Raw genomic sequence first — 113,883 nt, 5'->3', positions numbered from 1 at the left:
ACGCCGAGCACATGCTCGCCTCGTATCGGCACATGTTCAACCACGAACTGGGACATCCGGTCCGGCACTACTGGGACAACCACATGAGCGCATCGTTCATGGTCGACCCGCTCGGCCTGAGGCTCATCGACAAGATCGGCGTGGACAACGTGATGTGGTCGTCGGACTACCCGCACAACGAATCGACGTTCGGCTACTCGGAGAAGTCGCTGCAGGCCGTCGTCGACGCGGTCGGGCCCGAGGACGCCGTCAAGATCGTCAGCACCAACATCAAGAACTTCCTGGGGATTTCGTGACCACCTTCGCAACACAGTCCACCCTGATCGACATACCGGAGGTTCCCGACCGGGCCCGCATGTACCGCGAATGCGGGGCCAGGCTGCGCGAGTCCATGCGCGAAAAGGGCGTCGATGCACTGGTTCTGATCGGCAACGGCAATGTCGTCTACGCGACGGGCGTCAGCTGGCCGCTGCTGGATGCGGGCCTGTCCCACGTGGAACGCCCGGTGGCGATCGTGGCGGCCGACGATCCGCATCCTCACCTGTTCATGCCGCTGCGTGAGGGGTCGGCCTCGGCCTGTGAGGTGCCCGACGATCATGTGCATCCCGCGCTGTACCTCGAATTCGACGAGGGCGTCGAGCAGTTCGGCAAAGTGCTGGCCGATCTGGTGCCCGCCCGGGGCACGGTCGCCGTTGACGAGATGACCGGTGCGATGCGGCGCGCGGCGGCCACCCTGTTTCCGTCCGGTCCGCCGTCGGATGCCGCGCAGGTAGTCGGACCCGCCAAGCTCGTCAAGACGCCCGATCAGATTTCGTGTGTGCGCAACGCGTGCCGCATCACCGAAGAAGCCATGGTCGACGTGCAGAAGGCGCTCGCCCCGGGCGTGCGGCAGGTCGACCTGTCGGCGGCGTTCGTCCGGCGGGCCTTCGAACTGGGCGCGACCGCCAACATGCTCGAGGCCATCTGGCAGGTGATGCCCACGACGAAGACCAGCGGGTCGGTGTGGACCACCACCGGCGACCTCGCGTTGCCGCTGCTGACCACTGAACGCGAACTCGAACGCGGTGATGTGCTGTGGACCGACGTCAGCATCACCTACCACGGCTACTGCTCGGACTTCGGCCGCACCTGGCTGGTCGGCGACGAGCCATCGCAGCGTCAGCAGGCGCAATTCGACAAGTGGCGCGAAATCATGTCCGCCGTACTGTCCGTGACCAAGGCGGGTGCCACCAACGGTGATCTGGCGCGCGCGGCGATCGCCGCCAACGGGGGCGCCAAGCCGTGGCTGCCGCACTTCTACCTCGGCCACGGGATCGGCACCAACGCCGCAGAAATGCCGATGATCGGAACCGATCTCGGCGAGGAGTTCGACGACAACTTCGTGTACCCCGCGGGCATGCTGCTGGTGCTCGAACCCGTGGTGTGGGAGGACGGCACCGGCGGCTATCGAAGCGAGGAGATCGTGGTGATCACCGAGGACGGCTACCAGTCGATCACCGACTACCCGTACGCACCCTACGGACAGGATCGGATCTGAATGGCACTCGAGATTCTGCCCGACGCAGCCGATTTGCGCCGGGGCCGCCGCGAGCGGGCGCTGGCCCAGATGGAAGCCCGCGACATCGACATCCTGGTGTTGGGCCGCCAGGCCAACGTGCGGTACGTGACCGGCGCACCGCAACTGTGGGTGGCGGGCACTCGACCGTTCGGGCCGATCTGCGAGGTCATCCGCTCGACCGGGGAGATCTACCTCAACAGCACCTGGGATGAAGGCATCCCTGACGAAATTCCCCACGAAAACCTCTACGGCTTGGCGTGGAACCCGATGACGCTCGTCGAGGTGCTCAAGGCGCTGCCAAGTGCGGCCACCGTCAAGCGTGTCGGAACCGATTCGCTGACACCGACATTCGCGCAGCTTTTGCCGCTGGCGTTTCCCGACGCCGAGATCGTCGACGCCGAGCCTGCCCTGCGGGCGGCACGGCGGATCAAGACTGCCGACGAGATCGCGGTGCTGCGCGGCGCGCTGGCGGTCGGCGAGACGGCGCTCGACGCGGCCCGCGCTGAGTTGCGGCCCGGGGTGACCGAGCAGACGCTGACCGGCGCGCTGATGGAGTCGATGGCCGCGGGCGGTGTCACCACGCCGGCCACCCAGGACGGCGCGTGGGCGACCAGCAAGGACCACCCGTGGCGGCGGGCCCGCAGCGACGGCCGCATCGAAGACGGCGACCTGGTGGCGTTTTCGGCCGGTGTGCTGGCCGATGGCTACCTCGGCGAGGTCGGCCGCACGTGGACGGTCGGCGATATCGATGGTTCGGCGGTCCCCGCGCTCTACGATCGTTGGGACGAGTTGCGTGAGCGGCTGATCGCCGCCTGCCTGCCCGGATCCCCGGCGAGCGACCTGCTGGCGGTCTACGAGGCTGCGGGGGAGCGGCTGCCGGTGATGCCGGTGGCCCACGGCCTCGGTCTGGGATTCGACCCGCCGGTGGTGACACCACAGCTGCGGCAGACCTGCGCGCAGGAGATTCTCGAACCCGGCATGGTGCTCGCCGTCACCTCCTACGTGTGGGAAGCCGGCGTCGGCGCGGTCTTCGGACGCGAGGCAGTGCACGTCACCGCCGACGAACCAGAGGTTTTGACCAGCAGCCCTTCGCAGACGGGCGCTCGGGCCAAGAGTGCGGGCGAAAACGCCGGCGTCGGCATCGGCTGAAGGGAACTACATGTCTGAGAACGGAAATCGGCCCAAGCCCGAGGAACTGATCCGCTACAGCAAGGACCCGAAGACCAAGATCGCGACCATCACGTTCAACCGGCCGGAGTACCTGAACGCGCCGACGTCGGCGGCGCGGCTGCGCTACGCGGATCTGCTGCGCGCGGCCACCGTCGACAACGACGTCAAGGTGGTGGTGATCCGCGGCGTCGGGGACAACCTCGGCAGCGGCGCGGACCTTCCGGAGTTCATGGAGGGCAACGACAACACCGATCTGCGCCTTGCCGAACTGCGCCTCGAGGACGACGGCGTCGGCGAGGTCACCTACCCGCCGAAAGGTTCGTTTCGGCACGGTGCCACGATCAGCGCCTGGTACGCCAACGTGCAGGCCGGTAACCGCCCGCTGCAGGAGCTCAAGAAGATCAGCATCGTGGAGGCCAAGGGCTACTGCTACGGCTGGCACTTCTACCAGTGCGCCGACGCCGATCTGGTGATCTCCTCTGACGACGCGCTGTTCGGGCATCCCTCGTTTCGGTACTACGGTTGGGGTCCGCGGATGTGGACGTGGGTGCAGATGATGGGGCTGCGCAAGTTCCAGGAGATGGTGTTCACCGGGCGCCCGTTCACCGCCGAGGAGATGTATGAGTGCAACTTCCTCAACAAGGTGGTGTCGCGTGATGAGCTCGAGGCCGAGGTCGACAAGTACGCGCGGGCCTGCGCCCGAAACCGGCCGGTCGACACCGTGTTTCAGCAGAAGATCTTCTTCGAGGTGTTCAAACAGCACCAGGGCGAATACATGGGCAGCCTGTTGTCGGCGTTCTTCGAGTCGATGGGCAGCGGCGCGGCCAACGACGACACCGACGATCTGGACATGCACGAGGCCGTCGACAGCGGCCTGGCCGACGCGGTCAACGACAACGACATGAGGTTCCCGGCCGAGTTCCGGCTGAGTAAATCCAACCGCAAGAAGGACTAGTGGCAGCACTGGACGGGTACGTCGTCGTCGACCTTTCCACGGGCATCGCAGGCGCCTACTGCACGAAGCTGCTCGCCGACGGCGGCGCCCAGGTGATCAAAGTGGAGCCGCCGCAAGGGGACTGGCTGCGCCGTTGGTCGGCGTCCGGCGCGCAGATCGCGTCGGGTGAAGACGGTGCGCTGTTCAGCTTCCTGGCCGGCGCCAAGCACAGCGTCGTAGCCGACCCGGACAGCGACATCGACTTCGTCAACGCGTTGCTCTCCGAGGCCGACGCGGTGGTGTGGTCGCGCGGATCGTCGGTGGCCGAACACGTGGTGTGCACCCCGGCGGCGATCCGGTCGGCGCATCCGCATCTGACCGTCACGTCGATCACCCCGTTCGGGCTGTCTGGTCCGTGGGCCGACTGCGCCGCAACGGAGTTCACCCTGCAGGCGTGGTCGGGCGGCATCGTCGGGCTGGGCCGCGGCTCAGCGGACCGCGCCCCGGTGTATGTGGGCGGGCAGGTCGGCGAGTACCTCGCGGCTGCGTATGCGAGCGCGGCGACGTTGGCGTCGCGGGTGCGTGGCGGCGCCGAACTGGTCGACGTGTCGATGCTGGAAACCCAGGTCCTCGGGCTCACCTACTATCCGGTGTCCTACTTCGAGATGCTGGGCCGGCCGTGGCGCGATGCCCGACGGTTGACGGTGCCCGGGATCGCGCGGGCCAAGGATGGGCTGATCGACATCGGCTGCGGCACTGCGCAGCAGTGGTTCGACCTGTGCGCGATGACCGGCCACGACGACTGGATCGACGAGGAGTCGCCGCTGTCGATCACCGAGCAGGCCAACGAGAGGGCCGACGAACTCTACGCGTGGGTCGAGAGCCACACCGTCGATGAGATCCGCGACCTGGCGACGGCGTTTCGTATCCCCAACGCCCCGGTGGCCAACGGCGCCAACGCCGTCGGACTCGACCACTTCCGCGAACGCGGCTCGTTTGTGAAGAATCCCCGCGACGGGTTCGACCAGCCCGGCCCGCCGTACCGCATGCACCCGGCCGTGTTGCGCGCGCCCGAACCCGCCCCCCGCCTCGGCGAACACACCGAGCACTACCGCCCAAGGGGACATTCGGGACGAAAAACCCCGCCAAATCGCGCGGAAAGGGATATTTCGGCGAAACTGCCTTTCGAGGGGTTGCGCGTCATCGACATGACCACCTTCTGGGCCGGCCCGTCGTGCACCCACCTGCTGGCGATGCTGGGCGCCGACGTCATCCACGTCGAGTCGACCCGCCGCCCCGACGGCACCCGGCTGATCGCCGGCATCCCGGTCACCGAAGACCAGTGGTGGGAGAAGTCGCCGATCTTCTCAGGCCTCAACACCAACAAGCGTGGCGTCACGCTGGACCTACAGAGCGCCGCCGGCCGTGACCTGCTCAACCGGTTCATCGCCACCGCCGACGTCATCGTCGAGAACTTCACCCCCCGGGTGCTCGACCAGATCGGGCTGGACTTCGCTGCGGTGCAAGCGGTTCGGCCCGACACCGTCATGCTGCGCATGCCCGGCTTCGGCCTCGACGGCCCGTGGCGCGACAACCCGGCGTTCGCCTACGTCATCGAAGCGGCGTCGGGCATCAGCTGGCTGACCGGCTACCCCGACCGCAACCCGTACGAGCCCTACTCGGTCGGCGACCCCAACGCCGGAATCCATGCGCTCAACGCGCTGCTGCTGGCACTGGAACACCGCCGCCGCACCGGCGAGGGCGTGCTGGTCGAGGCAGCGATGGTCGACGCGGCGCTCAACGTCGCCGCCGAACAAGTCATCGAATACTCCGCGTACGGCGCCCTGCTGCAACGTGACGGAAACCGCGGCCCGACCGCGGCTCCGCAAAACCTGTACCGCACCAACGATATCGACGAGTTCGGTCGCGCCGACTGCTGGGTGGCGGTGGCCGTGGCCGACGACGAGCAGTGGGCCGGCCTACGCGAGGCGCTCGGCCGTCCCGAATGGGCGTCGCAGCCGCAACTGGCCACCACGGCGGGCCGTCGCGCCCACCACGACACCATCGACGAGCACCTGGCCGCCTGGTGTGCGGACCGCAGCGGTGACGAGATCGTCGAAACGCTGTGGAGCCACGGCGTTCCGGTGGGCAAGGTGATGCAGCCGCATCGCCAGACCGAACTGGCGCAGCTGGTCGCGCGGGGCTTCTTCGAGGACGTCGGGCACCCGGTCAACACCCGCACCCCCCACAGCACGTTGCCGTTCAAGATGTCGCGTGGCCCCGAGCGGGTTCATGTGCAGTCCGCGCCGCTACTCGGACAGCACAACCACGAGCTGCTGTCCGAACTCGGCCTCAGCGACGAGGAGATCGCCGACCTGCAGGACCGCGGGGTGATCGGCAACGCGGTCGTGATGGGTCCGAGCAAGGCCTCCCGATGACGCTATGGGCGACATTGCGGTCAGGGCTGTACCGTTCAGCCAACAGCCCTCATTGCAATCTCGGCGATAGCACCGAACCGATGACTCTCGACCGATGACCATCAATCCGTCCCACATCCTGCTGACCGGCCGCGTCGCCGTCGTGACCGGAGGCGGTGCGGGCATCGGCAAAGGCATCGCCGAAGGCCTGGCCGCGTTCGGCGCGTCGGTCGCCATCTGGGAGCGTGACCCCGACACCTGCACCGCCACCGCTAAAAGTATTGGCGCACTGGGTATCACCACCGACGTGCGCGACAGCGCACAGGTCGACGCCGCATTGGATCGTACGGTGGCCGAGCTGGGCGAGGTGTCGATACTGGTCAACAACGCCGGCGGCACGTTCTTCTCACCGCTGCTCGACACCACCGAGAACGGCTGGGATGCGCTGTACAAGAGCAACTTGCGCCACGTCCTGTTGTGCACGCAGCGGATCGCGCGGCGCCTGGTCGACGCCCGACGGCCCGGCAGCATCATCAACGTGACGTCGATCGAGGGCGTGCGCGCCGCACCCGGCTACGCCGCGTACGCCGCCGCCAAGGCCGGCGTCATCAACTACACCCAGACCGCCGCCTTCGAACTGGCGGCCCACTCGATCCGGGTCAACGCGCTCGCCCCCGACCTGACGCTGACCGAAGGGCTGATGCAGTTGTCGGGAGGGACCCTGCAGTCCGAGGCCGCCACACCGGCGATTCCCATGCGCCGCCCCGGACACGTCGACGAGATCGCCGGCGCAGCAGTGTTTCTCGCCTCCGACATGGCCAGCTACATCACCGGGCAGACCATCCACGTCGACGGCGGAACCCACGCTGCGGGCGGCTGGTACCACCACCCGCAGACCGGCCGACCGACGTTGGGGCCGCCGGCTCAGTGAGTCCAACCCTCGGCCGCTTGCTCGTCGAAAGCGCGGTCGATGCGTTCGAAGCGACGCCGGATGGATCCGCGTGCCGCGCTGTGCGGCAGCACATAAAGCCGGTTGGCCAGTATCGCGTCGACGGTCAACCGAGCCACCTCGTCGACGTCGAGCACCGAGTCGTCGGCCGGGTTCGACGCCAACTGCTGCACCGTGTCGGCGGGCGAGGGGGTGGCCGGGCCGTAGTCGTCGCTGCGGACCCGCTCGGTGTTGGCCAGCAGGTTGGTGTCGACGATCATCGGACACAACACGGTGACGCCGATGCCGTCGGCGCGCACCTCACGCGAAAGTGTTTCGGCGAGCGCGACGACGCCGTATTTCGCCACGCAGTACGGGCCCAGCCCGACATTGGGGATCAGCCCGGCGAACGACGAGGTGAACGCGATGTGGCTGTCGGCCTTCTGCGCGATCAGCCGCGGCAGAAACGCTTCGACGCCGTGGATCGGCCCCCACAGGTCGACGTCGATGACGAACCGCCAATCGTCGTGGCTGGCCTGCGCTATCGGGCCGGCGTAGGCGATGCCGGCGTTGTTGAACACCACGTGCACTTCACCGAACATGCCGAACGCCTCATCGGCCAGCCGGGTGACGTCGTCGAGCTTGCGCACATCGCACAGCACGCCGTGGGCGTCGACGCCATCGCCGCGCAGGGTCGCCACCGCGTCGTCGAGCGCGCTCTGGTCGATGTCGGCGAGCATGATGCGGGCGCCGCGGCGGGCGAATTCTCGTGCGGTGGCGAAACCGATGCCGCTGGCACCGCCGGTGATAACCGTTGCGCGTCCGTCCAAGTTGTCCACGGTGCGCACCCTACGGCTTGTCGGGACCCGGTTCGCCTAACTTGCGGCGGATGGCTCCCCACGGGTCGGCATAGCGGCCCGGTTGTTTCCAGTAGGCGCCGCGCCGCGCCAGGATCATCCGGACCAGGGGAGCGAGCGGGCGCAGCAGGTAACGGGTCCAGCCCGCGTTCGCGCGCATCTCACCGACCATGTCGTCCCACGAATAGTGCTGGAATCCCAGCGCTTCCTGCGCCCGGCGGGTATCCATCCAGTCGGTGACGAACCAGTCGTCGTCGCTGGCGGGGTTGCCGGGCCGGCCCGGTGGCAGCCCACCCTTGAGCCCGCGCGCAGCCGCCAGCGCCGGCCCGACTTCACCCTGCCTGACCAGGTGTGAATCGTCACCGGCGACCAACAGGATTTCGCCGACGACATCAGCCGTCGTCGCCGCGGCGAAGGCCCAGGCGACATCGCGGACATCAACGCTGTGCAGCTTGCCGTCGGTGGGCAGCAGGCTTTCGAAATACAGTGCGTCGGTGGAGAACGCCATCGCCGACGGATCAGCGGTGAGCACCCCGCCCAGCCGCAACACCACCCACTGCAGGCTCGATGCGCGAACGATCTGCTCGGCTTCGATCTTGTGTGCGCTGTAGAGGTCGGACGCCTTCATCGGCATGTCGGCCCGGACCGGCTCGTCGGAGCGGTGGGGGTTGCGCGAGCCGAAGACCGCGTTGCTCGACGCCTGCACCCATCGCGGCGGGGTAGGTTGGGACTCCGCGATTCCGACCAGCGTCGCGGTGGCATCGACGTTGACGCGCCGCGCGAGTTTGGCGTTGCGGTAGATCGCGGGCGGAATGACCGCGGCGAGGTGGATGATCGCCGCGGGCGCGACGTCGGCGACGAGCCGGCCGGCCTGGTCGCGGTCCGTCAGGTCGGCCCAACGCACGTCGACACCGCGGGGCAGCCTGGAAGTTGCCTTGCGGTTGGCGGGGGTGTCCAGGTCGGTGGCCACCACGCGCCGGCCCAGTTCGGCCAGCCGCCGCACGGTTGCGGTTCCGACAAGGCCGAACGCGCCTGTGACGAGCACTGGGTCCGACATCGACTCCCCCAGGGTTATAGCGTTCTCTTTTTCGGAGAGTAACATATCCGCAGGTTGAGGCTGGGCGTTCGGTTAGGTTTGGGTTGGCTCGAGAAGCGGAACAAAAGGACATGACCAGTAGCGGGACGGGCAGACCAGAGGTCGCCAAGTGGGATCCGGAGTTGACCCGGCGCATCACCGACTGGGTCGGCCCGGTCATCAGGCGTTATTTCCGTGCGGAGGTCCGCGGCCTCGACGCCATCCCCGCGGCGGGCGGAGCGCTTGTGGTGTCCAATCACTCGGGCGGCATGCTCACCCCCGATGTGCTTGTCTTCGCGCCGGCCTTCTACGAGAAGTTCGGCTTCGATCGGCCCGTCTATACGCTCGGGCATGACGCGATCTTCGTCGGACCGGTCGGCACACTGCTGCGTCGCGCCGGCGTCATCGGGGCCAACCGGGAAAACGCGGCGAAGGCGTTGCGGGAGGGCGCGCTGGTGCTGGTGTTCCCCGGCGGCGACTACGACTCCTACCGGCCGACGTTCACCGAGAACGTGATCGACTTCGCCGGCCGCACGGGTTACGTCCGGTCCGCTGTCGAGGCCGGTGTCCCGATCGTGCCGATGGTGTCGATCGGCGCCCAGGAGACACAACTGTTCCTGGCGCGTGGCGACTCGATCGCTCGGCGCATCGGACTCAAGCGCTTACGCGCCGAGATCCTGCCGATCAGTGTCGGATTCCCGTTCGGGGTGTCGGTGTTCTTCCCGCCGAACCTGCCGTTGCCGGCCAAGATCGTCACCCGCGTCCTCGATCCGATCGATATCACCGCGGAGTTCGGTGAGGATCCCAACATCGAAGCCGTCGACCTGCACGTTCGAGCGGTCATGCAGGCGGCGCTGGACGAACTGGCTGCCGAGCGCCGCTTCCCGGTGTTGGGATGAGCACCATGGCCGACAGTTTTGGACTTCTGCAGACACTGTGGCGGGCTCGGTTGATCGCACCGATGCGCCCCGACAAGTACGTGCGCATGGGCGCGGCGATGCGTCGCGTGGGCGTGACCGCCACGGTCGGCTTCGCCGTGGCGGCCCAGCGTTGCCCCGACCGTCCCGGTTTGGTCGACGAACGCGGCACGCTGACGTGGCGCCAGCTCGACGACCGGTGTGACGCGGTGGCAGCCGGGCTCCAAGGCCTGCCCGATGGCGCCCCCAAATCCGTTGCGGTGATGTGTCGCAACCACCGCGGGTTCATCGAGGCGCTGGTGGCGGCCAACCGGATCGGCGCCGATGTGTTGCTGTTGAACACCTCCTTCGCCGGGCCGGCGTTGGCGCAGGTGATCGAACGTGAAGGCGCCGACGCCATCATCTACGACGAAGAGTTCACCGCCACGGTTGACCGCGCGATGGCCGACAAAGCTTCGCACGGCCGAGCCGTGCATCAGAACAGCGCCACTAGGATTCTCGGCTGGACCGATACCTCGACCGACCAGCTCACCTTGGATGCGCTGATCGACAAACATCCCGGCGAACGGCCCGAGCCCAGCGCCCGCAAGAGCGACATCATCCTGCTCACCTCCGGAACCACCGGACTCCCGAAGGGCGCCAAGCGTTCCGAGGGCAGCGGTGGTGCAGGGGATCTCAAGGCGGTACTGGACCGCACCCCGTGGCGCGCCGAAGAACCCATCGTCATCGCCGCGCCGATGTTTCACGCGTGGGGTTTTTCGCAGCTGTTGTTCGCAGCGCTGCTGGCATGCACGATCGTCACCCGCCGCAAGTTCGACCCCGAGGCGACGATGGCGCTGGTCGATCAGCACAAGGCCACCGGGCTCGCGGTCGTCCCGGTCATGTTCGACAGGATCATGGATCTGCCCGACGACATCCGGAACCGTTACAGCGGCAAAACTTTGCGCTTCGCCACCGCATCGGGTTCGCGGATGCGGCCCGACGTGGTGATCAAGTTCATGGACCAATACGGCGACGTGATCTACAACAACTACAACGCCACCGAAGCGGGGATGATCGCCACAGCCACCCCCGCGGATCTGCGCACCGCTCCGGATACCGCGGGTAAAGCGGCTGACGGAACCGAGATCCGCATCCTCGACGAGAGCCACCGTGAACTGCCCTCCAACGAGGTGGGGCAGATCTTCGTGCGCAGCGGCACGCTGTTCGACGGTTATACCTCCGGCACCACCAAGGACTTCCACGAGGGCTTCATGGCATCGGGGGACATGGGTTACCTCGACGACGCCGGACGGCTGTTCGTTGTCGGGCGCGACGACGAGATGATCGTGTCCGGCGGGGAGAACGTCTACCCGATCGAGGTGGAGAACGTGCTGGCCGCCCACCCGCAGGTGGGCGAGGTGACCGTGCTTGGCGTCGACGACGAGCAGTACGGTCAGCGGCTGGCAGCCTTCGTCGTCCCGGCGCGTTCAGCCACCGTCACCGAAGACGACCTCAAGCAGTATGTGCGGGAGAACCTCGCCAATTACAAAGTGCCGCGCGAGATCCGGGTTCTCGAGGAATTACCGCGCGGTAGCACCGGCAAAATCCTGCGCAACGACCTGCGGGACCTGGTGACCTAACCGGACGCGGTGGCCGGCGGCATGGCCGTGGCGACGGTGATCGGGGCCTTCAGTCCGGCGGCTAGCCGGATCTCGGTGAAACTGTGGATCATCGCGTCGGTCGCCTCGTGCACATCGTCGAACGTCTGATCGTCGGAGAGCACGGCGATGTCGACCTGGTCGACGTAGCTCCAGACGGTCATGTTGAAGGCGCTGCCGGCGGAAAGCACGCCTACGGAGTAGATCTCGCTGACGCGGGCGCCGCCGATGTGGCCGTGCTCACGAGGTCCGGGCACGCTGGAGATCGCGACGTTCATGACCCTGTTGTGCGCGGCGCGTTTGGATCGCCACCGGAACAACGCCGGTGTCAACGGCGGCGGCAGATACTCCATCGCCTGGCCCTGCAGCCGTGGCCCGAGAAGGTCGTGGACCTCCTTGGCGTTGGAGGTGGTCAGCGCCGTCAACCGGACCCGCTCGAGCGGATGGTCGATGTGCACGGGCAGCGATACGGTCAGCCCGCTGATCTCGTTGCCGGTGACCCGATCCGCGGAGCGGTCGGTGGAGACCGGAACCGACGCCAGGATCGGACGGTCGGCTCGTCCGTCGTAGCGCAGCAGCAGCTCGCGCAAACCACCGGCCGCGGTGGCGAGCACGATGTCGTTGAACGTCACGTCCAGCTGTTTGGCGGATTCTTTGACCTCGCCCAGCGCGAGGGACGCCGTCGCGAAGGTGCGGGTGGGAGAGACGACGTGGTTGAGAAATGTCGACGGTGTCTTGAAGAGCTTGGCCGTCTCGTGCTGTGCCGTCGGCGGCCGCGGTCGCCGACGCAACCGCGCCACACCGCGTACCGCATCACGCACCAGTGCGGGCAGCCCGGCGATGTGCTGCACGTGGTCACGGCCTGCCGCCCGCAACAACTCGGCCTTCGACGGCGGCTCGCACGCGGTGTAGCCGTCGTGTTCGTCACGCGCCGAACCCGACAGGTCCATCAGGCGCGCAAGAAGATTCGCCGAGGCGACACCGTCGGCCAACGCATGGTGCACCTTGCCGATCAACGCGAACCGGTCGTCGGCCATCCCCTCGGCGAAGTGGAACTCCCACAGCGGGCGGCTGCGGTCCAGCGGTGTGCTCGCGATGTGACCGATCACCTCGTCGAGTTCACGGCGGCCGCCGGGGCTGGGCACTTGAACGCGGCGCAGGTGGTAGTCGAGGTCGACCGGGCAGTTCTCCAGCCACATCGGGTGGTGCAGCTTCCACGGGATGTCGACCAGTTGGTAGCGCAGCGGATCCAGCAGATGCAGCCGTCGCGCGACGGTACGGCGGAACACCTCGAAGGTGAACTCCGCGCCGTGTTCGGTCCGGTAGCCCGCGGCGTCGATGATCGCCACCTTCAGCGTGTGTGTGTGCAGGCTCGGCGTCTCGGTGTACAAAAGCATGGCGTCCATGCCATTGAGTCGCTTCACATCCCAGCCCTTCGGACGAGTACGCCGAGGGCTCTATCGAATCACCCCGACCATCATGATCGGGGGCTTTCGGTCAAACGACGGCGGCGCGTGCCCGCTTCCCGGTTGGGGATGAGCGCGCAGTCAGTTCACTTTCGGCATGGACCGGGCCAGATCGGCTGCCGTGGCGATCGATTGCAACACCATTGAACCGAACGCCTCCTTGACCCTGGGATCGCCGTTGTCACCGGTCACGGCGGCGGCGTAGGTGCGCTCCAGGACGATGCCGATCTTGAAGTTGGCCAGCACCAGGTAGTAGTCGATGTTGTCGGTGGGCAGTCCGCTGATCGTCTCGTAGTGCTCGAGCAACTCGCTGCGCCGGGGCATCCCCTCCACCGGAAGGTAGAAATCGCTGCGTGGCTCCTCACCGTCGTAGCCCAGCAGTGCCCACGCGAGGTCCAGCAGCGGGTCGCCGATGGTGGTCATTTCCCAGTCGACCAACGCTGCGAGCTGGGCGGGCGCGCCGTGCGCATACATCACGTTGGCGAACTGGTAGTCCCCGTGCATGATGCCCGGTGTGAAGTCTTCGGGCCCGTTGGCCCGCAACCAATCCGCCGCCACGTCCAGTCCCGGCAATTCGCGGACCTGGAATCCGCTCAGGAACGACAGCCAACGGTCCGCCTGGCGCTGGTGGAAACCCTGTGGTTTGCCGAAACCTTCGAGTCCCTGTGCTCGCCAGTCGACGCGGGCCAATTTCGCTGCGCCCTCGACCAATTGGAATGCCAAGCCGCGCCGGGCCTGCAGATCGGTGTCGAACGGCGGCTGCCATCCGCCGTCCATCGGGCTCCAGCCGTCGATCTCGGCCATCACATAGAAGGGTTTACCCAACAGCTCGCCGGATTCGTCGGCGGCGACCAGCTCGGCATGTGGGACATCGGTGCCCTTGAGCGCTCGCACCAACCGGATTTCACGCAGTAGCTCGTTGAGCCGCTTGGCGTCCGCGCGAGGACCGGGCATCCGCATTACCATGCGCGTCGGACCGCGCGTCACCAGATAAAGGATGTTCTGGGATCCGCCGGTCAGCTGGCTGAACTCGGGCACCTCACCGTCGCCAGGTGCACCGTTCTCATCGAGCCACCGGCCGAACCGGACCTCGTCGATGCCGATTTCGGCCGTTGTCGCCTCAGACATCACGCTTGCCCCTTTTCGTCACGGGGGCGCCAGAAGGACATCCGCGAGCTGGGCAGGTCGAGGCAGTCCGCCATGTTGATCTTTCCCTCCGCGACACCGGCGACGATCTTTTCCATGATTGCGTCGACGTTGCCCTCCATCTCGTAGATGCACAGGTAGCGGTGATCGGGAACGAAACCGCCTGGCACGTGGTAGATCTGGGCATCGAGTAGGTCATATCGGGTGGCCGACACCATGCCGGGTGTCGCCAGAAGTTCCGGTATGTGCACGTTGTCGTACCATTCGTTGAACTCGGCGTCGGTCTTGCCCTCGGCCGGGTTCGAGTAGACGATCTGGATGAATCTCTCTGTCATGTGCTCCTGCCTTACGTCGTTATTTGTCGGGCCATATCCAGCACCCACTGGTCGTAGTCGGTTGCTTTGGCGTTCAAGCAGTCTTGTCCCAGCGGTGAGTCGAGGATCAGGAAGCGTTCTGCGTCGATCGCGCGGACCAGTCGGTCGGCCACCTGTTCGGGGGTGGCGGCGGTTTGCATGATCGGATGGTCGGGCGGCGTACCGTCGGCCATCAGCATCGGGGTCAACATCGGTCCGGGGCAAAAGCAGGACACCTTGATTCCGCGCGGCCGGTAGGTGGCGGCAAGCCATTCTGAAAAGCTCAGCGCGCCGTGCTTGGTGACCGAGTAGGCAGGTTTGTCGGGATGCAGCGCCAGCGCGACGACAGACGCGGTCTGCAACAGGTAACCGTCACCACGATCGAGCATCGACGGCAACACCTCCCGGGCCGCATAGACGTGCGACATGACGTGCAGTTGCCAGTTGAGCTGCCATAGTTGGTCGTCGGACAGATCGCCACCGCGCGGCGGCCCTGCGTAGCCCGCATTGCTGAACCAGATGTCGATCGCGCCATAGGTGCGACGGGCCAGTTCGGCGACCGCAGCCACGTTGGCTTCCACGGTGATGTCAACGGCCATCCCGACCGTGTCGAGATCTTTGGTGACCTGCTCGACACCTTCGGAGTTCAGGTCGGTAACAACGACTTTCGCGCCCTCCTCGGTAAAACGGCGAGCACAGGCCGCCCCGATGCCGCCGCCCGAACCGGTGATCACGACAACCTTGTCGCGCAGCTTCATCAGAACGCAGGACCCATCGACGCCGTCTCCGGCCGCAGGTGGCGCACCGAACGGATGGTGACGTCCCAGTCGGCCGCTTCGCGTCGCAGCGCCCCAACGGTCGCCTGCTCCCGCGGGATGTGGGCGAACGGGTCGTAGGAAAAGTGCCGCATGGCGTTGAGGTGGGTGATCTTGTTGACCTCTTCGTCGCTGACCCCGTCGAGTGACTTCATCAGCACCTCGGGCGCGTGCGGCCACGTGCTGTCCGAGTGGGGGTAGTCGCATTCCCAGGTGATGTTGTCGATGTTCATCCGGTGGCGGTTCTCGATGCCCACCGCGTCGTCGATGAAGCACAGGATCACGCGCTCGGAGAAGACTTCCGAGGGCAGTCGCCCGCCCATCTCCATGCCGGTCCAGTGCTTGGTGTGGCTGTAGATGTAGTCGACACGTTCGAGGAAGTACGGCAGCCAGCCGATGCCGCCTTCCGACAACGCCACCCGCAGCGTCGGGAACTTCCGGAAGATCGGGCTCCACAGCAGGTCGGCCGCGGCGGAGAACAGGCTGACGGGAGACAGCGTGTACACCAACTCGATGGGTGCATCGGGAGAAGTGATCGGCGGTTTGGAGTTGGAGCCCAAGTGCATGCAGACGACCACGTCCTCGTCTGCGCATGCCTGCCAGAACGGATCCCAGTGCTCCGAGTACAAGCTGGGCAGCCCGAGGTCGTAGGGGCTGGAGGAGAACGTCACCGCGTGACACCCCTTGGCGGCGACGCGGCGCACCTCGGCGGCGCTGGCTTCAGGATCCCAGATCATCGGCATGGCAAGGGGGATGATGCGCCCCAGGTGGGTGCCGGCCCATTCGTCGATGTGCCAGTCGTTATAGGCGCGCACCATCGCCGCCGCCTGATCCTTGTCCGCGGTATCCATGAACAGCTGGCCGCAGAATCGGGGGAACGAGGGGAAGCACAGCGAACCGAGTACACCGTTGGCGTTCATGTCCTTGATCCGGTCACCGATGTCGTAGCAACCGGGGCGGATCTCTTCGATGCAGGTTGGCTCGAGGCCGAATTCCGTGGGTGGACGGCCGGCGACGGCGTTCAGAGCGGTGTTGAGGATCTCCTGTCCTTCGTATCGCCACGCCATCGTGCCGTCATCTCGACGCACGAAGCGCGGCGCCTGGTCTGCGTACTTCTGTGGCACGCGGCCGTCGAACAGGTGCGGCGGTTCGATGACATGGTCGTCGACGCTCACCAGGATCAGGTCGTCGATGTTCATGGCTCTCTCATTTCTGTTGTAGCTGATCATGAAGGGACACAAGTCAATCCATCACCTCGAGCATCAGCCGCTTGCCAACACCCGATTCCTCGAACCAAACCGCGGCGGTGGCGAGATGATCGGTCCAGGCCTGTGTTGCCCGCTGGGCGTCGTGTTCGGTGGCCGCCGCGACGAACTGTGCGAAAAGTCCCTGCGCGCGCCGGTTGGTCTTGCCGACCCACGGCAGGCCCTTCGCATCGGCGGTCACCGTCGGCTCCACGCCGACCCGCACCCAATGCGTCATCTCGGCGATGACGGTCAACGCGGGGTTCTTGGCCGCTGAGAAGGCAACCATTTCCGCCTCGCGCCACATCGTGACGAACCGGGCAGTGTCTTCTGTGGACGCGGCCAACTGCGCCTCGGCGGAGCGCAGCGTGTCGAGTTTCTTGGTGCCGATGCGGGTTGCGACCAGCCCGATGATCGTCGGCTCGATCGCCCGTAGGGCGTCAAGAAAGTCCAGGAGCGTGGCCCCGCGAGCCTCCAGGACGATCCCGGCGAGCTGGGAGGCCACCCGGGTGGACGGTGGCCTGATCGTCGCGCCGCCGCGGTCACCGGTGCGCAGGTCGAGGAGGAACTCCGTCTCCAGGATCCGCAGTGCCTCGCGCAACGTCGGCCGCGAGATGTCGAATTCGCCGGCCAGGTCGGCCAGTGGGGGAAGACGGTCGCCCTCGGACAACAGCCCCTCTGCCATCCGGGCCCGAATCTCGGTTGCGACCACCAGCGCCCGTCGGGGCGTCGGCTCCGCGCCTGCCTGACCCGCCTGAGCCCGCCACAACGGCGTGATGTCGATCGGTTGACGGCTGATGTTGCGCCGCACCAACATCCGACCGGTCGTGAACAGATAGTCGCTCCACGTACTGTGGGCCAGCGCGGTGTCGCGGCGCCGTACCGCATCAATGAAAGCGCTGTGGCTGACCACCACCCGCCGGGCGATCTGCTCTGCGGAACTGTCGCCCGTGCCGCCGATGGCCGAGTAAACCTGCCCGGCGTAGATGTCGCGGAACACGCCGGCGATTACCGCGAGGGTCTGGTTACCGGAGAGTTCGGTGACCGCTTGGTCGAACGCCGACATCGCGGCGACGAACTCGAGCGGGTTCTTTTCGGCGGCCCGCTCGGCGTCATGTAGTTCGACGAGTCGGTCCAAGTCGCCGTCGTCGGAGTGGTCGGCCACCCATGCCGCGGCCGGTGGTTCGATGACCGACCGGGCCTCTTCGAGGTGGGCGACGGTGGTCTTGCGCAACTGCAACAGCAGCGCGACGTATCGGCTCACCGCTTCCAGGCCCGGTCGGCGGATGACCGCACCGCCACCCCTGCCGCGCCGAATCTCGACGAGTTGTTGAGATTCGAGAATCCGCAACGCCTCCCGCAGTGTTTCGCGCGAGACTTGCAGCGCCGCAGTGAGATCTGCTTCCGGCGGGAGCTGCTGATCCGCGACGAGCTCGCCGTTGAGAATCTGGCGTCGCAGGTCGGCCGCCAGCATATGAGACACCTTCTGGGTGTTGCGTCGGGGTAGGGGCCGCCAGAGCGTCTCGCCACCGTTGTTGTCCATGCCAGTGCCTTTACTCATGCCGCAGTCAATACCATCGCCCCGCATTGCGGGTACAGGCCGCTTGCCACGACTGCGACCCGGGCATCGGTGACCTGTCGTTGGTCGCTCTGCCCGCGCAGCTGCAGTACCGCTTCGTTGAGGAAGCCGATACCGTGCAACCGACCCTCTGCAAGTTGCCCTCCGGCGGTGTTGAGCGGGAAGTCACCGCCAGGGCCGATGCGGCTACCGTCGCCCACCCAGTCCCCGAACTCACCGCGTCCGCAGGCGCCGAGCGCCTCGATCCACGCGACGGTGACCGGAGTGAACCCGTCGTACAACTGTGCGACGTCGACGTCGGCCAAAGTCACCGAAGACCGTTGCCACAATCGGTTGGCACACTCGAACGCGCCCCCATACAGGAAGTCGACGTCGAACACCCAGTCCGCGCCGTGTCCGGTGGCGTATGTCATCGCGTCGACGAGCACCGCGGGCTGGCGCAGATCGCGGGCCCGCTCGGCCGTGGTGATCACCGACGCCACTGCGCCGTTGACCGGATAGTCGCAGTCCAGCACCCGCAGCGGATCGGCAACCATCCGCGACGACAGATAGTCGGTCATGGTCACTTCGTCACGCAAGACCGCGCGCGGGTTGAGTGCCGACCAGCGCCGGGCATTGACCGCGATGTGCCCGAAATCCTCTTCAGGACGGCGGTATTCGGCCATCCAGCGTTGCTTCTTCAGCGCGAGGTTGACCAGGATGCCGCCGAGGTAGCCGTAGGGGGTCAGAAACTGGTCACGTCCGGGGACCGTCTCCGGCCCGCTCACCACACCGCCCTGATGGCCCGCCGCGCGGGTCAGGCACCGGAATGTCAGCACCGTCTCGCAGACGCCCGAGGCGACTGCCATGACCCCCGCCAGCGGCCCGGCCAACCCCGACGGGTTCATCGGAAAGATGTCGGCGAATGCGGCGAGGTCGGCGATCCCCAACAGCCGAGCCATGTCCTGGGCGCCGGGTGACTCCGGACCGAACTTGTACTCGAAGATGCCGTCGACGTCGTCGGCGGTCAACCCGGCATCGACAAGGGCCGCGTTGGCCGCGGTGAGTGCCAACGAGTTGGGGTTGGGCTCACCCCTGCGGGTGAGGTCGGAGTAGCCGACGCCGGCGATCGCAACCGGGCGGGTCAACGACGTCATCGGTCGACTTCCACGGGCCGGAACTGCGGCATAGTGATCGATCCGCGCTGCTCGAACACCACTTCGACCGGCATGCCGCAGCGCAATTCGGTACCGGGCGGGGTGTCGACGAGGTTGGCGATCATCCGCAGGCCGGGCTGGTCGTCGAGTTCGACGAACACCACGGTGTATGGCAGCGCATCGACGAACCCGGTGTGCAGCGCACGGTCGATGACGGCATAGGAGTAGATCACCCCGCGCCCGGACAGGTCGGCCAGTTCGAATTCCTCGGCTTGGCAATGCACGCAGCACACCTCGGGTGGGTACTGCAGTGTGGCGCAGGATGTGCAGCGTTGCAGGACCAGTCGGTGCTCGGCGGCCGCAGCCCAGAAGAACCCGCTGACGTCATCGACGGCCGGAACCGGGCGCGGGTCGGCTGCGAGAGCCGATTCAGTCAATGTGGGCGGCATCGCGGTGCTCGGTGATCGGTCGGGCTAAACCCTGTTCGTCGCAGACCTTCTGTAGTTTCGCAAGGGTCTCGTCGAGCCCGGGGCCGAGGCGCGGGCCCGGAGCGAACGTGGCTGGTAGGTGCCGCATGCCCTGAATGACGCCGATGGTTTCGTAATGGACGGTTCCCGCCGGGTCGCACCGGTAGTCCGGCATCCGGTCCAGCACCGCGGTGAGCATGGCTTTGAAAACCATCCGGCCGACGTTCGAGCCGATGCAGCGGTGGATCCCGATACCGAACCCGAAGTGCCGATTGCCTTTTCGATCCAGAACGATTTTGTGCGGGTCGGGGAACACCGACGGGTCCCGGTTCGCCATCGCGTAGGAGATGTAGAGCCGTTCACCTTCTTTGAACTCGATGCCGTTGAACTCGCAGTCCTCGGAGAAGGTCCGGCCGTCACCAGGCGCAGGTGTGTAGAAGCGCAGGAACTCCTCAGTCGCTGGGTCGAGCAGCGTGTCCCGGTCATCGCTGAGACGTTGTCGCTCGTGGGGGTGTTCACCCAGCCACTCCAACGCGTGCGCGGTGAGCGCGGTCGTGGTGTCGAACCCGCCACCGATCAGCAAGGTGAGCATGCCCAGTAGATCCATCTCCGGCGGCGGCTCACCGTTGATGCGCATCTCGGTCAGGCTCTTGATCACACCGGGCCGGGGATTTTCACGGATCTCGTTGATGTGGGCGATCAGTTCCATCGCCATCCGCATGTTGTCTTCCATGACCCGCGGTGCTTCTGGTGAGTCCTCCGGCGTGTACACCAACGCGTGGGTGGGCTCGCTGTAGAGCCGCCAGTCCCGCAACGGAATACCCAGCATCGCCAACGTCAGAACCGCAGGCGTGATGTTGGCCAGGTCATCGACGAAGTCGATGCGGCCCTGCTCGATTTTCTCGTCGATGCTGGCGCGGACCACCTCGTGTACGAAGGGTTCCCACCGCTTCGTCGCGGCCGGCGACAAGTAAGGGTTGAGCACGCTGCGGTACCAGCGGTGCTCGGGTGGGTCCATCTCCAACATGCCACCGCGGATCGGGATGTCCTTGTTCGGAATCGTGATGCCCTTGTAGCCGCGGCGCTCGTTGTTGATGTCGTGGTCGTTGGAGATGTGCGGACAGCGGGCGAGTTCGAACACCGCATGGCTGCTGCTGGCGACCCAGTGACCGCCGTAGGTGTCCGACCATGCCACGGGGCACTTGCGGTGCAGTTCTTCGGTGATCTGCTCGAAGCGCTCCCGGTACTCGGGCGTGTGCCGGTCGAAGTGATACTGGTAGTTCTCGCGGTCCCCGGCCGCGACGATCGCGTCGGTCACGGCGTGGCCTCCAGCGACGGTACCGCGGTGACGGTGATGGCCTGTTCGGGGCAAGACCGCGCCGCCTCCAACACCGCTTCCTCCTGACCGGGCGCTACCACCTCGCAAACCGCCGAAGACGTGCCGTCGACTTCGCTGAGCTGAAAGGCCTCCGGGGCGATCATGGCGCACAACGTGTGGCCCTGACAGCGATCGGGATCGACATTAACCCGCACGACTTCTCCTTCCAGGCGTTCGCCGAGCCGGATTGCGGTTGTCTGCCATCGCAATCGCACTCAACGACCCGAACGATTAACAGCTAAGCGTAGACATGCGACCGAGTCAACTATTTTCGTGCGGCAGTGGGTTCGCGCCGGTAGTGTTCGCCCGAACACATGATTTCGCCGGCTCACAGGGACATGTCAGGGAGGCTCGATGACCGCGCAGGAAGTGTCTGCGAACATGCCAAGAGATGACTCCGTCGAAGGGGCGCGCCACGCTGAGCGCGACCCCGACAAGCGCATGCTGATCGATGGGCGGTTGGTAGGGGCCGACCAGATCTTCCCGTCGACCAATCCGGCGACCGGAAAGGTCATCGGTTTTGCGCCGCACGCTTCGGTGTCCGACGCCATGACCGCGGTCGCGGCCGCACGGCGGGCCTTCGACAGCACGACATGGTCCACCGATGTCGAGCTGCGGATTCGGTGTCTGATCCAGCTGCATGAGGCTTTAGTCCGGCACCGAGAAGAACTTCGCGCGTTGACGATTGCCGAAGTCGGCGCCACCGGCATGCTGACCGACGGGCCGCAGCTGGAAACTCCTATCGGAATAGTCCGCTACTACGCTGACCTACTCAAGACCTACCCGATGTCAGAAGACCTCGGCGACATCGACTCCATGGGGCAGCGTCACCACCGCTGGGTCGAGAAAGAAGCCGCAGGCGTGGTCGGGGCGATCGTGGGCTACAACTATCCGAACCAACTGGCGCTGGCCAAGCTCGCGCCCGCCTTGGCCGCGGGCTGCGCCGTCGTACTCAAGGGTGCCCCCGACACCCCGTTGATCACGTTGGCCCTCGGCGAGTTGATCGCCGACGAAACGGACATCCCGCCGGGTGTGGTCAACGTGTTGAGTTCGCTGTCGCCAGAAGTCGGTGCGGTGCTGACCACGAGCCCCGACGTCGACGTCATCACGTTCACCGGTTCGACCGCGACCGGACGTCGCGTCATGGCGTCGGCCAGCGAGACCATCAAGAAGGTCTTTCTGGAGCTTGGCGGGAAATCGGCCGCAATCATCCTCGACGACGCGGACTTTCAAACCTGCGCCATGATGGCCGCCTTCATGATCACCTCCCACGCCGGCCAAGGCTGTGCCCAGACGTCACGCTTGCTCGTGCCGCGGACGCACCACGACGAAATCGTCGAGTTGGTGCGCCAGAATTTCGGTCTCATCACCCACGGTGATCCCGCCGACCCCGCGACATTCATGGGACCGTTGATCAGTGAGCGGCAACGCGACAAGGTCGACGCGATGGTGCAGCGGGCAGTTGCAGGCGGTGCGACGTTGGTGACCGGCGGGCACCGTCTGGACCCGGGGTACTTCTATGCGCCGACCCTGCTCACCCATGTCGACGCCGACAGCGAGATCGCCCAGGAGGAGGTGTTCGGGCCGGTACTGGTCGTGTTGCCGTACGACGATGACGACGACGCGGTGCGCATCGCCAATAATTCGATCTACGGCCTATCCGGTGCGGTGTTCGGCAGCCGGGACCGGGCGATCGCCCTCGCGCGTCGGATCAGGACCGGGACGTTCAGCATCAACGGGGGCAACTACTCGGCACCGGACAGTCCGTTCGGCGGCTACAAACAATCCGGCATCGGCAGGGAGATGGGCGTCGCTGGATTCGAGGAGTACCTGGAGTTCAAAACCCTCGCGGAGGTCGTCGCGTGAACCCGATGGAAGGCGTCCGCGTCGTCGAGGTCGCGATGTACGCGTTCGTGCCGACCGCCGGCGCAGTGATGGCCGAATGGGGAGCCGACGTCATCAAGATCGAGCACCCGGTCACCGGTGATCCGCAACGTGGGCTACGTCAAGTCGGAATGCTGCAGGTGGCCGGTGATCCGAATCCGAACGTGGACAACGCCAACCGCGGCAAACGAAGCATCGGGCTTGATGTGTCGACGCCGGAAGGCGCATCGGTTCTGCACGAACTGGTTCGTCGGGCAGATGTCTTCCTGACCAGTTTCCTGCCTTCTCACCGAACCAAGTTCGCGATCGACGTCGATGACATCCGCGCCGTCAACCCCGACATCATCTACGCGCGCGGAAGTGCCTTCGGGCCGCGCGGTCCGGAGGCCGGTAGTGGCGGCTACGACATGACCGCGTTCTGGTGTCGGTCCGGCGCCGCGGCGACTGTCACCCCCCAGGGTATGGACGGCGTGATCACGCCTCCAGGTCCGGCGTACGGGGACACCATCTCCGGAACCAACCTGGCGGCGGGCATTGCCGCGGCGTTGTTCAAGCGCGAGCGGACCGGTCAACCATCGGTGGTCGACGTATCGCTACTCGGCAGTGGGTTGTGGGCGATGAGCCACACCGTTGCGCTGACCAACCATGTGGGCCAACGGCTCGAGGCGCCGCCACCCGGGGTGCACGGCTCGCCGTCGAATCCGTTGGTCGGGCTGTACGCGACGGCAGATGACCGCTACATCTCCTTTGTCATGTTGCAGCCGGCCAGATTCTGGGCTGATGTGTGCCGCCATATCGACCGTCCGGAGCTGGCCGAGGACGCGCGATTTGGCGATGAGCAGTCGATCGCGGCGCACACACGGGAGGCGGTCGAGATCCTGACGAAGACGATATCCACCCGGACCCTGGCGGACTGGGCGACACGGTTCACCACGCTGGCCGGGCCGTGGGCGCCGGTACAGGACACCCTGCAGGTCGGCCAGGACACCCAGGTACAGGCGAACGGATACATCGCTTCGGCGGGCGATTTGAAGTTGGTGACGAACCCGGTGCAGTTCGACGCAACCCCGCCGGACACCGGTGCGGCGCCCCGATTCGCTGAGCAGACCGATGAGATCCTCGAAGAGCTGGGCCTGGACTGGGACCGCATCATCGAGCTCAAGACCGCGGGAACGGTGACCTAGTGGGGAAGGCCGCATCGTGACAACGATATTTCACCGGCGGGTAGCCGTCGCAACCGACTTCATCTGCGGCATCGGGGATCTGGACTTCGACCGTGTAGCTGCTCAATTGGCCGATGAGGCGGTGATGCTGGCTCCGTTCGTCGACGACATGCCCCCGGCCCAAGGAGGTCCGGCCATCGTCGACCGGTTGCGCAGCACTGTTCCGCACATGTTCGAGCGGATGAACTTCACCTTCGACCAGTGGTACGACGTCAGCGAGTCCGACACCGTCATCGCCGAATACCACAGTGACTGTCCGCTGAAGGCGCGCGACGGGACGTACCAGAACTCCTACATCACCGTCTTCCGGTTCGAGGGCGACAAGATCGTGCTGTTCAAGGAGTTTTTCAACCCAGTCCGGATGGCGGCGTTGTTCACCTGATCGGTGTATGCGCTCGACTACTGACCGGGACCCTTGGGCCACTTGGCCATGGCGCCCGCATCGAGCGGAATGCTCGCCCCGGTCAGGTGTTTCGACGCATCTGAGGCGAGGAACAACACCAGCTCGGCGACATCTTCGGGCTCCAACCACGCAGTGGGAAGGGCGTGATAGAACTCCGACGCCGGCTGGAAGTCTTCTTTGGAGATCTCGCCCTGCAGGTCGGGCCGGAAGAGCTGGTAGATGCCCTGGGCGTTCATCAGGTGGGTGTTGCAGTTGGTTGGATGCACCACGTTGATCCGGATTCCGGTGGGTGCCAGGTGCAATGCCATCTGCTGGGTGTATCCGACCAGCGTCTGCTTTGACCAGCTGTAGCCTGCGCCGCCCGGGCCCATGATCGTGCGCGGGTCGTTGGCGTCGTTGGCGGTGTTGGGGATCAGCGCGGCCGTGGAACCGGTGACGATGATCGACGCCCCGGTGCCGGCGGCGATGAGGTGAGGAACCGACACTGCGACGGTGTTCATCACACCGATCAAGTCGACGTCGACGGCATCTTGAAAATCCAGTGGCTGAGGGTCGCCCATGGCCATGGGCAGGATGCCGGCGTTCGCCATGACGGTGGTCAGCCGCCCGAACTCGGCGACGCCTTGGTTCACTGCGTCGGCAAGCTGTGCGCGGTCGCGGACGTCGGCCTTGACCGCCACACAGCGGCGGCCCTCCTTCTCGACCAGTCGCTGGGTCTCGGTGAGATCGTCCCAGCTGGCCATCGGATAGGGGTTGGATTCGATGTCCTCGCAGATGTCGATGGCGATGACGTCGGCGCCCTCGCGTGCCTGCAGTACGGCGTGTGCACGCCCCTGACCTCGCCCGGCGCCGGTGATCAGCGACACCTTGCCGTCCATGCGTCCTGCCATGATCCCTCCTCGTGTTATGGCTGTTGAATGATGTTGTCGCTCAGAGCGTGCGGAACAATCCACCGTCGACGAGCACTTGAGCGCCGTTGATGTAGCTGGCCGCATCGCTGGCCAGAAATACGCACAGCCCGGCCATGTCCTCGGGGATCCCGATGCGCTTCATCGGGTTCAGCGCCGCTGCCTGGGCCTGCATCTCTGCGCCCCATGCCTTCGAGATATCGGTGTCGAAAGCCCCCGGCATGACCAGGTTCGCGCGCACCCTGGGCGCCCATGCGCCCGCGAGCGCCAAGGTAAGCGCGTTGAGGCCCGCCTTGGCCATCGCGTAGGGCAGGTCGGTGGCGTCCGGGCGCAGGGTGCCCGCCGTGGTGACGTTGATGATGGACCCGCCGTCGCGCTCGGCCATTCGGGTGCCGAACAGTGCGCTCAGTCGAAACGGCCCGCGGGCATTGACGGCATGGACCTTGTCGTAGAGTTCCTCGGTCACCGACGGGAGGTCCTCGTACACCGGTGACATCCCGGCATTGTTGATTAACACGTCGCAGCGGCCGAACCTGTCGTAGACAGCATCCAGCAAGAGTTCGGCGTCGTTCCACCGGCCGACATGGCAGGCGACAGGTAGTGCACGCCGGCCCGTGGTGGCCTCGATTTCCTTTGCGGCGCGCTCGCAGTTGTCGAGTTTGCGGCTGGCGATCACGACGTCGGCGCCTGCCAGGGCGAAACCTTCTGCGACAGCCCGGCCGATGCCGCGACTTCCGCCAGTGACGACCGCCACCCTGTCGGTCATGTCGAGAAGTTCGGGAAGAGCCCTCACGGCAGAACCCCGGCGTTTTCTGTGGGATGCGTTGTCAAGCCATCGATTGCGGTCACGCGATCTCCACTCCGCGAAAGCCTGGTTCCACACCGGCGGGATAGGTCTTGGAGAACCTAACCGCTGATATCCGACCGAGTCAACTATTTCGTCCAACCCACGGATCTGGAGCTGCAAACCGCGGATGAGAACCGCCTTGACAAAAATAGTTGACTAGGTCTTATCTATTAGGAAATACCGCTGCAGAGCCTGAGGAGGCGGGATGGCCTGGGATTTCGAAACCGATTCCGATTACCGGGAATTGCTGGACTGGGCCGACGAGTTCGTGCGCGACGAGGTCGAACCGCTCGACTTGGCATGGCCCAACCAGGAGTTCGTTCCGCTGACCGACGCACGCCGCAAGGCCATCGACCCACTGAAGCAGCGAGTCCGCGACAAAGGTCTGTGGGCCACACATCTAGGTCCGGAGTTCGGCGGCCAGGGCTACGGGCAGTTGAAGCTCGCGCTCCTCAACGAAATCCTCGGCCGCTCGCAATGGGCTCCGATCGTCTTCGGATGCCAGGCTCCTGACACGGGAAACGCCGAGATCATCGCCCACTACGGCACCGAAGATCAAAAGCAGCGCTACCTGCAACCACTACTCGACGGTGAGCTTTTCTCCAGTTACTCGATGACCGAACCCCAGAGCGGCGCAGACCCCACCCGCTTTGAAACGCGCGCGAGCCGAGACGGTGACGACTGGGTGATCAACGGGTGGAAGTTCTTCTCCTCCAACGCCAGAACCGCCTCGTTTCTGATCGTGATGGTGGTGACCGACCCGGACGTCAGCCCGTACAAGGGGATGTCGATGTTCTTGGTGCCTACCGACACCCCGGGCGTCAACATCGTGCGCAATGTGGGGCTGTTCGGTGAACCCGACAACGAGGGATCCCACGCCCTCATCCACTACGACAACGTCCGGGTACCCGCGGACGCTTTGTTGGGCGGCGAGGGACAGGCGTTCGTCATCGCCCAGACCCGGTTGGGCGGCGGTCGGATCCACCACGCGATGCGCACGATCGGGTTCGCGCAGAAGGCGCTGGACATGATGTGTGAGCGCGCATTGAGCCGCGAAACACAAGGCAGCCGGTTGGCGGACAAGCAATTCGTGCAGGGTTTCATCGCCGACTCGTATGCCCAGTTGGTGCAGTTTCGGTTGTTCGTGCTCTACACCGCCTGGCAGATCGACAGATACAACGACTACAACAAGGTCCGTAAAGACATCGCCGCGGTGAAGGCCACCATGCCGACAATGCTGCACGACATCGCTTGGCGGGCAATGCAGGTACACGGTGCGCTCGGTGTCACCAATGAGATGCCGTTGTTCAAAATGATTCACGGGGCAGCCGTGATGGGGCTCGTCGACGGCCCCACCGAGGTGCACAAGACCACCGTGGCCAAACAGGTTCTGCGCGACTACGCGCCGACAGAGGGCATGTGGCCCAGCGAGTGGCTGCCGGCCAAGCGGGACCAGGCGCGCGCAAAGTTCGCCGAGTACCTCGACCTCGAGGTCGGAAACTTGTGACGGTCGGCCGTGCTAGGCGATCGCGTCGAGGGCAGCGCGGGTGTCGAGGTCGAGGTACGCCGCGGAGTAGCGCTGGGCCAACGCCAGGCAGATGTCGGCACCCTGCCAGGCATCGCCGCCTGACAGCGTCGCCATCCAGATCGCCAGCCCGTGCGCGACGGATGCCCGGTAGCGCAGCCACACCTCGTCTGCCGTCGGCTTCTCGTCGGCGGGCAGTGTCAGCGCGTCGCGGTACTCGGTGAGCAGTTCCCGCTCGGCGCGTCGGCGGTCCTCGATCGTCAACGCGCCCTGCAGGAAGTAGCCGACATCGAGTGACCAGTTGCCGCGCCGCGCCATCTGCCAGTCCAGGAATCCGACCTCGTCATCGGGCAGCACGTAGGTGTTGCCGATGTGCGGATCGCCGTGCAGCAGAGTCTGTGGCGCGCTGGTCAGCGTCCCGATGTAGCGCGCCCAGATGTCGACGAACAGTTCGGTTCCGCTCAGCGCGGGGATCTCGGCGGGAACGCTGTCGCCCAACCGCTCATGGGCGATGTGCAACGGCGCGTGCTCGAGCCCTTCGAACGCGACGAACGGCTCGAGCCAGCCCAGTGCCGGTTCGGTCGCCAAGCGCTCACCCCAGAACCGGCTGTGCATGCGCGCCAGCCCGCCCACTCCGCTGGCCACCTGCTCGACCGTCATCGGCCGCGTCGAGTCGCGGGGGTCGGCGCCGCGCGCGACGACGTCCTCCATGACGATCAGGAAGTTCCTGGCGTCCTCGTCGATGAGCGCCGCGTAGACCGCCGGGTGATCCAGCGGCAACGCGACACCCGACATGAACAGCCGCGGCTCGTGATACAGCCCACTGGTCAGCGCCACCAGATCGGCGTGTTCGGGGTCGACGGCCTTGGCGAACACCGCCGCCGGCCCGCTGCCCGCCGCGTACGTCAGGGCCAGCCGGGCGCGCCGGTTGGTGCCGTCGTCGCGAAGCGCCACCGTCACCGTGTCGACGACGGTGCCCGGAAAGTCCCGCGCGAGTGCCGCCGTCATCCAATCCGGGGTGATCTCTTCCCATTCCCGCGGCAGCGAAAGCCCCGCGACAGCCATGTGTGCGGCTCCTACTTCAGGCAGCTGCCGCCGTCGACCGGCAGCGTGACACCGGTGACGAAGCGCGCCTCGTCCGAGGCCAGGAACAGCACCGCGTTGGCGATGTCCTCGGGCTCGACCCAGCCGATCGGCAGCGTGTGCATCATCTGGCCGACGACCTTCATATCCTCGGGGCCCGGGTTCTCCAGATCGGGCCGGAACAGCCTCATGGTGCCGTCGTTCATGAACAGCGGGGTGTTGACGTTGGTGGGGTGCACCGAGTTGACGCGGATGTTCTGGGCACCGAGTTCGACGGCGAACGTCCGCATCAGGCCCACCACACCGTGTTTGGCGGCGACGTAGTGACCCGTGTGTGGGTAGGCCTTCAGGCCACCGACCGAGCTGGTGAGGATGATCGAACCGCCGCGGCCGCCCTTGAGAATGTGCGGCACACCCGCCTTGACGGTTTTCCACACTCCGCCGAGGTTGATGTCGATCATCGCCGTCCAGTCTGCTTCGCTGGTCTTGTCCAGCGTCTGGCCGCCGTTTCCGATGCCGGCATTGGCCACGATGATATCGAGCCGGCCCAGTTGCTCCACACCGGTGTCGACCGCCGCCTTGAGCGCGTCGTAGTCGCGGACGTCGACCTCGGCCGTGTAGATGCGGCGGTTGTAACCCTTGACCAGATCGGCGGTTTCGGCGAGGTCCTCGGGGGTGGAGGCGTCGATCAAGTCGACCGTGTCGATCTTCTTGCAGATGTCCACGGCGATGATGTCGGCGCCCTCCTGGGCCATCCGCACGGCGTGGGCGCGGCCCTGCCCGCGCGCGGCGCCGGTGATGAATGCGACCTTGCCTTCTAGACGTCCTGCCATACTGTTTCAATCCCTTTGGTGTCGGTGGGTTGGGTTTGGGTGCTCACGCCTCAGATACGAAGGTGGGCATGGATTCCCAGCCGCGTACGGCTGTGGTTTCCGATGGACGCGCGTTCGGCCAGTCGACCTCCCACGCCGGGAACCGCTTGAGGATCTCCTCGAGGGCGATCCGGCCTTCCAGGCGCGCCAGCGCATTGCCCATGCAGAAGTGTGTTCCCGCGCCGAATGTCATGTGCGAGCGTTGGTCTCGGTGGATGTCGAAGACGTCGCCGTTGGGCGGGAAGCGGCGGTGGTCACGGTTGGCGGCCCCTATCAGCATCAGCATCGCCGAACCTTCGGGGACCGTCTGGCCGTAGTACTGCACGTCGCGGGTGACGTAACGGGCCATCTGTAGAGCGGGCGGCTCCCAGCGCAGGATCTCCTCGATCGCCTGCGGTATCAGGGTCGGGTTGGCCACCAGCTCGGCGCGCTGATCGGGGTAATCGGCGAGTGTCTTTCCGGCCCAACCGATCAGGCGCGTCGTCGTCTCGCTGCCCGCGGTGGCGATCACCGTCAGGTACATCAGCAACTCTTCGCGGCCCAGCTTGCGTACGGTGCCGGTCTCGTCTTCGAACTCGACGTTGAGCAGATCGGTCATGATGTCGTCGGAGGGATGTTTGGTGCGGTAGTCGATAAATTCGGCGAACACCTCACCGGTGGCCATCAGGTCGACGTTGTCGCTCTGCAAGGTCGCTTCACCGTGTTCGGTGACCCGACGTTGGTCTTCTTCGGGGATGCCCAGAAGCATGCCGATGACGCGCATGGGCATCTGCTCGCCGAGATCGTTGACGAAGTCGAACCGGTCCGCGCCGACCAGCGGATCGAGACATCGCGAGGTGAACTCGCGGATCTGCGGTTCCAGCGCCTGCACCTTACGCGGGGTGAACACCCGCGACAGCAGGTTGCGGTGGATGTTGTGGATCGGCGGATCCTCGAAAATCAATGTGCCGGGCGGGATCTCCATCCCGGACTTGATGATCTCGAGCAGGGCGCCGCGTCCGGAGATGAACGTCTCGTGGTCGATGACGCCCTTGTTGACGTCGTCGAAACGGCTCAACGCATAGAAGTCGTGCTTGTCGTTGTAGTACAGCGGTGCCTCTTCGCGAAGCCGGGCGAACACCGCGTACGGATTCATGTTGATGTCGAGGTTGTAGGGGTCGTAGTACAACTCGACGTCCGTCGCGGCGGGTTGTACGCCGGGATTTTCAGCGCTGATCGTCACGGGTCGCCTCTCGCTGGACCAGGGTCACATAAGACATGGGGCTGACTTTTGTCTCACAACTTTGGCATTCGCCCCGAATGGTGTCAATAAGCTGACCGGTTTTCGCGATTTATACTCTCCGCTTAGTAGAACGGGCTTCTCATCCCGGCGTCGACGTCCCGAAACGTCTGGGTGTTTCCTGCGCGTACGGCGCCGCGAAGAGGCCGTCAGCGCTGCGATCCGGCCGTCGGCATCTTGTGCGGTGATATCGAGACCGCCGAGCAGATCCGGCCAGAGATCGGGCACCCGCCCAGTGTAAGTCAGCTTCTCAGCAGCGAGAACATAGTTCTCGCGAGAATGTGATTCTCCGCCTACTCGGCGGCGAACCCGCGGGCGCAGAAATCCCAGACCTCGTCCGCGGTGATGGGGTTGGCGGCGCCTATGTCATCGGTCTCACCGCTGGATTGCGCGACGAACATCACCGTCTGCATCGTCATTGCGGCCATCCGCTTGGGGTTGATGCCCTCACGAAGTTGGCCGGCGGCGCTGGCTTCTTCCATCAGCTCGGTGAGCAGGGCGAGAAGCGGTGCGTGGGCGATTTTGACCTCGGACGGATGTGACACCAGAAGACGTGGCGCGAAGTCGGTGAACAGCGGGCGCTTGGCGGTCGGATCGGGTCGCGACGACTCGAAGAGAAGCTGGACCGCGACCTTCAGGCGCTCGATCGGCTCGTCCTCGGTGGTGGTGGCTGCCCGAATCTGATCAGCCGAGCGGCTCAGCGCATCCTCGAACAGCGCGAGCAACAACTCATGCTTACCGTCGAACTGCAGGTAGAAACTGCGCAGCGACTGCCTCGAACGGTCGACTACTTCCTGCACCGTGAAGTCGGTGCTGCCCTTCTCGATGATGATCGCCTGCGCCGCGTCCAGGAAACGCTGCACGCGCTGCGCAGCACGCAGCTTGGCGGTTTTGATCGATCGCTCGACCGCACGTTGCTTCCAGGCCGGCTCCTCGCTCGGGCTGGTCACCGGCGGCTCAGATGCGTGCCGATTTGGGAGAACATGAACTGACTGTACCGGAGAACGCCTTGCCATTGCGGTCCTCGACCCCCTCGCGGCCTACGTGTCAGAGATTGTAACTTTCTCACGATGAGAATAGTATTCTCATTTTGTTGATAACAGTAGGCCTTACCAAAAATTTGATCCACCGGGAGTGCCGTGCAGCTCACCTTTGATGCTGACGTAGAGGCATTCCGCGCTGAGTTCAACGCGTTCCTCGATGAGAACCTTCCATCCGATGCGGAGGCTCTCGCACGGTCGCAATCCAGCAGCGACGTTCCCGTCTGGGCGCGCGACTGGCAGCGTCTGATGTTCGACAACGGCTGGTTGCTGCCCGGTCATCCGCCTGAGTTCGGCGGGCGTAACGCCACCCTGTTACAGCAGTATGTGCATCAGCAGGAGCTGGCGCGGCGACGCGTCTATCTGACCTTCAACCCGCAGGGCGTCGGGATCGTGTCCGCGTCGCTGATCACGTTCGGCACACCCGAACAACAGCGCCGCTGGGCGGTGCCGATCCTGCGCGCCGAGATCACCGCCTCGCTGGGGATGAGCGAGCCCGGCGCCGGATCCGACCTCGCGTCGCTGCGCACTCGGGCCGAGTTCATATCCGGTGACGACGGCGATCATTTCGTGGTCAACGGCCAGAAGGTGTGGACGTCGGGCGCACACGACGCAGACGTGCTGCTGACCTTCGTGCGCACCGATGCCGACGCGCCCAAACACAAGGGCATCAGCGTGCTGCTGATCCCGACCGACCTGCCGGGCGTGGTACGACGGCCGTTCGCATCGGTGTGCGACCAGAACGACCTGGACTTCAACGAGGTCTTCTTCAACGACGTGCGGGTGCCCGCCGAGAACCTCGTCGGACCACTCAACGAGGGTTGGCGGGTGGCCAGCGGTTCACTCGGACATGAGCGGAACATGTTGTGGCTCAGCTACGCCGACCGGCTGGCCGAGCTGACTGAGGACTTCCGGCCCACCTCCGCGCTGGACCGCGACCGGTATGCGACGTTGGTCATGGACAATCAGGCGCTTCGCCTGCTCGGCTCGGTTGCGCTGGCCCGCGCGGCTCGCGGTGAGGAAGACGCGTCCGCGCTGTCGGTGCTCAAGCTGATGGGCTCGGAAGCTTCGCAGCTGGCCACCGAATACGCGCTGGACGCAACGGGTGTCGACGGTCTGGCTCACCCGACCATGTCCGGTCCGTACAGCGCACAGCACCTCGACGCGTACCGGTGCGGCTGGTTTGAACGCTACGTGCGCACCTTCGGCGGCACCATCGCCGGCGGAACCTCTGAAATCCAACGCAACATCATCGCCCAGCGGCTGCTGGGACTGCCCCGAAACTAAAAGGACTCACCATGTATATCGACTACGACGTCGCCGACCGCATCGCGACCATCACGTTGAACCGTCCGGAGGCGGCCAACGCTCAGAACCCCGAGCTGCTCGACGAACTCGACGCGGCGTGGACCCGCGCCGCAGAGGACAACGACGTCTCGGTGATTCTCCTGCGGGCCAACGGGAAGCATTTCTCGGCCGGACACGATCTGCGCGGCGGCGGCCCGGTGCCCGACAAGATCACCCTCGACTTCATCATCCAGCACGAAGCCAAGCGCTACCTCGAGTACACGCTGCGCTGGCGCAACGTACCCAAACCGTCGATCGCGGCGGTACAGGGCAGGTGCATCTCCGGTGGTCTGCTGCTGTGCTGGCCGTGCGATCTGATCATCGCCTCCGACGACGCGCTGTTCTCCGACCCCGTCGTGCTGATGGGCATCGGTGGCGTCGAATACCACGGCCACACCTGGGAACTGGGCCCCCGTAAGGCCAAGGAGATACTGTTCACCGGCCGGGCGATGACCGCGGAGGAAGTGGCCGCCACCGGCATGGTCAACCGCGTCGTGCCCCGCGACCAACTCGATTCGGAGACCAGGGCGCTGGCCGAACAGATCGCCAAGATGCCGCCGTTCGCGTTGCGCCAGGCCAAGCGCGCGGTCAACCAGACACTCGATGTGCAGGGCTTCTACGCGGCCATCCAGTCGGTGTTCGACATCCATCAGACCGGACACGGCAATGCGCTGAGCGTGGGCGGGTGGCCGGTGTTGGTGAACCTCGACGAGATGAAGGCCAACTTGAAATAATTTGCCCGAGCGTGCGTGTCTGCGGCCGACACGCCGAGCCTAACCGCGAGTTTGCGCACGCTCGCCGACGCGGTGGGCACACCCTGATGCACTCCCTGGCGTACTTGCGAGTGTTCACGCGGCGACGGTGAGCGTGCGTAAAGTCGTACAAAACGACGGCGTGTCGCCCTCCGACACGCACGCTCGCGGAGAAATTGGAGAAATTAGAGTTGTGCGAGGCGGGGCACAGAGCCGCGGGCCCGCAATCCCGCGCCCGCCTTGCGGGTGAGTTCCTTTGTGTTACCGAGCAACCCGTCGAGCACCAACGCGCGCTTCACATGCCGGTGCAGGTCGTGCTCGGCGGTGAAGCCGATACCGCCGAGCACCTGCTGACATTGTCGGGCCGCGGTCAGTGCGGCCTTGCCCGCGGCGGCCTTGGCCAACATCGCGGTCAAGTCAGGGCTTTCGGCCTCGGGCAGCGCAAGCGTCGCCTCCGCACCTTCGATGGCCACCAGCGTCTCGGCCAGCCGATGCCGGATCGCCTGAAACGACGAGATCGGTCGGCCGAACTGGACGCGGTCCATGGCATGTTGGCGCGCCAGCGTCAGCATCGCTCGAGCCGTGCCGACCAGCCACCAGCCCACCGCCCTGCGCGCCTCGCCCATTCGCATCAGCTCACCGTCGGGAACCCGGCGCAGCGGCAACCCGCCGAGCGTCGTGTCGCCGGACCCGAGGTTGTTTCCCGTCGCTTCGCTCGCCCCGCCGCGTTCCCACACGACCCAGCCGCCGCCCGCATAGGGCATCGGCGGGGTGCCGCCGGGAAGCCCGCCGATCGTCTCCAGCAGGACATCGTTGATAACCGATGCGTGCGAACCGGTTTCGCCAAGCAGCCGGAACACCAGCGGGATCGCCAGATCGGGCTCCTCGGCGAGCATGTCGGCCCAGCCCAGTTCGGCCAGTGCGGCGTCCAGCTCGGCACCGGAGGTCGACAGCATCGTCTTACGCAGGGTGTCTTCGAGCATCACCAGTGATTCGGCATCCATACCGTTGTCCACGGTCACTCCTTACCGAGGTCCAGCAGGCGACGGGCGATGATGTTGCGCTGCACCTCGGCGGTACCGCCGTAGATGGTGGCCGCCCGCGAATACAGATACTCGGTGCGCCATTCGTTGTCGTCGAGTTCGATGACGCCCGGCAACAGATCGCGCACCGTGTCGTAGAGCTGCTGCTCGGCCCCGGCCAGCAGCACCTTGTCGATCGAGGTTTCTGCACCGAGCTTGTGCCCGTCGGCCAGCCGGTGCTGGGTGGCCCGCGATCGGCAGCGCAGCGTATGCAGGGCCAGGTAGGTCTCGCCGAGGTCCGAATCGACTGATTGGCCTTGGCGTTTCACCTCACCGATCAACGCATCGAAACGTGAGTACAGGTAGGCGATGCGCTGCCAGAAGCAGGTCGAGCGCTCGTAGGGGAGCAGATCCATGGCCAGCCGCCAGCCGTCGCCATGCTGGCCGAGCATCCGGTCCGCCGGCACCGCGACGTCGTCGAAGTACACCTCGCAGAACTCGTCGACGTCGTGCATGGTGCGCAGCGGCCGAACCGTGACACCCGGAGTGTCCAGATCGACGAAGAACGCCGTGATGGCCTCATGGTTGGGTGTGTCCGGTCCGCCGGTGCGGGTGAGCAGGACGCACCGTGTCGCGTACTGCGCGAAGCTGGTCCACACCTTCTGCCCGTTGATGATCCACTTGTCGCCGTCCTGCACGGCGCGCGTGGTCAGCGACGCGAGGTCGCTGCCCGATCCGGGTTCGGAGAAGCCCTGGCACCACGACTCCTGGCCGGACAACAATTTCGGCACCATCTCGGCGGCCAGTTCAGGGCGCGCATAGTCGATCATCGTCGGGGTCAGGACCTCGAGCATGGAATACGGTCCGGGATGGTCGATTCCGCGGCCGACGATCTCCTCGCCGACGATCGCCCGCAGGATCTCCGGGCCGCCGAGCCCGCCCGCAGACTCGGGCCAGCCGTACCGCATCCAGCCGGCGTCGTAGAGCGCCTTGAGCACCCGAAGATGCTGGCGTTGGTGGGCATCCAGCGAGTCGTCACCGGGCGGAGGCGTCAGGTCATTGGCCTCGAGCCATTCCCGCAGGGCGGTGCGAAACACGTGCGGCTCGAAAAGCTGTGTCATCCCGCTTCGGGCCTTCCGATGGCGTGTGGGCGGCCGGAGTCGTGCTCGCCGCTGCGCCGAATGAACGTCATGGCACGGGTTTGCAGCCGCCAGCCGTCGTCGGTGCGGACGTAGGTGTCGTTGTAGTAACCGATGCGCATGTCGTGTTGGGAGTGCTCGATGAAGCACAGCGGCTGCGTTCCGCTCGCCTTGTCGGGGTCGTCAGGGTCGAGGTGAACCAACGACGTGCCGGTCATGAATAGGCCCTTGGGCGCAGCGTCGACGAGTTCGGGGAAGCGGTTGAGCGTGTAGGTCGAGCCGAACGCGCTGTAAGTGCCGTCCGGGGTGAACACCGAGATCAGGCCCTCGATGTCACCCTGGGTGATGGTGACGGCGTATTTCGCCAGCAGCTGCTGGATCTCGACAAGATCCTCGATTCGCTTCGACTCAGTCATGTCGGAAGACCTTACCGCCCTTCATTACGAAGTTGACGTCTCGTGTAACGCTGATATCGGTGAGGGGATCGCCGGGCACCGCGATGATGTCGGCGAGATAGCCCTCGGCGACACGACCCAGATTCGGCTTGTTGATGAGGTCTGCCGCCACCACGGTCGCCGCGCGCAGCACCGCCGCAGCGGCCATGCCCCAGTCGACGAGCGTCACCAGCTCATCGGCGTTCTTGCCGTGCGGGATCGCCGGAGCGTCGGTGCCGACGGCGATCTTGACGCCGGCCTCGTAGGCTGCCTTGATCGACGTACGGGCCTTCGGGAACATCTCGGCGGCCTTGTCCTGCAGCTCCTTTGGTGCCCGCGACACATCCATCGCTTCGGCCAACCTGCGCGTCGTGACCAGGAAACGGTCGTTGTCGACGAGCATCTGGACGGCTTCGTCGTCCATCAGGAAACCGTGCTCGATGCAGTCGATACCGCACGCGACAGCGTGTTTGACCGCCTCCGCGCCGTGGGTGTGCGCGGCGACGCGCAACCCGCGGCGGTGGGCCTCGTCGACGATGACGCGCAGTTCCTCATCCGAGTAATGTTGCGCTCCAGCCTCACCGGTCAACGACATCACGCCACCGGAACAACACACCTTGATCAGCTGTGCGCCGTGCTTGATCTGGTAGCGCACCGCTTTGCGGATCTCGTCGACCCCGTTGGCGATGCCCTCTTCGATCGTCAGCTCGAGCACACCGGGCATGAAGGCCGCGAACATCGTCGGATCCAGATGCCCGCCGGTGGGGGTGATCGCGTGCCCGGCCGGAATCACCCGGGGCCCCTCGATCCAGCCCGCGTCGATGGCCTTGCCCAGCGCGACGTCGAGCAGGTAACCGCCCGTCTTCACGAACAACCCGAGGTTGCGCACCGTGGTGAAGCCCGCGCGCAGTGTGCGGCGGGCATTGCCGACCGCGCGCAGCACCCGGGTTGCCGGGTCGTCCTGCACCTGCGACAGGCCCGGGGTTTCGCCCCGGCCGCCCATGAGCAGGTTGACCTCCATGTCCATCAGGCCGGGCAGCAGGACCGCGTCGCCCAGATCGACAATCTCACCGTCTGCCGAACCTCCGACACTGACAATGCGGCCGTCGTCGACCCGGACGATCCCGGGCCGGACGATCTCGCCGGCGTCGACGTCCAGCAGACCTGCTGCTTTGAGGGTCAGCACAACTTAGACCACCGGCTCCTTGATGCAGGTGATGTACGTGGCGCCGCTGTCGAGCACACGCGGCTGCTTCCACACCTCGATCGGAAACGACACGTTGACCAGTGACTGCATCATGTGAATGAGCGCCTTTGCGTCGTCGGGCATTCCGTCCAAGGGGAACCTGGCGTCGCAGTATTCCATGACGGCCTCCAGGCGGGGGAACGCATTGTCGTAGAACTCCTGCATTTCCTCCATGGTCGAGGACAGCCGCTTCTGGTAACGCTCTTCCTCGGTGGGCAGGCACCAGTCGGTGAACCGCTCGAGGTCGGCGAACTCTTCTGGCAACTTAGGCATTGATCGCATCCTTCTGACCGGCCGACGTCGCGGGTTTCCCATTGCCCGAACCGTCGGTGAGACCCTTTTCCTTCTTGTAGGCGTTCACGTGATCCCACGCCGTCTTGTGCAGATGGCGTAGCAGGACCTCTTGGTCGCACAACAGGAAATCCTTGACCACACCGGTGCTGATCATCGTCTGGGTGGCCTCGAGGGTGTTGGCGTCCTGGAACGCGTACTCCTTGAACGTCACCGCCGCGAGCTCATGGGCAAGTCGCTCCCGGGTGTTGGTGGCGGGCACGAAGTACAGCGTGCACTCGAAGATGTGCTTGTCGACGTCGGTGGGCCAGTAGTGGTACGTGAGATACCAGCCCGGCGCCCACAGCAGCAGCGTGAAGTTCGGGAAGAACTCGAAAGAGTCCTGACCCCAGGATTGGTGACGCGACGGGTTGACCGCCGGCGGCAACTCGTCGGGCAGAATGCCCTTGATGTTGGGCCGGTCCCACGGGCCGAACAACCCGCTGTGCAGCACCCGTTCGATCGGCTTGACCATGTTCGGGTCCTTCGGGGGGCTCATCCCACCCCACGACGAGATCATCGAGTGCCTGCCCTTGATGTCATAGTGCAGCGCCTCGAAGCCGAAGCTGGCCAGCTTCTCCGCCTCTTCCTTGACCGCCTGCTTCATGTGCAGCACCGGTGCATGGTAGAACTCGACGAACGCGTCGATGAACAGCTTCCAGTTCGCGTTGACTTCGGCGCGGTAGGAGTAGGTCTCCGTCATCTCGTGGAAGGGATAGCCCTCCAAGCCCTTTGCGAACTCGCCGAGGTAGTCGGTCAATGGTTCGGCATCATCGTCGAAGTTGATGAAGATGAAGCCTTCCCACACCTCGCAGCGCACGGGCACCAACCCGTAGTCGGCCTTGTCGACGTCGAAGAACTCGTCCTCCTGCTGGATAAAGGTGAGGTCTCCCTTGAGGCTGTAGCGCCACGCGTGGTACTTGCAGGTGAACTGCCGGCAGGTGCCCGACACCTCCTGGCCGGGGTAGTCGTTCCACACCAGCTTGTTCCCGCGGTGGCGGCACATGTTGTGGAAGGCGCGAACTTCGTTGTCCGTGTCCTTGACGACGATCACCGACGTGCCCTTGCCCGCGGACGGCATCTCCTTGGTGAAGTAGCTGCCCTTCTTCGGGAGCCGTTCGACCCGGCCCACGTTCAGCCAGCACTTCCTGAAGATCGCCTGCTGTTCGAGCTGCCAATGCTCGGGATCGATCGAGTCGGTGTAGTCCACCGGCCCCGTGCCGAGTTCGGGCCAATGCTCGGTCCAGCTGCCCTCAGCAGGTTTGGGGAAAAATGCCATGGTGTTTACCTCTCTGCGAGATTTTCGGAGTCGGGTACTACGCCGAAAGTGTTGATGGCCATGGCGAGTGCGCCATAGCAGCCGATGGTGAAGACGAGATCCATACGCTGGCGCTCATCGAGATGCTCGGACAACGTTGTCCACGTGGCATCGGAAATCTCCGAAGCGTCCTCGAGTTCGTCGACCGCGTGCAGCACGGCGCGGTCCAGTTCGTCGTCCGCCTCACCGCGCTCGATACCGGCGATGACGTCCTCGGTCAACCCGGCGTCGAGGCCCATCTGTACGTGGTGGCGCCACTCGTACTCACAGCGGCGCCGGTGCGCCACCCGCAACACCGCCAGTTCGCGCAACGGTGCGGGCAGAGTGGAGGAGTACAGCAGGTGGTTGTTGAAGCGCAGGAAAGCCCGCGTCAGCTTCGGATGGCGCACGAGGGTGGCCAGCAGGTTGCCCGTTTTCTCCGGACTGCGCCGCTCGGCGGGGATGCTGGACAGGGCATGGTCGACCGCGTCATCCCACTGATCGGCAGGCAGCGGCAGAACTCGCACCGATAGCTTCCTCTCACTCACGAGAATCAGGTTCTCATATTTGGCTAATAGATTTCCATCTTTACTCCAGAAGGTCAATCCCCCTGGTCAGGCGCGCCGGTCACGGCGGTGCCGGCCGGGGTCCAACGGCGCTGCCTGGCGGCCCTGAAGCGGCTTTCGGACATTGATTCTCGCGTTTAGAGAAGCTAGTTTTCTCTAGTAGAGAACCTTGTCGATCTAGGGTGGGGGTCAGCGACGACCCCGACGAAGGGAACAGGCATGAACAAGGACGACATGATCTTGGTGAGCGTGGATGATCACATCGTCGAGCCGCCGGATATGTTCAAAAATCATTTGCCGAAGAAGTATTTGGATGAGGCGCCGCGGTTGGTGCATAACGCCGACGGTTCGGATACTTGGCAGTTTCGCGATGTGGTGATTCCGAATGTGGCGCTCAATGCGGTGGCGGGCCGGCCCAAGGAGGAGTACGGGCTGGAACCCCAAGGCCTTGATGAGATTCGGCCGGGGTGTTGGCAGGTCGATGAGCGGGTCAAGGATATGAACGCCGGCGGGATTTTGGGGTCGATGTGTTTTCCGTCGTTTCCCGGCTTTGCCGGTCGGTTGTTCGCCACCGAGGATCACGAGTTCTCGCTGGCTTTGGTGCAGGCCTACAACGATTGGCATGTGTTGGAGTGGTGCGGGGCTTATCCGGCGCGGTTTATTCCGATGACGTTGCCGGTGATCTGGGATCCGCAAGCGTGTGCTGCGGAGATTCGGCGCAACGCTGAGCGTGGGGTGCATTCGTTGACCTTCACCGAGAACCCGGCGGCGATGGGTTATCCGAGCTTTCATGATTTCGAGCATTGGAAGCCGATGTGGGATGCGCTGGTCGATACCGACACCGTGCTCAATGTGCATATCGGCTCCTCGGGGCGGTTGGCGATCACTGCCCCCGATGCGCCGATGGATGTGATGATCACGTTGCAGCCGATGAACATCGTCCAGGCCGCCGCGGATCTGTTGTGGTCGCGTCCGATCAAGGAATACCCGAGCCTGAAGATCGCGCTGTCTGAGGGCGGCACCGGTTGGATTCCGTATTTTTTGGAGCGGGTGGATCGCACCTATGAGATGCACTCGACCTGGACCGGCCAGGATTTCAAGGGCAAACTCCCCTCGGAGGTGTTCCGCGAGCACTTCTTGACCTGTTTCATCGCCGATCCGGTCGGGGTGACGACCCGCCATCAGATCGGGGTGGACAACATCTGCTGGGAAGCCGACTACCCGCACTCCGATTCGATGTGGCCCGGCGCGCCCGAACAACTCGACGAGGTCCTCAAGGCCAACAACGTCCCCGATGACGAAATCAACAAGATGACCTATGAAAACGCCCTGCGCTGGTACAACTGGGACCCCTTCACCCACATACCCAAAGACCAAGCCACCGTCGGCGCTTTGCGGAAGGCCGCCGAAGGTCATGATGTCAGCATCCAAGCCCTCTCCAAGACCGAAAAGACCGGTGCATCGTTCTCGGATTTCGCCGCGAGCGCCAAGCAGGTGAGCGGCAACACGGACTGAGCAGGTACTGGCTGACGGTGTCGCCGGTGCGAAACGTACCTTGATCGCACCGGCGCACTGCGCTGTGTCGACCATGACTTGAAGGAGTAGCGGTGTCGAACGGAATGACTTTCGAGCTGACCGAGGATCAGGAACTGATCCGCAAGTCCGTCGCCGAACTGGCGGGCAAGTTCGACGATCACTACTGGATGCAGAAGGACCTGGATCACGAGTTCCCACAGGAGTTCTACGACGCCATCGCCAAGGGCGGCTGGCTCGGCATGACCATCCCCGAGGAGTACGGCGGGCACGGTCTGGGCATCACCGAGGCCACCCTGCTCCTCGAGGAGGTGGCCCGCTCCGGCGCCGCGATGAACGGCGCCAGCGCCATCCATCTGTCGATCTTCGGGATGCAGCCCGTCGTCAAGCACGGTTCCGACGAACTGAAGGCTGCCACGCTGCCCCGAATTGTCAACGGCGACTTGCACGTCTGCTTCGGCGTCACCGAACCGGGCGCCGGACTGGACACCTCGCGCATCACCACGTTCGCCAAGCGCGAAGGTGACCACTACCGCGTCAACGGCAGGAAAGTCTGGATCTCCAAGGCGTTGGAGTCGGAGAAGATCCTGCTGTTGACCCGCACCACTCCGTACGACGAAGTCACCAAGAAGACCGACGGCATGACGCTGTTTCTGGCCGACCTCGACCGCGACCACGTCGACATCCGCCCGATCAGCAAGATGGGCCGAAACGCGGTCAGCTCCAACGAAGTGTTCATCGACGACCTCATCGTTCCGGTCGAGCACCGGGTCGGTGAGGAGGGTAAGGGTTTCAAATACATCCTCGACGGGCTGAACCCCGAACGGATGCTGATCGCCGCCGAGGCGCTCGGGATCGGGCGGGTGGCGCTGGCGAAGGCGGTGAAGTACGGCAACGAGCGGGTGGTGTTCAACCGGCCGATCGGCATGAACCAGGGGCTGCAGTTCCCGCTGGCCGATTCGCTGGCTCGACTCGACGCGGCCGAGTTGGTGCTGCGCAAGGCGACGTGGCTGTACGACAACGGTAAACCGTGTGGGCGCGAAGCCAATACCGCCAAGTACCTGTGCGCTGACGCCGGGTTCGGCGCCGCCGACCGTGCCCTGCAGCTGCACGGTGGGATGGGCTATTCCGAGGAGTACAACGTGTCGCGGTACTTCCGCGAGTCACGGTTGATGAAGATCGCGCCGGTCAGCCAGGAGATGATCCTGAACTTCCTCGGCGAACATGTACTGGGACTTCCCCGTAGTTATTAAAAGAGAGCGTTATTGATGCCAAGCTATTTCGATCTCACCGGGCGATCGGCACTAGTGACCGGTGCCGCAGGCGGAATCGGTGCAGCCGTCGCGACGGCACTCGCCGACGCGGGCGCGGCGGTGCTGGTCACCGACGTCGACAAGGATGCGGCAGCCGCGGTCGCGGAACGTATTTCGGCCGCCGGCGGCAGGGCAGAGTCGGCCGGCCTGGACGTCTCGGACCGGGAAGCCGCCGACGCGGCTGCGGCTCAGGCTGCGGCGCTGACCGGCGACGCGCTGCACATCGTCATCAACAACGCGGGTGTCACCCAACCGGCGATGTTCGCAAAGACCAGCCAGGAGTCGTTCCGGCTGCTCTTCGACATCCATGTGATGGGTGCCTTCAACGTGACCCAGGCGGCGCTGGCGCACATCCCGACCGACGGCAAGGGACGCATCGTCAACGTCACATCGGCTGCCGGTCTGACCGGCACCCTGGGCCAGGTCAACTATTCGGCGGCCAAGGCGGGCATCATCGGGTTCACCAAATCCCTTGCCCGCGAACTGGCCACGAAATCCATCACGGTGAACGCGCTGGCCCCGCTCGCGGCGACCTCGATGACCGAAACCATCCGCACCAACGAGAAGTTCGCGGCCAACATGATGAACCGCATCCCGATGAAGCGGTGGGCCGAACCCGCCGAGGTGGCCGGCGCTTTCGTGTTCATGGCGTCCGACGCGGCGTCCTACATCACCGGACAGGTGCTGCCGGTCGACGGCGGAATGGTGATGTAGTGACCTCCCAACCGCAGGCACCGCTGTCCGGCATCACGGTCGTGACGCTCGAACAGGCCGTATCGGCTCCGATGTGCACCAGGACGCTCGCCGACTTCGGCGCTCGCGTCATCAAGGTGGAGAACCCCAAGGGCGGTGACTTCGCGCGGCACTACGACGACGTGGTGAACGGCCTTGCCGCACACTTCGTCTGGTGCAACCGTAACAAGGAGTCGGTGACCGTCGACCTGAAAACCACTGAGGGCCTGGACATCCTGCATCGACTGCTCGACAACGCCGATGTGCTGGTATCCAATCTGGCCCCGGGCTCCACCGGGCGACTCGGCATCACCCCCGCAGAGATGGAAGCGCGCCATCCGAACGTCATCGCAGTGGAGATCGACGGATACGGCCCTGGCGGGCCGCTGTCGCACAAGCGGGCCTACGACCTGCTGATCCAAGCCGAATCCGGGACCTGTGCGGTCACCGGTCAGGCTGGCGCCCCGGCCAAACCCGGGCCGCCGGTCGCCGACGTCTCCACGGGACTGCATGCGGCGATGTCGATCATGGCCCTGCTGTATTCGCGGGATACCGGCCGACGAGCAGGCGGCGGCAACGTCGCGGTCAGCCTGTTCGACACCATGATGGACGTGATGGGCTACCAACTCACCTACACCCAGCACTCCGGTGTCGATCAGGTGCCGCTGGGCATGGGCTCGCCGGCGGTGGCGCCCTACGGGGCGTACACCACAGCCGACAATCAGACGGTGGTGCTGGGCACCACCAACGACCGCGAATGGCAGCGCTTTGCCCGGGAGATTCTGCAGCGCACCGATTTAGCCGACGATGAGCGCTTCGCGACCAACGCCGACCGGGTGGCCAACCGGGCGGTGCTCGACGAAGCCATCGCGGACTGGTGCGGGCAGCGCGACCTAGCCGACGTGCAGAAGATCGCAGACGCGGCAGGCATCGGCAACTCGCGCTACAACACCCCCAGCGAGGTGGTGGCGCATCCGCAGTTGAGCGCACGCAACCGGTGGCGCGACGTCGAAACACCGGCGGGCCCGATCCAGGCGCTGCTGCCGCCGGCCGTCGTCGCCGGATTCGAACAACCGATGGGCGCGGTCCCCGGGCTGGGCCAGCACACCGACGCCGTGCTCGCCGAACTGGGAATCGACGACGACGAGATCGCGGTGCTGCGCAAGCGCGGTGTGATCGGACCGGCCTACCGGTGACGTCGCGCGACGCCGAGCCCGTGCTGCGCTCGACCGACACCGACGGCGTTCGCACGTTGACGTTGAACAGGCCGGCGCGCAAGAACGCGATCAACCCGCAACTGTGGGAAGAGCTGGCCGATGCGCTGCGCGCGGCCGCACGCGACACGGACCTTCGGGCGTTGGTCATCACCGGGGCCGGAGGTGCCTTCTGTTCGGGTGCCGACATCTCCACCCCGGAAGACATCCACCCCAGACACAAGCTGCGCCGGCTCACCGAAGTCGCCCTCGCACTGCACGAACTGACCGTGCCGACCATCGCGAAGGTGACGGGGGTCGCCGTCGGCGCCGGCTGGAACCTGGCCCTGGGCTGCGACTTCGTGGTCGCCACGCCCGAGTCGACGTTCTGCCAGGTCTTCGCCAAACGGGGCCTGTCGGTCGACCTCGGCGGTTCGTGGCTGCTGCCCAAACTGGTCGGCCTGCAGCAGGCCAAACGGTTGGTGCTGCTTGCCGACACGATCGACGCCGAGGAGGCGCGGTCGTTGGGCCTGTTGACCTGGGTCAAGCCCGCCGAGGAGATCGACGCGTTTGTCGCCGACCTGGCGGGCCGGCTGGCCGCGGGACCGCCGGTCGCGCTGGCACAGAGCAAGGCGCTGCTCAACGACGGCGCCAATGTGACGCTGCGCGAGGCGTTGGCCAGCGAAGCCCGCGCGCAGCCGGGTAACTTCGCCACCGAAGATTCAACAGAGGCGTACGCGGCGTTCGCCGCCAAGCGGACGGCAACGTTCACCGGCCGGTGGGCAGTGCCAAGATCGGAGTGACAAAATGCGTGAGACCGTAATCGTCGAGGCGGTTCGCACCCCCGTCGGCAAGCGCAACGGCGGACTGTCGGAGATACACGCGGCGGACCTGTCCGCGATCGTGCTCAACGCGCTGGTGGAGCGCGCCGGTATCGACCCCGACATCATCGACGACGTGGTGTGGGGTTGCGTCTCGCAGGTGGGCGACCAGTCCAGCAACATCGGCCGCTACTCGGTGCTGGCCGCCGGATGGCCCGAGCGGATTCCGGGCACCACGGTCAACCGCGCCTGCGGGTCCAGCCAGCAGGCGCTGGACTTCGCGGTGCACGCGGTGATGTCGGGCCAGCAGGACGTGGTGGTCGCGGGCGGCGTCGAGGTGATGAGCCGGGTGCCGCTGGGCGCGGCGCGGGCCACGGGCACACCGTACGGACCGAAAGTCCTTGACCGCTATAAGGGTTTCGCCTTCAACCAGGGCATCTCAGCCGAGCTGATCGCGCAGAAGTGGGGGTTTTCGCGGACCCGCCTCGACGAGTATTCGGTGCGCTCACACGAACTGGCAGCCGCCGCACAGGACAACGGTGCGTTCGAGGCCCAGATCATGCCGGTGTTCACCGGAGGCGAGCCCGTGGTCGCCGACGAGGGGGTGCGGCGCGGCAGCACCGTCGAGAAGCTCGCCGGGCTCAAGCCGGCGTTTCAGGACGACGGCGTCATCCACGCGGGCAACTCGTCGCAGATCTCCGACGGCGCGGCGGCGCTGCTGGTGATGACCGCCGAGAACGCGATCACGCTGGGGCTGAGGCCTATAGCGCGCTACCGGGCCGGAGCGGTCACCGGCGCCGACCCGGTCCTGATGCTCACCGGCCCGATCCCGGCCACCGAGCAGGTGCTGCACAAGGCCGGCGTCGCTCTGCACGAGGTCGGCGTATTCGAGGTGAACGAGGCGTTCGCCCCCGTGCCGCTGGCCTGGCTCGCCGAGACCGGCGCTGACGAAGACAAGCTCAACCCGCTGGGCGGGGCGATCGCCCTCGGTCATCCGCTGGGCGCCTCGGGTGCGGTGTTGATGACCCGCATGCTCAACCACATGCGCGACAACGGGATTCGCTACGGGTTGCAGACCATGTGTGAAGGCGGCGGCACTGCCAACGCCACGTTGGTAGAACTCATCGCATAGCGATGTCGGCAGAACTCATCGCTGAGGAAGGACGCCCCCGTGCGTAGAGACCTGTTCACCGAGGACCACGAGGCATTCCGCGAACTTGCGCGCGACTTCGTCGAAAAGGAAGTGGTGCCGCACTATCCGGAGTGGGAGAAGGGCGGCCGGATGCCGCGCGAGGTCTTCAAACAGATGGGGGCGCTGGGCATGCTCGGGATGGCGATCCCTGAGGAGTACGGCGGCGGTGATGCCCCCGACTACCGCTACAACGTGGTGTTGCAGGAGGAGGCGGCCCGCGCGCTGGTCACCCTGTCGACGGTGCGCACCCAGTTGGAGGTGATCCTGCCGTACTTCTTGCACTACTCGAACGACGAGCAGCGCCGACGGTGGTTTCCCGGTCTGGCCTCCGGTGAGTTGCTGACGGCCGTCGCGATGACCGAACCGGGCACGGGGTCGGATCTTGCGGGGATGCGCACCTCCGCGGTGCGCGACGGCGACGACTGGATCCTCAACGGGGCCAAGACGTTCATCACCGGCGGCATGCAGGCTGACCTGGTGATCGTGGTGGCGCGGACCTCCACCGACCCCGACAACCGGCGCAAGGGCTTGACGCTGTTCGTCGTCGAGGACGGCATGGACGGGTTCACTCGCGGCCGCGAACTGGAGAAGATGGGCTGCAAGGTCCAAGACACCGCGGAGCTGTCGTTCGTCGACGTGCGGGTGCCTGCGGCCAACATGCTGGGAGAGCTGGACGAGGCGTTCAGCTACCTCGGCCACAACCTGCCCCAGGAGCGGCTGACGGTGGCCGTCGGATCGGTGTGTCAGGCGCGCTCGGCGATCGCCGCGGCCATCGAGTACACCAAGGACCGCAAGGCGTTCGGTACTCCCGTGGCCTCCTTTCAGAACACCAAGTTCGAGTTGGCTGCGTGCTCGACGGAGGTCGAAGCCGCCCAGGCCATGCTGGATCGTGCGGTGGCGCTGCACGTCGAAGGTGAACTGTCGGGCGCCGACGCCGCGCGGGTGAAGCTGTTCTGCACCGAGATGCAGGCCCGCGTGGTGGACCGGTGCCTGCAGCTGTTCGGCGGTTACGGCTACATGATGGAGTACCCGATCGCGCGGCTGTACACCGATGCGCGGGTCGCCCGCATCTACGCGGGCACCAGCGAGGTGATGAAGGTGATCATCGCCAAATCGCTTGGGTTGTAGGGTGTGCGATTCGGCGCGCTGATGGCCGCTCACGGGCCGTTTGCGCGCCGATATCGCCGTTACGGCAGTTGGGGTTTGACCTCTTCGATGATCCATTGCGCGTAGGCGAGGTACTCGTCGACGCCGCTGACGGGCGGCAACGGGACCGCGCTGACCGTCACCCCTTGTTCGGCGAGATAACCCATCCGGTCCACGATCTCCGCTGCGCTCATGCCGGGACGGGCGTTCGGGTCGTCCCGGGCCGTATGGCCCTCACCGACGCGGTTGGTGCCCAGCCCGTGGACCACGTCGAAGGGCCGGCCGTCGTAGCCGTCTTGGGATTTGAGGAAGTCGACCCGTTCGGCGATCTGCTCGGGCGGGGTCAAAAAAGACCACCAGCCCGACGCGTACTTCGCCGCGCGACGCATCGCCGCGTCGGCGTCACCGCCGATCCAGATCGGCAGGTGGGGTTTCTGAAGAGGTTTGGGTTCGAACGCAACACCGTCGAACGAAACGTAGCGGCCGGTGAAGCTCGGCGCATCGCTGGTCCACAGCTCGATGATCGCGGCGAGGTACTCGTCGGCGATGCGGCCGCGCTCGCGGAACGGCACACCCAACAACTCGAATTCGCGCTCGAGCCAACCGACCCCGAACGTCACCATCATCCTGCCGCTGCTCATCCAGTCCGCGGTGGCCAGCGCCTTGGCGAGCACGATCGGATGCTGCAACGGCAACACGGTGATACAGGAGTTGAGCTGGATACGCTCGGTCGCCCCGGCGAGATAGGCCTGAGCGACGGTGGACTGCAGATAGTGCGGCCCCGACAACGGCACGTGCTCGTCGGGGATCACGAAATGCTCTGGCACCGCGATCATGTCGTAGCCCCACTCGTCGGCGCACTTGGCCATCCGAGTCTGGTCGGCGCCGGTCACCGACGCTTCCCACGGCTGCATCATCGCCGGAAGCCGCAGCATGTGAGGCAGGTTGAAGACGAGCTTCACGGTCAGATCTCCCTGCGCTACTTGAGCATGCTGCCGGCGTCGACCGTGACGGGAAGACCGGTGATGTAGCGGGATTCGTCGGAAGCCAGGAACAACACCGCGTTGCTCACATCGCTGGGTTCGACCCAGCCGACGGGCAGCACGTGCATGAACTGCGCCGCGACGGCCAGATCGTCGACGCCGGGATTCTCCAGGTCGGGACGGAACAGCTTCATCGTTCCCTCGTTCATGAACAGCGGGGTGTTCACGTTGGTGGGGCAGACCGCGTTCACCCGGATCGAGTGCTGGCCGAGCTCGACGGCGAAGGTGCGCATCAGGCCGATGACGCCGTGCTTGGCGGCGATGTAGTGGCCGGTGTGCGGATACGGTTTCAGGCCGCCGACCGAGCTCGTCAAGATGATGGAGCCGCCGCGGCCACCGGAAAGAATGTGGGGGACAGCGGCTTTGACGCTCTTCCAGACACCGGAGAGGTTGACGTCGATCATGTCGCGCCAGTCGTCTTCGCTGGTCTTGTCGAGCGTTTGACCGCCGTTTCCGATCCCGGCGTTGGCGACGACGATGTCGAGCCGGCCCAGTTGCTCTGCGGCGCTGTCCACCACCGTCTTCAACGCATCGTAGTCGCGGACGTCGACCTCGGCGGTGACGATGCGGCGGTTCAGGTTCTTGACCAGATCGGCGGTCTTGGCGAGGTCATCGGGTGTGGCCGAGGGGATGTCGCTGTTGCTGCTGAGCTGCTTGCACACGTCGACGGCGATGATGTCGGCGCCTTCTTGGGCTAGGCGGATTGCGTGGCTACGGCCCTGCCCGCGCGCCGCTCCGGTGATGAACGCAACCTTGCCCTCGACGCGCCCGCTCATGTGCCCTCCTTGAGTCCGCTGTGTTGGTCGATCGATCAGGAGCCTGTCACCGGCCGGCCGCGGTTGTCAACCGATCGCTCACCGCTAGCCCCGACGTGTCGACTTGGTCGCGGGCAGGGTCGCCGCCAGAAAGTCGAGCTGGCGTTCCATGAACGCGCGCAGTTCGTCGTGACCCAGGTTGACCCCGACGGCACTCTCGTTGCACAGGCTGCGTGCGGTTTGCGCGATGAGCATGGAGACCGCGATGGGCGGGTAGTCGTCGAGGTCGACACCGCGTGCCCGTAGCGCGACCGCCACAGCCGCGGTCTCGATATCGCGCACCCGCTCGGCATAGGCTTTGAGTTCTTTGCGAATCGCTTTGCGGTGGTTGGCCATCGCCATGAACTCGGTGTTCAGTCCGGTCAGCCGAAGGTCGCTGTTCATCGACCACAGTGTGCGAAGCGGATCGGAGTCGGTGAGCGCGGCGCGCATCCGTTGCAGCGACGCCTCCGCGCCGGCGCGCAGGACTTCGACGTAGAGGTCGTCCATCGTCGGGAAGTAGTAGTAGACCAGCGCTTGTTTGACGCCGGCCCCGGCCGCGACGCGGCGCGACGTGGCGGCGGCGTAGCCCTCCTCGCGGATGATCTGGGCGGTGGCGTCGATCAGCCGTTGTCGGGTCCCGGTGTCGGCAGCCTTGGTCCTACTTGGCATTTCGCAAACCCCTGTCGATCGATTTGCTTGACCGCCCGTCATACCCCGTGGTACGCATAGCGCACTCTAACAGTTTGATCGATCGACCAAATACGGTGGGCGCCGAAAGGACCGGTCCGTGACAGATTTCGCATCCGTCGACTACTTCTCCGACCAGGCGATAAGTCAGGATCCCTACGACTACTGGGATTACCTGCGCGAGCAGGGTCCGGTGTTTCGGGAACCGAACTACGGTGTGGTCGCCGTAACGGGCTATCAGGAAGTGCTTGCGGCGTTCAAGGACCACGACTCCTTTTCGGCCGTCAACGCGATCGGCGGCCCGTTTCCGCCGTTACCGTTCGAACCGCACGGCGATGACATCACCGAGCAGATCGAGGCGCATCGCCATCTGTTCCCGATCCATGAGCATCTGGTCGTCATGGATCCACCTGCTCACACGCGTGCCCGGTCGTTGCTGACCAAGCTGCTCACGCCGAAGCGCCTGAAGGAGAACGAGGACTTCATGTGGCGGCTGGTCGACAGCCAGCTCGACCAGTTCATCGCGAACGGGCGATGCGAGTTCCTCGCTGAGTACGCGAAGCCGTTCGCCACCTCGGCGATCATCGACCTGCTCGGCGTGCCCGAGGAGGACCGGCCCGAGTTCCTTGCCGCGCTCGGCGTCGAGGAGCGCTACGGCAGCCGCGTGGGTGCGCTCGACGGCGCGCCGGTGGGGCGCGATCCCCTGCAGTATCTGGACGACAAGTTCGCCGGCTACCTCGCCGACCGTCGCCGCGAACCTCGCGACGACGTGCTGTCGGCCATGGCGACCACCGTCTACCCCGACGGGTCGACGCCGGAGCTGATCGAGGTGGTCAAACCGGCTACCTTCCTGTTTGCGGCCGGTCAGGAGACGGTCACCAAACTGCTCAGCGCGGCCGTGCAAACGCTGGGGGACCGGCCGGAGTACCAGCAGATCCTGCGGGAGGATCCCAAACGCATCCCGACGTTCATCGAAGAGGCGCTGCGGATGCACGCCCCGACGAAGGTCGACTTCCGCCTGGTCCGCAAGACCACCACGCTCGGCGATGTGCACCTTCCGGCGGGCACGATCGTCATGCTGTGCCTGGGTGCGGCCAACCGCGATCCCGGTAAATTCGACGACCCACACGAGTTTCGGCTGGACCGCAAGAACGTGCGCGAGCACCTCTCGTTCGGCCGCGGTATTCACTCCTGCGCCGGTGCGCCGCTGGCGCGCGTCGAGGGCCAGATCACGGTCCGTCGGCTCCTCGACCGCATGGACGACCTGCGCATCGACGAGACGTTCCACGGGCCTGCGGGCAGTCGGCGCTACGCCTACGACCCGACGTTTCTGCTGCGCGGCCTGACCGAGCTACACATCGAGTTCACCCCGAAGCGGGCCTGACCAGCGCTGTGACGGCCGTCCAAACCTTTTTCGGCTGAGACCCTTGTCACAACCGACAAACCTACCTACTGTGTGTTCACTAGGTTGGTTGACCGAAGGGTTTGCGTGACACCGGAGTCAGGCTCGAGGCCGTACGAGACGCTGCTCGCCAAGGGTGAGGACCGTCGGCACCGGATCCTTTCCGTGGCCGAGCGGCTGCTGGCGCGCAACGGCTGGCGCAACACCTCGCTGGCGCAGATCGCCAAGGAGGCGGGCGTCACGCCGGCCGGCCTACTGCACCACTTCGAGTCCAAGGAGCAGCTGCTCAACGCCGTGCTCGACGCGCGTGACGCCGACGACGCCATCCACGCCGACTACCGCTCGGGCGACCTCGTCAGCGAACTCAGCCGCGTGCCGGAGCGGTTCGAGCGGGCCCCCGAACTCATCGGCACCTTCACGGTGCTGCTGGTGGAGAACATCGCTCCCGATGCGCCGCTGCACGACCGTTTGCACAAGCGCTACCACGACGCGATCGCCATCATCACCGAGATCATCACGCGCGGTCAGCGCGACGGGATCTACCGCACAGACTTCGAAGCGGCCAACAAGGCCGTGGAAATTCTCGCCTTCATCAACGGAATGGAGATCTCATGGCTGCTCGATCGGTCAATACCGCTGAGCGAGGTATTCAAGGAGTACGCGGAGTCGTTGGCCCGCGATCTCGCACCCAGGGGCACGAAATGAGGTACCGGCTCGACGTCGTCGCCCCGACGGTGCTCGACGCGGTGAAGTTCGCCGGAGGCTGGGTCTATGACCGGGTGATGGCCGGTTGGGATGTCACTGTCCTGATCGCCAAGCCCGGCGACGTCCGACCGCTCGAGATTCTCGGCGCCGAGACACTCGATCTGGAATCGGTGCTCAATGCTTGGGAAGACCGGCCCCATCCGCAGACCGTCGCCGTCGCAGCAGATCTCTTCGACCGTGACCCGCGGGTGCTGGCCCATGTCCGTAACGCGCTCGACCAGAGCGCTACCGAAGTGACCGTGTGGGGCGAGCGCCTGCCCGCCGAACTCGACAGTAGCGTCGACTCTGTGCAGCACCGGTTGAGCGCGGCGGCAAGGGCTTTCAAGGCCAAGGCGCTGTCGGCGGCCGACGAGGCGGGCGCCGCCGTCGGCCATACCGAGATCTTTCGCAGCGGGATGATGGCCTCCGTTGCGGCGGACCTGATCCCAGCCAGCTGACGCTATTTCTCTGCTCTGCGGATGGTGGGGCCTACCTGAAATCGATGAGCACCTTGCCGATGGCGCGGCCGTCGGCGACATGGCGCAACGCCTGCACGGTTTGCGCCAACGGGTAGACGGCGCCGATGTGGGGGCGGACGCGTCCGCTGAGCAGATGCTCGCGCAGTTCGGTTTCGTTTCGGTCGAATTCGTCGGCAGGCACGTCTTGGAAGTGAAACCCGAGCACGTGTACGCCCTTGACCAACACCAGGTTCAGCGGGATCCGCGGGATGACGCCCGAGGCGTACCCGACGGTGACGAACCGGCCGCCGCGGCGCAGCGACCGCAGGGCCGGTTCGGCGAGCGCACCGCCGACCGGGTCCACGACGGCGTGTGCTCCGTCGGGCACGCCGCTGCGCAACGCATCGCGAAGCCCCGCTGCGCGGTGGTTGACGACATTGGTTGCGCCGTAAGCGCGGGCTGCTGCGAGCTTCTCGTCTGAGGAGGCCACCGCGGTGACCGAGGCGCCGAGAAGCACACCGAGTTGTACCGCGGCCAGCCCGACGCCGCCGCCTGCGCCGAGGACGACGACGTTGTCGCCCGACTGCACCCGCGCCATTGACCGCAACGTGTGGTACGCGGTGCGGTACGCCACCCCGAATGCGGCTGCGGTGCGGTCATCGATGCCATCGGGGGTAGGGGACACGTTGGTGGCGGGCACGACGACCTCTTCGGCGAACGCACCGTACATGCCTGTGCCGGTGACCCTGTCGCCGACGCGGACACCGTCTGCGCCGGTGTCGACGACGACGCCGGCGAACTCGCTGCCGGGGACGAACGGCGGGGGCACGCTGATCTGATATTCGTTGGCGATCAACAGCACATCGGGGTAGTTGACCGCCGCGGCGGTGACGCGGACCTTGACCTGGCCGGGATCCACCGAAGGTGTCGGCCGCTCTTCGATGCGGACGACTTCAGGTGCCCCATAGCCGGGGCAGACGGCGGCCCGCATCACCGGTAATCGGTGGATTCGGCGAGATCGGCCGCCGAGCGCATCAATTCAATGATGATCGGCCCGTAGGCAAGCAGCTTCTCGTCGTCGCCGGCACGCTGGAAACCCTGCTCCAACACGATGGCCAGCTTCCATTTCGCCAGCACCAGGTAGTAGTCGAGGTCGTCGACCTGGCGACCGGAGAGCTTCGCGTAGTGCTCGACAACCTCTGTACGAGAAGGCATGTGGCGCATGTCGACGTAGCTCATCTCGGAAGTTGACGGCGCGTCGGTGTTCTCCGGCCAGCTCTGCACCATCCACGCCAGATCCAGTTTCGGATCACCGACGGTGCCCATCTCCCAGTCCACAATCGCGGCCAGTTGCGCAGGTGCGCCGTGGCGGTACATCACGTTGGCGAACTGGTAATCGCCGTGCATCAGACCCGGCACGTAATCCAGCGGCCGATGCCTGCGCAGCCATTCGGTAGCGACCTCGATCCCGTCGATCTCCCGGCCCTTGATCCGCTCGAAAAAGGCTGTCCACCGGTCGACTTGGCGTTCGTGAAAGCCGTCCGGACGCCCCAGGTCGGTCAACCCCTTGGCCTTCCAGTCGACCTTGGACAGCAGCGCGATACCTTCGGCGAGCTGATAGGCCAGACCAGCGCGCGCCTGCGGGTCGCTGTCGAACGGCTCCGGCCAGCGCCGGTCGGCCAACTCCATCGGAGACCAGCCGTCGACGTAGCCCATCAAGTAGAACGGCCGGCCCAACACCGCGGCGTCGGTGCACACCCCGACCGCCTTGGTGTGCGGCACCTCCGTGCCGTCGAGCGCCTCGATGATCCGCCACTCGCGCAGGATGCCCTTGTCGCGGTCCGGCGGAGCGCTAGGCGGGGGCATGCGAAGCACGCAGCGTTCGTCGCCGCGGCGAATCTCGTAGATCACGTTCTGGGTGCCGCCGGAGAGCAGGCGGGTCTGCAGCGGTTCACCCTTGCCGGGCAGTGCCGCGCCATCCAGCCAATCCGCAAGCCGCGCAATGTCAATATCGCTCACAGGTTACCCACCTCATTCTCTATGGTGGCCTCCAGGTATCTGGCGTACTTCGCCCGTGCGGCTTCGCGCTTGCGCGGCGTCCACTCCGACGGCCACATGTCATCGGTGGGCTGATAGTCACGCAGTACCTGCTTGGCCACGGTGGCCTTGTGCACCTCGGTGGGTCCGTCGGCCAGCCCCATGACGGCGGCGCCGGTGACCATGCCCATGAACGGCATCTCGTTGGTGACGCCGAGCGCACCGTGCACTTGCATTGCCCGCCAGGCGATGTCATGCAGTACCGAAGGCATCACGACCTTGACCGCGGCGATGTCCTTGCGAACCTTCTTGTAGTCGTTGTACTTGTCGATCTCCCACGCGGTGTAGAGGACCATCAGCCGGAACTGCAGCAGCTGGGCGTAGGAGTCGGCGATATAGCCCTGCACGAACTGCTTGTCCGAAAGGCGGCTGCCCTGGGTCTCACGGCTCAGCGCGCGCTCACACATCATGTCGAGCGCCTTACGGGCCAGCCCGATGGTCCGCATCGCGTGGTGGATACGGCCACCGCCCAACCGCGTCTGCGCAATGACGAAGGCCTGGCCCTCGCCGCCGAGCAGCGCATCGGCGGGCACCCGCACGTTGTCGTAGTGGATGAGCGCGTGGGACCCCTCGCCCTCGGGTTCGCCGTAGAGACCGACGTTACGGACGATGTTGACGCCGGGGGTGTCGGTCGGCACGAGGAACATCGACATGCCCTGGTAGGCGCTGACGTCGGGGTTCGTCACCACCATGACGATCAGGAACGACGCGGTCTTGGCGTTGGAGGAGAAGAACTTCTGACCGTTGATGACCCAGTCGTCACCGTCTCGTACGGCACTGGTCTTGAACAGGGTCGGATCTGCGCCGGCGTGCGGTTCGGTCATCGAATAGCAGGAGAACAGTTCGCCGTCGAGCAGCGGACGCAGGTAGCGCTGTTTCTGCGCCTCTGTGCCGTAGTGCGCGAGGATCTCGGCATTGCCGGTGTCGGGTGCCTGACAGCCGAAGATAATCGGCGCCCACTGTGAACGACCGAGAATCTCGTTCAACAGCGCGAGCTTGAGCTGCCCGTAACCCTGTCCGCCGAGTTCACCGCCGAGGTGGGTGGCCCACAGCCCGCGTCGGCGCACCTCGTCCTTGAGCGGCTCGATCACCTTGCGCCGGTTGGCATCCAACGGCATGTACTGCTGATCGGGAAAGACCAGGTCCAGCGGCTCGACCTCCTCGCGGACGAACTCATCCGCCCAATCCAGCACCTTCTGGTATTCGGGATCGGTCTCGAAATCCCATGCCATGGCGGTCTCCCTTCGATTTCCGGTGAACGACTTTCGTCATCGGTTGGCTGTGGTGTTGAACCCCGTGACCAGCGCGGCGATATCGCTGGTGACGATGTCGGCGAACGACGCGTCACCGAAAGTGCCTCCGGCCCAGTGCCGAACCCCTTCGCTGACATGCATTCTGGCGAGGTGTGACAGGTGGGCGACGTCGATGCCCGCGGCGATCTTTCCGTCTTGTTGTGCCTTGGTGAACAACTCGCCGAACATGTCGGCGTCGCTGTCGTCTGTGCGCTGCCCGGTCAGGATGCGGTGTTGTTGGCGGTAGCCCTCCAGGATCGTTTCGACGATCAACTCGCGCGGGTTGCGCGCCATCGAGCGTTCCAGGCTGCGCAGCGCCTCACCGATCACCGACTCGACGTCGTAGTCGGTGCGCAGCAGCGACCGCACGGTCTGCTGCGCGGCCCGGGTGGACAGCAGGCCGACCTCGAAGAGGATGTCCTCCTTGGCCGGGAAGTAGAAGTAGAACAGCGCCCTGGACACGCCGGCGGCTCGACAGATGTCGGCCACCGTGGTCTTCGCATAACCGTTGGTGCGCCACAGCGCCATCGCGGCCTGCACCAGCGCTCGCTTGGTCTCGTGGGACCGGGCGCGCTGAAACGACGCCCGACGTTGACTACCGTCAGCATCGGTAGGGGGCGCAGTTTTCGGCACAGCGGCAGTGTAGCCGCTGGTTTCGGCGTTGCAAGTAGTTGACGTCTGTCTAACTATCGCTGGGGACTTAGGCGAACTCCGCGGCCAGCGACGCGACGAATTCCTGGGTGCGGCGACGGGATGCCTGGCGTTGCGGGGCGGTCTCGCCGAGCGGCACCACCCTGGCGGCCAGGTCGGTGACCCCCGCATCGCGGTAGCGGCGTAGCCGCGCCAGGACCGTGGCTTCGTCGCCGGCCGCCATGGTGTCCCCGACGTCGTCGGCGTCGCCGTGCTCGAGCAGCCGGACATAGTTGGGGGAGAAGTCGGCATGGCCGAGTACCTCGCTGGCGTGGGCCCGGGCCTCGTCGACATCTCGCTCGGGGCACAGCGCGACGGGTACGCCGGCGACGACGCGAACTCCGCTGCGCCCGGCGGCCGCTGCCGCCTCGGTGATGCGCGGGACGACGTAGTCACCGATGGCCCGTTCGTCGGCCATCCACAGGATCGTCCCGCCGGTGCGCTCTCCTGCGGTGCGCAGCATCGCCGGGCCGAGCGCGGCCACCAGCAGCGGGACCGCGAACGCGTCGGTGACGTCGAGGGGACTTTTGACCTGGAAACTGTCGTTGGTCACGACGACCTCGCCGGGTCCGGCGAAGGCCGCCTGCAACACGTCGAGGTAGTCGCGCACCAGCCCCGCCGGCCGCTCGTAGCCGAGCCCGAGTTGGTCGGTGATGATCCAGTGATGTGACGGGCCGATACCGAGCGTGAAGCGTCCCGCGCACGCCATCTGGGTGGTCAGTGCCTGCTGCGCCATGATGAGCGGGTGGCGGGTCTGGATGGGCACCACAGCGGTGCCGATCTCGATCCGTTCGGTGGCTGTGCCGAGAAGCGCGACGGCCGTCAGCGCGTCGAGGTAGCCGGGCACCTGCGGGATCCAGAACGACGCGAAACCGTCGCTCTCCGCGGTCTTTCCGTCATCGAGCAGGCCGCTCAACCGGTCGGCGCGGGACCTCTCCTTGTCCGAGCCGATCATCAAGCCGATTCTCATGTCCACTCCCTACGGCAGATAGCGGTCCCATTCGTACGGCACGACCGGGTAAAACGGTGCCGCCAACAGCGGTTCGATATCCCCGTCGCGCCAGCGTTGCTCCAGCGCCGGACGCATCCGTTCAGCGACGCGTACCGGATCCTCGTCAAGAAAGCAATACGAAATCGTCTGGCCTGCACGAGCGTTGGCTAAATCCGTGCTGACCGAATGCGAGGCCGCTGACCAGACACCGGCCACACCGTGCACGTCGACCAATCCGGCCGTTGCCGATGCGTTCGTTTCGACCACCACATAGACTCCGCGGACCGGCCACCACGGCAGCACGTCGGCGCCGACTTTGACGCGCGGCGCAGCCACTTTGGCGCACACGGTGTAGACGCCGCGCTGTACCGGCGGTAACAACGGCAGCTTGCGATCGGCGTCACCCAGCGCTGTGGACAGTTCGTTGAACCCCTTCAGCCCGGCCCGGTCGGTGAAGAAGTAGGTCATCACGTGGTCGATGGCGTCGAACCGTTCGTGGGTGCAAGCGCGGGCGGCGCGGCAGGCCGGTGTCGACACCAGTCGCAGCGACGCGCGCACCGCCGACAGGCGGTGCTGTTCGGGCCGGTGGTCCAACGTGTGCCAGCGCAGGTACTCAGCGTCTGCCCCGTCGGGATGGCGCCTCGCCTTCGAGACGAACAAGGTGGTGACGTCACCGCGTCCGGTGGTGAGCACACCGTCGACTTGGTCTGACGGAATACCGGGCAATGGTTTCACAAGCGTTCTTCCGAATCTGCTGGGGTCAACCTGATTTCGGGATGCCGAGCGACAATCATCCGGCGAAACCCGTCGCGCCACGGAACCTTCGTTGGCCCGAGTATTTCGTGCATGCGGGTGACGTCGGGCCACAGCGGTGTGTGGGCCTCGGGGCTGTAGGTGAAGGCCGGCTCGACGCCGACGAGTGTGCCCATGTAGGTGCAGTATTCCTCGGCGCTGACCGTCTCGCTGCCGGCCCAGTTCACCACCACCGGCGGCGTGTCCGCGACTTCCATGGCCCTGATGCCGAGCGCGACGTAGTCGTCCTCGTAGATCGGGTTGTAGTTGTTGGGTTGGTCGGGGTGGAGCCGAATTGGCTTGCCCGCCAGTATGGTCTCGAGGCGGTCCGCAGGCGCACCGCCTTCGGGTCCGTAAGTCGAACAGATGCGGATGATCGTCAGCGGGATCCGGTGCTGTGTGGCGATCCAGGTGCACACGGCTTCGGCGGCGACCTTGGAGAAGCTGTAGGTGGAGCGCGACGGTACACCCGGCGGATCCGACTCGGTCAAGGGACGCCGGCCCTGATAGCCGTAGATCGACCCCGTCGAGCAGTACACGAAACCCTTTGCCTCCCGGCACCGATACAACAGGTCACCGGTGTGCTGTGCGTTGGTGGCGAGGCAGGTGGCCCAATCGCCGGTGCCGTCGTCGACGGCAGCGTGGAATACGTAGGTCAAATCTTCGGGCAGCGAGGAGAAGTCACCGGTGCTCATATCCAGCGCAACCGGCGTGACGCCTGCGTCGACTAATCGGCTGCGGTCAGCCGGATCGCGCAACCGTGCCGCTCCAAACACCTGGTTGTAGTGGGCGAGTGCCCGCGCGATGGGGAAGGCGATCTTCCCTGTCGCGCCGGTGATGAGGATCTTCTCGCCGGAGAGCATCCCTTAGTCATAGCGCACCGCGGCTCAAATGTTAACTACTTGATACGTTGCCGGTGCGCAGTTCAAGTCCGGTGCCCACGTGGGTGCTCCGCTGCGCGGGCCGTGGAGCGGCGAGTTCGCGCAGCGCCGACAGGAACAGGTCGTCCATCTGTGGGCTCAGATCGTTCAGCCGGGCGGCGCGAGCGTGGCTTGCGGAGCCGAAGACTCTTTCAAGCGCCTCTGCGCCGGTGGTGGTGCTGAGCGAAAGACACAGACACGCAACACCATCCAAGCGCAGCTCTTCGAGCGACTTGTGTGCGTCGGCTTCGGCGTAGCGGCCCTCGTAACCCGGATCGTAAGGGTATCCGTCAGACAGGACGAGCAGCAGCCGGTTCGGGGTGCCCGACTCGGCTTTGAGTATTTCGCCCGCGCCCCGTATCGCCGCACCGAGGCGGGTGTAGTTCGATGGTTGCAGTTGGTTCAGTCGGGCGCGGCTGAGCGCGTTGAAACGCTGATCGAAGGTCTTGATGGCGGGCAGATGCACGGCGTGGCGGCCCTCGGATCGGAAGCCGTACACCGCGACGCGGTCGCCGAGGTCTTCGAGCGTGGCGGCCAGGGTGGCTGCGGCACGCCGCTGGTGGTCGTGGACGGCGAGACCCTGCGGATCGGCGTCGGTGGCCGATCCCGACGCGTCAACGAGGATCAGCACCCCGAGGTTGCGGGCCACCTTGCGGCGTTCGACGTAGACGTGTTCGGGCGGTGAATAGCCGCACCGCAGATCGATGGACAGATCGACGAGCGCCTCGATGTCGAGTTCATCGCCGTCTGCGCGGCGCCGCAACACTTTTGTTCCGAGACCGATGCGGGACAGCCGACGACGGAGCACGTCGTCGTGCGCGACGCCGGCACCGGACACGTCGGCGCGCGTCGTCAGCGGATACTCGATGACGCGGCACCATTCGGGTCGGTAGCGGTTCTTGTAGACGTCCCACTCGGGGTGCAGTGCCCCGCCGACGCCGACGGCCGCACCCGGATTGCCGTCGTCGGTGAAATGGATCCGGCGGGGCAGCGGCCGGGCTTGCTGGCTCGCTGCGCGCGCCTGCCGGACCGAGCCGACGGGTACCTTGCCGCCGCCGGAACTGCTGGAGGAGGACCGCGCGCTGCCGAGCAGTTTGCGCAGGAACTCACCGACCGCTTCGGAGTTGAACAACGGGTTGTCGAAGAGCTTGAGGATCTTGCTTTCCTCGCCCTGCTCGTCGTCGTCCTCGTCAGCGTCGTCTTCGGGTTGGGCAGCTTTGATCGAGTCGATCTTCAAGCGCAGGTCATCGTCGGTGCCCGGCTCACCGGGGCGCGCAGAAGGTTTGGATAACCGGGCGGGTTTGATGACACCGAACCACTCCGGTGGACTGCCAACTCTGGCTCGGCCCCTCGCCATTTCGAGTGACTCGGCGGCTGACGTCGTGCTGGAGGACCCGTCGATATCGAAGGTGGCGGCAAGGGGCAGACGACACGCCAGCTCGGCGAGTGCCCGGCGCCCTTCGATCGCTAGGTACCGACGCGCAAGTGAGGGCCGCCCCCGTAACGGCTTGACCAGGTTCGCGTCGAGGCTGCCCGCGCCCAGCAGCGCGGCCTGTAACACCACTTCGCGGCGTTGCTCGGCGGGGGAGCGACCCGCCGAGACGAAGATGGTCTGCCCGTCGGTGTATGCGGGCTGACCGGCCGGCGCCTCCGCGAGGTCGAGTAATCGACTGGAGGCGAACGCGGCGAGAAACCGAAAGCATTCGGGCCCTGTCGGGGCGAGCGAAGCGACGGGATATGACCCCCGATCGGAAGCAGTCACGTCCGCGGTAGCACGGCGTCGACGAGCTCGCCGAGCGCGCGGATGAGATCGCGGTCGTCGGAGAGCGCCTCGACGATGGCCGCCTGGACGGCCCGGCGCAGGCTGAGCCCTTCGGCGACGAGCTCGCCGGTGAGGATCAGCATGCGCGTCGACGATACTTCGCCCAGCGGTGAGCCATCGATGTTGCGGATCGCGTTACCGACCGACACCAGGACCCGTGCGGTGTCTGAGTCGATACCGGCTTCGTGCGCAACGATCTCGGTTTCCACTTCCGGTGGCGGGAAGTCGAGTTCGATGGCGATGAACCGCTGTCGCGTCGACTCTTTGATGTTCTTCAACACGCTCTGGTAGCCGGGGTTGTAGGAGATCACGAGTTGAAACCCGGGTTCGGCCAACAACGTCGTGCCGAGCCGGTCGACCGGGAGCTCGCGGCGGTGGTCGGCCAGCGGATGGATGACCACGGTGGTGTCTTGACGCGCCTCGACGATCTCGTCCAGATAGCAGATGGCGCCGGTGCGCACCGCCCGGGTCAGCGGACCGTCCACCCATACCGTTTCGCCGCCCTTGAGCAGAAAGCGGCCCACCAAATCTGCCGACGTCATGTCTTCGTGGCCCGCGACCGTGATGAGATCGCGGCCGAGTTCGTGGGCCATCGCCTCGACGAACCGGGTCTTACCGCAGCCGGTCGGGCCTTTCAGCAGCACCGGCAGCCCGCGCCGGGCGGCGGCGCGGAAAACCTCGGCCTCGTCGCCGACCGGACGGTAAAACGGTGCTGCCGGGCGGCTTTCGACCGTCGCGGATTGGTTGTTGGCCGACACGTCATTCGCTCCGTTCGTGCGGCACGACCGCCGGCATCTCCACACCTTCTGGCAGCACGAACTCGCCGTCGGTGTTGATGTAGCCGGAGTGCCTGGTGGGGAAGGGCAGGTTGGGGTCGGGGCACGGCCGGTCGGTGCCGTCGCCGCACAGGCCCGAGGTGAAGTACGAGCGCTTCTGCACGTCTTCGGGCCACGGGTCGGCATGGGTCGCCATGAACTGCGCCGGAATGATGTAGAAGACGAAGAACGATGCGCTGATCGCGGCGAAGATCGCCAGGAAGCGAACCAATTGTTGGGTGGCGAAACCGCCACGGACGTTGTCCAATCCGCGTTCGACGACCGTGCGACCGCGGTCGTCGGTGAAGAAGCGCAGGCAGCACAGCGCGGCCTGCACACCGCCCCACATGAATCCCTCGTAGATCGGCCACTGGTAGTAAGTGCCCGCGTTGATGGACAGCGACTGGATGGCGCCCGGGAAGGTGTACATGCCCAGTGGCATCAACACCAGGCCTTCCATCACGAAGTCGAAGACGAAGCCGAACACGGCCGCGACGGCGATCAGTCCCCTGGTGCCGATGTTCGGCCAGCGTTGCTGGGCCTTGCGCATGACCCAGCAGCCGAAGATCGTGCACAGCAGGACACCGAAAGCGTAGCCGGAGACGTTGATGCCCAACGGTTCCGCGACTTGCGCGCCGGGCCGTTCGGGCGACAGCCAGCCCGGGACGTGCGGCGCCCACGAGCCCATGTTGAAGGCCCAGGCGTTGTAGGTGCACCAGGTGTTGATGTAGTTGAGCAGCGGGTCCTGGAAGAAGAACAGCCCGGTGGACACCATGATCATGCCGTCGAGGGTGATGCGGCGTTCGCGCCGCCACGGCCGGATGATGAACCACCAGATCGCGACCGGGAAGAGCACCGGCGAACCGATCTGCCACATCATCAGGGCGACCTTCATGAAGGTCGGCGGGTCTGTCGGACCGGGATCGACAGGCGTGAAGTAGGGGCCGGTGATCCAGCGGATCCACACGTAGATCTGGAAGACGAGGATCAGTCCGCCGAGCGTGGCCCAGATCTTGACACGCTTGGAGGGCCGCGCCGCCGGCTCCTCGAGTCGACCGACGATGCTCAGTGACTCGGTGGCGGGGGACTTCTTGTCTGACAGTTCGCTCACGACGCCTCCTCGGCGCGCCTCGGCAGCGCGACTCGAGTGAATATACCGATGAGTATCTGGAGAACTCAATGGTTTCTCAGAAACTATGTGGCAGACTCTCGTCATGGTCGAGCGGTGGACGCGGGAGCGGCGACTCGAGCACACGCGTTCGCTGTTGTTGGACGCCGCGGAGAATGTGTTCGGCGAAAAGGGGTTCACCGCAGCGACTCTGGACGACATTGCGTTTGCGGCGGGCTACACCAAAGGCGCCATCTACAAGCACTTCGCCACCAAAGAGGAGCTCTTCCTGGCCGTCAGCGACCGGTACTGGCGGCGCTACTTCGAAAACTTCGCCGAGGTGATGTCGGCGGCCGAGCAGGTGGGTGCGCGCGAGCGCGACGACATCGCCACCCGGTGGCGTCAGCTCAGTCGCGACCGCGGCGCCGAGCACGCCGCACTCGGTCACGAGTTCACGCTCTATCTTTTGCGCAACCCCGAGGCGCGGGACCGCGTGGCTGCCAAACGCTCGGAGGTGGTCGAGAAGTTGGCGAAGTTCATCGTCGACGGTGTCGACAGGCTCGGGGGGACGGTGCTGATTTCGCCGATGACGCTGGCTCGAGTGCTGATCGCCACCAGTGACGCCATCGTGCTCGGCAGCGAACTCGACGACGTCGACCTCTACCGGCCGATCGTCGATATGTACGTCTCGGCGATCAAGCTGCCTTGAACCCTGCCTTCGCCCGCCGATTTCTGCACGAGGGCTGTGATATCGCCGAATCACAACCCTGGTGTCGATTTCGGTGAAGCTGCCGTCGCTGCCGCCGCTGTATCAACTACTTGCGATTGCGGTGGGGAGCAGATACCGTCGGCATCGTCGCGTGGACAGGAGAAGCCAATGGCCCGATTCCCCAAACCTCCCGAAGGCAGCTGGACCGAGCACTATCCGGAGTTGGGTACCGAACCGGTGTCCTACGACGACTCGATCAGCCCCGAGTTCTACGAGGCCGAGCGCCAGGCGATCTTCAAGCGGGCCTGGCTCAATGTCGGCCGCGTCGAACAACTTCCGCGCAAGGGCAGCTACTTCACCAAGGAAATCAAGGTCGCCAACACGTCGATCATCTTGGTGCGAACCACCTCTGGTGAGGTCAAGGCGTATCACAACATCTGTCGTCACCGCGGCAACAAGCTGGTGTGGAACGACATGCCGCTCGAAGAAACCAGCGGCGTCTGCAGGCAGTTCACCTGCAAGTACCACGCGTGGCGCTACGACCTCGACGGCAACCTGACGTTCGTGCAGCAGGAAGGCGAGTTCTTCGACCTCGACAAGAGCCGCTACGGTCTGGTCGGCGTGCACTGCGACGTGTGGGAAGGCTTCATCTTCGTCAACTTCGCCAAGCAACCCGAACAGTCGCTGCGTGAGTTTCTCGGCCCGATGATCCTCGATCTCGAGGGCTATCCGTTCGACAAGTTGACCACGAGGTTCACCTATCGCTCGGAGATCGGAGCGAACTGGAAGCTCTACATGGATGCGTTCCAGGAGTTCTACCACGCACCGGTACTGCACGCGAACCAGTCGCCCACCGCGTACTCCAAGGCCGCGGCCGAAGCCGGTTTCGAGGCACCGCACTACCGCATCGAAGGTCCGCACCGACTGGTCAGCACCTCTGGTGTGCGGGCCTGGGAGATGTCCGAGGAGATGCGCAAACCGATCGAGGACATCTGCCAGAGCGGGCTGTTCGGGCCATGGGACAAACAGGATCTCGGTGAGATGCCAGCGGGCCTGAACCCGGCGAAATGTGATCCGTGGGGCCTGGACTCGTTCCAGCTGTTCCCGAATTTCACGATGCTGTTCTGGGGCCAGGGCTGGTACCTGACCTACCACTACTGGCCGACGTCGTACAACACCCACATCTTCGAAGGCAACCTGTACTTCCCCGAGGCGCGCACTCCGCGTGAACGCGTCGCGCAGGAACTGGCCGCGGTGTCGTTCAAGGAGTACGGCCTGCAGGACGCCAACACGTTGGAAGCCACTCAGTCGATGATCGAGTCGCGCGTGCTCGACGACTTCCTGCTGTGCGATCAGGAGGTGCTCATCCGACACCTGCACAAGGAGACCGCCGCCTGGGTCGAGCAGTACCAACGCGAGACGGCGGGGGTGTAGTCCGATGACCGCAAAGCTGCCACCGGAATTCGCCGATCTGGAACCGTTTTCGGACTGGTGCTTGGCGACCGAGCCGGAGCGCTACGCCAAGCGGCTGGCCAGTTCGATGACCGACATGCAGGCGTTCTACGATGCGATCACTGCCCGCGCCGAGGAGGCGCTCACCTACTGCGATAAGTTCACCCTCGACGACATGCCCGAGGATGTTCTCAACCTGATGCGCCTGCTGTACTCGATGATCATGGTGTCCTTCCCGGTGGAGTGCTGGAAGCAGCCGCGGGTGCCCGATTCGGGTGCCTCGACGCTTGACTGCGTAATCGAACCCGTGCCGTGACCGACCCCGTCACCGTTCTACGGGCGCAGCGCTGGGCCGACGTCGAGACCGGTCAGGTGCGCTCACCGGCGGTGTTGGTGGTAAAGGGCGACCGGATCTCAGCGGTCAATCCCGTTGAGGAGCCCAAGGATCCGGCACAAGACATCGATCTCGGCGACGTCACCCTGCTGCCGGGGCTGATGGACATGGAACTCAACCTGCTCATCGGGGGCCCCGGCGGGCCGGAGGGTCTGCCCAGCCCGATGCACGGGGTGCAGGACGATCCGGTGTATCGGACACTGCGTGCTGCGGTCAACGCCCGCACCACGCTAGAAGCGGGCTTCACCACGGTGCGCAACCTGGGCCTGATGGTCAAGACCGGTGGCTATCTGCTCGACGTGGCACTGCAGCGCGCCATCGACCAGGGCTGGCACGTGGGTCCGCGGATATATCCGGCCGGGCATGCGGTGACCCCGTACGGCGGACACCTCGATCCCACGGTCTTTCAGCGGCTGGCCCCCGGCATCATGCCGCTGTCGGTGGCCGAGGGCATCGCGAACGGGGTCGACGACGTGCGCGCCTGTGTGCGCTACCAGATCCGCCACGGCGCCAAGCTGATCAAGGTGTCGGCATCCGGCGGCGTGATGTCGCACAGCACCGCACCCGGCGCCCAGCAGTATTCCGACGACGAGTTCGCCGCGATCGCCGACGAGGCCCACCGCGCCGGCGTGCGGGTGGCCGCACATGCGGTGGGCGACAGCGCGATTCGGGCATGCATCCGCGCCGGTATCGACTGCATTGAACACGGTTTCCTGGCCTCCGACGAGACGATCCAGATGATGGTCGACCACGGCACCTTCCTGGTGTCGACGACGTACCTGACCGAAGCGATGGCCGTCGACCGGATCGCACCCGAGCTGCGCAAGAAGGCCGAAGAGGTGTTTCCGCGCGCGCAGTCGATGTTGCCGAAGGCGATCGCCGCCGGAGTTCGCATCGCGTGCGGCACCGACGCACCGGCGATACCGCACGGCCAGAACGCCAAAGAGTTGTGTGCGCTGGTGTCTCGGGGGATGTCGCCGATGGAAGCGCTGCGGGCGGCGACCATCACGAGCGCAGAGCTGATCGAGGCCGACGACGAATTGGGCCGGCTCGCACCCGGATACCGCGCCGACGTCATCGCCGTGCCCGCCGACCCATCGCGCGACATCACGACTACGCTCGACGTGCGGTTTGTCATGAAGGACGGCCGCATCTACAAGCACGATGGGAGCTAGGTCGTGGCAGAGGATCTCGGCATGGAACTGGCCGACAACATCCTGTGGCACCTCAAGCAGGCCTGGTACTTCTCGCTGACGGCGGTCAACGACGCGGTGAGCCAGCACGGCGTCAGCACCGCACAGATCGGTGTGCTGCGTCAGCTCACCAACGAGCCGGGCCTTTCGGGCGCCGAGCTTGCGCGTCGCCTGCTGATCACCCCGCAGGGAGTGCAGCTCGCGATGAAGGCGCTCGAGCAGCGTGGTCTGGTCGAGCGCAAACCAGACCCCCAACACGCGCGGATCCTGAAGGCCTACCTGACCCCTGAGGGTCGAAAGGTGGCCGCCGCGGTGGTCAGCGACGCGATCGCCGCCCACGAGGACGTCTTCGGTGTGCTGACCTCCGAAGAACAGCGCACCCTGCGTGATCTGCTGGCACGTGTGGTGGAAAAGGGCACGGGCCACACGCTTTTCGACGACCACATCGGCGACTAACCACCGCTCAAGACACCACCCCGTCGAGGACTGTGCGGGTGATCGTCTCTGCGCGGCTGCGGCGGAAGGACCGGCCCTCGCTGAGGATGGCGTAGACGATCCCGCCGACGATCGCGTCCGCGGCGGCCTGCGCCGCCGCGTCGTCCAGTCCGGCGGCGCGCAACCGGTTCTTGACGCTGTCGTGCAACGGCACACTGAAGCCGGCATACATGCGGGCTTGGGAGTCCTCGTGTTCGAGGCCGGCGACGGTGAGGATGCGCAGCATCGCGTGCCCTCGGGCGGTGGTGAGCGTGGCCGCCAGTTTGACTGCCCACCGGCTGAGATCGGCGGTCAGATCCCCGGTGTGCTCGACGGCGCGCAAGATCTTGTCGGCGTCTTCGAGCAGCACGTCGGCGACGAGCGCGGGCCTGCTCGGCCACCACCGGTAGATGGTCTGCTTACCGACCCCGGCACGCGCGGCCACGGCCTCGATGCTGAGCCCGTCGAATCCCCGCTCGAGCAGCAGTTCCTTTGTCGCGGTGACGATCGCCACCCGAGATCTCTCGCTGCGGCGGCGTGGGGCGCGCGCTTTGGTGACCACTGAACGACTCCGCATCTGACGGCCTTTACAGATGGTGACAGCAACTACTAGCCTTTGCAAGACGAGACGGTTCGTCTCGTAAAGATGAGAGGGATCCGAGGCCCATCAGTGACGAAAAAGCTTGTCATCGGCGCAAGCGGGCTCTTGGGTTCCGACGACGACGCGTATCGATCAAGGCCATGGCGGCGATGAGTTACCCCAACAGCGAGCAGGCGCTGTGAGCCTGGCACTCACACCGGAGCAGCGCGAACTCGCCGACTCGGTCGGCCGGTTCGCCGCGCGGCGCGCCCCGATGGCATCGACCCGGGAGGCGTTCGACGCGCTGGCCAACGGCGAGCGCCCCGCATGGTGGGACGATCTGACCGCCAACGGTTTCCACGCCGTACATCTACCTGAGCGCTTCGGCGGCCAGGGCGGTGAACTGCTCGACGCCGGCTGCGTACTCGACGCCGCCGGCAAGGCGGGCCTGGCCGGTCCGCTGGTGCCGACGGTCACGGCCGGCGCGGTCGCACTGCTCGCCCGCCCGTCATCGTCGGCGCAGACCTTGCTCACCCAGCTGGCCGGGGGAACCCCGGCCGCACTGATCCTGCCGCAGCACGCAAACTTCAACGCCCGCACCGGCGACGACGGCTGGCTGGTCAGCGGTGCCTCGGAGGTGGCGGCCGGAATATGTTCTGCCGGTGTCGCTCTGGTCGGGGCCGGCACCGACGACGGCGAGACCCTGTGGGTAGCCGTTGACACCGCGCAGGCATCGGCCAGCACCCAACCCGTCGCCGGCACCGACCTGCTCACCGACATCGGGGTCCTGCGGCTCGACGACTATCCGGTCGCCGGCTCCGCGACGCTCGACGGCATCAACGCCGACCGCGCGGAATACGTCGCGGTCGCACTCGCGGCGTGTGCGGCCGCCGGGATCGCACAGTGGTGTGTCGACGCGGCGACCGAACATCTGCGCACCCGCGAACAGTTCGGCACGCTCATCGGCACATTCCAAGCGCTGCAACACAATGCCGCGATGTTGCTGGTCAACAGCGAGCTGGCCAGCGCGGCGGCGTGGGACGCCGTGCGGGCCGTGGACGAACCCCTCGAACAACTTCGGATGGCGGCGGCCGGCGCGGCCCTCATGGCGGTGCTGCCGTGCCCGGGCCTGGTGCTCGACACGCTGACGATGTTCGGGGCCATCGGCTTCACCTGGGAACACGATCTGCACGTGCACTGGCGACGGGCCACTAGCCTGGCCGGTTCGATCGGCACCAGAAGCAGTTGGGCCCGGCGACTGGGCGAGACGACCGTACATACCGAACGCGACTTCGCGGTAAACCTCGGCGACGCCGAAGAAGATTTTCGGGCACGGGTGGCCGAGACGCTGGACGCGGCCGCCGCCGAGCGCAACGACGGACCCGGAAAGCAGGGCGACTACGAGCATTTCGCCACCGGAGCGCAGCGCACGCTCATCGCCGAGGCGGGGCTCATCGCACCGCAGTGGCCCCGGCCGTGGGGCATCGACGCCACACCGCTGCAGCAGCTCATCATCGACGAGGAGTTCGCCAGGCGCCCGGGTTTGGTGCGGCCGTCGCTGGGGATCGCCGAATGGATCCTGCCGTCGATGATCCGCGCCGGCTCGACGGAATTGCAGCACCGACTGATCCCGCCGACCTTGCGGGGCGAACTCGCGTGGTGTCAGTTGTTCAGCGAGCCGGGCGCTGGCTCAGATCTGGCCGCGCTGAGCACGCGCGCCACCAAGGTCGACGGCGGCTGGCAGATCACCGGGCACAAGATCTGGACGTCGTCGGCGCATCGCGCCGACTACGGGGCGCTGCTCGCCCGCACCGACCCGGATGTCCGCAAGCACCGCGGGCTCGGCTACTTCATCGTCGATATGCGGTCGGCGGGTATCGAGGTGCAGCCGATTCGACAGGCCAGCGGCGAGACGGAGTTCAACGAGGTCTTTCTGACCGACGTGTTCGTACCCGACGAGGTGCTCCTCGGTGAGCCCACCGGTGGATGGGGGCTGGCCATCGCGACGATGGCCGAAGAGCGTTCGGCGATCAGCGGATACGTGCAGTTCGACAGGGCGGCCGCGCTGCGCCGGCTCGCGAAGTCGCAGCAGCAGACGCGCGACGACCTGGTGCGCGAACTCGGTGAGCTCGACGCCTACACGCACGCGATCAAGGCGCTGGGCGTTCGCGAGACCATCCGGCTGCTCGACGGCCAGACCACCGGCGCCGCCTCCAGCGTGGCCAAGATCGCGATGAACGAACTGTTGCGCCGCACGTTCGCCACCACGCTCGGATCGACCGGACGGCTGGCTATGGTCGCCGAATCCGATCCACCTGTCGCGCAACCGTATCTAAGGGTGCCCGCCGAACTGATCGGCGGCGGGACCAAGGAGATCCAGCTCAACATCGTCGCGCAGATGATCCTCGGCTTACCACGCAAGTAGCCGTCACCACAGCGAAGGACCACCATGGGATTACGGGGCGAAGCCGCCATCGTCGGGTACGTCGAACTGCCACCGGAGCGGATGAACAAGGCCTCACCCGCACCGTTCACGCTCGAGCAGTGGGCCGAGCTTTCGGCGGATGCGCTCGCCGATGCCGGGCTTCGGGGTGAACTCGTCAACGGGATCGTCACGTCGCATCTCGGCGAATCCGAGATCTTCGTACCATCCACCATCGCCGAATACCTCGGCGTGAGAGCCAACTTCGCTGAGCTCGTCGACCTCGGCGGTGCCAGCGCCGCGGCAATGGTGTGGCGCGCGGCGGCGGCGATCGAACTGGGATTGTGTGATGTGGTGCTGTGCGCGTTGCCGGCGCGCTACATCACGCCGATGTCGGAGAAGAAGCCCAAACCGCTCGTCGACGCGGTGTTTTTCGGCTCGTCGAGCTACCAGTACGGCTCACCGCAGGCGGAATTCGAGATCCCCTACGGCAACCTCGGCCAGAACGGGCCGTACGGTCAGGTCGCCACCCGCTACGGCGCGGTGTACGGCTACGACGAACGGGCGATGGCCAAGATCGTCGTCGACCAACGGGTCAACGCCAACCACACCGAGGGCGCCATCTGGAAGGACAAGCCACTCACCGTCGACGACGTGCTCGCCAGCCCGGTGATCGCCGACCCGCTGCGCATGCTCGAGATCGTGATGCCGTGCGTGGGCGGGGCCGCAGTTGTGCTGGCGAACGCCGACATCGCCAGGCGCACCCGCCACCGTCCGGTGTGGGTCAAGGGTTTTGGCGAACACGTGCCGTTCAAGACCCCGACCTACGCGGCCGACCTGCTGCACACCCCGATCGCCGAGGCCGCCGACACCGCGTTCGCGATGACCGAACTCGGACGCGCCGACATGGACATGGTGTCGATCTATGACTGCTACACGATCACGGTGCTGCTGAGCCTGGAGGACGCCGGGTTCTGCGAGAAGGGCGCGGGGATGAAGTTCGTCGCCGACCACGACCTGACTTTTCGCGGCGACTTTCCGCTCAACACCGCGGGCGGCCAGCTCGGGTTCGGTCAGGCCGGACTCGCCGGCGGCATGCACCACGTCTGCGACGCCGCCCGACAGATCATGGGCCGCGCCGACGCCGCCCAGGTGCGCGACTGCCACCGCGCGTTCGTCTCCGGCAACGGAGGGATCCTGTCCGAACAGACCGCCCTGGTCCTCGAAGGAGATTGACGATGACGACCTTTGAGCGTCCGATGCCGGTCAAGACGCCCACCACCGCGCCGTTCTGGGATGCGCTGCGCGAGCACCGCATCGTGATCCAATACTCGCCATCCTCGGACGCCTACGTGTTCTATCCGCGGGTCCGCGCCCCGCGCACGCTCGCCGACGACCTCGAATGGCGCGAGATCTCCGGTATGGGCACTTTGTACTCCTACACCGTGGCGCGCCGCCCCGTCGGGCCGCACTTCGCCGACGCGGTGCCGCAGTTGCTGGCCATCGTCGAATGGGACGAGGGTCCGCGGTTCTCCACCGAGTTGGTCAACGTCGACCCGTCCGACCTCGAGGTGGGGATGCGGGTGCGGCCGGTGTTCTTCGACTATCCCGAGTACGACGTCACGATGCTGCGATACGAACCCGCGTGACCGCACGAACTGGCCCTTGAGATCAATCACAAGTACTTGATACTGTGAGCGGCGATGACCGAGGAGTTTGCGCCGCTGCGCATCAAGCGGGTGGTGCGGGAAACCTGCGATGCCGTGTCGCTGGTCCTCGACGTGCCCGCCGGCCGTGCACAGAGCTTTCGTTACCGGGCCGGCCAATACGTGACGCTTCAGGTCGACGTCGGCGGCGACCGCCACCAGCGGTGCTACTCGATGTCGTCGTTCCCGAACTGCGGCGACGAACTGCAGATCACCGTCAAACGTGATCCCGGCGGTCTGGTCTCGAACTGGTTGAACGACGCCGCCGCAGCGGGTGACGAGATCTCCGTCGCACCGCCGGAAGGGCGTTTCGTCCTCGGCGAGGGCGAGCGTGATCTCGTGGCTTTCGCCGGCGGTAGCGGCATCACGCCCATCTTCTCGCTGATCGGCAGCGCGCTGGCGAACTCGACGCGCCGGATGCGCTTGTTCTACGCCAACCGCAGCCGCGAATCGGTGATCTTCGCTGCCAAGCTATCCACGCTGGCCGCGGCCAATCCCGAGCGGCTCACCGTGACACACCATTTCGACGACGAATCAGGCGTCGTCAGCCGCGCCGCAGTCGGGTCGTTCCTCGACGCGAGCGCTGATGCCGACTACTACATCTGCGGTCCTGGACCCTTCATGGACACCGCCGAACAGACCCTGCTGACATCCGGCGTACCACGCAACCGCCTGCACCTCGAGCGGTTTCACGTCGAGCCAGTGCCCGGTGACGCGGTCGCGGCTTCGGCCGAGGTCACCGAGAAGATCGTCATCGAACTGGATCGCAAGACCACCACGGCGGACTACCGGAGAGGCAACACGCTGCTGCAGACCGCGCGCATGGCCGGACTGCGTGCGCCGTCGTCGTGCGAAACCGGTTCGTGCGGAACATGTATGGCCCGCATCGTCTGCGGAAGTGCCAGGATGCTCAACAACGACGCGCTCGACGACGACGAGGTGGCCGAGGGGTGGGTACTGACCTGCCAGTCGCTGCCCACCAGCCCAACCGTTCACGTGGTCTACGAGTAGAGGTGAAAGGTCCTGCGATGGAGCGAATTCGATGAGCCGCGTGGCGGTGGTTACCGGAGGCGCTTCCGGAATGGGCGAAGCGACCTGTCATGAGCTCACCAGACGTGGTCACAAGGTCGCGGTGTTCGACCTCAACGGTGAGGCGGCCCAACGGGTCGCCGAGGACCTGCGCGCCACCGGTGCTACCGCCCACGCGCACGCGGTCGACGTCAGCGACCGCGCGGCCGTCGAGGCGGCGTTCGACAAGGTGCGCGCCGAGTTGGGGCCGGTGCACATCTTGGTCACCAGCGCGGGCGCCGTGGACTTCGCGCGGTTCACCGAGATCACCCCGCACGCCTGGCAGCGGCTGATCGACGTGAACCTCACCGGCACCTTCCACTGCTGTCAGGTCGCGGTTCCCGACATGCTCGACGCCGGCTGGGGCCGCATCGTGATGATCTCGTCGTCCAGCGCGCAACGCGGGTCACCGGGAATGGCGCACTACGCCGCCTCCAAAGGCGCGTTGCTGTCGCTGACCAAATCGCTTGCCCGCGAGTACGGTCCGGCCGGTATCACGGTGAACAACATTCCGCCGTCGGGCATCGAGACACCGATGCAGCATCAGTCGCAGGCCGCGGGGCATCTGCCGTCCAACGACCAGATGGCCGCCAGCATCCCGCTGGGCCACCTGGGCACCGGTGACGACATCGCCGCCGCGGTGGGTTTTCTCTGTTCTGACCAGGCCGGCTTCATCACCGGCCAGACTCTCGGAGTCAACGGCGGGTCGGTGATGTGATGAGGTTCCAAATGACACAGGGAGGTTCGCATGGGTAAGTGGCCTAAGCCCGCGGAGGGCAGCTGGACGGAGCACTACCCGGAGCTGGGTACCGGGCCGATCTCGTTTCGGGACTCGACCTCACCGGAGTTCTACGAACTCGAACGTGCGGCCGTGTTCAAGCGGGCCTGGCTCAACATCGGGCGCGTCGAGGAGGTGCCGCGGGTCGGCAGCTACTTCACCAAGGAGATCGAGGCGGCCAAGGTCTCGGTGATCGTCGTCAAGGGCCGCGACGAGAAGATCCGCGCCTTCTACAACGTCTGCCGGCACCGGGGAAACAAGCTGGTGTGGAACGACTATCCCAACGAAGAGGTCAAGGGCACCTGCCGGCAGTTCACCTGCAAGTATCACGGCTGGCGCTACGACCTCACCGGCGCGCTCACCTTCGTTCAGCAGGAGGGTGAGTTCTTCGACCTGGAGGCCTCGCAACGCGGGCTGCGCCCGGTGCACTGTGACGTGTGGAACGGCTTCATCTTCATCAACTTCGATCCGGAGCCCCGGTGGAACCTGCGCGAGTTCCTCGGTCCGATGATCACCGCGCTCGACGACTATCCCTTCGAGTTGATGACCGAGCGCTACGAGTTCGAGGCGCACAACAACAGCAACTGGAAGATCTTCGCCGATGCCTTCCAGGAGTACTACCACGTACCCTCGCTGCACTCCCAGCAGGTGCCTTCGGCTGTGCGGCAACCGAATGCGACGTTCGAGTGCGGTCATTTCCAGATCGACGGGCCGCATCGGCTGGTGTCCACCGCGGGCACGCGTCGATGGCTGCTGGACCCGGAGTACATGTATCCCGTCGAACGGGCCACCCGCAGCGGCCTGGTGGGGCCGTGGCACACACCGGAGACGCACTTCTCGGCCGGGTTGAACCCCGGCGGCATCGAGCCGTGGGGTATCACGAACTTCCAGATCTTCCCGAACCTGGAGATCCTGATCTACCACGGCTGGTACCTGCTGTACCGGTACTGGCCGACCTCGCACAACACCCATAAGTTCGAGGCGTACACCGCTTTTCACCCGGCCCGCACCGTGCGCGAGCGCGTCGAACACGAAGTTGCCGCAGTGGTGCTCAAGGAATTCGCCCTGCAGGATGCCGGGATGCTGGGCGGCACGCAGGCGGCGCTGGAATACGGCGTGAACGAGCCGATCGTCGACGAGTTCCCGCTCAGCGACCAGGAGATCCTGGTGCGCCACCTGCACAAGGTCGCCGTCGACTGGGTCGAGGAGTACAAGTCCGAGCGTAAACCGGTGGGGGTGTGACCATGACCGAACCCCGACTCCCCAGTGCGTTCGCCGAATTCGAGCCGTTTGCCCAGAAGTGGTGCCTGGCAACAGAAGCCGAACGCTGGGACACCCGGATGAACACCTCCATGGCCGAGATCCGGCAGTTCTACGAGGCGTTCACACCGCGCTTCGAGGAGGCGATCGACTACTGCGACAAGTTCCCGCTCGACGACCTGCCCGACGATGTGCTGAACCTGTTGCACCTCATCTACTCGATGGTCATGGTCTCCATGGCCGTCGAGATCTTCGGAACCCAGAAACCCGCCGACTCCGCTGACGCCGTCATGCACCGCGTCAGCGCGCCGGTGCCATGACGGAAAGTGCAGCCATGAGTCTGCTGACCATCAATAAGCTCACGTCCTCGGTCGGGGCCGAGGTGCCCGGGCTCAATTCCGAGACGCTGGCGTCCGACGACGCGTTCGGCGCCGCGGTGCTCGAGGCGCTCGAAGACAACGGCGTGCTGGTCTTTCCTGGCCTTCGCCTCGACCCGCAGGCGCAGGTCGCGTTCTGCCGACGGCTGGGCCAGATCGATCATTCCTCCGACGGGCACCACCCGGTCGCCGGAATCTATCCGGTCACGCTCGACAAGACGAAGAACGCGTCGGCGGCATATCTGCGCGCCACCTTCGACTGGCATATCGACGGCTGCACGCCCACCGGCGACGAGTACCCGCAGATGGCCACGGTGCTCTCGGCGCGACAGGTGGCCGAGCGCGGCGGTGAGACGCAGTTCGCCAGCGCCTACGGGGCCTACGACGCGCTGAGCGACGACGAGAAGGCGCAGTTGGCGTCGCTGTGCGTCGTGCACTCGCTGGAGGCGTCCCAGCGCCGGGTGACCCCGGATCCGACGCCCGAGCAGCTGGCGCGGTGGCGGGCCCGGCCCACCCACGAGCACCCGCTGGTGTGGACGCACCGCAGCGGACGCAAATCGCTGGTGCTGGGGGCGTCGGCCGACTACGTCGTCGGGATGGACGTCGAGGAGGGTCGGGCGCTGCTGGCTGAACTTCTCGATCGTGCCACCGGGGCCGACAAGGTGTACAGCCACAAGTGGTCGGTCGGCGACACCGTCATCTGGGACAACCGCGGCGTGCTGCACCGGGCGACGCCATACGATCCGGACTCGCCGCGCGAGATGCTGCGCACCACCATCCTCGGGGACGAACCGATCCAGTGAGCTGCCCGAGATGCTGGGCGGGTGCACAGCCCCTCGTTGACGCCGACGTCCGGCTATGGAAATCTAATACTTATCTGACGAGAATCACATTCTCAAAGGCAGAGATCGTCGAACGGAGTAGCGCATGGCGGAGGACCTCACCACGGTGGACTTCTTCCGGGACGGTCGCCTGACCGACGACCCGTACCGGTTCTACGCGGCGCTGCGCGATAAGTGCCCGGTCAGCCGCGAGGACCACTACGGCGTCACGATGGTGACCGGATGGCAGGAAGCCGTCGATGTCTACAACGACGCGGAGGCGTTCTCCTCGTGCATCTCGGTGACCGGTCCGTTCCCCGGGTTCCCGGTGTCGCTGGAAGGTCATGAGGACGGCGACATCACCGAGCTGATCGAAAGGCACCGCGACGAGATCCCGTTCAGCGACCAGCTTCCGACGCTGGACCCGCCCACGCACACCAACCACCGCGCGTTGTTGATGCGGCTGATCACGCCCAAGCGCCTCAAGGAGAACGAGGACGCGATGTGGCAGCTCGCCGACGACATCCTCGACGACTTCCTGGCGCCGGGGGAGGGCGAGTTCATCGCCGGCTTCGCGGCCCCGTTCACGTTGCGTGTCATCGCCGATCTGCTCGGCGTGCCCGAGGAGGACCGCCCCGAGCTTCTGGAACGGCTGGCGCGCGGCACGCACGGCAGCGGTCTGGGCAACGCCGACAAGACGCTGGCCAAGACGCCGCTGGAATACCTCTACGACGTCTTCGCCGAATATGTCGAGGACCGTCGGGCCAACCCCCGCGACGACGTGCTCACCGGGCTGGCGACCGCGAACTTCCCGGACGGCACGGTGCCCGAGGTGGGTGACGTCGTGCGGGTGGCCACCAACGTGTTCTCGGCCGGACAGGAAACCACGGTGCGGCTGCTGAGCACCGCGCTGAAGGTGATCGGCGACAACCCGGACATCCAGCGCAGGCTGCGCGAGGACCGCAGCCTGCTGCCGAACTTCATCGAGGAGTGCCTGCGCATCGAAAGCCCCGTCAAGGGCGACTTCCGGCTGTCGCGGGTGCCGACCACCGTCGGCGACCAACCGCTGGGCGCCGGCTGCACGGTGATGGTGATCAACGGTGCGGCGAACCGGGATCCGCGCCGGTTCTCCGACCCCGACGCCTTCGACCCCGAGCGCAAGAACGCCCGCCAGCACCTGGCGTTCGGCCGCGGCATCCACAGCTGCCCGGGTGCACCGCTGGCCCGTGCGGAGACCCGCGTCGGGCTCGAGCGGCTGTTGGACCGCACCACCGACATCCGGATCAGCGAGGCCCAGCACGGCCCCGCGGGCGAGCGGCGGTACAACTACATCCCGACCTACATCCTGCGCGGGCTCACCGAACTGCATCTGGAGTTCGATGTGGTGAAGGGCCCGGAGGAGGAGTCAGCCGGATGAGAGTCGCCGTCGACGAAGACCGCTGCGCCGGTCACGGTATGTGCCTGACGCTGTGCCCCGAGGTGTTCCAGATGACCGACGACGGCTGGGCCGTCGCGGATCCGGCCGAGGTCCCCGCCGGACTCGAAGAGGCCGCCAAGGACGCGATTCAGAATTGTCCGGAACAAGCGATCAGCGAGATCGACTGACCAATAAGGAGTTTCAGTGGCCAAGGCTTATATCGTCATCACCGAGGACGTCAAGGATCCGGCCGGGATGGCCGATTACGGCAAGGTGGCCAGCCAGACGATGGCTGCCGCCACGGTGCTGGCGTTCGACCAGAAGGCCGAGGTGATCGAGGGCACCTGGCACGGCACGCAGACCGTCCTGCTCGAGTTCGAGTCGGAGGAGGCGGCCAAGAAGTGGTACTACTCCGACGAATACCAGGCCGCCGCCAAGCTGCGCCAGGCGGCGGCCGACTGCAACGGCGTCATCCTCCACGGCATGTAGTTTTCTTCCGTGAGCAGACGCGAACACCGCCTAAACGTAAGCAAATTGGGGGTTTACCCGTCTGCTCGCGGAAAGTTCAGTCGGGTACCAGTGGGCCGATCGGGCTGGTGGTGGTGGCGTGCACCAGCAACTCGGCGAGCTCGCGCGGACGGCTCAGAAACGGTGAGTGCGACGCGTCGATGGTCAGCTGCTCGACACCGAGGCGTCGCGTCACTGTATCGGCTAGCCAACGCGGCATCGACCGGTCCTGAAGACAGCGGATGAAGCTGCGGGGCAGCTCGGCCGCCCAGAACCGCGGTACCGACACCGGCGTCACCGTGGTATCGCCGAACCGTTCGGGTCCCAGGCGCTCGAAGGCCCACCGTGCCGTGGCCTCATCGCAATCATGGTAGAAGTATCGCCACGCGCCCTCGAAGTCGGCGAACCACATCGCCCCGTCGTCATCGAACTTCAAGTAGCCCAACATGTCTCCGACGTCGGCCTCGAACTCGCCTTCTTCGGAGTCACGCATCGCCATCGCCTCGGGGTATGTGCGGCCCTCGCGGGGCAGCGCCGCGGCGAGATAGATGATGTGGCGCACGAGATCCGGTGCGGCGTCCGCGGCCAGGGTGGCGTCGAACCCGCCGCCGGAATGGCCGACGAGGACGTCTCCGGATTGCAGGGCGGCGACGATCGTGTCACGGCGGTTGGCCAGCGTCGACTCCTCGTCGACGTGGGCCCCGTGCCCGGGCAGGTCGACGGCGACGGCGTCATGGCCGAGCGCGCGCAGCTCTCGGACCGTCGCTTCCCAACACCACGCGGCGTGAAATCCGCCGTGTACGAAGACGAACCGCATCAGCGCAGCACACGAACGGGGACGTTGGACCAGCCCGCGACGTTCTGCGCGGCAACCCGTTTGCACTGGTCCCACAGCACCTCGTAGCGCGGCATGAAGGCGAGCAGCCGTTCGAGCGCGATCGCGCTCTCCATGCGGGCCAGCGCCGCACCCAGGCAGCTGTGTACCCCGTAGCCGAAGCCCAGGTTCTGCGCTTCGGAGCGGTCACGATCGATGTCGAACGTATCGGCGTCGGTGAATGCGTCAGGATCCCGGTTCGCCGAACCGGCAAGCAGGAACACCGGTTTGCCCGCGGGGATCGTCACACCGTGTAGGTCGACCTCTTTCATGGAACGCCGCACGTTGTACTGGTTCGGTGCCTCGTAGCGCAGCAGTTCCTCCACCGCGGCCGGGATCTTACTGCGGTCGTCGAGCAGCTTCTGCCACTGTTCGGGGAAGCGGGCGAACGTCACCGCGGCGTTGCCGATCAGTTTGGTGACGGTCTCGGCGCCGGCGCCGCCCAGCAGGGTTGCGAAACCGGCGATCTCGAAGTCGTCGAGTTGCTGCTTCTCGCCGTCGTCGCGCTGGACCTCGGCGGCGATCAGCCGGCTGAACATATCGTCGCGCGGTTCGGCCCGGCGCTGCTGAATCAGGTTGTAATACAGGCTCATCAGTTCACCGACCGCCTGCAACCCCTCCTCGGACATGTCGATCTGACCGGGTTCGCGGCGCAGCGTGATGTCGACCCACTGACCGACCTGCTGGCGGTACTCCTCGGGGACACCGAGCATCTGGCTGATCACGTCGACGGGGAACAGCGCGGAGAAGTCCGCGACGACGTCGAAGCCGTCTGGATCGACCCGGGACAGGTGGCGGTCGATGGTCGCGGTGACCATCGGGCGCATCGCCTCGATGGCCCGCGGCGTGAACACCTTGTTGACGAGGCTGCGCATCTGCCGATGTTCGGGCGGGTCCATCACGATGATCATCTTGGCCACCATGGGCTCGTTCGAGCGCACCGTGGCCAAGTCGAGCCCGTAAGCCGAGGAGTACGTTCCGAAGTCCTTGTAGGCCGCCGACACATCTTCGTGGCGGGACAACGCGTACAAGTCGTGCTCGGCGTTGTAGTAGACCGGCGCTTGTTCGCGCAGACGCCGGTAGATGTCCCAGGGGCCGTTGAAGAACTCCTCGGAGAACGGATCGAAGACGACTTCGGATGCCGTCATTCGTCTTCGATAGAGATGGCCTGTCGCGGACATTGCCGGACCGCCTCTTTGATCTGTTCCTCGTTCTCGGGAGTCACCTCGTCCTGCAGCACGTGCAGGTAGTCCTCGCCGTCGAGGTCGAACACCTCCGGGATGATCCCCATGCAGATCCCGTTGGCTTCACACAACCCGAAGTCGACGACGACCTTGCGTGTCACTTCAGCACCCGCACAGGCACGTGGTGGTATCCGGCGACGTTCTGCATGTGCACGCGTTCCAGGCCGTCGAAATCGACTTCGTAGCGCGGCATGAAGTCGAGCAGATGCTCCAGCGCGATGGTGCTTTCCAGCCGGGCCAGGGCGGCGCCCAGGCAGCTGTGGATGCCGTAGCCCAACCCAAGGTTCTGCGCCTGGGTGCGGTCGCGGGTGATGTCGAACGTCTCGGCGTCATCGAAGGCACGCGGATCGCGGTTGGCTGCCGCCTTCATCAGGAAGACGGGTTTGTGCGCCGGTATGGTGCCGCTCGGTACTTCGGCTTCTTTCAACGTATAGCGCACGTTGTACTGCACCGGCCCGACGTAGCGCAGCAACTCCTCGACGGCGGCGGGCACGAGGCTGCGGTCGTCAAGCAGCAGCTGCCATTGCTCGGGGTGGCGCGCGAACTCCACCACCGCGCTGCCGACCAGCTTGGTGACGGTCTCCGCGCCTGCGCCGCCGAGCAGCGCGAGGAACCCGGTGATCTCCAGGTCGTCGAGCTGGCGCATGTTGCCGTCGTCATCGGGGATCTCGGCGCGAATGAGCCGGCCGATCATGTCTTCCTGCGGGTTCTGCCGGCGTTCCTGAACCAGGCCGTAGTAGTACATGCCCGAGTCGATGTTGGCCTGCATGTTTTCTTCGGACAACTCGATCTGGCCCGGCTTACGCTGGAGGCTGATATCGATCCAGCGCCGAACCTGCTGGCGGAACTCCTCGGGCACCCCGGCCATCCGGGTGATCACCTCGACCGGAAACGGACCCGAGAAGTCCTGCACTACATCGAAGTTGTCGGGATCGACCTGCGATAGGTACTGCTCGACGAGTTCGGTGATGGTCTCGCGCTGCGACTGGATGGCGCGGGGGGTAAACGCCTTGTTGAGCAGGCTGCGCATGTGCCGGTGCTCGGGCGGGTCCATGAAGATGATCGACTTGTGCGGGCCCTCCTCGGAGCGCACCATGGCGAGGTCGCACCCGCGTGTCGAGGAGAAGGCCTCGTGGTCCTTGAGCGCCGCGGCGACGTCGGCGTGCCGGGTCAGCGCATAGAAGTCCTGGTCCTCGTCGTAGTAGATCGGGGCCTCGTCGCGCATCCGTTGGTAGATCTCGTAGGGGTTGTCGAAGTACTCCTGCGAAACCGGATCGAACACCAGTTTGGGCTTGGTCATGGTCTCCTCTTTCGCGGCGGGCTAGTGACCGCTTCCGTTACGCGAGGCTGCAATTATGTAACGCCTATAGTATGCCTCACGGGATGGGCTTGAGTAGTCGGAATCGCCGGTTGTCACTGCTGAATTCCCGTTTTGATGACGTCGTCGAGAACGCCCAGACCGCCGCCCAGTTCGGCGGCGATTTCCCGGACCACCTCGACGTCCTTGCCGATGAACTCGGCGGTGTCGTCGACGAACGCCGCCACCGAACCACGCATGGCGATGAACTCCCCGACCCGGCTGGCACCGCTACCGCGTGAGATCGACGTCAGCAGGTTCTGTTCGTCGACGCCGAAGCGGTCACCGAGCGCGACCGCCTCCCGCAGCAACCCGATCTGCGAGGCGAACAGCGCGTTGTTGACCAGCTTGACCGCCTGGCCTGCGCCGAGCGAGCCGACGTGCAGAATCGGGTCGCCGTATGCCGAGAGCACAGGCTGGGCGCGGGCCACCGCGTCCTCGGCGCCGCCGACGAACAACGTGAGGGCGCCCGCCGCGATGTTGTGGGGTCCGCCGCTCACGGGTGCGTCGACGACGTCGATCGCCGGGAACTCGGCCGCGATGTTCTGCGCGGTGCGGGGGCTTCCCGTCGTGTGGAGAACGAGGACCGTACCCGGCGTCATCGCGGACACCAAGTCGCCGGACAGACAGACCTGCTGCACCTGCGCGTCGGTGAACACACAGACGATCACGACGTCGGCGCCGGCGCCGACCGCGCCGACTTCGGTGACGGCGTGCGCACCAAGATCACGCACCGCCCGGCACTTCTCGTCGGTTCTGCCGAGGACGCGGACCTCGCGGCCGGCTTCGACGAGACGCGACACCATGGGCGCGCCCATCCGGCCGGCCCCGACGAACCCGACGCGTGTCATCGGGGCCCTCTGCTCTTCGCGCAAGCGCTCATCGCGGGAAGTCCATCTTCTCCAGCGCCGCGTCGGCCGCGCTGAACACCGCGCCCTCCGGCGCCGACGCGGTGGCCGCGATGCTCGCGGCGTGCCGAACGTCCTTCTGCAGCAGCGCACCGGCGATCGGCGCCAGCCCGTCGACGGTTCCGCCGAACATCGAGATGCTGCCCAGCGCCTTGCTGGTGGCCGATCCGCCGTTGAGCACCTCGGCGAGCCGGTCGCGCGGAATGCCGAGGGTCTCACCGAGATCGAGGGTGCTCGTCGCGGCGCCCAGGTTGGCGGTGAACAGCAGGTTGTTGAGGATCTTGGTGACCTGCCCGCTGCCCAACGGACCCAGGTGCACGATCGGGTCGGCGTAGGTGGCGAACACCGGCCGGCATCGCTCGGCGACGTCCTCCTCGCCGCCGACCATCACCAGCAGCTTTCCTTCCTCGACGGCGGGGCCGCCACCACTGACCGGCGCGTCTATCACCGAGACGCCCTGCGCAGCAGCCTTTTCGGCGACCTCACGGCAGGTGTCGGGATGTACGGTGCTGTGGATCGCGACGACGCCGCCCGACGCCATCGCCGACAGTACACCGTTCTCGCCGTACAGCACCTCCCTGACGTCGTCGTCGCCGACCACGCACAGGCACACCAGGTCGCTGGCCGCGCCCAGCTCGGCAGGGGAGCTCGCGGTCTTGGCGGCGGTGTCCGCATACGGTTCGAGGCTGGCCTGCCTGCGCGCCCACAGGGTGGTCTCAAAACCACCTTCGGCGATGCGGCGCGCCATGGGCCCGCCTTGGCTGCCGAGCCCGATGAATCCGACGCGCATCAACCCGTCTCCAATCCTTGTTGTGCCAGAACACATTCCTCGACGAACGCCAGCACCTTGGCGTGGTACGCGTCGGCGGCGGCCGACAGCGAAAGGTTGTGGCCGCCACCGGGCTGTTCATTGATCGTGAACCGCGGTGCCGAGGTGAACATCGCGCTGATCTTCGCCAACGTCTCTGGATCCGTCCGCCACACCTGCTCGAACTCCGCGACGCTGAACTGGACCGGCACGCGCAACTGCGCTGCGAGCGTGGGGAAATCGCGCCTGGGCCAGTGCTTGGTCATATCGGCTTCGTAGCGCGCCCCGCCCGAGGAGTTCGTCATACCGGAGAGCACCTCGGGTGGGTACACGTCCTCGGGCGTCCAGAGCAGCTCGCGCAGCCCGACCGGGCGCTGGTTGGACATCGCGGCTTTCATGATGTCGGCCATCGCCGGGGTGTACCGGACACCGGTTCCGGCCAGTTCGAGGCCGATGACGTCGGCGCCGATAACGGCCATCCGCACCGCCATCTCACAGCCCGCCGAATGGCCCATCAGAAACACGCCCGCGCCGCGCGGCTTGTCGCCTTGCACCTTGCCGAGGGCGCCGGATGCCAGCGCGACGCGCTGTTCCGGTTCTGCCATCGCCTCCGGGTACGGTGCTGAGCTGCCGTAACCGGGCCGGTCCAGTGCCACCGTGGTGTAGCCGGCCGCGGCGCCGGCGCGCAGCAGCGACAGCTGCGGATGTCCCGGGCAGTCGAAATACGCTGCGGTGCTGGACCCTCCGTGGAATGCGACGATGACGGCTCGCGGGTCGTCGACCTCGGCCACCAGACCCGACATCGGCACACCGTCGACGAGTACCACGCGCGGACGTGGGGCGCTCACGTTTCGGTCCGCATCAACAGGACCCCGCTGGGGGTCAGGCCGCCGCTGCTGGCCACGGCGACCCTGGCGCCGGGCACCTGACGGTCGCCGGCGTCGCCGCGCAACTGGGATACTGCCTCATGGATCAAACCCATCCCGTGGGTGCGGCCGTGAGACAGCTGGCCGCCGTGGGTGTTCAGCGGAATGACGCCGTCACGGGCGATGGCCTTTCCACCGTCTAGGAAGTCCTTGGCTTCACCGATGCCGCAGAAGCCGAGCGCCTCCAGCCATGACAGGCAATTGAACGAGAAGCCGTCGTACAACTGGGCGACGTCGACGTCGTCGGGGCGCAGCGAGGTGCGCGTCCACAGGTGTGCGGCCTGGCCGAGCACCTGGGGTTCGTGGGTCAGCGTGGACTGGTCCCAGTCGGTGCGCTCGACGATCTGGGTCCCGACGGCTTCGAACAGGATCGGCTTGTGCGGCATGTCTTTTGCGGCGTCGACGGCGGACACGATCACCGCGACGGCTCCGTCGCACGGGACGTCGCAGTCGTACAGCCCGAACGGTGTGGTGATCATCCTGGCGTTGAGGTAGTCGTGCATGGACATCGGATCGCGATAGATGGCCGTCGGGTTCAGCGCGGCGTTGGCGCGCTGGTTCATCGCGATCCAGCCGAGCGTCTCCCGGGTGGTGCCGTAGCGGTCGAAGTGGCGCTGCGCGTTGAGCGCCAACGTGTGCGCGGCCGACATCGCGCCGAACGGCATCTGCCAGCTGGGGGTGCGGGCACCGCCGGGCGGAGAGGCCTTGCCTTCCTTCATCAGCTGCTGGAACGTCGCTTCCCAGAGCGTGCGGAAGCAGAGCACGTGGCGGGCCATGCCGGTGGCGACGGCCATCATCGCGGCGATGACGGATCCGCCGGGTCCGAAGGTATCCATGCCGCCGTTGATCCAGGTGGGCCGCAGCCCCAGCGCGTTCTCGAGCGCGCTGACCCCGCCCTCGCCCATCCCCGCGATGTCGAGCCCGGGATAGGTGGACAGGCCGTCGATGTCGGCGAACGTCAGCCCGGCGTCGGCGACGGCGGCCTCGCAGGCCTCGAGGGTCAGCGACAGCGGCGGCACCATCAACCGCCGACCCAGCCGGGATGCGCCGATGCCGGTGATCGCTGACTTGTCTTCGAACTTCTCGGTGGTCAATGGGGTGCGCACGTAGCGGCCGATGTCCTCGGGTGCGACGTCTTCGATGGCCGGGGGCCCGGCCTGGCCGTCGGCCGCGGGCCGGAACACGGGCAGCCAGACATCTTCCAGCTTCTGGAAGTCGACTTCGACGGTCTGGCCGAGTTTCAGCTCGTCGGGTTCGCAGTCGACGATGTTGGTGGTCAACCGGACCCGCGGATCCTCGACGACGGCGACCTGTGCCACCACGTACGGGGGCGGTAGGTCCATGAAGCCGAACCGGTGGTTGACGGTGAAGGCGCTCAGCGTCGCCTTGCCGGAGACGTCGCGCACCCCCATGTTGTGGCTGCCGCAGTACCGGCACACCGGCTGCGGCGGGTGGATCAACGCCTGGCAGTCCTGGCACTCTTGGATGCGTAGCACCCCGTCTGCGCCTGCGGTCCAGAAGAACTCGTTTAGGACGGTCAGCTCGGGTAGTGGTCGGGTCACCGAACAAACCCCGAAATCGCCTCGCTATCTTCGGTGTTGGGTTCCGGTTCCGGCGCCTCGTGAACGTCGGCGTCGTCCTTGGGACCCTCGGCGGGTCGGTGTTCGCCCATATAGATGATCGCGTGCGCCGGACAGTCCAGTAGCGCGCGCATCACCGCGTCACGATCCTGCTCGGGTACCGTGCCGTCGCCCACCAGCGAGGCGTAACCCCAGTCGTCGAGCGAGAAGTAGTCGGGTGCGTGTTTGGCACAGATGCCGAAGCCGTCGCACAGCGTACGGTCGAGTCGAATCCTCAAGCCGTCACTCATGGTTGAGCCACCGCCTCCACTTCGTAGGGCCGCACGGCAGAAAATGCACCGGGCCGACATGCCGGGCAGTCGTCGGCGAGGTGGCGGGCGACCACCTGAGGGAACTGGCGCAGCAGGCTGGCGGCGATGTTGGTGGCGCCGTCGAGGGTGCCGCAGGCACCACGCCCGCGCAGCACCACCGACCAGCGCTCCAGCCGGGTTACGTCCTCGTCGGTGGCCACGCCGTCGCGCATGGCGCACAGCACCGCGGCCATCGCCGCCGTGCCGTTGAAACACGATCCGCACTGTCCGGCGTTCTCCCGGTCGAAGTAGGACATCACCGACGCCGCGACCGCGACCGGGCAGTCCTCGGTGAGGATGGAGATCGCACCACAACCCAAGCCCGCGCCCAGTCGCCGGATCGTCTCGTGATCCAGGGTCGCCTCCAGGACGTCGGTGTTGAGCAGCCCGGCGAAGTAACCGCCCATCAACGCCCCGCGTACCGATTCGGCGTCCACGCCGTGTACCTCGAGCAGCCTCGAAAACGCTGTGCCGTGCGGGATCTCGTAGAGCGCTGGGGGTTTGCCGGCGCCAGTGATCGTCGCGAGGAACGTACCCGGCGACATCGGCGTGCCCACGGTGCGGAAGCCCTGACCGCCGTGTTCGGCGATATACGGCAGGTTTGCCAACGTTTCGACGTTGCTGACCATGGTCGGCAGGCCCAGGACGCCTTCCTCGAAGGGCCGCGGCGGTTTGTCGGCCGGTTTGGCCGGTCCGCCGTTGATGCGCCGCACCGCGGCGGTCTCCTCACCGGCGACGTAGCCGGGGTCCACGGTGAGGACGGTGACCTCGGCGTCGCCGAACGCCTGCGGGCTCAGCTCGCTCAACGCGTCGGTGACCGCCGTCGCCGACCGCTCGTCGGACACGTACACGTACGCGCGGCTCGCACCGGCGATCGCGGCCGCCAGGCGTAGACCGTCGAGCACCAGATGGGGCCGGGTGCGCAGCAGCCAGCGATCCTTGACCGAAGCGGGTTCGCCCTCTTCACCGTTGGCCACCACCACCGTGTCGGAGCCGCGCAGGCCCGCGTTAAGCACCGTGCGCAGCTTGGTGCCGAGCGGAAACGCTGCGCCGCCGCGCCCCAGCAGACCCGACAGGTCGACCTGCTCCAGCAGCGCATCGGCGTCGGTCAGCTTCCGATAGCCGCCGGCCTGTGCGTACTCGGCGTAGGTCTCCGGTCCCGCCTGTCTCGGCCGCAGCAGCCGGGGCGTGCAATCAGGCCACGCCGCCACGGTGAGATCCGTTGTCGTTGAGGTCATGACACGTCCTTCCGGGCCGCGGCTAGGCTGACGGACATGAGAACGGCGGTGGTGCGTGTCGGCGTCGACAAGGCCGGCGAGCTGACACCAGCGCAGCTAAGCGACGGCATGGCACGCCTCCGTGACCTGGCCGCCGCGGCGGATATCGAGGTGGTGGACAACAACCTGCCCGCGTTGCCGCCGCAGCGCCGCGAAGTGGAACTCTTGATCGCCGGCCAGGACCCGGCCGAACTTGAAAGGCGTGCAGTAGACATGTGCGCCAAGGCGTTCGGCACGACGCCCGTGCCAGGAGTGCTCACCTATATCAGCCGTGGCACCGACGCCGACGCCCGCGGGGTGCTCGCCGGATTCGGGTTGGCCGGCGAGGTCGAGCGGGTGGCGGGGGAGGACGGCTGGGATGTGGTGCATGTGACGCTGCGCCAGGCGGATCTGGAACGGGTGCCCGAAAGCCGTATCCACACCGCTCTGGAGGCGTCGCTCAACTGCGAAGTGCACATCCGCACGGTCTGATCCGGCAACGCGTGAAGCGCCTGCACATGCGGGTTGCACCTTCGAGGGCGTCATCTAGCCGTCCAGGAAGTTCAGGATCGCGGGCGCGGCCTGCACCCACGTGTCGAACATATTGAACCGCTTCACCTTTCCCGACGCACGAGCCTCACCGGCGCGCTCCCAGGCATCCTCGGGCCAAGGGGGGTCGATGAGCGTCGAACCCTTGATCAGACAGCTGATCTCCAGCGACGTCCGCTTCGGGTGGTCCATGTCGTTCTCCCCGCCGCGGATGATCAGCGTGGGAACCTTGATGTTGTCGAACATCTCATCCTCGACGCCGGGAATGGTCTGGCCCGGTTTCGGCACGAAGGCGTTGAGCCAGCGCAGCATCAGCTTGAGAAACTCGTCGGGGTCCATGGCGAGGAACCGCTCGCGGTTGGCGGGGTTCTCGGCGATGCGCTGCTTCCATTCCTCGACGGCGACCACACCCTTCATACCGGCGCCGCGGACGGCCAGGATGCTCGGCACGATGTAGTAGGAGCCGAGCACAAACGACCCGTACACGCCGCCGACGATGTTCCACACCACCAGCTTCCGCACGATCTCGGGGTAGAGCATCGTGGTCAGCATCGAGTCGCGGGCGCCGCCCGACCCGCCGGCGATGATGCACGGGCCGATGTCGAGCCCGGTGATCAGCGCGTGCAGCGTCTCGGCGCGCATGTGCGATTCGCTCTGCCCGTAGAACTGGACGTCCGATTTGCCGCAGTTGGGCCGGTCCCACAACAGCACGCGGTAGCCGCCCTTGACGAGCTCCTGGGCCAGCGGCCGCAGCCCCTCGATATCCTTGCTGAACCGGCCGCCGGGCGTCAACGCGATGAAATCGCCTTGTTTGCCGAGGATCTCGTAGACGACGTCGCCGCCGTTGACCTCGAAAACCTTTTCGCCGCGCTTGAGCGTGCGCCCGGACTTCTCGGTGGTGGTCATGCTGAGCCTCCGCGAACGTGCGCAAACTGCTGATTTTCCGCGGCGTGGGGTGTGCAAACACGCACGCTCGCGCCAACAAGAGTCGTCATGCCTGGACCAGCACCTCGTTACCAACGACCCGGACCGGGTAGGTCCGGATACTCCATTCGGGTTTGACGGCAGTGGTGCCGGTGGCCAGTTCGAAACCCCACTGGTGCCACGGGCAGTAGATGAACTCGAGATCGCGAACCATCACCGCATCCCCCGGCACGCTGTCGTCGACGATGGTGCGGCCTCGTGCGCGTCCCGAACACAGCGGGCCGCCCTCGTGCGGGCAGTAATTCGCGATCGCGTAGAACGTCCCGTTCACGTTGTAGACGCCGACGCCGTGTCGGCCGATCGGCACGAGTTTGTGTGTCCCGGACGGGATTTCGTCGACCGTGGCGACGACGTGTTCACGCCCCTGCGCCAACCGGGGCGGTTTCTTTTGGTCGGTCAACTCAGAACACCCGCACCTGGCCCTCGAGCGCCGGAACGGTCTCTGGCAGCTTGTACGTCTCGATCCCGTTGCGGAACATCACAGCCTCGCGCGCATGCTGGGGCAGGTGCTTGACCAGCCAGCGCGGATCATCGAACGTCCAGTGCGGATAGTCCGAGGAGAACAGCAGGATCTTCTCGCACTCCATCCACTCGAACGCGCGGGTCAACTCCGTCTTGTCCTCGGGGTAATCCAGCGGCTGGGTGGTGAACTTGATGTGGTCCTTGACGTACTCCGACGGCTTGCGCTTGATGTCCACCCACGGTTTGCGGGCCTGGTAGATGGCGTCCATCCGCCACATCAGCGGCAGGATCCAGGTAAACGCGTGCTCCACCAGCACGATTCGCAACGCTGGGAAGCGGTCGAACACCCCGTCGAAGATCAGGCTCATCACCTGATTCGCCGCCAGCAACGAATAGGTGACCATGAAATCGTGGTTGTAGCTGGGGAAGCCCACCGGCGGAATCGGCAGCTCCTCGTGGTGGCTGCGCGACAGGTGACAACTCACCGTGATGTCGTGCTTGGTGGCGGCTTCCCAGATTGGGTCGTACTTCGGGTCACCCCATGACGGGCGCGGCTCGGCCTTGATCAGTATCTGCCCCATGTAGGGATGGCCGGCCCAGCGCTCGACCTCGCGGGCGGCGTCCTGCGGGGTCTCGATCGCCAGGCAGATGGATCCCCGCCACCGCTCATGCCAGTTGTTGTGGCTGTCCAGCCAATGGTTGGCCTGCCAGTCGTTCAGCGCGACGCTCATCGCATGGTTCACCTCGGGGAACCGGGCCGGGTAAGCGGCCGGCTCGAGGATCGCGATGTCGGCACCGGCTTCCATGATCAACTGCTTGAACGCCAAGTCGGGGTCACTGCCGGCGAAATTGCCGTCCGATGGGAACGTGTCTACGCGCATCGCATAGGCGTGTGCGTAGTCCGGCGCGTCGTAGTAGATCTGGTCGCCGATCCGGCGCGTCAGGAAGTACTTGCTGCGCCACGGCTCGGGGATGTACTGCGTCAGCTCGCCGGCCCTTGGCGTCGGATGCACGTCGGAATCGACGCAACGGATGGCGACGCGCTCGGCTGCGGGCTTCCGCTCTGTCACTGTGACCGTCATCGTGGCCTCCTCAATTCAAGTCTTCTATCACTTTGCGCCGACCTGGGCCCCGACGTCTATGCCATAGAGTTCCGCGGCGTTTCGCCAGCACAGCTTGTCGCGCTGTTCAGCGGTGTACGACGCGGGCACGGCGAGCTTATTGAGCTGCCAGTGTGGATAGCTCGACCCGTACATCACCAGGTCGTCCTTACCGGTGAAGCCGAACCACTCACCGGCGAACTCGGTGTCGCCAGGTCCGTCCATCGCGCCCTGGATGAAGTAGGTGTGGCCGGGCAGGTAGTCACTGGGGATTTTGGGCGCCCACGGTGTCTGTTCGAGGTGCGGCCGGCCGAAGCAGTCCATCCGCCACATGAACGGCGTCAGCAGGTCGGCGGCTCCGTCCGCCCAGACGAACTTCAACGGGGGCATCCTTTCGAATACCCCTTCGACGATCAGGTTCATCAGGTGGTACAGGTAATTGAGCGCCATGAAGCTGACGTAGTTCTCATAGGTGCGGGGCACGCCGGACGGCGTCGGCGCGAACGAGATACCGGCACCGACCTCGATGTGCACCGAAACCGGCAGGTTGGCCTCGACCGCGGCCTCCCACAGCGGCCAGAACTGCGGCTTGCCGTACAGCTCGCGGGACTGCAGCGGCACCCCGATCTGTACGACGCGCGGATGATCTTTGTACTTTTCGATTTCGCGCAGCGCGCCGACGATGTCGTCGGGGTTGACCCGGATGGTGCCGCGGTATCGCTCGCCGTACGGGTTGTCCTCGAGCCAGCGTGACACCAGCATCTCGTTGTGGGCGGCGGCAAGCGCGGTGCCCAGGTGACGATCCGGCATGATGCCGCGGGTCATCGGGTGCAGAACGGCGACGTCCACGCCGCCGTCGTCGAACAGGTGCTTTCCGACCAGTTCCGGATCGGAGCCGGGATATTGCCGGTCGGGCCCTTCGGTGCCCGGAGCGTATTCGCCGCCGGGAGCGCCGTACCAGTCCATCTCGTAGTCGGGGAACCCTCGGCTGCGAAACGGCTCGTTGAGGATGCGGCGCAGGTCTTTGTTCGACTTGCTGAAGATGTGCACGCTCGCGTCGATAACGGGCGTCTTCTCGCCGCCGGGATGTTCGATCACCTCAGGCCTCCGATGTCGGTCTCTTCGACCGATTTCCATGTGGGGCGCCGGCACGCGCAGACGCCGGGCATATCCCCATAGTAAAGCCTTGTTCTTCAAAGGCAAGAATTGTGTTCTCCAGCAGATCGCTTACTTCGGTGCAGGTCAGAGTGTGCGCTGGTCAGTCGCTTGGCATGTGTCGGCCGAAACGTGGTAGTCCTCTACCGAGAACGGTTACAGCGTCTAACGAGAATGTTATTCTCGTACGGTCTGACTTATCCCGGGAGGCCTTGGTGTTATTGGAGTTCGACGCCGACCAGCGGCTCTGGCAGGAGACCGTGCGAGATGCGGTGACCAAGCAGTGCCCGGCCTCGTTGATCCGGGGGATCGCGGAGAACGGCGTCGACCCCGCGCCGCTGTGGAAGACCTACGTCGACGCGGGCTGGACCGAGCTCAGCGACGCCGAGAACGCCGTCGAGCTGACGATCGTGCTCGAGGAACTGGGCCGGGCCACCGACCCCACCCCGTTTCTGGCGACGTTGACCCAGTTCGCCCCGCTGGCCGGTGACCGCTTCGATCCGCAACAGGCGGGCACCGCGGTGTACGACGGCGTGAGCACGCACCGCGACACCGACGGTTGGGTGCTCAACGGCACGGCCCGACACGTGCTCGACGGCGACCGCGCCGAGCGCTTTGCCGTCGTCACCGAGGCCGGCGTCTTCATCGTCGACGCCGACCGGACCACGACGCGGCGCAGCCCGGTCTTCGATCCCGTGCTGCACGTCGCCGAGGTGTCGTTCGCCGACGTGCGGGTGCCCGACACCGCGCGGGTCCGCTCCGACCCCGAGCGGGCCCGCCATGTCGCGCTGACCGGGATGGCCGTCACCACCGTCGGCGCCTGCCAGCGCATCCTGGATCTGGTGCTCGAACACGTCAAGCAACGCCAGCAGTTCGGCGTCGCGATCGGTTCGTTTCAGGCCGTCCAGCACAAGGCCGTCGACATGCACGTCGCCACCGAACGCGCGCGTGCGCTCGCGTATTTTGCGGCGTTGACGATCGCCGAAGACGACCCGCGCAGGCGGCTGGCGGCGGCGATGGCCAAGGCGTCGGCAGGTGAGGCCCAGGCAGTGGTGTTCCGCCACGGCCTGCAGCTGTTCGGCGCCATGGGTTTCACCTGGGAAAACGACCTGCAGTTCGCGCTGAAGCGGGCCAAGGCCGGCGAGCATCTGCTCGGCGGTGCCGCCGAGCATCGCGCGATCATCGCCGAGGAGTTTCATGCAGCTGACTTTTGATTCCGACGTCGAGCAGTTCCGCGCCGAATTCGCGGCGTTTCTCGACGAGCATCTGCCCTCGGAGGCGCAGACCCTGGAGCGCCCGCGTTCGGTGTCGCACATGCCGCAGTGGGCCCGGGACTGGCAGCGGCTGCTGTTCGACAACGGCTGGCTACTGCCCGCCCAGCCGCCGGAGTTCGGTGGGCGTAACGCCACGGTGCTGCAGCAGTTCGTCCACCTCGACGAGCTTTGCCGCCGCCGTATCTATCACAGCTTCAACCCCCAGGGCGTGAACATCGTTGCGGCGTCGCTGCTTTCGTTCGGCTCCGATGAGCAGAAACAGCGCTGGGCGGTGCCGGTGCTCAAGGCCGAGGTCACCGCGTCGCTGGGGATGAGCGAGCCCAGCGCCGGCTCCGATCTGGCGTCGCTGCGCACCCGCGCGGTGTTAGACGGGGACCACTTCGTCGTCAACGGCCAGAAGGTGTGGACGTCCGGTGCGCACGACGCCGACTTCCTGTTGACGTTCGTCCGCACCGACCCGGATGCCCCCAAACACAAGGGGATCAGCGTGCTGATCATCCCGACCGATACCCCCGGGGTGGTGTGTCGGCCGTTCGCGGACCTGTGCGGTGAGGAGAACAAGGACTTCAACGAGGTGTTCTTCACCGACGCGCGGGTTCCCGCAGAGAACCTCGTCGGTCCGCTCAACGGCGGCTGGGCCGTCGCCAACGGCTCGCTCGGCCATGAACGCACCATGATGTGGCTCGGCTTCGCCGACCGCATCGACAACATGATCTCCGACTTCCGCCCACGCGATGCACTGCAGCGTGACCAATACGCGACGGCGATCATGGACTACCAGGCACTGCGGGCGATGGGTTCGGCGGCGTTGGCCCGCGCGGCCCGCGGTGAGATGGACACCGCCTCGGTGTCGGTGCTCAAGCTGTTCGGTTCGGAGGCCGAGATGCGGGCGATGGACACCGCGTTCACCGCCTCAGGCGCCGACGGGCTGATTCATCCGTCGACGACGGGTCGGTACGAGCACATGAACCTCGACCATTACTTCGCCAGTTGGTTCGAGCGTTATGCGCGCAGCTTCTCCGGAACCATCGCCGGCGGCACCTCGGAGATTCAGCGCAACATCATCGCCACCCAGGTGCTCGGCCTGCCGCGGCGCTGACATGGACGCCTGGATCGTCGACGCCGTACGCACACCCAGAGGCCGTGGTCGGGCGGACGGCGCCCTGAACGGGATCCACCCGCAGAAGTTGTTCGCCCAGTGCCTACAAGCTCTCTGCGCCAGAACGGGTTTCGACCCCGCTGAGGTCGACGACGTCATCGCCGGAAACGGGATTCTGACCGGTGAGCACGGCGACGACATCGCCCGTCTCTCGGTGCTGCTGGCGGGCTGGCCGCAAACCGTGCCGGGAATGACGCTCAACCGGTTCTGCGGTTCGGGGCAGCAGGCGATCACGGTCGCGGCGACCGGGGTGGCCAGCGGCGTGCAGGACCTGGTGGTGGCCGGCGGTGTCGAGTCGATGTCGCGCTGGGACCTCAGCGTCGGCGTTCCGACGATCGACGGCGACAATCCGGAGTTTCGCGAACGCCATCCCACGGTGCCGCAGGGCATCTCGGCGGATCTGATCGCCTCGCTGGAGAAGTTCAGCCGCGAGGATGTCGACGCGTACGCCGTCAAGAGCCAGCGGCGCGCCGCCGAAGCGATCGCGGCGGGATACTTCGACCGCTCGGTCATCGCGGTCACCGACGTCGACGGCGGTGTCGTCCTCGACCGTGACGAACATCCGAGGCCGGGTACGACCTTGGAGAAGCTGGCCAAGCTGCCACCGGCGTTCGCACGAATGGGTGCCGAGCGCGTTGACGGTGAGGTCGCCACGTTCGACGAGATCTGTCTCGACCGGTATCCGGGGCTGAAAGCCATTGACCACGTGCACCATGCGGGCAATTCTTCGGGTGTGGTCGACGGTGCGGCGGTGGCTGCGGTCGCTTCCCGACGGTGGCTCGACGCCAACGGCGTTGCCGCGCGGGCCCGGATCCGGTGCACGGCGGCAATCGGCAGCGAGCCGGTCATCATGCTCACCGCACCGGGACCGGCCGCCCAGCGGTGTCTGGAGAAGGCCGGTATGCGGGCCGACGATATCGACCTCTGGGAGATCAACGAGGCGTTCGCGGCAGTGCCGCTGAAGACGATCCGCGACCTCGACCTCGACCCAGCCCGGGTCAACGTCAACGGCGGGGCGATCGCGCTCGGCCACCCGATCGGAGCGACCGGGGCGATGCTCATCGGCACCGTGGTCGACGAACTAGAGCGTCGCGACCTGAACACCGGGCTGGTCACGATGTGCACCGGCGGCGGCATGGGTACCGCGACCATCCTCGAGCGGGTCTGACATGGCCGAGACGGTGCTGATCGACCGGGACCGGCCCGGTATCGTTGTGCTCCAACTGAACCGGCCCAAACAGCTCAATGCCATCAACGAGGTGATGCGCGACGAACTGACGCAGACATTCGCCGAGATCGCTACCGACACCACGGTCAACGCGGTCGCGCTGACCGGCGCCGGGCGCGGCTTCTGCGCCGGCATCGACGTGCGCAACTTTGGACCGGGAATGTTGGCGGCGACCGCACCGGCGATCGAACGGATGCGGTTCCAGGAGGCGATGGCTGCGCTGCCCGAGGCTATCCGCGCGTTGCCGCAACCGGTCATCGCCGCAGTCAACGGACCGTGCGTCGGCGCGGGCCTGGCGCTGACGCTGGCCGCCGACATCCGAATCTGTTCGACGGCAGCATCGTTCGCCAACGCCGCGATCCTGCTCGGCCTGTCCGGCGCCGAGATGGGCATGAGCTATCACCTGCCGCGCATCGTCGGAACCAGCGTGGCGGCGGACTGGATGTTGACAGGGCGCGCGGTGAACGCCGAGGAGGCCGACCGCCGTGGCCTGGTCAGCGAGATCGTCGAACCGGACCGGTTGACCGAGCGCGCATTCGAGATCGCCACGAGCATCGCCGACCTGTCCCCGTTGGGTGTGCAGCTGACCAAGCGCGCGCTGCAGGCCAACACCGACGCACCGCTGGACGCCGCGCTCGAGCTGGAGAACCGCAATCAGGTGCTCAGCCACGCCACCGACGAAGCTGCGCAGCGACGCCGCAAGTGGTCGGACTCCTGAAGCGCTTACGGAAGGACGAACTGTGGCTTGGGATTTCACGACCGACGCCGAGTGGGCCGAGCAGTTGGCGTGGGTCGAATCCTTCGTGCGTGCGGAATGCGAGCCCATCGACCTGATCGTCAAGGAGTCGCATGACCTCAACGATCCGGTGCGCCAGGCGCTGATCCCCCCGCTGCAAGAGATCGTGAAGGAGCGCGGGCTGTGGGCCACCCACCTGGGGGCGCACCTCGGCGGTCCCGGCTACGGTCAAGTCAAGCTCGCGCTGCTCAACGAGATTCTCGGCCGGTCTGAATGCGCGCCAATCGTATTCGGTTCGCAGGCGCCGGATTCCGGTAACAGCGAGATCCTCGCGCACTACGGCACGCCCGAACTCAAGAAGCGGTATCTGGAGCCGCTGCTGGACAACCGAATCGTGTCGTGCTTCTCGATGACCGAGCCCCATGGCGGCGCCGACCCGAAAGTCTTCACCACCACCGCCGCCCGCGACGGCGATCACTGGGTCATCAACGGTGAGAAGTGGTATTCGTCCTTCGCGTCGATGGCGTCGTTCATCATCGTGATGGCGATGACGGACCCCGAAGCGCCGCCGTATGAACGCTATTCGATGTTCGTGGTGCCCGGCGACACCCCGGGTATCAACGTGCTGCGCGACGTCGGGCTCGGCTACCAACCACTCGGCGGCGGCGGGCGCGAGGGATATGTCCGTTACGAGAACGTCCGGGTTCCCGACGACCACATGCTGGGCCCGCGCGGCGGTGCGTTCGTGGTGGCCCAGACCCGGCTCGGCGGCGGGCGCATCCACCACGCCATGCGCACCGTCGGGCTCGTCCGACGGATCTTCGACATGCTCACCGAACGGGCGGTGTCGCGCTACACCCAGGGCTCGGTGCTGGCCGACAAGCAGATGGTGCAGGAGATGATCGCCGACTCGTGGATGGAGATCGAGGCGTTCCGGCTGCTGACGCTGCAGACCGCGTGGAAGATCGACCAGTACAACGACTACAAGGCGGTGCGCGCGGACATCTCCGCCGTCAAGGCCATGATGCAGAAGGTGTTACACGACGTGTCGGCGCGGGCGTTGCAGTTGCACGGTTCGCTGGGCACCTCGCATGAGATGCCGTTCGTGCAGTACCTGACGGAGTCGTTCGTGCTCGGTCTGGCCGACGGGCCCACGGAGGTGCACAAGGTGACGCTGGCGCGGCTGCTGCTCAAAGATGTCGAGCCCGCGCCGGATGCGTTTCCGTCCGAGCACCTGCTGCGACTGCGACAAGCCGCCGAAGTCAAGTTCGCCGACAAACTCGCAGGCATTCCCCGCACGTAGGAGGTTCCACGATGTCGTGTGACGGCAAGGTCGCGCTGGTGACGGGTAGCAGCCGAGGCCTCGGTAAGGCGATCGCGCAGCGGCTGGCTGCCGAAGGCGCGACCGTCGCGTTGACCGCCCGCACACTCGAGCCCGATCCCAAATACCAAGGTTCGCTGCGCCAGACGCTCGAGGAGATCGAATCCGCGGGCGGATCGGCCATCGCCGTAGCGGCCGATCTGTCCGACAGCGAGCAGCGCAGCCGGTTGTTCGGCGAGGTGGTGCAGGAGGTCGGTGCGCCCGACATCCTGGTCAACAACGCCGCCGTGACGTTCCTGCGGCCCCTCGACGAGTTCCCCGAGCGACGAGTGCGGTTGATGATGGAGATGCACGTCATGGCGCCGCTGCATCTCGCGCAGATGGCGATCCCGGCGATGCGCGAGCGCGGGCGCGGCTGGGTGCTGAACGTGACGTCGGTCGGCGGCGACCTGCCGGAGGGTCCACCATTCTCGGAGTTCGACCGCAGCGCCGGGTTCGGGGTGTACGGCACGGTCAAGGCGGCGCTGAACCGGCTGACGAAAAGCCTTGCGGCCGAACTGTACGACGACGGCATCGCGGTCAACGCCGCGGCGCCGACGAATCCGGTCGCCACCGAGGGTGCGGGCGCACTCGACCTGGCCAAGACCGACACCGAGGACATCTCACTGATCACCGAGACCGCATTCCAGCTGTGCACCGGCGATCCGAAGACGTTGACCGGCCTTATTGCCCACACCCAAACGTTTCTGTCCGAGATCGGCCGATCATGAGCCGCGAGTGTGGGCATGCTTCACGCCATCCGGCGGTTTCGCGTGACGGTAATCCACGTTCGGCACGAAGGAAGCCGTGAAGGTTCAGCCGGCCGCCTACCTGCGCACCACCCTGCCGTTGGACCTGTCGCAGCTGCCCGAGCTGGACAGCGGCCGCTACCACTCGATCTGGCTGCCCGACCACATGGTCAGCTTCTGGCCGGACTCCATCTGGACACCGGAATTCACCGATCTGGCAACGGTTTCAAAGTCGCCGCACCGGCACCTCGACGCGATGGCGGTCGCGGCCGCTGCGGCGGTGTTGACCCGCAACGTCCCGCTGGTGACCAGCGTCGTCGACACGGTGCGACGTCATCCGTCGCTGCTTGCCCAAAGCGCGCTGACCATCGACCAGCTGGCCAAGGGCCGCTTCATCCTCGGCCTCGGCAGCGGCGAGACCGAGAACACCGTGCCCTACGGGTTCGACTTCACCAGGCCGGTCGGCCGCTTCGAAGAGGCGCTGCACGTGATCCGGCTGCTGTGGGACAGCGACGGCCCGGTCGACTTCGACGGGCGGTTCTACCGGTTGCGCCACGCGCGTCTAGACACCGAACCCTACGGCGACCGGTTCCCGCCGATCTGGATCGGGGCAAGCGGGCAGCGCACGCTGGACATCGTCGGGCGCTACGCCGACGGCTGGTGGCCGACCGGCGCATGGACGCCCGAGGACTACGCGCAAAAGCTCACCGCCGTAAGGTCTTTCGCGGACCGGGCCGGCCGCGATCCGATGGCCATCACCCCGTGCTACATCCAGGTGTGCCTGATCGCACGCGACGACGCCGCGCTCGCGGAGATCCTGACGGCACCGCTGGTGAAGGCGTTCCTGTTGCAGGTATCGGCGCCGCTACTGCGCAAATTCGGCTACGAGCACCCGATGGGGGAGAACTGGCGCGGTTATCAGGACATCGACCCCGCGGTGCTCACCCGAGAACGGATTCTCGATTTTCTTGCAGCGGTGCAGCCCGAGATGATCCTGGCGGTGATCCCGCACGGCACACCGAAACAGGTCGCACACACCGTCAAGGACTACGTCGATGCGGGCCTGCGGGTGCCCAAGATTCTCGACTACGGCGGGATGGCGGGCCTGCGGCACGCGGCGGCGTCGGCCCAGCACGTGCGCGAGGCCGAGGACGAACTTCTTCGGCTGTGTGGAGAAGTGCGGTGAGCGCACGGTTGGACGCGACCGCGATGCTGGACCGGGCGCAGGCCGACACCGGACTACAGGACTACGGTGACGTCAGCCTGCCGCAGCGATTCGCATTGGTCGTCGAGCACCTGAACAGCATCGGCTTGGACGCCGACGGTGCGCGAAGGGCCGCCGAGGTGTGTCACTGGCTGCTGACCACGCGGCTGCAGTTCTTCGAAGACCGTCGCCGATATCCGTTGGCGGGCGAAGTGATCGAGCGACCCATGTTCGTCACGGGCGAACCGCGTTCGGGTACCACGCTGATGCACGCGCTGATGTCGGTCGACCCCGACGCACGCGCCCTGCGCTTCTGGGAGGTGATGTACCCGTCACCGCCACCAGGGCTCGCCGCAGCAGACGATCCCCGCCGCGCCCGCGCGGACGCCGACTGGCGTGAGATCAACGCCAAACTACCGAAGTGGCTGCACAGCCACCCGTACAACGACATGCTCGGCGACGGTCTGCCCGAGGACGAACGCACCTGGGCCTTCGACTTCCGGGTGATGACACCGACAGCGTGGTGGCGAGTGCCGATGCCGACTGTCGTCGGCGGCCTGCCCACCGACCCCACGGCGCAGTACCGCATCCACAAGGCGATGCTGCAACAGTTCCAATACCGCCGGCCACGTAAACAGTGGGTGCTCAAGGGCTTCCACGGATTCCGGCTCAACGAGCTGTTTGCGGCCTATCCCGACGCGAAGCTGTTATGGCTGCACCGCGACCCCGTCCAGGTGGCGGCGTCGCGCACCATGATGATGGCCGACATCGGTGAAGGGATCGTCGGCTCCATCGACCTTGAGGCAGCGGCAAAGATGCACCTGGACCTGACCCGCGAGAGCATCGAGAACACGATGACCAACCCGCTGGTGAGCGACCCGCGGATCCTGCACGTGCGCTACACCGACTTCATCGCCGACCAGGTCGGCACCGTGCGCCGGTTCTACGACTTCTGCGGCCGGTCGCTGAGCGCGCACGCGGAGGCGGCGATGCGGGCCTACCTGGTGAACAATCCCGGCGACCGGCACGGCAAGTTCCGCTATTCGACATCGGTGCTGACCGACATCGGAGAGGACCTCGGCGCGCTGCACGAGGAATTCCGGCCGTTCCGGGAACGGTTCGGCGTCGAGATCGAGAAGCGGAACTGACCGTGCACGAACGGCTCTCGGTGCACAGCGTGACCTTCCTCGGTGCGCCGTCGGGCGAACTGCACCGGTATTGGCAGTCGCTGGGCCTGCGGCGGCTGAGCCTCATCGACACCCAGCTGACCGACCCGCAGCTGGCGCAGCTCGTCGCCCGGCACGGCTATGTGGTCGACTCGGTCTACCACCTGTTCCGCTCGACCGCGGCCCTGTCCCGGGTCATCGACGCCGCCGCGGCGGTGGACGCGCGCGTCGTCTACATGCTGACCGGAGGCCGCGGCGAGCACAGTTGGGAGCAGGCCGCCGAGCGGTTCTGTGCGGCGGTTGCGCCCTGCGTCAGGCAGGCCGAAAGCGCGGGGGTGACGCTGGCGATCGAAAATGCCTCGGCGCTATACGCCGATATGCACATCGCCCACACCCTTCGGGACACGATCACGCTGGCCGAGATGGCGGGGCTGGGTGTCTGCATCGACCTGTTCCACTGTTGGGCCGAAGCGGGCCTTGCCGGGCTGGTACAGCAGGCGTTGCCAATCACCCGACAGATCCAGCTGAGCGACTACGTGCTCGGCGACCGCGCCCTGCCGGCGCGCGCCGTACCCGGCGACGGCGCGATCCCGATCGAGCAGTTCATTGTGCTGGCGCTCGCGGGCGGCTATACCCACGGCTTCGACCTGGAATTGATCGGGCCGCGCATCGAGGCAGAAGGACAGTTCGACGCGGCGCGTCGCGGCTGTGAGACCGTAACCACCATGCTCGAAAGACTCGGCGCATAGGGGAGAGCGATGGCGTTCGGAGACGGCCCGGATGACGCCGCGCTGAACGCGGCGTGGGGAGAGTTCTGTGACCGGCTCAAGGCGGCGGGCCAACGGGTGTTCAAAGACCACAACGCCCCCACGGGTCTCCAGCGTGCCGACGGCTTCCGATTCCTCACCCAGAACCTCGGCCAGGCCTTCGACCTTGCGCTGGAAACCAAGGACAGCCGCTACCCGGCCATCCACACCTTCTGCAACCCCACCCGCAAGCTCGGCGGCGACTGTGCGGACTTTCTCTACCAGCAGGCATGGATCGACGGGCAGTCGACCTATCGCCTCGTCGGGGAGCGCGGCACCGCACGCTTTTTCAACATCACCGTGCAGGGGCCGAGGTCCGACGGGCCAGGCGTGCTGTCCGAACCCTTCGGAGATGTGCCCGAGGTGAACCTGTTCGGCGATCGGCTGGACGTCGAACCCGACGGCGCGTTCGAGATCTACATCGGCGGCCCGCAGCGCGGGCCGAACTGGCTGCCCACTACACCGGGCTCACGAAAACTCTTCATTCGGCAGGGCTTTGACTCCTGGCAGGAACGGCCCGCGCGGATGCGGATCGAGCGCGTCGGCATGGAAACCCCCAAACCGCCACCCACCGCGGCGTCGATGGTCGAGGCGATGCAGTGGGCAGGCGATTTCGTGACCGGGCTGATGGACGACTGGCCCGAGTACCCGTTCCGCTACGGAGGGGTGGACGCCGAACACCCCAACCGCTTCCCCGACGTCGACCGAACGGACGCGGACGCCAGGCGTGGCCGCGCGGCGGCGAACATGCACTGGGTGATCGGCCCCGACGAAGCGCTCGTCGTCGAGTTCGACGCCCACGAGGGGTTGTGGATGTTGACCAACATGGGTGTGTTCTTTACCAGCATGGACTACCTCTACCGGCCGGTGAGCTACACGCCCAGCCGAACCGCGGTCGACGGTGACGGCAAGATCCGCCTGGTGCTCGCACATCAGGATCCGGGGTACCACAACTGGATCGACACCCAGGGCTTCGAGCGCGGAAACCTCACCTACCGGCACATGCTCGACGGCGCGCCCGCCGAACTGCACACCCGACTCGTCAAGGTCGCCGACCTGGGCGATGTGCTGCCGCGCGATAGTGCAACCGTGAACCGCGGCGAGCGCATCACGCAGATGTGGCAGCGGTTCAACGCAATTCGGCAGCGTTACGGATGGGGACCATGACCGATATCACGCTACAGCCCGCTCGCCGCCTGGCCGAGGCCATTCGGCGGCGCGAGCTGTCCAGCCGTGAACTGCTCGAGCACCATCTGTCCCGTGTCGAGCGGTTCAACCCGCCGCTGAACGCCGTTGTGACAATCGATCCCGACGCCGCGCGCCGCGCGGCCGACGCCGCCGATGCCGCGCTGGCGCGCAACGAGACCGTCGGCCCATTGCACGGTGTGCCGATGACGGTCAAGGACACCTACGACACCGCGGGGATGCGCACCACCGCTGGGCATCCCGAGTGGGACCGTGTGCCCGACCACGACGCGCAGGCAGTCCGGCGGCTGCGCGCGGCAGGTGCGGTGATCTTCGGCAAGACCAACACGCCGACCCGCGCCGCCGACTGGCAGACGTACAATCCCATCTTCGGCACCACCAACAACCCGTGGGATACCAGCCGCACCCCAGGCGGCTCGTCGGGCGGTGCGGCCGCTGCGCTGGCCACCGGGATGACCGCGCTGGAACTCGGCAGCGATATCGCCGGATCCATTCGGGTGCCCGCGAATTGGTGCGGTGTGTGCGGGCATAAGCCGAGCTGGGGCATCGTGCCGCAGCGCGGACATCTGCCGCCGCCACCGGGGGCGCTGGCCGAAAGCGATCTCGGGGTGATGGGTCCCATGGCACGCGATGTCGCCGACCTCGAAGCCGCGCTCGACGTGCTCGCGGGACCGACCGAGCTGTCGGCCGTCGGCTGGCGCCTCGAACTGCCGCCGGCGCGCGCGTCGACGCTGGGTGAGTTGCGGATAGCCACATGGCTCGACGACGCGGACTACCCGGTGGAGTCCGACGTCGGCGCGGTGCTCGACGCGGCCGTGACCGCGTTGTCGGGGGCCGGTGCGCGGCTCGTCGACGCGAAACCTCCGGTGACGCTTGCCGAACTGGTCGGTCTGCACCAAATATTGCTGTACCCGCTGATGGACACGACATCGACACTGCTGCACCGCCAGTGGATGTCGGCCGACGAGCGGCGCCAACTGCTGCGAGCCAAGATGGCGGACTTCTTCGGTGACGTGGACGTGCTGCTGATGCCCGTCACCGTCGTGCCCGCCGTCACGCACGACCACCATGAGCCGTTCATCGAACGGCTCATCCCGTTTGGCGAGGAAAGTCGTTCGTACTTCGACCTTTTCGGCTGGGTGGGTCTTGCCACCGTGGCGTATCTGCCCGCCACGGCCGTTCCCGTCGGTCGCACCGCGACTGGGCTGCCCGTCGGGGTGCAGGTCGTCGGCCCCTATCTGGAGGACCGCACCACGCTTACGGTCGCGCGGCACATCGAAAGGCTGCTGGGCGGCTTCATCGCTCCGCCCGGCTTCACGTGATTTGTGTGCGTTTATGCGCGCTCAGCGCAACAAAACGCACACAAATCCTTACAGCCGGCGCAGCGCGAACGTCCAGAACTGGCTTCCCGGCGGACCACCGAAGCAGCCGACGTCGTACACCGAGTCGATGGTGCCGGCCAACGACACCTCGTCCCAGGAATAGGTGTCGCGGGTGGGCATCACATGCCCGGGGCATTGCAGACCGTCGGGCACGTCGACGGTCATCGTGTAGCGGCCGTCTTTGAGGAAGGCCTCGCCGTCGTATTCGTAGTAGAACTTCAACCGCGATATCCCGCTGACAGCCGCGCAGTCCGGTTGTTTGTGCGGATTGCACGGCGTGATGAACCACACCCACGACGCCCGGTTGTATCTATTGGTGAGCACGTCGTAGTTACCCCACGTCATCATCGCCGCAGCGGGCGGTGCTATCAATGTCGCCGCCGTCACCAGCGTCACTGCCGCGATGAGCGCCTTCAGGGCCTTCAACGATTTCACCAACGTCCTCCTGGCTGCATATCAAACCACCCGGTGGGGGATTGGGTGACTTCTTCAGGTGATAACGGCAGGTTCCTTGCGTTCGGTGATCGGTCGCGCGAGGTCTTGCTCGTTACAAATGCGTTGCAACTTCTCAAGAGTCTCGTCGAGGCCCGGGCCCAGCGGCTTGCTCGGGGTGAAGGTGGCGGGCAGGTTGCGCATGCCCTGGATGACGCCGATCGTCTCGTAGTGCACGGTGCCTTCCGGGTCACACACGTAGTCGGGCATCCGGTCGAGCACCGCCGTCAGCATCGACTTGAACACCGTGCGCGCGACGTTGGACCCCACGCATCGGTGCACTCCTATCCCGAAGCTGAAGTGGCGGTTGCCTTTTCGGTCCAGCACGATCTCGTTGGGCTTGTCGAACACCGCGGGGTCGCGGTTGGCCATCGCCCACGACAGCCACAGCCGCTCGAACTTCTGGAACTGCTGACCTTCGACCTCGACGTCCTCGGCGAAGGTGCGGCCGTCCCCGGGCGCGGGCGTGAAGAAGCGCAGGAACTCCTCGGTCGCCGGGTGCAGCAGCGTGTCGCGCTCACGGCTGAGCCGTTCCCGCTCGTCGGGGTGCTCGCCGAGCCACTCCAGCGCATGCGCGGTGAGCGCGGTGGTGGTGTCGAAGCCGCCGCCGATGATCAGACCGAGGTTGCCGAGAATCTCCATGTCGGGCGCGGGTTCACCGTCGATGCGCAACTGCAGCAGCGCATTGACCAGGCCGGGACGCGGATTCTCGCGGATCTCCATCATGTTGTTGATGATGTCGATGCCCATTTCGCGGTGCTGCTCGTTGATCTTCTCGCGCTCGGGTGCGTGCTCGGGGGTGTACACCGACGCGTGGGTGGGCTCGCTGTAGACGTTCCACTTCTTGAGCTCGATGCCCATCATCGCGAGCGTGAACACCGCGGGCACCACGTTGGCCAGGTGCTCGACGAAGTCGATTCGGCCGCTTTCGATGTGTTCGTCGAGTGCGGCGCGGGTGATCTCATCGACAAACGGTTCCCAGCGCTTGATCGCGGCGGGCGACAGATACGGATTGAGCGCGCCGCGGTAGATGCTGTGCTCGGGCTCGTCCATCTCGAGGATCCCGCCGCGCACGACGGTGGCCCGACTGGCTTTCGGGATCGTGATGCCTTGGAACGGTGTCTCGCCGGTGATGTCGTGATGGTTGGACACCGCCGGGCAGCGCGCCAGCTCGAACACGTACTTGCTGTCGGCGGCGACCCAGTGCCCGTTGTAGGTGTCGGTCCATGCGATCGGACACCGGGACTGCATTTCCTCGGTGATCTTTTCGAACTGCAACCGGTATTCCGGTGTGTGGCGATCGAAGTGATACCGATTCTTCTTGCGATCGCTGTCGGCGGCGCTCAAGTCGTCGACGCTCACGTCTGCTCTCCTGTGTTCTGCTGGGTCACTCTTCGATCGTGATGGCTTGCTCTGGGCAGGACTGCGCGGCTTCGCGCACCGCGTCCTGCTGATCCGGTGGAACCACTTCGTTGACCGGCGACGAGGTGCCGTCAATATCGCTGAGCTCGAACGAATTCGGCGCGATCATCGCGCACAGCGTGTGGCCCTGGCACCGTTCGGAGTCGACGTAAACCTTCATCTGCGTTGACCTCCGGTTAGTTGTGGTAGTCGTACCACTTGAGATAGCCGCCGGCGTCCACCCGTATCTGCATCCCGGTTACGTAACGGGCTTCGTCGGAGGCCAACCACAACACGGCGTTGCTGATGTCCTCGGGCTCGATCCACGGCACCTTCATCGCCTGCTGCACATAGAACACCGGCTCGGCGTCCTGCAGCGTCGGCTTCTCCAGGTCGGGGCGGAACGACCGGTACATCGGTTCGCTGCGCAACATGTCGGTGTTGCAGTTGGTCGGATGCACCACGTTGGCCCGGATGCCGCGCGGGGCCAGTTCGGTCGCCAGGTCGTGGACGTACGCCGACAGCGCGCGCTTGGAGTGCACGTAGGCCATGCCACCCGGATCGTTGCCGGGATCGTTCTTCTGGTGGGTGTCCATCAGCGCCGCGGTGGATCCCGTCGCCACGATCGCCGCGCCCTCAGACAGATGCGGCAGCGCGACGTTGATCGCGTTGATCGTGCCGACCAGGTTGGTGTTGATGACGTCGACCCAGGCTTGAAGCGGCGGTTGGCCTTTCATGCCGGCGACGCCCGCCTGGGCGACGACGATGTCGACCTTACCGAACTCGCCGATACCGCGCTCCAACGCCTCACGCAGCTGGGCGGCTTCGCGGACGTCGGCCTGCGCGGTCACCGCGGTGCGGCCGGTCTTCTCGACGAGCTTGCCGGTCTCCTCGAGGTCCTCCGGGGTGGCCATCGAATAACCGATGGTCGGGATGTCTTGGCACAGGTCGACCGCGATGATGTCGGCGCCCTCTTCGGCCAGCCGCACCGCGTGGCTGCGGCCCTGTCCGCGCGCCGCGCCGGTGACGAATGCGACCTTTCCTTGTACGCGTCCCACTTCGTTGTGTCCTTTCGTTATCGGCAGTTAGGTGTTTCGGCCGCCGTTGACGCCCAAGATCTGTCCGGTGATATAGCCCGCCTCCTCCGAGACGAGAAACGCGCAAGCGGCCGCGATGTCCTCGGGCCTGCCGATGCGGCGCACCGGCGTGGTGTCGATGCTCTCCTGCACCTTGAGGTAACCGCGTTCTTCGGACTTGCGCAGCATCGGGGTGTCGATGAACCCGGGCGGCACGGCGTTGACCGTGATGCCGCTCGGCCCGTATTCCAGCGCCAGTGATTTGGTCAGCCCGTTGACCGCCGACTTGGCCGCCACGTACGGCGACATGTACGGCTGCCCGGAATGGGTGCTGGACGAGGAGATGTTGACGATGCGGCCCCAGCCGGCCTCGATCATGTCGGGCAGCACGGCCTGCACACAGTGGAAGACACCGTTGAGGTTGACGTCGATCACCTTCTGCCAGTCCTCGAACGTGATGTCGGTGAAGCGCTTGAAGCGTTCCAGGCCGGCCGCGTTGACCAGAACCGTCACGGGCCCGAGTTGGGCGCGCACCGCGGCGAGCGCGTCATCGATCTGCGAGCGGTCGGTCACATCGGCGGTGTAGGCGAACTCGGCGTCGGATGCAGTGATGTCGATCGTGGCGACGTGCAGACCGTCGGCGCGCAACCGATGCGCGATGGCAGCTCCGATGCCCGAACCACCACCGGTCACGACGGCGTTCTTCATGCCACCGCCCGAACGTCAACTATCAAGAATCGTCCTTCCGAATATGAGAACCGTACTCTCGGCAACTGTGATCCCGCAAGACATCACGCCTGTTCGATTCGCATCGATGAGACGTCGAGCCGACGATTGTCGCACCATTAAAGCGCAGGCAGCAGGGATTCTGATCATTTCCTTGAGTTCTCTTCGTACGAATGTATGATTCGCCGAGGATGAGAATGAAGTTTCCATCACATTGCACCAGATGGGACGTGTGCTGAGGAGGACGATGCAGGAAGCGACCACGATCCCGAAGGGCAATCAGCCGGCGGACACCGCCGCCGGGAAAGCCGACCGACGCATGTTGATCGACGGGCAGCTGCTCGAGACCTCGCGGACGTTTCGTTCTGTTAATCCGGCCACCGGCGAGGTGCTCGGCCACGCCCCCGACGCCACCGTCGCCGACGCCCACGCGGCGGTCGCAGCGGCGCGTCGAGCGTTCGACGAAACCGCCTGGGCGACGGATGCGCAGCTTCGTATTAGGTGCCTGGAACAGTTGCATCAGGCGCTCGTCGAGCACCGCGACGAACTCGCCGACCTGACCATCGCCGAAGTCGGCGCGACGCCCGCGCTGTGCGCGGGAGCCCAGCTCGACCAGCCGATCGCGATCGTGCGGTACTACGCCGACCTGCTGAAGAGCTATCCGATGACCGAAGACCTCGGCAACATCGAAAGCCGCGGCATGCAACATCACCGCTGGGTGGAGAAGGAAGCCGCCGGCGTGGTGGCCGCGATCATCGCCTACAACTATCCCAACCAGCTGGCCCTGGCCAAGCTCGGTCCCGCACTGGCCGCCGGGTGCACCGTCGTGCTCAAGGCCGCGCCGGACACCCCGTTGATCACGCTCGCGCTCGGCGAGCTGATCGCCAACCACACCGACATCCCGGCCGGCGTCGTCAACGTGCTCAGCGGGGCCGATCCCGATGTGGGTGCGGCGTTGACCATCAGCGCCGACGTCGACATGGTCACCTTCACCGGTTCGACGCCGACCGGCAGGCGGATCATGTCGGCCGCCAGCGAGACCCTCAAGCGCGTCTTTCTCGAACTGGGCGGCAAGTCCGCGGCGATCGTGCTCGACGACGCCGACTTCAACACCGCCGCGTTGTTCAGCGCCTTCAGCATGGTCACCCACGCCGGGCAGGGCTGTGCGCTGACGTCGCGGCTGTTGGTACCACGCAAACACCACGACGAGATCGTCGAACTGGTCAAGAACAACTTCGGTCTGGTGCGGTACGGCAACCCGGCCGACGAGGGCATCTACATGGGGCCACTGATCAGCGAGCAGCAGCGCGACAAGGTCGACGGCATGGTCAAGCGGGCCGTCGAAGCGGGCGCCACGCTGGTGACCGGAGGCCAGAAGGTCGATCCCGGCTTCTTCTACACGCCCACGCTGCTGACCGACGTCGACCCCGACAGCGAGATCGCCCAGGAGGAGGTGTTCGGGCCGGTGCTGGCCATCATCGCTTACGAGGACGACGACGACGCGGTGCGCATCGCCAACAACTCGATCTACGGGTTGTCGGGGGCGGTGTTCGGCAGCCAGGAGCGGGCGCTGCGGGTGGCCCGCCGGATCCGCACCGGCACCTTCTCCATCAACGGCGGCAACTACTTCAGCCCCGACAGCCCGTTCGGCGGCTACAAACAGTCGGGCATCGGACGCGAAATGGGCACCGCAGGTTTGGAGGAATTCTTGGAATCCAAGACGTTCGCGACGGTGGTGGGGCAGCAATGAGCAAGCCACTGGAGGGAATCCGCGTCCTCGAGGTCGCGATGTACGGCTTCGTGCCGTCCGCCGGTGCCGTGCTGCGCGAATGGGGCGCCGACGTCATCAAGGTCGAACACGCGGTGACGGGTGATCCGCAGCGCGGTCTGCGCCAGACCGGGCTGCTGCGCGTCGAAGGCGACCCCAACCCCAACATCGAGCACGCCAACCGGGGCAAGCGCAGCATCGGGCTGGACATGTCGGTGCCGGAGGGCCGAGAAGTGCTGTTGGACCTGGCCCGCCGCGCCGACGTGTTCCTGACCAGCTTCCTGCCCGCGCATCGTGAGAAGTTCAGCATCGACGTCGACGACATCCGCGCGGTCAACCCCGCGATCATCTACGCGCGGGGCAGCGCGCTGGGCCCACGCGGTGAGGAGTCGGTGAAGGGCGGATACGACATGACCGCCTTCTGGTGCCGCGCGGGCACCGCCGCGACCATCACCCCACCGGGCACCCCCGGCATGGTCGGTCCACCCGGACCGGCCTACGGCGACACCATCTCCGGCACCAACCTGGCCGGCGGGATCGCCGCCGCGCTGCTCAAGCGCGAGCGGACCGGCGAGACGTCGGTCGTCGACGTCTCCCTGCTGGGCAGCGGGCTGTGGTCGCTGGGCCATACCGTCGCGCTGACCAAACACCTCGGCCAACGTATGGAGGCGTTTCCGCCCGGCGTGCACGGCTCGCCGATCAACCCCCTTGTCGGGCTGTACCCGACGGCCGACGACCGCTACATCTCCTTTGTGATGATGCAGCCCACCAAGTTCTGGGCCGACGTGTGCCGCCACATGGACCTCGAGGAACTCATCGACGACCCGCGGTTCGCCACCACCGAGTCGATCGCGGAGAACACCGAGGCCGCAACGGAGATCCTCAAAGAGGCCATGGCCAAGCGCCCGCTCGCCGAGTGGAGCGAACGCTTCGCGACGCTGCTCGGACCGTGGGCGCCGGTGCAGGACACCCTGCAGGCGGCCGAGGACGCCCAAATCCGCGCCAACGAATATCTGGTGCCCGCGGGCGAGCTCGAACTGGTCGCGAACCCGGTGCAGTTCGATGTCAAGGCGCCTGAAACCGCACCCGCGCCCAGCTTTGCAGAGCAAACTGACGAAATATTGCTGGAACTCGGCTTGGATTGGGACCGCATCATCGAACTCAAGACGGCCGGCGCGGTCACCTAGGTTGCTGAGAGGTTCTGGATCACCAAATGCCCCATGTCGCTTCGATCGGCACCTACCTGCCGTGTTGGGGTAGCCCCACACGCCGGGTGCCGGGCGACGACGAAGACGCCATCACGCTGGCCGTCGAAGCCGGCCGTGCGGCGTTGCTGGCTAGTGGCGCAGTAGAACGCGTCGTCCTGGTCAGCCGCAACATGCCGATGTTGGACAGCAGCAGCGCCGCGGTGCTGCTGGCCGGGCTGGGCCTGGACCCGGAACTGGAAGTCGACGAACGCCTCGGTGGCGCGCCCGCGACCGTCGACGCGCTGAGCTCGGCGCGGCCGCGCACGCTGATTATCGGCAGCGATCTCGAACCCGCCGGCGCCGCCGCCGTCCTGACCGCCGAGCGCGGCCTGAAGGTCCGCACCGCGGCGCGCATCGCGCGCAGCCTTCCGGTGCGCACCCGCAAAGCGACCGGCGACGTGCACGACTACGGCGACCCCCGGTTGCTGCACGAGCGGGGACTCATCGCCTCCCTGGAAGCCGCCTGGCTGGACACCCCGGCCGCGGTAGCCGGGGTGGACCACGCCACCGCGGTGGAGCTGAGCATCGGCGATCCGCCCGAGTTGCCGACCGTCGGGGCGAGCTCCAGCCTGTTCGCGCTAGCCGGGATGGCCGAACGAAGCGCGACGGGGCCACTGGTGGCGGTCGAACAAGCCACCCTGTCCGGCATCACGGTCACCGAAGGCGTGGCCGAACTGCACCGCCGCGAGCCCCCGCCGCAACCGATGCCCGACGGCCAGTACGTCGCAGACGCCGATCTGCCGATCTCACTGGCCGCATACGAGCGGGCCTTCGAAGCCAAAACCCGTTGGGAAGCAGGCAGCTTCGCCGACGGCGACACGCTGGACTTTCCGCCGCGCTACCGGCTCGCCGACGACGGGACGCTGTCCACCGGTTACGAACTGGTGCCGCTGCCCAGAACGGGAGCGGTGTACACCGAGACCACAGTGCAGATGCCGGTGCCCGGTCTGCGCACTCCCTATTCGCTGGTGATCGTCGAACTCGACGGCGTCGGGGTCCGCGCGCTGGTCAAGGTGACCGGAGCCGCGCCCGGCACGGTCGACATCGGTGACCGCGGCCGGTTGGCGCTGCGCCGCGTCGCAGTGCGCAGCGGCGTGCCCGACTACGGCTACATGTTCGAGCCAGAACAGGTCGTGGCATGAGACGCGTCGCGGTCGTCGGCGCCGGAATGACAGCGTTCGGCGAGCATTTCGCGCTCGGCATGAAAGACCTGCTGCCGATGGCATTCGCCGAGTGTGCAACCAGCGTGGACAAGGGCATCGCCAAACACGACCTGCAGGCCGCCTGGTTCGGGGCGATGGGCACCGCCGACGGGTTCCCCGCCGGAATCCTCGCCGACACGCTCGGATTGCCCGACCTGCCGGTCACCCGGGTGGAAAACTCGTGCGCCACCGGAAACGACGCGGTACGCAACGCGTTGTTCGCCGTCGCCTCTGGCGCTTTCGACGTCGCTCTGGTCATGGGAGCCGATAAGCTGCGCGACACCACATCAGCGGACATGGTGTGGGAGTGGGAGGCGATGGCCCGTGACATGGCGTGGGACTACCCGCTGGGCCTCGTCTCGCCTGCCGGATTCGCGCTGCACGTTCGGCGTTACCTGCACGAGTCACCCGCTACCCGCGAGCACCTGGCGATGGTCGCGGTGAAGAACCACCGCCACGGCGTCAACAACCCCAAGGCGCGGTTGCGCTTCGAGATCACCATCGAGCAGGCGCTTCAGGCGCCGGTGATCGTCACGCCGTTCGGGTTGTATGACTGTGCTCCGCAAAGCGACGGTGCAGCAGCGCTGATCCTGGCTGCCGAAGACGTGGCCGACCGCTTCACCGACCGGCCTGTGTGGGTGAGGGGAGTCGGCCTGGGCTTGGATTCGGTGATGCATCAACACAAACCGGATATGACGACGTTTCCCGCGACGGTCCGGGCGGCCAAGCAGGCATTCACCATGGCCGGTATGACACCCGCCGACGTCGATGTGGCCGAAGTCCACGATTTCTTTACCGGCATCGAGTTGATCAGCTATGAAGATCTCGGCTTCGCAGAGCGCTTCGGTGGCTACAAGCTTGTCGAGACCGACGTCACCAGTGTTGGCGGTGCGCTGCCGGTCAACCCCAGCGGCGGACTGAAGGCCAAAGGCCATCCACCGGGGGCCACCGGGGTGGCGCAATGCGTCGAGCTTTTCCAGCAGCTCCGTGGAGACGCGGTCAACCAAGTGGACGGAGCGCGGATCGCCTTGGCGCACAATATCGGTGGGCCGACGGCCGTCTCTGCCGTCACGATCCTGGAAGGAGCCGGTCATGGCTGTTAAGGGTCCGGAGCGGTGGGCGGTG

At 65.9% G+C, this 113,883-nt stretch carries 114 protein-coding genes (1 of these 114 only partly in view); 56 read left to right on the top strand and 58 right to left on the bottom strand.

Annotated features, from left to right (window positions below):
- The 6 genes from ABQE44_RS20450 to ABQE44_RS20425 form a co-directional block, all read left to right on the top strand.
- Positions 1-296, top strand: partial view of an amidohydrolase family protein gene (locus ABQE44_RS20450; RefSeq protein ID WP_448431623.1) — the 3' end only. It extends 871 nt beyond the left edge of the window; only the last 296 of its 1,167 coding nucleotides appear in the window; its start codon lies beyond the left edge, outside the window; it ends in the stop codon at positions 294-296.
- Between the two features lie 59 nt (positions 297-355).
- Positions 356-1,537: a M24 family metallopeptidase gene (locus tag ABQE44_RS20445; RefSeq protein WP_448431646.1), complete on the top strand. Its 1,182-nt coding sequence runs from the start codon at positions 356-358 to the stop codon at positions 1,535-1,537.
- On the top strand, positions 1,538-2,707 hold the full coding sequence (locus ABQE44_RS20440; RefSeq protein ID WP_448431621.1) for a M24 family metallopeptidase: 1,170 nt from the start codon (positions 1,538-1,540) through the stop codon (positions 2,705-2,707).
- Positions 2,708-2,717: 10 nt separating this feature from the next.
- Positions 2,718-3,683 carry an enoyl-CoA hydratase/isomerase family protein gene (locus ABQE44_RS20435; protein WP_448431619.1) on the top strand — a complete coding sequence of 322 codons (966 nt, stop codon included), beginning with the start codon at positions 2,718-2,720 and terminating at the stop codon, positions 3,681-3,683.
- Complete coding sequence (locus tag ABQE44_RS20430) at positions 3,683-6,100, top strand: CaiB/BaiF CoA-transferase family protein (protein WP_448431617.1); 2,418 nt, start codon at positions 3,683-3,685, stop codon at positions 6,098-6,100. The genes ABQE44_RS20435 and ABQE44_RS20430 overlap by 1 nt, the downstream gene beginning before the upstream one ends.
- 94 nt (positions 6,101-6,194) lie before the next feature.
- A complete protein-coding gene (locus ABQE44_RS20425) occupies positions 6,195-7,010 on the top strand; it encodes an SDR family NAD(P)-dependent oxidoreductase (protein WP_448431615.1) in 816 nt (271 codons plus the stop codon).
- Here the strand turns inward: ABQE44_RS20425 and ABQE44_RS20420 are convergent.
- A complete protein-coding gene (locus tag ABQE44_RS20420; RefSeq protein WP_448431613.1) occupies positions 7,004-7,846 on the bottom strand; it encodes an SDR family NAD(P)-dependent oxidoreductase in 843 nt (280 codons plus the stop codon). The genes ABQE44_RS20425 and ABQE44_RS20420 overlap by 7 nt on opposite strands.
- A 10-nt stretch (positions 7,847-7,856) precedes the next feature.
- Complete coding sequence (locus tag ABQE44_RS20415; RefSeq protein ID WP_448431611.1) at positions 7,857-8,921, bottom strand: NAD-dependent epimerase/dehydratase family protein; 1,065 nt, start codon at positions 8,919-8,921, stop codon at positions 7,857-7,859.
- Between the two features lie 110 nt (positions 8,922-9,031).
- Here ABQE44_RS20415 and ABQE44_RS20410 point away from each other — a divergent pair, with 110 nt between their 5' ends.
- Entirely contained in the window at positions 9,032-9,838 is an 807-nt protein-coding gene (locus ABQE44_RS20410; RefSeq protein ID WP_448431609.1) for a lysophospholipid acyltransferase family protein, read from the top strand.
- Between the two features lie 5 nt (positions 9,839-9,843).
- Entirely contained in the window at positions 9,844-11,478 is a 1,635-nt protein-coding gene (fadD12, locus tag ABQE44_RS20405) for an acyl-CoA ligase FadD12 (protein WP_448431607.1), read from the top strand.
- Here the strand turns inward: fadD12 and ABQE44_RS20400 are convergent.
- The 10 genes from ABQE44_RS20400 to ABQE44_RS20355 all read right to left on the bottom strand — a co-directional run bounded on the left by ABQE44_RS20400 (position 11,475) and on the right by ABQE44_RS20355 (position 21,235).
- Positions 11,475-12,920 carry a WS/DGAT/MGAT family O-acyltransferase gene (locus ABQE44_RS20400; protein ID WP_448431605.1) on the bottom strand — a complete coding sequence of 482 codons (1,446 nt, stop codon included), beginning with the start codon at positions 12,918-12,920 and terminating at the stop codon, positions 11,475-11,477. The genes fadD12 and ABQE44_RS20400 overlap by 4 nt on opposite strands.
- A gap of 123 nt (positions 12,921-13,043) precedes the next feature.
- On the bottom strand, positions 13,044-14,090 hold the full coding sequence (locus tag ABQE44_RS20395; RefSeq protein WP_448431603.1) for a phosphotransferase family protein: 1,047 nt from the start codon (positions 14,088-14,090) through the stop codon (positions 13,044-13,046).
- On the bottom strand, positions 14,090-14,443 hold the full coding sequence (locus tag ABQE44_RS20390; protein ID WP_448431601.1) for a hypothetical protein: 354 nt from the start codon (positions 14,441-14,443) through the stop codon (positions 14,090-14,092). The genes ABQE44_RS20395 and ABQE44_RS20390 overlap by 1 nt, the downstream gene beginning before the upstream one ends.
- An 11-nt stretch (positions 14,444-14,454) precedes the next feature.
- Positions 14,455-15,219: an SDR family NAD(P)-dependent oxidoreductase gene (locus ABQE44_RS20385; protein WP_448431599.1), complete on the bottom strand. Its 765-nt coding sequence runs from the start codon at positions 15,217-15,219 to the stop codon at positions 14,455-14,457.
- On the bottom strand, positions 15,219-16,475 hold the full coding sequence (locus ABQE44_RS20380) for an amidohydrolase family protein (protein WP_448431597.1): 1,257 nt from the start codon (positions 16,473-16,475) through the stop codon (positions 15,219-15,221). The genes ABQE44_RS20385 and ABQE44_RS20380 overlap by 1 nt, the downstream gene beginning before the upstream one ends.
- A 43-nt stretch (positions 16,476-16,518) precedes the next feature.
- Complete coding sequence (locus tag ABQE44_RS20375) at positions 16,519-18,081, bottom strand: FadR/GntR family transcriptional regulator (protein WP_448431595.1); 1,563 nt, start codon at positions 18,079-18,081, stop codon at positions 16,519-16,521.
- Entirely contained in the window at positions 18,078-19,235 is a 1,158-nt protein-coding gene (locus tag ABQE44_RS20370) for a thiolase family protein (RefSeq protein ID WP_448431593.1), read from the bottom strand. Before ABQE44_RS20370 ends, ABQE44_RS20375 begins: the two co-directional genes overlap by 4 nt.
- Positions 19,232-19,684: a Zn-ribbon domain-containing OB-fold protein gene (locus ABQE44_RS20365; protein WP_448431591.1), complete on the bottom strand. Its 453-nt coding sequence runs from the start codon at positions 19,682-19,684 to the stop codon at positions 19,232-19,234. Before ABQE44_RS20365 ends, ABQE44_RS20370 begins: the two co-directional genes overlap by 4 nt.
- Positions 19,665-21,020: a cytochrome P450 gene (locus ABQE44_RS20360; protein ID WP_448431589.1), complete on the bottom strand. Its 1,356-nt coding sequence runs from the start codon at positions 21,018-21,020 to the stop codon at positions 19,665-19,667. Before ABQE44_RS20360 ends, ABQE44_RS20365 begins: the two co-directional genes overlap by 20 nt.
- On the bottom strand, positions 21,017-21,235 hold the full coding sequence (locus tag ABQE44_RS20355; RefSeq protein ID WP_448431587.1) for a ferredoxin: 219 nt from the start codon (positions 21,233-21,235) through the stop codon (positions 21,017-21,019). The genes ABQE44_RS20360 and ABQE44_RS20355 overlap by 4 nt, the downstream gene beginning before the upstream one ends.
- 226 nt (positions 21,236-21,461) lie before the next feature.
- On the opposite strand from ABQE44_RS20355, the gene ABQE44_RS20350 reads away from it, so the two are divergent.
- The 3 genes from ABQE44_RS20350 to ABQE44_RS20340 are packed head-to-tail and all read left to right on the top strand — an operon-like array spanning position 21,462 to position 24,569.
- A complete protein-coding gene (locus ABQE44_RS20350) occupies positions 21,462-22,946 on the top strand; it encodes an aldehyde dehydrogenase family protein (protein WP_448431644.1) in 1,485 nt (494 codons plus the stop codon).
- Entirely contained in the window at positions 22,943-24,148 is a 1,206-nt protein-coding gene (locus tag ABQE44_RS20345; protein ID WP_448431585.1) for a CaiB/BaiF CoA transferase family protein, read from the top strand. The genes ABQE44_RS20350 and ABQE44_RS20345 overlap by 4 nt, the downstream gene beginning before the upstream one ends.
- Positions 24,149-24,164: 16 nt before the next feature.
- Positions 24,165-24,569 (top strand): nuclear transport factor 2 family protein, encoded by a 405-nt coding sequence (locus ABQE44_RS20340; protein WP_448431583.1) that lies wholly within the window; start codon positions 24,165-24,167, stop codon positions 24,567-24,569.
- Positions 24,570-24,586: 17 nt separating this feature from the next.
- Here the strand turns inward: ABQE44_RS20340 and ABQE44_RS20335 are convergent, their stop codons facing one another.
- Positions 24,587-25,480: a mycofactocin-coupled SDR family oxidoreductase gene (locus ABQE44_RS20335; protein ID WP_448431581.1), complete on the bottom strand. Its 894-nt coding sequence runs from the start codon at positions 25,478-25,480 to the stop codon at positions 24,587-24,589.
- A 40-nt stretch (positions 25,481-25,520) separates the two neighbouring features.
- The gene (locus tag ABQE44_RS20330) at positions 25,521-26,264 is read right to left on the bottom strand and encodes an SDR family NAD(P)-dependent oxidoreductase (RefSeq protein WP_448431642.1); all 744 of its coding nucleotides are present in this window, start codon (positions 26,262-26,264) and stop codon (positions 25,521-25,523) included.
- A gap of 286 nt (positions 26,265-26,550) precedes the next feature.
- Between ABQE44_RS20330 and ABQE44_RS20325 the strand changes: the two genes are divergently transcribed.
- Entirely contained in the window at positions 26,551-27,852 is a 1,302-nt protein-coding gene (locus ABQE44_RS20325) for an acyl-CoA dehydrogenase family protein (RefSeq protein WP_448431579.1), read from the top strand.
- 12 nt (positions 27,853-27,864) lie between these two features.
- Here the strand turns inward: ABQE44_RS20325 and ABQE44_RS20320 are convergent, their stop codons facing one another.
- The 4 genes from ABQE44_RS20320 to ABQE44_RS20305 form a co-directional block, all read right to left on the bottom strand.
- Positions 27,865-28,935 carry a phosphotransferase gene (locus ABQE44_RS20320; protein ID WP_448431577.1) on the bottom strand — a complete coding sequence of 357 codons (1,071 nt, stop codon included), beginning with the start codon at positions 28,933-28,935 and terminating at the stop codon, positions 27,865-27,867.
- An 11-nt stretch (positions 28,936-28,946) separates the two neighbouring features.
- Positions 28,947-29,786, bottom strand: a complete 840-nt coding sequence (locus tag ABQE44_RS20315; RefSeq protein ID WP_448431574.1) for a mycofactocin-coupled SDR family oxidoreductase — start codon at positions 29,784-29,786, stop codon at positions 28,947-28,949.
- Between the two features lie 43 nt (positions 29,787-29,829).
- Entirely contained in the window at positions 29,830-30,960 is a 1,131-nt protein-coding gene (locus ABQE44_RS20310; protein WP_448431640.1) for a cytochrome P450, read from the bottom strand.
- A 437-nt stretch (positions 30,961-31,397) separates the two neighbouring features.
- Positions 31,398-32,120: a TetR/AcrR family transcriptional regulator gene (locus ABQE44_RS20305; RefSeq protein WP_448431572.1), complete on the bottom strand. Its 723-nt coding sequence runs from the start codon at positions 32,118-32,120 to the stop codon at positions 31,398-31,400.
- Positions 32,121-32,243: 123 nt separating this feature from the next.
- Here ABQE44_RS20305 and ABQE44_RS20300 point away from each other — a divergent pair, with 123 nt between their 5' ends.
- Positions 32,244-33,431, top strand: coding sequence for an acyl-CoA dehydrogenase family protein (locus tag ABQE44_RS20300; RefSeq protein ID WP_448431570.1), 1,188 nt, complete (start codon positions 32,244-32,246; stop codon positions 33,429-33,431).
- Positions 33,432-33,442: 11 nt separating this feature from the next.
- Positions 33,443-34,225 carry an enoyl-CoA hydratase gene (locus tag ABQE44_RS20295; protein WP_448431568.1) on the top strand — a complete coding sequence of 261 codons (783 nt, stop codon included), beginning with the start codon at positions 33,443-33,445 and terminating at the stop codon, positions 34,223-34,225.
- A gap of 203 nt (positions 34,226-34,428) precedes the next feature.
- Here the strand turns inward: ABQE44_RS20295 and ABQE44_RS20290 are convergent, their stop codons facing one another.
- From ABQE44_RS20290 to ABQE44_RS20260, 7 genes are read right to left on the bottom strand one after another with little or no spacing between them, the layout of a single operon-like run.
- Positions 34,429-35,247, bottom strand: coding sequence for an acyl-CoA dehydrogenase family protein (locus tag ABQE44_RS20290; protein WP_448431638.1), 819 nt, complete (start codon positions 35,245-35,247; stop codon positions 34,429-34,431).
- A 14-nt stretch (positions 35,248-35,261) separates the two neighbouring features.
- A complete protein-coding gene (locus tag ABQE44_RS20285; RefSeq protein WP_448431566.1) occupies positions 35,262-36,386 on the bottom strand; it encodes an acyl-CoA dehydrogenase family protein in 1,125 nt (374 codons plus the stop codon).
- Positions 36,383-36,820: a nuclear transport factor 2 family protein gene (locus tag ABQE44_RS20280; RefSeq protein WP_448431564.1), complete on the bottom strand. Its 438-nt coding sequence runs from the start codon at positions 36,818-36,820 to the stop codon at positions 36,383-36,385. Before ABQE44_RS20280 ends, ABQE44_RS20285 begins: the two co-directional genes overlap by 4 nt.
- Positions 36,813-38,024 carry a metal-dependent hydrolase family protein gene (locus tag ABQE44_RS20275; RefSeq protein WP_448431562.1) on the bottom strand — a complete coding sequence of 404 codons (1,212 nt, stop codon included), beginning with the start codon at positions 38,022-38,024 and terminating at the stop codon, positions 36,813-36,815. Before ABQE44_RS20275 ends, ABQE44_RS20280 begins: the two co-directional genes overlap by 8 nt.
- Positions 38,025-38,027: 3 nt before the next feature.
- Positions 38,028-38,357: a hypothetical protein gene (locus ABQE44_RS20270; RefSeq protein WP_448411432.1), complete on the bottom strand. Its 330-nt coding sequence runs from the start codon at positions 38,355-38,357 to the stop codon at positions 38,028-38,030.
- The gene (locus ABQE44_RS20265) at positions 38,350-39,693 is read right to left on the bottom strand and encodes an aromatic ring-hydroxylating oxygenase subunit alpha (protein WP_448431560.1); all 1,344 of its coding nucleotides are present in this window, start codon (positions 39,691-39,693) and stop codon (positions 38,350-38,352) included. The genes ABQE44_RS20270 and ABQE44_RS20265 overlap by 8 nt, the downstream gene beginning before the upstream one ends.
- Before the next feature lie 5 nt (positions 39,694-39,698).
- On the bottom strand, positions 39,699-40,238 hold the full coding sequence (locus ABQE44_RS20260) for a carboxymuconolactone decarboxylase family protein (RefSeq protein ID WP_448431636.1): 540 nt from the start codon (positions 40,236-40,238) through the stop codon (positions 39,699-39,701).
- Between the two features lie 258 nt (positions 40,239-40,496).
- On the opposite strand from ABQE44_RS20260, the gene ABQE44_RS20255 reads away from it, so the two are divergent.
- From ABQE44_RS20255 to ABQE44_RS20225, 7 genes are all read left to right on the top strand, one after another.
- Positions 40,497-41,792: an amidohydrolase family protein gene (locus tag ABQE44_RS20255; RefSeq protein ID WP_448431558.1), complete on the top strand. Its 1,296-nt coding sequence runs from the start codon at positions 40,497-40,499 to the stop codon at positions 41,790-41,792.
- A gap of 104 nt (positions 41,793-41,896) precedes the next feature.
- Positions 41,897-43,063 (top strand): acyl-CoA dehydrogenase family protein, encoded by a 1,167-nt coding sequence (locus tag ABQE44_RS20250; protein ID WP_448431634.1) that lies wholly within the window; start codon positions 41,897-41,899, stop codon positions 43,061-43,063.
- A gap of 15 nt (positions 43,064-43,078) precedes the next feature.
- Positions 43,079-43,837: an SDR family NAD(P)-dependent oxidoreductase gene (locus ABQE44_RS20245; RefSeq protein WP_448431556.1), complete on the top strand. Its 759-nt coding sequence runs from the start codon at positions 43,079-43,081 to the stop codon at positions 43,835-43,837.
- Positions 43,837-45,051: a CaiB/BaiF CoA transferase family protein gene (locus ABQE44_RS20240; protein ID WP_448431554.1), complete on the top strand. Its 1,215-nt coding sequence runs from the start codon at positions 43,837-43,839 to the stop codon at positions 45,049-45,051. The genes ABQE44_RS20245 and ABQE44_RS20240 overlap by 1 nt, the downstream gene beginning before the upstream one ends.
- Positions 45,048-45,851 carry an enoyl-CoA hydratase/isomerase family protein gene (locus tag ABQE44_RS20235; protein ID WP_448431552.1) on the top strand — a complete coding sequence of 268 codons (804 nt, stop codon included), beginning with the start codon at positions 45,048-45,050 and terminating at the stop codon, positions 45,849-45,851. The genes ABQE44_RS20240 and ABQE44_RS20235 overlap by 4 nt, the downstream gene beginning before the upstream one ends.
- A gap of 4 nt (positions 45,852-45,855) precedes the next feature.
- Positions 45,856-47,001, top strand: coding sequence for a thiolase family protein (locus ABQE44_RS20230; protein ID WP_448431550.1), 1,146 nt, complete (start codon positions 45,856-45,858; stop codon positions 46,999-47,001).
- A gap of 39 nt (positions 47,002-47,040) precedes the next feature.
- The gene (locus ABQE44_RS20225; protein ID WP_448431548.1) at positions 47,041-48,189 is read left to right on the top strand and encodes an acyl-CoA dehydrogenase family protein; all 1,149 of its coding nucleotides are present in this window, start codon (positions 47,041-47,043) and stop codon (positions 48,187-48,189) included.
- Between the two features lie 59 nt (positions 48,190-48,248).
- Here the strand turns inward: ABQE44_RS20225 and ABQE44_RS20220 are convergent, their stop codons facing one another.
- The 3 genes from ABQE44_RS20220 to ABQE44_RS20210 form a co-directional block, all read right to left on the bottom strand.
- The gene (locus ABQE44_RS20220) at positions 48,249-49,169 is read right to left on the bottom strand and encodes a TIGR03619 family F420-dependent LLM class oxidoreductase (protein ID WP_448431546.1); all 921 of its coding nucleotides are present in this window, start codon (positions 49,167-49,169) and stop codon (positions 48,249-48,251) included.
- A 17-nt stretch (positions 49,170-49,186) separates the two neighbouring features.
- Complete coding sequence (locus ABQE44_RS20215; RefSeq protein WP_448431544.1) at positions 49,187-50,026, bottom strand: mycofactocin-coupled SDR family oxidoreductase; 840 nt, start codon at positions 50,024-50,026, stop codon at positions 49,187-49,189.
- 84 nt (positions 50,027-50,110) lie between these two features.
- A complete protein-coding gene (locus ABQE44_RS20210; protein ID WP_448431542.1) occupies positions 50,111-50,716 on the bottom strand; it encodes a TetR/AcrR family transcriptional regulator in 606 nt (201 codons plus the stop codon).
- Between the two features lie 118 nt (positions 50,717-50,834).
- Between ABQE44_RS20210 and ABQE44_RS20205 the strand changes: the two genes are divergently transcribed.
- From ABQE44_RS20205 to ABQE44_RS20195, 3 genes are all read left to right on the top strand, one after another.
- The gene (locus ABQE44_RS20205; protein ID WP_448431540.1) at positions 50,835-52,118 is read left to right on the top strand and encodes a cytochrome P450; all 1,284 of its coding nucleotides are present in this window, start codon (positions 50,835-50,837) and stop codon (positions 52,116-52,118) included.
- A 105-nt stretch (positions 52,119-52,223) separates the two neighbouring features.
- Positions 52,224-52,841, top strand: coding sequence for a TetR/AcrR family transcriptional regulator (locus ABQE44_RS20200; protein WP_448431538.1), 618 nt, complete (start codon positions 52,224-52,226; stop codon positions 52,839-52,841).
- Positions 52,838-53,338, top strand: a complete 501-nt coding sequence (locus ABQE44_RS20195; RefSeq protein WP_448431536.1) for a hypothetical protein — start codon at positions 52,838-52,840, stop codon at positions 53,336-53,338. Before ABQE44_RS20200 ends, ABQE44_RS20195 begins: the two co-directional genes overlap by 4 nt.
- Before the next feature lie 31 nt (positions 53,339-53,369).
- On the opposite strand, the gene ABQE44_RS20190 is transcribed toward ABQE44_RS20195, so the two are convergent.
- The 10 genes from ABQE44_RS20190 to ABQE44_RS20145 form a co-directional block, all read right to left on the bottom strand.
- Positions 53,370-54,329, bottom strand: a complete 960-nt coding sequence (locus ABQE44_RS20190) for an NADPH:quinone oxidoreductase family protein (RefSeq protein WP_448431632.1) — start codon at positions 54,327-54,329, stop codon at positions 53,370-53,372.
- Positions 54,329-55,357 carry a phosphotransferase family protein gene (locus tag ABQE44_RS20185; RefSeq protein ID WP_448431534.1) on the bottom strand — a complete coding sequence of 343 codons (1,029 nt, stop codon included), beginning with the start codon at positions 55,355-55,357 and terminating at the stop codon, positions 54,329-54,331. The genes ABQE44_RS20190 and ABQE44_RS20185 overlap by 1 nt, the downstream gene beginning before the upstream one ends.
- Positions 55,354-56,667 carry an acyl-CoA dehydrogenase family protein gene (locus tag ABQE44_RS20180; protein WP_448431532.1) on the bottom strand — a complete coding sequence of 438 codons (1,314 nt, stop codon included), beginning with the start codon at positions 56,665-56,667 and terminating at the stop codon, positions 55,354-55,356. Before ABQE44_RS20180 ends, ABQE44_RS20185 begins: the two co-directional genes overlap by 4 nt.
- A 36-nt stretch (positions 56,668-56,703) precedes the next feature.
- Entirely contained in the window at positions 56,704-57,360 is a 657-nt protein-coding gene (locus ABQE44_RS20175) for a TetR/AcrR family transcriptional regulator (protein WP_448431530.1), read from the bottom strand.
- A 67-nt stretch (positions 57,361-57,427) separates the two neighbouring features.
- Entirely contained in the window at positions 57,428-58,387 is a 960-nt protein-coding gene (locus tag ABQE44_RS20170; protein WP_448431528.1) for a TIGR03564 family F420-dependent LLM class oxidoreductase, read from the bottom strand.
- Positions 58,388-58,396: 9 nt separating this feature from the next.
- The gene (locus tag ABQE44_RS20165) at positions 58,397-59,143 is read right to left on the bottom strand and encodes a hypothetical protein (protein WP_448431526.1); all 747 of its coding nucleotides are present in this window, start codon (positions 59,141-59,143) and stop codon (positions 58,397-58,399) included.
- A complete protein-coding gene (locus tag ABQE44_RS20160) occupies positions 59,140-60,063 on the bottom strand; it encodes an NAD-dependent epimerase/dehydratase family protein (protein ID WP_448431524.1) in 924 nt (307 codons plus the stop codon). Before ABQE44_RS20160 ends, ABQE44_RS20165 begins: the two co-directional genes overlap by 4 nt.
- 31 nt (positions 60,064-60,094) lie before the next feature.
- Positions 60,095-61,882, bottom strand: coding sequence for a nitric oxide reductase activation protein NorD (locus tag ABQE44_RS20155; RefSeq protein WP_448431522.1), 1,788 nt, complete (start codon positions 61,880-61,882; stop codon positions 60,095-60,097).
- The gene (locus ABQE44_RS20150) at positions 61,879-62,700 is read right to left on the bottom strand and encodes a CbbQ/NirQ/NorQ/GpvN family protein (protein WP_448431520.1); all 822 of its coding nucleotides are present in this window, start codon (positions 62,698-62,700) and stop codon (positions 61,879-61,881) included. Before ABQE44_RS20150 ends, ABQE44_RS20155 begins: the two co-directional genes overlap by 4 nt.
- A 1-nt stretch (position 62,701) precedes the next feature.
- Positions 62,702-63,868: a spirocyclase AveC family protein gene (locus tag ABQE44_RS20145; protein WP_448431518.1), complete on the bottom strand. Its 1,167-nt coding sequence runs from the start codon at positions 63,866-63,868 to the stop codon at positions 62,702-62,704.
- 103 nt (positions 63,869-63,971) lie between these two features.
- Between ABQE44_RS20145 and ABQE44_RS20140 the strand changes: the two genes are divergently transcribed.
- From ABQE44_RS20140 to ABQE44_RS20120, 5 genes are all read left to right on the top strand, one after another.
- Positions 63,972-64,574 (top strand): TetR/AcrR family transcriptional regulator, encoded by a 603-nt coding sequence (locus tag ABQE44_RS20140; protein ID WP_448431516.1) that lies wholly within the window; start codon positions 63,972-63,974, stop codon positions 64,572-64,574.
- 168 nt (positions 64,575-64,742) lie between these two features.
- Positions 64,743-66,008, top strand: coding sequence for an aromatic ring-hydroxylating oxygenase subunit alpha (locus ABQE44_RS20135; protein WP_448431514.1), 1,266 nt, complete (start codon positions 64,743-64,745; stop codon positions 66,006-66,008).
- A 4-nt stretch (positions 66,009-66,012) separates the two neighbouring features.
- Positions 66,013-66,342, top strand: a complete 330-nt coding sequence (locus ABQE44_RS20130) for a hypothetical protein (RefSeq protein ID WP_448409088.1) — start codon at positions 66,013-66,015, stop codon at positions 66,340-66,342.
- On the top strand, positions 66,339-67,595 hold the full coding sequence (locus ABQE44_RS20125; protein WP_448431512.1) for a metal-dependent hydrolase family protein: 1,257 nt from the start codon (positions 66,339-66,341) through the stop codon (positions 67,593-67,595). The genes ABQE44_RS20130 and ABQE44_RS20125 overlap by 4 nt, the downstream gene beginning before the upstream one ends.
- Positions 67,596-67,616: 21 nt before the next feature.
- Positions 67,617-68,069 (top strand): MarR family winged helix-turn-helix transcriptional regulator, encoded by a 453-nt coding sequence (locus ABQE44_RS20120; protein WP_448395384.1) that lies wholly within the window; start codon positions 67,617-67,619, stop codon positions 68,067-68,069.
- Positions 68,070-68,076: 7 nt separating this feature from the next.
- On the opposite strand, the gene ABQE44_RS20115 is transcribed toward ABQE44_RS20120, so the two are convergent.
- Entirely contained in the window at positions 68,077-68,664 is a 588-nt protein-coding gene (locus ABQE44_RS20115; RefSeq protein ID WP_448431510.1) for a TetR/AcrR family transcriptional regulator, read from the bottom strand.
- A 202-nt stretch (positions 68,665-68,866) separates the two neighbouring features.
- On the opposite strand from ABQE44_RS20115, the gene ABQE44_RS20110 reads away from it, so the two are divergent.
- The 11 genes from ABQE44_RS20110 to ABQE44_RS20060 all read left to right on the top strand — a co-directional run bounded on the left by ABQE44_RS20110 (position 68,867) and on the right by ABQE44_RS20060 (position 79,005).
- Positions 68,867-71,092 carry an acyl-CoA dehydrogenase family protein gene (locus ABQE44_RS20110; RefSeq protein ID WP_448431508.1) on the top strand — a complete coding sequence of 742 codons (2,226 nt, stop codon included), beginning with the start codon at positions 68,867-68,869 and terminating at the stop codon, positions 71,090-71,092.
- A gap of 24 nt (positions 71,093-71,116) precedes the next feature.
- A complete protein-coding gene (locus ABQE44_RS20105) occupies positions 71,117-72,325 on the top strand; it encodes a thiolase family protein (RefSeq protein ID WP_448431506.1) in 1,209 nt (402 codons plus the stop codon).
- Between the two features lie 2 nt (positions 72,326-72,327).
- Positions 72,328-72,738 carry a Zn-ribbon domain-containing OB-fold protein gene (locus ABQE44_RS20100; protein ID WP_448395354.1) on the top strand — a complete coding sequence of 137 codons (411 nt, stop codon included), beginning with the start codon at positions 72,328-72,330 and terminating at the stop codon, positions 72,736-72,738.
- A 54-nt stretch (positions 72,739-72,792) separates the two neighbouring features.
- The gene (locus tag ABQE44_RS20095; RefSeq protein ID WP_448395353.1) at positions 72,793-73,806 is read left to right on the top strand and encodes a 2Fe-2S iron-sulfur cluster-binding protein; all 1,014 of its coding nucleotides are present in this window, start codon (positions 72,793-72,795) and stop codon (positions 73,804-73,806) included.
- 31 nt (positions 73,807-73,837) lie between these two features.
- Complete coding sequence (locus ABQE44_RS20090) at positions 73,838-74,581, top strand: SDR family NAD(P)-dependent oxidoreductase (RefSeq protein WP_448395352.1); 744 nt, start codon at positions 73,838-73,840, stop codon at positions 74,579-74,581.
- A 30-nt stretch (positions 74,582-74,611) separates the two neighbouring features.
- Positions 74,612-75,883 (top strand): aromatic ring-hydroxylating oxygenase subunit alpha, encoded by a 1,272-nt coding sequence (locus ABQE44_RS20085; protein WP_448395351.1) that lies wholly within the window; start codon positions 74,612-74,614, stop codon positions 75,881-75,883.
- A gap of 2 nt (positions 75,884-75,885) precedes the next feature.
- Positions 75,886-76,221, top strand: coding sequence for a hypothetical protein (locus ABQE44_RS20080; RefSeq protein WP_448395350.1), 336 nt, complete (start codon positions 75,886-75,888; stop codon positions 76,219-76,221).
- Between the two features lie 14 nt (positions 76,222-76,235).
- A complete protein-coding gene (locus ABQE44_RS20075) occupies positions 76,236-77,081 on the top strand; it encodes a TauD/TfdA dioxygenase family protein (RefSeq protein WP_448431504.1) in 846 nt (281 codons plus the stop codon).
- A gap of 124 nt (positions 77,082-77,205) precedes the next feature.
- On the top strand, positions 77,206-78,516 hold the full coding sequence (locus tag ABQE44_RS20070) for a cytochrome P450 (protein ID WP_448431502.1): 1,311 nt from the start codon (positions 77,206-77,208) through the stop codon (positions 78,514-78,516).
- The gene (locus tag ABQE44_RS20065) at positions 78,513-78,704 is read left to right on the top strand and encodes a ferredoxin (RefSeq protein ID WP_448395347.1); all 192 of its coding nucleotides are present in this window, start codon (positions 78,513-78,515) and stop codon (positions 78,702-78,704) included. The genes ABQE44_RS20070 and ABQE44_RS20065 overlap by 4 nt, the downstream gene beginning before the upstream one ends.
- 16 nt (positions 78,705-78,720) lie before the next feature.
- Positions 78,721-79,005: a DUF1330 domain-containing protein gene (locus ABQE44_RS20060; RefSeq protein ID WP_448431500.1), complete on the top strand. Its 285-nt coding sequence runs from the start codon at positions 78,721-78,723 to the stop codon at positions 79,003-79,005.
- A gap of 76 nt (positions 79,006-79,081) precedes the next feature.
- Here the strand turns inward: ABQE44_RS20060 and ABQE44_RS20055 are convergent, their stop codons facing one another.
- From ABQE44_RS20055 to ABQE44_RS20010, 10 genes are all read right to left on the bottom strand, one after another.
- The gene (locus ABQE44_RS20055) at positions 79,082-79,840 is read right to left on the bottom strand and encodes an alpha/beta fold hydrolase (RefSeq protein WP_448395345.1); all 759 of its coding nucleotides are present in this window, start codon (positions 79,838-79,840) and stop codon (positions 79,082-79,084) included.
- Positions 79,840-81,045, bottom strand: a complete 1,206-nt coding sequence (locus ABQE44_RS20050; RefSeq protein ID WP_448431498.1) for a cytochrome P450 — start codon at positions 81,043-81,045, stop codon at positions 79,840-79,842. Before ABQE44_RS20050 ends, ABQE44_RS20055 begins: the two co-directional genes overlap by 1 nt.
- Complete coding sequence (locus tag ABQE44_RS20045; protein ID WP_448431495.1) at positions 81,042-81,242, bottom strand: ferredoxin; 201 nt, start codon at positions 81,240-81,242, stop codon at positions 81,042-81,044. The genes ABQE44_RS20050 and ABQE44_RS20045 overlap by 4 nt, the downstream gene beginning before the upstream one ends.
- Positions 81,239-82,441 (bottom strand): cytochrome P450, encoded by a 1,203-nt coding sequence (locus ABQE44_RS20040; RefSeq protein WP_448431493.1) that lies wholly within the window; start codon positions 82,439-82,441, stop codon positions 81,239-81,241. The genes ABQE44_RS20045 and ABQE44_RS20040 overlap by 4 nt, the downstream gene beginning before the upstream one ends.
- Before the next feature lie 113 nt (positions 82,442-82,554).
- A complete protein-coding gene (locus tag ABQE44_RS20035; RefSeq protein ID WP_448431491.1) occupies positions 82,555-83,349 on the bottom strand; it encodes an NAD(P)-dependent oxidoreductase in 795 nt (264 codons plus the stop codon).
- Positions 83,350-83,377: 28 nt separating this feature from the next.
- Positions 83,378-84,196 (bottom strand): NAD(P)-dependent oxidoreductase, encoded by an 819-nt coding sequence (locus ABQE44_RS20030; RefSeq protein WP_448395340.1) that lies wholly within the window; start codon positions 84,194-84,196, stop codon positions 83,378-83,380.
- On the bottom strand, positions 84,196-85,017 hold the full coding sequence (locus tag ABQE44_RS20025) for an alpha/beta hydrolase (RefSeq protein ID WP_448395383.1): 822 nt from the start codon (positions 85,015-85,017) through the stop codon (positions 84,196-84,198). The genes ABQE44_RS20030 and ABQE44_RS20025 overlap by 1 nt, the downstream gene beginning before the upstream one ends.
- 41 nt (positions 85,018-85,058) lie before the next feature.
- Positions 85,059-86,702, bottom strand: coding sequence for a thiolase C-terminal domain-containing protein (locus ABQE44_RS20020; RefSeq protein WP_448395339.1), 1,644 nt, complete (start codon positions 86,700-86,702; stop codon positions 85,059-85,061).
- Complete coding sequence (locus tag ABQE44_RS20015) at positions 86,699-86,998, bottom strand: ferredoxin (RefSeq protein WP_448395382.1); 300 nt, start codon at positions 86,996-86,998, stop codon at positions 86,699-86,701. The genes ABQE44_RS20020 and ABQE44_RS20015 overlap by 4 nt, the downstream gene beginning before the upstream one ends.
- An 8-nt stretch (positions 86,999-87,006) precedes the next feature.
- Positions 87,007-88,308: an NADH-ubiquinone oxidoreductase-F iron-sulfur binding region domain-containing protein gene (locus ABQE44_RS20010; RefSeq protein WP_448431489.1), complete on the bottom strand. Its 1,302-nt coding sequence runs from the start codon at positions 88,306-88,308 to the stop codon at positions 87,007-87,009.
- Between the two features lie 36 nt (positions 88,309-88,344).
- Between ABQE44_RS20010 and ABQE44_RS20005 the strand changes: the two genes are divergently transcribed.
- Complete coding sequence (locus ABQE44_RS20005) at positions 88,345-88,818, top strand: hypothetical protein (RefSeq protein WP_448431487.1); 474 nt, start codon at positions 88,345-88,347, stop codon at positions 88,816-88,818.
- Positions 88,819-88,872: 54 nt separating this feature from the next.
- Here ABQE44_RS20005 and ABQE44_RS20000 read toward each other — a convergent pair whose 3' ends face one another.
- The 4 genes from ABQE44_RS20000 to ABQE44_RS19985 form a co-directional block, all read right to left on the bottom strand.
- Entirely contained in the window at positions 88,873-89,781 is a 909-nt protein-coding gene (locus tag ABQE44_RS20000; RefSeq protein WP_448431485.1) for an alpha/beta fold hydrolase, read from the bottom strand.
- A gap of 85 nt (positions 89,782-89,866) precedes the next feature.
- Positions 89,867-90,259 carry a Rieske (2Fe-2S) protein gene (locus ABQE44_RS19995; protein ID WP_448395335.1) on the bottom strand — a complete coding sequence of 131 codons (393 nt, stop codon included), beginning with the start codon at positions 90,257-90,259 and terminating at the stop codon, positions 89,867-89,869.
- Position 90,260: 1 nt separating this feature from the next.
- Positions 90,261-91,403, bottom strand: coding sequence for an amidohydrolase family protein (locus ABQE44_RS19990; protein WP_448395334.1), 1,143 nt, complete (start codon positions 91,401-91,403; stop codon positions 90,261-90,263).
- Positions 91,404-91,430: 27 nt separating this feature from the next.
- Positions 91,431-92,558, bottom strand: coding sequence for an amidohydrolase family protein (locus ABQE44_RS19985; RefSeq protein WP_448431483.1), 1,128 nt, complete (start codon positions 92,556-92,558; stop codon positions 91,431-91,433).
- A gap of 233 nt (positions 92,559-92,791) precedes the next feature.
- Between ABQE44_RS19985 and ABQE44_RS19980 the strand changes: the two genes are divergently transcribed.
- The 11 genes from ABQE44_RS19980 to ABQE44_RS19930 all read left to right on the top strand — a co-directional run bounded on the left by ABQE44_RS19980 (position 92,792) and on the right by ABQE44_RS19930 (position 104,786).
- Entirely contained in the window at positions 92,792-93,790 is a 999-nt protein-coding gene (locus ABQE44_RS19980; RefSeq protein ID WP_448395332.1) for an acyl-CoA dehydrogenase family protein, read from the top strand.
- Positions 93,774-94,949, top strand: a complete 1,176-nt coding sequence (locus ABQE44_RS19975; RefSeq protein ID WP_448431481.1) for an acyl-CoA dehydrogenase family protein — start codon at positions 93,774-93,776, stop codon at positions 94,947-94,949. Before ABQE44_RS19980 ends, ABQE44_RS19975 begins: the two co-directional genes overlap by 17 nt.
- A 1-nt stretch (position 94,950) precedes the next feature.
- Complete coding sequence (locus ABQE44_RS19970) at positions 94,951-96,177, top strand: acetyl-CoA C-acetyltransferase (RefSeq protein ID WP_448431479.1); 1,227 nt, start codon at positions 94,951-94,953, stop codon at positions 96,175-96,177.
- Position 96,178: 1 nt separating this feature from the next.
- Positions 96,179-96,955, top strand: a complete 777-nt coding sequence (locus ABQE44_RS19965) for an enoyl-CoA hydratase/isomerase family protein (protein ID WP_448395329.1) — start codon at positions 96,179-96,181, stop codon at positions 96,953-96,955.
- A gap of 22 nt (positions 96,956-96,977) precedes the next feature.
- Entirely contained in the window at positions 96,978-98,276 is a 1,299-nt protein-coding gene (locus tag ABQE44_RS19960) for an acyl-CoA dehydrogenase family protein (RefSeq protein WP_448395328.1), read from the top strand.
- Between the two features lie 11 nt (positions 98,277-98,287).
- The gene (locus tag ABQE44_RS19955; RefSeq protein WP_448395327.1) at positions 98,288-99,064 is read left to right on the top strand and encodes an SDR family NAD(P)-dependent oxidoreductase; all 777 of its coding nucleotides are present in this window, start codon (positions 98,288-98,290) and stop codon (positions 99,062-99,064) included.
- A 76-nt stretch (positions 99,065-99,140) separates the two neighbouring features.
- Positions 99,141-100,268 (top strand): LLM class flavin-dependent oxidoreductase, encoded by a 1,128-nt coding sequence (locus ABQE44_RS19950; RefSeq protein WP_448431477.1) that lies wholly within the window; start codon positions 99,141-99,143, stop codon positions 100,266-100,268.
- Positions 100,265-101,434, top strand: a complete 1,170-nt coding sequence (locus ABQE44_RS19945) for a sulfotransferase family protein (protein WP_448395325.1) — start codon at positions 100,265-100,267, stop codon at positions 101,432-101,434. Before ABQE44_RS19950 ends, ABQE44_RS19945 begins: the two co-directional genes overlap by 4 nt.
- Positions 101,435-101,436: 2 nt before the next feature.
- Positions 101,437-102,201: a sugar phosphate isomerase/epimerase family protein gene (locus ABQE44_RS19940; RefSeq protein WP_448395324.1), complete on the top strand. Its 765-nt coding sequence runs from the start codon at positions 101,437-101,439 to the stop codon at positions 102,199-102,201.
- A gap of 9 nt (positions 102,202-102,210) precedes the next feature.
- Entirely contained in the window at positions 102,211-103,425 is a 1,215-nt protein-coding gene (locus ABQE44_RS19935; protein WP_448395323.1) for a DUF1214 domain-containing protein, read from the top strand.
- A complete protein-coding gene (locus tag ABQE44_RS19930) occupies positions 103,422-104,786 on the top strand; it encodes an amidase family protein (protein ID WP_448431475.1) in 1,365 nt (454 codons plus the stop codon). Before ABQE44_RS19935 ends, ABQE44_RS19930 begins: the two co-directional genes overlap by 4 nt.
- 48 nt (positions 104,787-104,834) lie before the next feature.
- On the opposite strand, the gene ABQE44_RS19925 is transcribed toward ABQE44_RS19930, so the two are convergent.
- From ABQE44_RS19925 to ABQE44_RS19905, 5 genes are all read right to left on the bottom strand, one after another.
- Positions 104,835-105,272, bottom strand: a complete 438-nt coding sequence (locus tag ABQE44_RS19925) for a hypothetical protein (RefSeq protein ID WP_448395381.1) — start codon at positions 105,270-105,272, stop codon at positions 104,835-104,837.
- 63 nt (positions 105,273-105,335) lie between these two features.
- Positions 105,336-106,700: a cytochrome P450 gene (locus tag ABQE44_RS19920; protein ID WP_448395321.1), complete on the bottom strand. Its 1,365-nt coding sequence runs from the start codon at positions 106,698-106,700 to the stop codon at positions 105,336-105,338.
- Between the two features lie 25 nt (positions 106,701-106,725).
- Complete coding sequence (locus ABQE44_RS19915) at positions 106,726-106,920, bottom strand: ferredoxin (protein ID WP_448395320.1); 195 nt, start codon at positions 106,918-106,920, stop codon at positions 106,726-106,728.
- A gap of 16 nt (positions 106,921-106,936) precedes the next feature.
- On the bottom strand, positions 106,937-107,797 hold the full coding sequence (locus ABQE44_RS19910; RefSeq protein ID WP_448395319.1) for a mycofactocin-coupled SDR family oxidoreductase: 861 nt from the start codon (positions 107,795-107,797) through the stop codon (positions 106,937-106,939).
- Positions 107,798-107,824: 27 nt separating this feature from the next.
- Positions 107,825-108,523: an SDR family NAD(P)-dependent oxidoreductase gene (locus ABQE44_RS19905; RefSeq protein ID WP_448395318.1), complete on the bottom strand. Its 699-nt coding sequence runs from the start codon at positions 108,521-108,523 to the stop codon at positions 107,825-107,827.
- A 265-nt stretch (positions 108,524-108,788) separates the two neighbouring features.
- Here ABQE44_RS19905 and ABQE44_RS19900 point away from each other — a divergent pair, with 265 nt between their 5' ends.
- From ABQE44_RS19900 to ABQE44_RS19885, 4 genes are read left to right on the top strand one after another with little or no spacing between them, the layout of a single operon-like run.
- Positions 108,789-110,291, top strand: a complete 1,503-nt coding sequence (locus ABQE44_RS19900; protein WP_448431473.1) for an aldehyde dehydrogenase family protein — start codon at positions 108,789-108,791, stop codon at positions 110,289-110,291.
- On the top strand, positions 110,288-111,496 hold the full coding sequence (locus tag ABQE44_RS19895; RefSeq protein WP_448395316.1) for a CaiB/BaiF CoA transferase family protein: 1,209 nt from the start codon (positions 110,288-110,290) through the stop codon (positions 111,494-111,496). Before ABQE44_RS19900 ends, ABQE44_RS19895 begins: the two co-directional genes overlap by 4 nt.
- 26 nt (positions 111,497-111,522) lie before the next feature.
- Positions 111,523-112,698, top strand: coding sequence for a Zn-ribbon domain-containing OB-fold protein (locus tag ABQE44_RS19890; protein WP_448431471.1), 1,176 nt, complete (start codon positions 111,523-111,525; stop codon positions 112,696-112,698).
- A complete protein-coding gene (locus ABQE44_RS19885; RefSeq protein WP_448395314.1) occupies positions 112,695-113,861 on the top strand; it encodes a thiolase C-terminal domain-containing protein in 1,167 nt (388 codons plus the stop codon). Before ABQE44_RS19890 ends, ABQE44_RS19885 begins: the two co-directional genes overlap by 4 nt.
- Positions 113,862-113,883: the final 22 nt, after the last annotated feature.

The sequence above is a fragment of the Mycolicibacterium sp. XJ2546 genome (assembly GCF_053483195.1).
The sequence above is the reverse complement of the archived record's forward strand: the minus strand, read 5'-3'. Positions and strand labels throughout refer to the sequence as shown.

What these genes read in the sequence shown, in the direction of transcription:
- ABQE44_RS20445 (WP_448431646.1), top strand. Translation starts at nt 356, where the DNA reads ATGTACCGCGAATGCGGGGCCAGGCTGCGCGAGTCCATGCGCGAAAAG.
- ABQE44_RS20440 (WP_448431621.1), top strand. Translation starts at nt 1,538, where the DNA reads ATGGCACTCGAGATTCTGCCCGACGCAGCCGATTTGCGCCGGGGCCGC.
- ABQE44_RS20435 (WP_448431619.1), top strand. Translation starts at nt 2,718, where the DNA reads ATGTCTGAGAACGGAAATCGGCCCAAGCCCGAGGAACTGATCCGCTAC.
- ABQE44_RS20425 (WP_448431615.1), top strand. Translation starts at nt 6,195, where the DNA reads ATGACCATCAATCCGTCCCACATCCTGCTGACCGGCCGCGTCGCCGTC.
- ABQE44_RS20415 (WP_448431611.1), bottom strand. Translation starts at nt 8,921, where the DNA reads ATGTCGGACCCAGTGCTCGTCACAGGCGCGTTCGGCCTTGTCGGAACC.
- ABQE44_RS20410 (WP_448431609.1), top strand. Translation starts at nt 9,032, where the DNA reads ATGACCAGTAGCGGGACGGGCAGACCAGAGGTCGCCAAGTGGGATCCG.
- fadD12 (WP_448431607.1), top strand. Translation starts at nt 9,844, where the DNA reads ATGGCCGACAGTTTTGGACTTCTGCAGACACTGTGGCGGGCTCGGTTG.
- ABQE44_RS20395 (WP_448431603.1), bottom strand. Translation starts at nt 14,090, where the DNA reads ATGTCTGAGGCGACAACGGCCGAAATCGGCATCGACGAGGTCCGGTTC.
- ABQE44_RS20390 (WP_448431601.1), bottom strand. Translation starts at nt 14,443, where the DNA reads ATGACAGAGAGATTCATCCAGATCGTCTACTCGAACCCGGCCGAGGGC.
- ABQE44_RS20385 (WP_448431599.1), bottom strand. Translation starts at nt 15,219, where the DNA reads ATGAAGCTGCGCGACAAGGTTGTCGTGATCACCGGTTCGGGCGGCGGC.
- ABQE44_RS20380 (WP_448431597.1), bottom strand. Translation starts at nt 16,475, where the DNA reads ATGAACATCGACGACCTGATCCTGGTGAGCGTCGACGACCATGTCATC.
- ABQE44_RS20375 (WP_448431595.1), bottom strand. Translation starts at nt 18,081, where the DNA reads ATGAGTAAAGGCACTGGCATGGACAACAACGGTGGCGAGACGCTCTGG.
- ABQE44_RS20370 (WP_448431593.1), bottom strand. Translation starts at nt 19,235, where the DNA reads ATGACGTCGTTGACCCGCCCGGTTGCGATCGCCGGCGTCGGCTACTCC.
- ABQE44_RS20365 (WP_448431591.1), bottom strand. Translation starts at nt 19,684, where the DNA reads ATGCCGCCCACATTGACTGAATCGGCTCTCGCAGCCGACCCGCGCCCG.
- ABQE44_RS20350 (WP_448431644.1), top strand. Translation starts at nt 21,462, where the DNA reads ATGCCAAGAGATGACTCCGTCGAAGGGGCGCGCCACGCTGAGCGCGAC.
- ABQE44_RS20335 (WP_448431581.1), bottom strand. Translation starts at nt 25,480, where the DNA reads ATGGCAGGACGCATGGACGGCAAGGTGTCGCTGATCACCGGCGCCGGG.
- ABQE44_RS20330 (WP_448431642.1), bottom strand. Translation starts at nt 26,264, where the DNA reads ATGACCGACAGGGTGGCGGTCGTCACTGGCGGAAGTCGCGGCATCGGC.
- ABQE44_RS20325 (WP_448431579.1), top strand. Translation starts at nt 26,551, where the DNA reads ATGGCCTGGGATTTCGAAACCGATTCCGATTACCGGGAATTGCTGGAC.
- ABQE44_RS20320 (WP_448431577.1), bottom strand. Translation starts at nt 28,935, where the DNA reads ATGGCTGTCGCGGGGCTTTCGCTGCCGCGGGAATGGGAAGAGATCACC.
- ABQE44_RS20315 (WP_448431574.1), bottom strand. Translation starts at nt 29,786, where the DNA reads ATGGCAGGACGTCTAGAAGGCAAGGTCGCATTCATCACCGGCGCCGCG.
- ABQE44_RS20310 (WP_448431640.1), bottom strand. Translation starts at nt 30,960, where the DNA reads ATGAATCCGTACGCGGTGTTCGCCCGGCTTCGCGAAGAGGCACCGCTG.
- ABQE44_RS20305 (WP_448431572.1), bottom strand. Translation starts at nt 32,120, where the DNA reads ATGGCAAGGCGTTCTCCGGTACAGTCAGTTCATGTTCTCCCAAATCGG.
- ABQE44_RS20295 (WP_448431568.1), top strand. Translation starts at nt 33,443, where the DNA reads ATGTATATCGACTACGACGTCGCCGACCGCATCGCGACCATCACGTTG.
- ABQE44_RS20290 (WP_448431638.1), bottom strand. Translation starts at nt 35,247, where the DNA reads ATGGATGCCGAATCACTGGTGATGCTCGAAGACACCCTGCGTAAGACG.
- ABQE44_RS20285 (WP_448431566.1), bottom strand. Translation starts at nt 36,386, where the DNA reads ATGACACAGCTTTTCGAGCCGCACGTGTTTCGCACCGCCCTGCGGGAA.
- ABQE44_RS20280 (WP_448431564.1), bottom strand. Translation starts at nt 36,820, where the DNA reads ATGACTGAGTCGAAGCGAATCGAGGATCTTGTCGAGATCCAGCAGCTG.
- ABQE44_RS20270 (WP_448411432.1), bottom strand. Translation starts at nt 38,357, where the DNA reads ATGCCTAAGTTGCCAGAAGAGTTCGCCGACCTCGAGCGGTTCACCGAC.
- ABQE44_RS20265 (WP_448431560.1), bottom strand. Translation starts at nt 39,693, where the DNA reads ATGGCATTTTTCCCCAAACCTGCTGAGGGCAGCTGGACCGAGCATTGG.
- ABQE44_RS20255 (WP_448431558.1), top strand. Translation starts at nt 40,497, where the DNA reads ATGAACAAGGACGACATGATCTTGGTGAGCGTGGATGATCACATCGTC.
- ABQE44_RS20250 (WP_448431634.1), top strand. Translation starts at nt 41,897, where the DNA reads ATGACTTTCGAGCTGACCGAGGATCAGGAACTGATCCGCAAGTCCGTC.
- ABQE44_RS20245 (WP_448431556.1), top strand. Translation starts at nt 43,079, where the DNA reads ATGCCAAGCTATTTCGATCTCACCGGGCGATCGGCACTAGTGACCGGT.
- ABQE44_RS20230 (WP_448431550.1), top strand. Translation starts at nt 45,856, where the DNA reads ATGCGTGAGACCGTAATCGTCGAGGCGGTTCGCACCCCCGTCGGCAAG.
- ABQE44_RS20215 (WP_448431544.1), bottom strand. Translation starts at nt 50,026, where the DNA reads ATGAGCGGGCGCGTCGAGGGCAAGGTTGCGTTCATCACCGGAGCGGCG.
- ABQE44_RS20210 (WP_448431542.1), bottom strand. Translation starts at nt 50,716, where the DNA reads ATGCCAAGTAGGACCAAGGCTGCCGACACCGGGACCCGACAACGGCTG.
- ABQE44_RS20195 (WP_448431536.1), top strand. Translation starts at nt 52,838, where the DNA reads ATGAGGTACCGGCTCGACGTCGTCGCCCCGACGGTGCTCGACGCGGTG.
- ABQE44_RS20190 (WP_448431632.1), bottom strand. Translation starts at nt 54,329, where the DNA reads ATGCGGGCCGCCGTCTGCCCCGGCTATGGGGCACCTGAAGTCGTCCGC.
- ABQE44_RS20180 (WP_448431532.1), bottom strand. Translation starts at nt 56,667, where the DNA reads ATGGCATGGGATTTCGAGACCGATCCCGAATACCAGAAGGTGCTGGAT.
- ABQE44_RS20170 (WP_448431528.1), bottom strand. Translation starts at nt 58,387, where the DNA reads ATGAGAATCGGCTTGATGATCGGCTCGGACAAGGAGAGGTCCCGCGCC.
- ABQE44_RS20160 (WP_448431524.1), bottom strand. Translation starts at nt 60,063, where the DNA reads ATGCTCTCCGGCGAGAAGATCCTCATCACCGGCGCGACAGGGAAGATC.
- ABQE44_RS20140 (WP_448431516.1), top strand. Translation starts at nt 63,972, where the DNA reads ATGGTCGAGCGGTGGACGCGGGAGCGGCGACTCGAGCACACGCGTTCG.
- ABQE44_RS20135 (WP_448431514.1), top strand. Translation starts at nt 64,743, where the DNA reads ATGGCCCGATTCCCCAAACCTCCCGAAGGCAGCTGGACCGAGCACTAT.
- ABQE44_RS20130 (WP_448409088.1), top strand. Translation starts at nt 66,013, where the DNA reads ATGACCGCAAAGCTGCCACCGGAATTCGCCGATCTGGAACCGTTTTCG.
- ABQE44_RS20120 (WP_448395384.1), top strand. Translation starts at nt 67,617, where the DNA reads ATGGAACTGGCCGACAACATCCTGTGGCACCTCAAGCAGGCCTGGTAC.
- ABQE44_RS20115 (WP_448431510.1), bottom strand. Translation starts at nt 68,664, where the DNA reads ATGCGGAGTCGTTCAGTGGTCACCAAAGCGCGCGCCCCACGCCGCCGC.
- ABQE44_RS20105 (WP_448431506.1), top strand. Translation starts at nt 71,117, where the DNA reads ATGGGATTACGGGGCGAAGCCGCCATCGTCGGGTACGTCGAACTGCCA.
- ABQE44_RS20100 (WP_448395354.1), top strand. Translation starts at nt 72,328, where the DNA reads ATGACGACCTTTGAGCGTCCGATGCCGGTCAAGACGCCCACCACCGCG.
- ABQE44_RS20095 (WP_448395353.1), top strand. Translation starts at nt 72,793, where the DNA reads ATGACCGAGGAGTTTGCGCCGCTGCGCATCAAGCGGGTGGTGCGGGAA.
- ABQE44_RS20090 (WP_448395352.1), top strand. Translation starts at nt 73,838, where the DNA reads ATGAGCCGCGTGGCGGTGGTTACCGGAGGCGCTTCCGGAATGGGCGAA.
- ABQE44_RS20085 (WP_448395351.1), top strand. Translation starts at nt 74,612, where the DNA reads ATGGGTAAGTGGCCTAAGCCCGCGGAGGGCAGCTGGACGGAGCACTAC.
- ABQE44_RS20080 (WP_448395350.1), top strand. Translation starts at nt 75,886, where the DNA reads ATGACCGAACCCCGACTCCCCAGTGCGTTCGCCGAATTCGAGCCGTTT.
- ABQE44_RS20075 (WP_448431504.1), top strand. Translation starts at nt 76,236, where the DNA reads ATGAGTCTGCTGACCATCAATAAGCTCACGTCCTCGGTCGGGGCCGAG.
- ABQE44_RS20070 (WP_448431502.1), top strand. Translation starts at nt 77,206, where the DNA reads ATGGCGGAGGACCTCACCACGGTGGACTTCTTCCGGGACGGTCGCCTG.
- ABQE44_RS20065 (WP_448395347.1), top strand. Translation starts at nt 78,513, where the DNA reads ATGAGAGTCGCCGTCGACGAAGACCGCTGCGCCGGTCACGGTATGTGC.
- ABQE44_RS20055 (WP_448395345.1), bottom strand. Translation starts at nt 79,840, where the DNA reads ATGCGGTTCGTCTTCGTACACGGCGGATTTCACGCCGCGTGGTGTTGG.
- ABQE44_RS20050 (WP_448431498.1), bottom strand. Translation starts at nt 81,045, where the DNA reads ATGACGGCATCCGAAGTCGTCTTCGATCCGTTCTCCGAGGAGTTCTTC.
- ABQE44_RS20040 (WP_448431493.1), bottom strand. Translation starts at nt 82,441, where the DNA reads ATGACCAAGCCCAAACTGGTGTTCGATCCGGTTTCGCAGGAGTACTTC.
- ABQE44_RS20035 (WP_448431491.1), bottom strand. Translation starts at nt 83,349, where the DNA reads ATGACACGCGTCGGGTTCGTCGGGGCCGGCCGGATGGGCGCGCCCATG.
- ABQE44_RS20030 (WP_448395340.1), bottom strand. Translation starts at nt 84,196, where the DNA reads ATGCGCGTCGGATTCATCGGGCTCGGCAGCCAAGGCGGGCCCATGGCG.
- ABQE44_RS20025 (WP_448395383.1), bottom strand. Translation starts at nt 85,017, where the DNA reads ATGTCGGGTCTGGTGGCCGAGGTCGACGACCCGCGAGCCGTCATCGTC.
- ABQE44_RS20010 (WP_448431489.1), bottom strand. Translation starts at nt 88,308, where the DNA reads ATGACCTCAACGACAACGGATCTCACCGTGGCGGCGTGGCCTGATTGC.
- ABQE44_RS20005 (WP_448431487.1), top strand. Translation starts at nt 88,345, where the DNA reads ATGAGAACGGCGGTGGTGCGTGTCGGCGTCGACAAGGCCGGCGAGCTG.
- ABQE44_RS20000 (WP_448431485.1), bottom strand. Translation starts at nt 89,781, where the DNA reads ATGACCACCACCGAGAAGTCCGGGCGCACGCTCAAGCGCGGCGAAAAG.
- ABQE44_RS19990 (WP_448395334.1), bottom strand. Translation starts at nt 91,403, where the DNA reads ATGACGGTCACAGTGACAGAGCGGAAGCCCGCAGCCGAGCGCGTCGCC.
- ABQE44_RS19985 (WP_448431483.1), bottom strand. Translation starts at nt 92,558, where the DNA reads ATGGAAATCGGTCGAAGAGACCGACATCGGAGGCCTGAGGTGATCGAA.
- ABQE44_RS19975 (WP_448431481.1), top strand. Translation starts at nt 93,774, where the DNA reads ATGCAGCTGACTTTTGATTCCGACGTCGAGCAGTTCCGCGCCGAATTC.
- ABQE44_RS19970 (WP_448431479.1), top strand. Translation starts at nt 94,951, where the DNA reads ATGGACGCCTGGATCGTCGACGCCGTACGCACACCCAGAGGCCGTGGT.
- ABQE44_RS19965 (WP_448395329.1), top strand. Translation starts at nt 96,179, where the DNA reads ATGGCCGAGACGGTGCTGATCGACCGGGACCGGCCCGGTATCGTTGTG.
- ABQE44_RS19955 (WP_448395327.1), top strand. Translation starts at nt 98,288, where the DNA reads ATGTCGTGTGACGGCAAGGTCGCGCTGGTGACGGGTAGCAGCCGAGGC.
- ABQE44_RS19935 (WP_448395323.1), top strand. Translation starts at nt 102,211, where the DNA reads ATGGCGTTCGGAGACGGCCCGGATGACGCCGCGCTGAACGCGGCGTGG.
- ABQE44_RS19930 (WP_448431475.1), top strand. Translation starts at nt 103,422, where the DNA reads ATGACCGATATCACGCTACAGCCCGCTCGCCGCCTGGCCGAGGCCATT.
- ABQE44_RS19915 (WP_448395320.1), bottom strand. Translation starts at nt 106,920, where the DNA reads ATGAAGGTTTACGTCGACTCCGAACGGTGCCAGGGCCACACGCTGTGC.
- ABQE44_RS19905 (WP_448395318.1), bottom strand. Translation starts at nt 108,523, where the DNA reads ATGAAGAACGCCGTCGTGACCGGTGGTGGTTCGGGCATCGGAGCTGCC.
- ABQE44_RS19900 (WP_448431473.1), top strand. Translation starts at nt 108,789, where the DNA reads ATGCAGGAAGCGACCACGATCCCGAAGGGCAATCAGCCGGCGGACACC.
- ABQE44_RS19895 (WP_448395316.1), top strand. Translation starts at nt 110,288, where the DNA reads ATGAGCAAGCCACTGGAGGGAATCCGCGTCCTCGAGGTCGCGATGTAC.
- ABQE44_RS19890 (WP_448431471.1), top strand. Translation starts at nt 111,523, where the DNA reads ATGCCCCATGTCGCTTCGATCGGCACCTACCTGCCGTGTTGGGGTAGC.
- ABQE44_RS19885 (WP_448395314.1), top strand. Translation starts at nt 112,695, where the DNA reads ATGAGACGCGTCGCGGTCGTCGGCGCCGGAATGACAGCGTTCGGCGAG.